The 110743-nt window shown below is 70.2% G+C and carries 112 protein-coding genes (1 of these 112 cut by a window edge); 61 read left to right on the top strand and 51 right to left on the bottom strand.

What is annotated here, in order from left to right; all coding sequences use genetic code 11:
* Positions 1-6: 6 nt before the first annotated feature.
* Positions 7-996 (bottom strand): MlaD family protein, encoded by a 990-nt coding sequence (locus JJ685_RS20645; RefSeq protein WP_201676212.1) that lies wholly within the window; start codon positions 994-996, stop codon positions 7-9.
* Positions 997-1083: 87 nt separating this feature from the next.
* On the opposite strand from JJ685_RS20645, the gene JJ685_RS20640 reads away from it, so the two are divergent.
* The 3 genes from JJ685_RS20640 to JJ685_RS20630 all read left to right on the top strand — a co-directional run bounded on the left by JJ685_RS20640 (position 1084) and on the right by JJ685_RS20630 (position 2321).
* Positions 1084-1824: a haloacid dehalogenase type II gene (locus JJ685_RS20640; RefSeq protein WP_201676211.1), complete on the top strand. Its 741-nt coding sequence runs from the start codon at positions 1084-1086 to the stop codon at positions 1822-1824.
* Positions 1825-1906: 82 nt separating this feature from the next.
* Positions 1907-2095 carry a hypothetical protein gene (locus tag JJ685_RS20635; protein WP_201676210.1) on the top strand — a complete coding sequence of 63 codons (189 nt, stop codon included), beginning with the start codon at positions 1907-1909 and terminating at the stop codon, positions 2093-2095.
* Positions 2096-2105: 10 nt separating this feature from the next.
* Positions 2106-2321, top strand: coding sequence for a hypothetical protein (locus JJ685_RS20630; protein ID WP_201676209.1), 216 nt, complete (start codon positions 2106-2108; stop codon positions 2319-2321).
* Here the strand turns inward: JJ685_RS20630 and gspE are convergent.
* The 10 genes from gspE to gspG are packed head-to-tail and all read right to left on the bottom strand — an operon-like array spanning position 2318 to position 11272.
* Positions 2318-3721, bottom strand: coding sequence for a type II secretion system ATPase GspE (gspE, locus tag JJ685_RS20625; protein ID WP_201676254.1), 1404 nt, complete (start codon positions 3719-3721; stop codon positions 2318-2320). The genes JJ685_RS20630 and gspE overlap by 4 nt on opposite strands.
* A gap of 5 nt (positions 3722-3726) precedes the next feature.
* Positions 3727-5877 (bottom strand): type II secretion system secretin GspD, encoded by a 2151-nt coding sequence (gspD, locus tag JJ685_RS20620; RefSeq protein ID WP_201676208.1) that lies wholly within the window; start codon positions 5875-5877, stop codon positions 3727-3729.
* Positions 5878-5891: 14 nt separating this feature from the next.
* A complete protein-coding gene (gene gspN / locus JJ685_RS20615) occupies positions 5892-6653 on the bottom strand; it encodes a type II secretion system protein N (RefSeq protein ID WP_330901809.1) in 762 nt (253 codons plus the stop codon).
* Positions 6654-6682: 29 nt separating this feature from the next.
* Complete coding sequence (gene gspM, locus JJ685_RS20610; protein WP_201676206.1) at positions 6683-7165, bottom strand: type II secretion system protein GspM; 483 nt, start codon at positions 7163-7165, stop codon at positions 6683-6685.
* A complete protein-coding gene (gene gspL, locus JJ685_RS20605) occupies positions 7162-8370 on the bottom strand; it encodes a type II secretion system protein GspL (protein WP_201676205.1) in 1209 nt (402 codons plus the stop codon). The genes gspM and gspL overlap by 4 nt, the downstream gene beginning before the upstream one ends.
* A 33-nt stretch (positions 8371-8403) precedes the next feature.
* Positions 8404-9366 carry a type II secretion system minor pseudopilin GspK gene (gene gspK / locus JJ685_RS20600; protein ID WP_201676204.1) on the bottom strand — a complete coding sequence of 321 codons (963 nt, stop codon included), beginning with the start codon at positions 9364-9366 and terminating at the stop codon, positions 8404-8406.
* Positions 9363-10028: a PulJ/GspJ family protein gene (locus tag JJ685_RS20595; protein WP_201676203.1), complete on the bottom strand. Its 666-nt coding sequence runs from the start codon at positions 10026-10028 to the stop codon at positions 9363-9365. Before JJ685_RS20595 ends, gspK begins: the two co-directional genes overlap by 4 nt.
* Positions 10029-10030: 2 nt before the next feature.
* On the bottom strand, positions 10031-10384 hold the full coding sequence (gene gspI, locus JJ685_RS20590) for a type II secretion system minor pseudopilin GspI (protein ID WP_201676202.1): 354 nt from the start codon (positions 10382-10384) through the stop codon (positions 10031-10033).
* Positions 10381-10857 carry a prepilin-type N-terminal cleavage/methylation domain-containing protein gene (locus JJ685_RS20585; RefSeq protein WP_201676201.1) on the bottom strand — a complete coding sequence of 159 codons (477 nt, stop codon included), beginning with the start codon at positions 10855-10857 and terminating at the stop codon, positions 10381-10383. Before JJ685_RS20585 ends, gspI begins: the two co-directional genes overlap by 4 nt.
* Positions 10832-11272 (bottom strand): type II secretion system major pseudopilin GspG, encoded by a 441-nt coding sequence (gene gspG / locus JJ685_RS20580; protein WP_201676200.1) that lies wholly within the window; start codon positions 11270-11272, stop codon positions 10832-10834. Before gspG ends, JJ685_RS20585 begins: the two co-directional genes overlap by 26 nt.
* Positions 11273-11294: 22 nt before the next feature.
* Between gspG and JJ685_RS20575 the strand changes: the two genes are divergently transcribed.
* Complete coding sequence (locus JJ685_RS20575; protein ID WP_201676199.1) at positions 11295-11882, top strand: type II secretion system protein N; 588 nt, start codon at positions 11295-11297, stop codon at positions 11880-11882.
* Here the strand turns inward: JJ685_RS20575 and JJ685_RS20570 are convergent.
* Together JJ685_RS20570 and ilvA are read right to left on the bottom strand one after the other, a co-directional pair.
* Complete coding sequence (locus JJ685_RS20570; RefSeq protein ID WP_201676198.1) at positions 11855-12604, bottom strand: adenosylcobinamide-GDP ribazoletransferase; 750 nt, start codon at positions 12602-12604, stop codon at positions 11855-11857. The genes JJ685_RS20575 and JJ685_RS20570 overlap by 28 nt on opposite strands.
* Before the next feature lie 9 nt (positions 12605-12613).
* Positions 12614-14185 carry a threonine ammonia-lyase, biosynthetic gene (gene ilvA / locus JJ685_RS20565; RefSeq protein WP_201676197.1) on the bottom strand — a complete coding sequence of 524 codons (1572 nt, stop codon included), beginning with the start codon at positions 14183-14185 and terminating at the stop codon, positions 12614-12616.
* 276 nt (positions 14186-14461) lie between these two features.
* Between ilvA and JJ685_RS20560 the strand changes: the two genes are divergently transcribed.
* Entirely contained in the window at positions 14462-14929 is a 468-nt protein-coding gene (locus JJ685_RS20560) for an OsmC family protein (RefSeq protein ID WP_201676196.1), read from the top strand.
* On the opposite strand, the gene coq7 is transcribed toward JJ685_RS20560, so the two are convergent.
* Positions 14926-15546, bottom strand: a complete 621-nt coding sequence (coq7, locus tag JJ685_RS20555; protein WP_201676195.1) for a 2-polyprenyl-3-methyl-6-methoxy-1,4-benzoquinone monooxygenase — start codon at positions 15544-15546, stop codon at positions 14926-14928. The two genes, JJ685_RS20560 and coq7, sit on opposite strands and share 4 nt — an antisense overlap.
* Before the next feature lie 307 nt (positions 15547-15853).
* On the opposite strand from coq7, the gene JJ685_RS20550 reads away from it, so the two are divergent.
* The 10 genes from JJ685_RS20550 (at position 15854) to JJ685_RS20505 (ending at position 27729) form a co-directional block, all read left to right on the top strand.
* Entirely contained in the window at positions 15854-17026 is a 1173-nt protein-coding gene (locus JJ685_RS20550) for a porin (RefSeq protein WP_201676194.1), read from the top strand.
* 437 nt (positions 17027-17463) lie between these two features.
* On the top strand, positions 17464-18624 hold the full coding sequence (locus tag JJ685_RS20545; RefSeq protein WP_201676193.1) for a porin: 1161 nt from the start codon (positions 17464-17466) through the stop codon (positions 18622-18624).
* A 220-nt stretch (positions 18625-18844) separates the two neighbouring features.
* On the top strand, positions 18845-20005 hold the full coding sequence (locus JJ685_RS20540; protein ID WP_201676192.1) for a porin: 1161 nt from the start codon (positions 18845-18847) through the stop codon (positions 20003-20005).
* A gap of 79 nt (positions 20006-20084) precedes the next feature.
* Positions 20085-20864 carry a DUF3047 domain-containing protein gene (locus JJ685_RS20535; RefSeq protein ID WP_201676191.1) on the top strand — a complete coding sequence of 260 codons (780 nt, stop codon included), beginning with the start codon at positions 20085-20087 and terminating at the stop codon, positions 20862-20864.
* Between the two features lie 80 nt (positions 20865-20944).
* A complete protein-coding gene (locus JJ685_RS20530) occupies positions 20945-21925 on the top strand; it encodes an ABC transporter permease (RefSeq protein WP_201676253.1) in 981 nt (326 codons plus the stop codon).
* Positions 21926-21930: 5 nt separating this feature from the next.
* Positions 21931-23145 carry a M20 aminoacylase family protein gene (locus tag JJ685_RS20525; protein WP_201676190.1) on the top strand — a complete coding sequence of 405 codons (1215 nt, stop codon included), beginning with the start codon at positions 21931-21933 and terminating at the stop codon, positions 23143-23145.
* 52 nt (positions 23146-23197) lie between these two features.
* On the top strand, positions 23198-24772 hold the full coding sequence (locus JJ685_RS20520; RefSeq protein WP_201676189.1) for an ABC transporter substrate-binding protein: 1575 nt from the start codon (positions 23198-23200) through the stop codon (positions 24770-24772).
* Positions 24773-24776: 4 nt separating this feature from the next.
* Complete coding sequence (locus tag JJ685_RS20515) at positions 24777-25688, top strand: ABC transporter permease (RefSeq protein WP_201676188.1); 912 nt, start codon at positions 24777-24779, stop codon at positions 25686-25688.
* The gene (locus JJ685_RS20510; protein WP_201676187.1) at positions 25685-26665 is read left to right on the top strand and encodes an ABC transporter ATP-binding protein; all 981 of its coding nucleotides are present in this window, start codon (positions 25685-25687) and stop codon (positions 26663-26665) included. Before JJ685_RS20515 ends, JJ685_RS20510 begins: the two co-directional genes overlap by 4 nt.
* A gap of 14 nt (positions 26666-26679) precedes the next feature.
* The gene (locus tag JJ685_RS20505) at positions 26680-27729 is read left to right on the top strand and encodes an ABC transporter ATP-binding protein (protein ID WP_201676252.1); all 1050 of its coding nucleotides are present in this window, start codon (positions 26680-26682) and stop codon (positions 27727-27729) included.
* Here the strand turns inward: JJ685_RS20505 and JJ685_RS20500 are convergent.
* Positions 27726-28574, bottom strand: coding sequence for a MurR/RpiR family transcriptional regulator (locus JJ685_RS20500; protein ID WP_201676186.1), 849 nt, complete (start codon positions 28572-28574; stop codon positions 27726-27728). The genes JJ685_RS20505 and JJ685_RS20500 overlap by 4 nt on opposite strands.
* Before the next feature lie 58 nt (positions 28575-28632).
* The gene (gene zwf, locus JJ685_RS20495) at positions 28633-30087 is read right to left on the bottom strand and encodes a glucose-6-phosphate dehydrogenase (RefSeq protein WP_201676185.1); all 1455 of its coding nucleotides are present in this window, start codon (positions 30085-30087) and stop codon (positions 28633-28635) included.
* An 89-nt stretch (positions 30088-30176) separates the two neighbouring features.
* On the opposite strand from zwf, the gene JJ685_RS20490 reads away from it, so the two are divergent.
* Genes JJ685_RS20490 through pgi form a run of 5 tightly spaced genes read left to right on the top strand, consistent with a single transcriptional unit; the run spans position 30177 to position 36977 of the window.
* Positions 30177-31190: an ABC transporter substrate-binding protein gene (locus JJ685_RS20490; RefSeq protein ID WP_201676184.1), complete on the top strand. Its 1014-nt coding sequence runs from the start codon at positions 30177-30179 to the stop codon at positions 31188-31190.
* Positions 31187-33412 (top strand): ABC transporter permease, encoded by a 2226-nt coding sequence (locus tag JJ685_RS20485; RefSeq protein WP_201676183.1) that lies wholly within the window; start codon positions 31187-31189, stop codon positions 33410-33412. The genes JJ685_RS20490 and JJ685_RS20485 overlap by 4 nt, the downstream gene beginning before the upstream one ends.
* Entirely contained in the window at positions 33409-34476 is a 1068-nt protein-coding gene (locus JJ685_RS20480; protein ID WP_201676182.1) for an ABC transporter ATP-binding protein, read from the top strand. Before JJ685_RS20485 ends, JJ685_RS20480 begins: the two co-directional genes overlap by 4 nt.
* Positions 34477-34483: 7 nt before the next feature.
* On the top strand, positions 34484-35431 hold the full coding sequence (gene tal / locus JJ685_RS20475; RefSeq protein WP_201676181.1) for a transaldolase: 948 nt from the start codon (positions 34484-34486) through the stop codon (positions 35429-35431).
* A gap of 4 nt (positions 35432-35435) precedes the next feature.
* A complete protein-coding gene (gene pgi, locus JJ685_RS20470) occupies positions 35436-36977 on the top strand; it encodes a glucose-6-phosphate isomerase (RefSeq protein WP_201676180.1) in 1542 nt (513 codons plus the stop codon).
* 197 nt (positions 36978-37174) lie between these two features.
* On the opposite strand, the gene JJ685_RS20465 is transcribed toward pgi, so the two are convergent.
* Entirely contained in the window at positions 37175-38290 is a 1116-nt protein-coding gene (locus JJ685_RS20465; protein WP_201676179.1) for an NADH:flavin oxidoreductase/NADH oxidase, read from the bottom strand.
* A gap of 108 nt (positions 38291-38398) precedes the next feature.
* Here JJ685_RS20465 and JJ685_RS20460 point away from each other — a divergent pair, with 108 nt between their 5' ends.
* From JJ685_RS20460 to JJ685_RS20335, 26 genes are all read left to right on the top strand, one after another.
* Positions 38399-38809 (top strand): response regulator, encoded by a 411-nt coding sequence (locus JJ685_RS20460; RefSeq protein ID WP_201676178.1) that lies wholly within the window; start codon positions 38399-38401, stop codon positions 38807-38809.
* A gap of 166 nt (positions 38810-38975) precedes the next feature.
* Positions 38976-39218, top strand: a complete 243-nt coding sequence (locus JJ685_RS20455) for a flagellar biosynthetic protein FliQ (protein WP_236599136.1) — start codon at positions 38976-38978, stop codon at positions 39216-39218.
* An 11-nt stretch (positions 39219-39229) separates the two neighbouring features.
* Positions 39230-40018, top strand: a complete 789-nt coding sequence (locus JJ685_RS20450) for a flagellar biosynthetic protein FliR (protein ID WP_201676176.1) — start codon at positions 39230-39232, stop codon at positions 40016-40018.
* Entirely contained in the window at positions 40018-41097 is a 1080-nt protein-coding gene (locus JJ685_RS20445; protein WP_201676175.1) for an EscU/YscU/HrcU family type III secretion system export apparatus switch protein, read from the top strand. The genes JJ685_RS20450 and JJ685_RS20445 overlap by 1 nt, the downstream gene beginning before the upstream one ends.
* Positions 41094-43157 carry a flagellar biosynthesis protein FlhA gene (locus tag JJ685_RS20440; RefSeq protein ID WP_201676174.1) on the top strand — a complete coding sequence of 688 codons (2064 nt, stop codon included), beginning with the start codon at positions 41094-41096 and terminating at the stop codon, positions 43155-43157. Before JJ685_RS20445 ends, JJ685_RS20440 begins: the two co-directional genes overlap by 4 nt.
* Positions 43154-43909: a flagellar hook-basal body protein gene (locus tag JJ685_RS20435; RefSeq protein ID WP_201676173.1), complete on the top strand. Its 756-nt coding sequence runs from the start codon at positions 43154-43156 to the stop codon at positions 43907-43909. The genes JJ685_RS20440 and JJ685_RS20435 overlap by 4 nt, the downstream gene beginning before the upstream one ends.
* A 33-nt stretch (positions 43910-43942) precedes the next feature.
* Positions 43943-44725, top strand: a complete 783-nt coding sequence (flgG, locus tag JJ685_RS20430) for a flagellar basal-body rod protein FlgG (protein WP_201676172.1) — start codon at positions 43943-43945, stop codon at positions 44723-44725.
* Complete coding sequence (locus JJ685_RS20425) at positions 44722-45567, top strand: flagella basal body P-ring formation protein FlgA (RefSeq protein ID WP_201676171.1); 846 nt, start codon at positions 44722-44724, stop codon at positions 45565-45567. Before flgG ends, JJ685_RS20425 begins: the two co-directional genes overlap by 4 nt.
* Complete coding sequence (locus JJ685_RS20420) at positions 45564-46142, top strand: flagellar basal body L-ring protein FlgH (RefSeq protein WP_201676170.1); 579 nt, start codon at positions 45564-45566, stop codon at positions 46140-46142. The genes JJ685_RS20425 and JJ685_RS20420 overlap by 4 nt, the downstream gene beginning before the upstream one ends.
* An 11-nt stretch (positions 46143-46153) precedes the next feature.
* Positions 46154-47263 carry a flagellar basal body P-ring protein FlgI gene (locus tag JJ685_RS20415; RefSeq protein WP_201676169.1) on the top strand — a complete coding sequence of 370 codons (1110 nt, stop codon included), beginning with the start codon at positions 46154-46156 and terminating at the stop codon, positions 47261-47263.
* Between the two features lie 12 nt (positions 47264-47275).
* Positions 47276-47659 carry a flagellar basal body rod protein FlgB gene (locus JJ685_RS20410; RefSeq protein ID WP_201676168.1) on the top strand — a complete coding sequence of 128 codons (384 nt, stop codon included), beginning with the start codon at positions 47276-47278 and terminating at the stop codon, positions 47657-47659.
* Positions 47660-47661: 2 nt separating this feature from the next.
* Positions 47662-48090, top strand: coding sequence for a flagellar basal body rod protein FlgC (gene flgC / locus JJ685_RS20405; RefSeq protein WP_201676167.1), 429 nt, complete (start codon positions 47662-47664; stop codon positions 48088-48090).
* The gene (gene fliE, locus JJ685_RS20400) at positions 48087-48389 is read left to right on the top strand and encodes a flagellar hook-basal body complex protein FliE (protein ID WP_201676166.1); all 303 of its coding nucleotides are present in this window, start codon (positions 48087-48089) and stop codon (positions 48387-48389) included. Before flgC ends, fliE begins: the two co-directional genes overlap by 4 nt.
* Positions 48390-48413: 24 nt before the next feature.
* On the top strand, positions 48414-49865 hold the full coding sequence (gene fliF, locus JJ685_RS20395) for a flagellar basal-body MS-ring/collar protein FliF (RefSeq protein ID WP_201676165.1): 1452 nt from the start codon (positions 48414-48416) through the stop codon (positions 49863-49865).
* The gene (locus JJ685_RS20390; protein WP_201676164.1) at positions 49862-50404 is read left to right on the top strand and encodes a hypothetical protein; all 543 of its coding nucleotides are present in this window, start codon (positions 49862-49864) and stop codon (positions 50402-50404) included. Before fliF ends, JJ685_RS20390 begins: the two co-directional genes overlap by 4 nt.
* Positions 50401-51111, top strand: coding sequence for a FliH/SctL family protein (locus JJ685_RS20385; protein WP_201676163.1), 711 nt, complete (start codon positions 50401-50403; stop codon positions 51109-51111). Before JJ685_RS20390 ends, JJ685_RS20385 begins: the two co-directional genes overlap by 4 nt.
* The gene (locus tag JJ685_RS20380) at positions 51108-52436 is read left to right on the top strand and encodes a FliI/YscN family ATPase (RefSeq protein WP_201676162.1); all 1329 of its coding nucleotides are present in this window, start codon (positions 51108-51110) and stop codon (positions 52434-52436) included. The genes JJ685_RS20385 and JJ685_RS20380 overlap by 4 nt, the downstream gene beginning before the upstream one ends.
* Positions 52433-52936 carry a hypothetical protein gene (locus JJ685_RS20375; protein WP_201676161.1) on the top strand — a complete coding sequence of 168 codons (504 nt, stop codon included), beginning with the start codon at positions 52433-52435 and terminating at the stop codon, positions 52934-52936. Before JJ685_RS20380 ends, JJ685_RS20375 begins: the two co-directional genes overlap by 4 nt.
* Positions 52933-53475, top strand: a complete 543-nt coding sequence (locus tag JJ685_RS20370) for a hypothetical protein (RefSeq protein WP_201676160.1) — start codon at positions 52933-52935, stop codon at positions 53473-53475. Before JJ685_RS20375 ends, JJ685_RS20370 begins: the two co-directional genes overlap by 4 nt.
* On the top strand, positions 53457-53858 hold the full coding sequence (locus JJ685_RS20365) for a flagellar hook assembly protein FlgD (RefSeq protein ID WP_201676159.1): 402 nt from the start codon (positions 53457-53459) through the stop codon (positions 53856-53858). The genes JJ685_RS20370 and JJ685_RS20365 overlap by 19 nt, the downstream gene beginning before the upstream one ends.
* A gap of 12 nt (positions 53859-53870) precedes the next feature.
* Positions 53871-55040, top strand: coding sequence for a flagellar hook protein FlgE (locus tag JJ685_RS20360; RefSeq protein WP_201676158.1), 1170 nt, complete (start codon positions 53871-53873; stop codon positions 55038-55040).
* On the top strand, positions 55037-55861 hold the full coding sequence (locus JJ685_RS30300; RefSeq protein WP_201676157.1) for a FliM/FliN family flagellar motor switch protein: 825 nt from the start codon (positions 55037-55039) through the stop codon (positions 55859-55861). Before JJ685_RS20360 ends, JJ685_RS30300 begins: the two co-directional genes overlap by 4 nt.
* A complete protein-coding gene (locus JJ685_RS20350) occupies positions 55858-56202 on the top strand; it encodes a FliM/FliN family flagellar motor switch protein (protein ID WP_201676156.1) in 345 nt (114 codons plus the stop codon). The genes JJ685_RS30300 and JJ685_RS20350 overlap by 4 nt, the downstream gene beginning before the upstream one ends.
* Before the next feature lie 2 nt (positions 56203-56204).
* Entirely contained in the window at positions 56205-56615 is a 411-nt protein-coding gene (locus JJ685_RS20345; RefSeq protein WP_201676155.1) for a flagellar biosynthetic protein FliO, read from the top strand.
* Complete coding sequence (gene fliP / locus JJ685_RS20340) at positions 56612-57370, top strand: flagellar type III secretion system pore protein FliP (protein ID WP_201676154.1); 759 nt, start codon at positions 56612-56614, stop codon at positions 57368-57370. The genes JJ685_RS20345 and fliP overlap by 4 nt, the downstream gene beginning before the upstream one ends.
* A 7-nt stretch (positions 57371-57377) precedes the next feature.
* Entirely contained in the window at positions 57378-58142 is a 765-nt protein-coding gene (locus JJ685_RS20335; protein WP_201676153.1) for a sigma-70 family RNA polymerase sigma factor, read from the top strand.
* A gap of 32 nt (positions 58143-58174) precedes the next feature.
* Here JJ685_RS20335 and frdD read toward each other — a convergent pair whose 3' ends face one another.
* The 4 genes from frdD to frdA are packed head-to-tail and all read right to left on the bottom strand — an operon-like array spanning position 58175 to position 61490.
* Positions 58175-58525, bottom strand: coding sequence for a fumarate reductase subunit FrdD (gene frdD / locus JJ685_RS20330; protein WP_201676152.1), 351 nt, complete (start codon positions 58523-58525; stop codon positions 58175-58177).
* Positions 58522-58920 (bottom strand): fumarate reductase subunit C, encoded by a 399-nt coding sequence (locus tag JJ685_RS20325; protein WP_201676151.1) that lies wholly within the window; start codon positions 58918-58920, stop codon positions 58522-58524. The genes frdD and JJ685_RS20325 overlap by 4 nt, the downstream gene beginning before the upstream one ends.
* Position 58921: 1 nt before the next feature.
* Positions 58922-59677, bottom strand: coding sequence for a succinate dehydrogenase/fumarate reductase iron-sulfur subunit (locus tag JJ685_RS20320; RefSeq protein WP_330901808.1), 756 nt, complete (start codon positions 59675-59677; stop codon positions 58922-58924).
* Positions 59661-61490 carry a fumarate reductase (quinol) flavoprotein subunit gene (gene frdA / locus JJ685_RS20315; protein WP_236599135.1) on the bottom strand — a complete coding sequence of 610 codons (1830 nt, stop codon included), beginning with the start codon at positions 61488-61490 and terminating at the stop codon, positions 59661-59663. The genes JJ685_RS20320 and frdA overlap by 17 nt, the downstream gene beginning before the upstream one ends.
* 251 nt (positions 61491-61741) lie before the next feature.
* Between frdA and JJ685_RS20310 the strand changes: the two genes are divergently transcribed.
* From JJ685_RS20310 to htpG, 4 genes are all read left to right on the top strand, one after another.
* Positions 61742-62071: a cupredoxin domain-containing protein gene (locus JJ685_RS20310; RefSeq protein WP_201676150.1), complete on the top strand. Its 330-nt coding sequence runs from the start codon at positions 61742-61744 to the stop codon at positions 62069-62071.
* 8 nt (positions 62072-62079) lie between these two features.
* Positions 62080-62898 carry an FTR1 family iron permease gene (locus JJ685_RS20305; protein WP_201676149.1) on the top strand — a complete coding sequence of 273 codons (819 nt, stop codon included), beginning with the start codon at positions 62080-62082 and terminating at the stop codon, positions 62896-62898.
* A 40-nt stretch (positions 62899-62938) separates the two neighbouring features.
* Positions 62939-63691, top strand: a complete 753-nt coding sequence (locus JJ685_RS20300) for a hypothetical protein (RefSeq protein ID WP_201676148.1) — start codon at positions 62939-62941, stop codon at positions 63689-63691.
* 390 nt (positions 63692-64081) lie between these two features.
* Positions 64082-65995 carry a molecular chaperone HtpG gene (htpG, locus tag JJ685_RS20295; RefSeq protein WP_201676147.1) on the top strand — a complete coding sequence of 638 codons (1914 nt, stop codon included), beginning with the start codon at positions 64082-64084 and terminating at the stop codon, positions 65993-65995.
* 24 nt (positions 65996-66019) lie between these two features.
* Here htpG and JJ685_RS20290 read toward each other — a convergent pair whose 3' ends face one another.
* Genes JJ685_RS20290 through JJ685_RS20280 form a run of 3 tightly spaced genes read right to left on the bottom strand, consistent with a single transcriptional unit; the run spans position 66020 to position 68685 of the window.
* The gene (locus JJ685_RS20290; protein ID WP_201676146.1) at positions 66020-66715 is read right to left on the bottom strand and encodes a molybdate ABC transporter substrate-binding protein; all 696 of its coding nucleotides are present in this window, start codon (positions 66713-66715) and stop codon (positions 66020-66022) included.
* On the bottom strand, positions 66715-67698 hold the full coding sequence (locus tag JJ685_RS20285; protein WP_201676145.1) for a Bug family tripartite tricarboxylate transporter substrate binding protein: 984 nt from the start codon (positions 67696-67698) through the stop codon (positions 66715-66717). Before JJ685_RS20285 ends, JJ685_RS20290 begins: the two co-directional genes overlap by 1 nt.
* Before the next feature lie 21 nt (positions 67699-67719).
* Positions 67720-68685 carry a tripartite tricarboxylate transporter substrate binding protein gene (locus JJ685_RS20280; RefSeq protein WP_201676144.1) on the bottom strand — a complete coding sequence of 322 codons (966 nt, stop codon included), beginning with the start codon at positions 68683-68685 and terminating at the stop codon, positions 67720-67722.
* Positions 68686-68753: 68 nt separating this feature from the next.
* On the opposite strand from JJ685_RS20280, the gene JJ685_RS20275 reads away from it, so the two are divergent.
* Positions 68754-69629 (top strand): fumarylacetoacetate hydrolase family protein, encoded by an 876-nt coding sequence (locus JJ685_RS20275; protein WP_201676143.1) that lies wholly within the window; start codon positions 68754-68756, stop codon positions 69627-69629.
* Positions 69630-69661: 32 nt separating this feature from the next.
* On the opposite strand, the gene JJ685_RS20270 is transcribed toward JJ685_RS20275, so the two are convergent.
* Both JJ685_RS20270 and JJ685_RS20265 read right to left on the bottom strand, forming a co-directional pair.
* Positions 69662-70669, bottom strand: coding sequence for a serine/threonine protein kinase (locus JJ685_RS20270; RefSeq protein WP_201676142.1), 1008 nt, complete (start codon positions 70667-70669; stop codon positions 69662-69664).
* Positions 70670-70743: 74 nt separating this feature from the next.
* Positions 70744-71163 carry an organic hydroperoxide resistance protein gene (locus tag JJ685_RS20265; RefSeq protein ID WP_201676141.1) on the bottom strand — a complete coding sequence of 140 codons (420 nt, stop codon included), beginning with the start codon at positions 71161-71163 and terminating at the stop codon, positions 70744-70746.
* 169 nt (positions 71164-71332) lie between these two features.
* On the opposite strand from JJ685_RS20265, the gene JJ685_RS20260 reads away from it, so the two are divergent.
* Positions 71333-72991, top strand: a complete 1659-nt coding sequence (locus tag JJ685_RS20260) for a GMC family oxidoreductase (RefSeq protein ID WP_236599134.1) — start codon at positions 71333-71335, stop codon at positions 72989-72991.
* On the opposite strand, the gene JJ685_RS20255 is transcribed toward JJ685_RS20260, so the two are convergent.
* Entirely contained in the window at positions 72931-73722 is a 792-nt protein-coding gene (locus JJ685_RS20255; protein ID WP_201676140.1) for an ABC transporter permease, read from the bottom strand. The two genes, JJ685_RS20260 and JJ685_RS20255, sit on opposite strands and share 61 nt — an antisense overlap.
* 163 nt (positions 73723-73885) lie before the next feature.
* Positions 73886-74812 (bottom strand): ATP-binding cassette domain-containing protein, encoded by a 927-nt coding sequence (locus JJ685_RS20250; protein ID WP_201676139.1) that lies wholly within the window; start codon positions 74810-74812, stop codon positions 73886-73888.
* A gap of 78 nt (positions 74813-74890) precedes the next feature.
* Here JJ685_RS20250 and asd point away from each other — a divergent pair, with 78 nt between their 5' ends.
* Entirely contained in the window at positions 74891-75763 is an 873-nt protein-coding gene (gene asd, locus JJ685_RS20245) for an archaetidylserine decarboxylase (RefSeq protein WP_236599133.1), read from the top strand.
* 53 nt (positions 75764-75816) lie between these two features.
* On the opposite strand, the gene JJ685_RS20240 is transcribed toward asd, so the two are convergent.
* Positions 75817-77310, bottom strand: coding sequence for an AMP nucleosidase (locus JJ685_RS20240; protein WP_201676138.1), 1494 nt, complete (start codon positions 77308-77310; stop codon positions 75817-75819).
* Positions 77311-77487: 177 nt separating this feature from the next.
* Between JJ685_RS20240 and JJ685_RS20235 the strand changes: the two genes are divergently transcribed.
* Complete coding sequence (locus JJ685_RS20235; RefSeq protein ID WP_201676137.1) at positions 77488-77748, top strand: hypothetical protein; 261 nt, start codon at positions 77488-77490, stop codon at positions 77746-77748.
* On the opposite strand, the gene JJ685_RS20230 is transcribed toward JJ685_RS20235, so the two are convergent.
* Both JJ685_RS20230 and gorA read right to left on the bottom strand, forming a co-directional pair.
* A complete protein-coding gene (locus JJ685_RS20230) occupies positions 77741-80002 on the bottom strand; it encodes a hypothetical protein (protein WP_201676136.1) in 2262 nt (753 codons plus the stop codon). The genes JJ685_RS20235 and JJ685_RS20230 overlap by 8 nt on opposite strands.
* A 115-nt stretch (positions 80003-80117) precedes the next feature.
* Positions 80118-81485 carry a glutathione-disulfide reductase gene (gorA, locus tag JJ685_RS20225; RefSeq protein WP_201676135.1) on the bottom strand — a complete coding sequence of 456 codons (1368 nt, stop codon included), beginning with the start codon at positions 81483-81485 and terminating at the stop codon, positions 80118-80120.
* A 97-nt stretch (positions 81486-81582) separates the two neighbouring features.
* On the opposite strand from gorA, the gene JJ685_RS20220 reads away from it, so the two are divergent.
* From JJ685_RS20220 to JJ685_RS20205, 4 genes are read left to right on the top strand one after another with little or no spacing between them, the layout of a single operon-like run.
* On the top strand, positions 81583-82386 hold the full coding sequence (locus JJ685_RS20220; RefSeq protein WP_201676134.1) for an MlaE family ABC transporter permease: 804 nt from the start codon (positions 81583-81585) through the stop codon (positions 82384-82386).
* Between the two features lie 2 nt (positions 82387-82388).
* Positions 82389-83441, top strand: coding sequence for an MlaD family protein (locus tag JJ685_RS20215; RefSeq protein WP_201676133.1), 1053 nt, complete (start codon positions 82389-82391; stop codon positions 83439-83441).
* Complete coding sequence (locus JJ685_RS20210) at positions 83438-84145, top strand: hypothetical protein (protein WP_201676132.1); 708 nt, start codon at positions 83438-83440, stop codon at positions 84143-84145. Before JJ685_RS20215 ends, JJ685_RS20210 begins: the two co-directional genes overlap by 4 nt.
* Positions 84146-84190: 45 nt before the next feature.
* Positions 84191-85351 carry an acyltransferase family protein gene (locus JJ685_RS20205; RefSeq protein ID WP_201676131.1) on the top strand — a complete coding sequence of 387 codons (1161 nt, stop codon included), beginning with the start codon at positions 84191-84193 and terminating at the stop codon, positions 85349-85351.
* Here JJ685_RS20205 and JJ685_RS20200 read toward each other — a convergent pair.
* The 9 genes from JJ685_RS20200 to JJ685_RS20160 form a co-directional block, all read right to left on the bottom strand.
* Entirely contained in the window at positions 85348-85962 is a 615-nt protein-coding gene (locus JJ685_RS20200) for an alpha-ketoglutarate-dependent dioxygenase AlkB (protein WP_201676130.1), read from the bottom strand. The two genes, JJ685_RS20205 and JJ685_RS20200, sit on opposite strands and share 4 nt — an antisense overlap.
* Before the next feature lie 156 nt (positions 85963-86118).
* Entirely contained in the window at positions 86119-86616 is a 498-nt protein-coding gene (locus tag JJ685_RS20195; protein WP_201676129.1) for a histone H1-like DNA-binding protein, read from the bottom strand.
* Between the two features lie 186 nt (positions 86617-86802).
* Positions 86803-88020 (bottom strand): ribonucleotide-diphosphate reductase subunit beta, encoded by a 1218-nt coding sequence (locus JJ685_RS20190; RefSeq protein WP_201676128.1) that lies wholly within the window; start codon positions 88018-88020, stop codon positions 86803-86805.
* 178 nt (positions 88021-88198) lie between these two features.
* Positions 88199-91114: a ribonucleoside-diphosphate reductase subunit alpha gene (locus JJ685_RS20185; RefSeq protein WP_201676127.1), complete on the bottom strand. Its 2916-nt coding sequence runs from the start codon at positions 91112-91114 to the stop codon at positions 88199-88201.
* Positions 91115-91510: 396 nt separating this feature from the next.
* Complete coding sequence (gene ampD, locus JJ685_RS20180) at positions 91511-92098, bottom strand: 1,6-anhydro-N-acetylmuramyl-L-alanine amidase AmpD (RefSeq protein WP_201676126.1); 588 nt, start codon at positions 92096-92098, stop codon at positions 91511-91513.
* Positions 92082-93539 carry a sigma-54-dependent transcriptional regulator gene (locus tag JJ685_RS20175; protein WP_201676125.1) on the bottom strand — a complete coding sequence of 486 codons (1458 nt, stop codon included), beginning with the start codon at positions 93537-93539 and terminating at the stop codon, positions 92082-92084. The genes ampD and JJ685_RS20175 overlap by 17 nt, the downstream gene beginning before the upstream one ends.
* Positions 93539-95248 (bottom strand): sensor histidine kinase, encoded by a 1710-nt coding sequence (locus JJ685_RS20170; protein ID WP_201676124.1) that lies wholly within the window; start codon positions 95246-95248, stop codon positions 93539-93541. The genes JJ685_RS20175 and JJ685_RS20170 overlap by 1 nt, the downstream gene beginning before the upstream one ends.
* Positions 95249-95341: 93 nt before the next feature.
* Positions 95342-95575: a PP0621 family protein gene (locus JJ685_RS20165; RefSeq protein ID WP_201676123.1), complete on the bottom strand. Its 234-nt coding sequence runs from the start codon at positions 95573-95575 to the stop codon at positions 95342-95344.
* The gene (locus JJ685_RS20160; RefSeq protein ID WP_201676122.1) at positions 95572-96372 is read right to left on the bottom strand and encodes a cytochrome C assembly family protein; all 801 of its coding nucleotides are present in this window, start codon (positions 96370-96372) and stop codon (positions 95572-95574) included. The genes JJ685_RS20165 and JJ685_RS20160 overlap by 4 nt, the downstream gene beginning before the upstream one ends.
* A gap of 63 nt (positions 96373-96435) precedes the next feature.
* Between JJ685_RS20160 and ffh the strand changes: the two genes are divergently transcribed.
* Positions 96436-97800 carry a signal recognition particle protein gene (gene ffh / locus JJ685_RS20155; RefSeq protein WP_201676121.1) on the top strand — a complete coding sequence of 455 codons (1365 nt, stop codon included), beginning with the start codon at positions 96436-96438 and terminating at the stop codon, positions 97798-97800.
* Between the two features lie 118 nt (positions 97801-97918).
* Here ffh and JJ685_RS20150 read toward each other — a convergent pair whose 3' ends face one another.
* On the bottom strand, positions 97919-98875 hold the full coding sequence (locus JJ685_RS20150; protein WP_201676120.1) for a glycoside hydrolase family 108 protein: 957 nt from the start codon (positions 98873-98875) through the stop codon (positions 97919-97921).
* A gap of 125 nt (positions 98876-99000) precedes the next feature.
* Here JJ685_RS20150 and JJ685_RS20145 point away from each other — a divergent pair, with 125 nt between their 5' ends.
* Positions 99001-100191 carry a M20 aminoacylase family protein gene (locus JJ685_RS20145; protein ID WP_201676119.1) on the top strand — a complete coding sequence of 397 codons (1191 nt, stop codon included), beginning with the start codon at positions 99001-99003 and terminating at the stop codon, positions 100189-100191.
* A 10-nt stretch (positions 100192-100201) separates the two neighbouring features.
* Positions 100202-101161 carry a tripartite tricarboxylate transporter substrate binding protein gene (locus tag JJ685_RS20140; protein WP_201676118.1) on the top strand — a complete coding sequence of 320 codons (960 nt, stop codon included), beginning with the start codon at positions 100202-100204 and terminating at the stop codon, positions 101159-101161.
* A gap of 4 nt (positions 101162-101165) precedes the next feature.
* Here JJ685_RS20140 and miaB read toward each other — a convergent pair whose 3' ends face one another.
* The 10 genes from miaB to JJ685_RS20090 all read right to left on the bottom strand — a co-directional run.
* Entirely contained in the window at positions 101166-102503 is a 1338-nt protein-coding gene (gene miaB, locus JJ685_RS20135; protein WP_201676117.1) for a tRNA (N6-isopentenyl adenosine(37)-C2)-methylthiotransferase MiaB, read from the bottom strand.
* An 8-nt stretch (positions 102504-102511) separates the two neighbouring features.
* Positions 102512-102922, bottom strand: a complete 411-nt coding sequence (locus JJ685_RS20130; protein ID WP_201676116.1) for a hypothetical protein — start codon at positions 102920-102922, stop codon at positions 102512-102514.
* Positions 102923-103073: 151 nt separating this feature from the next.
* A complete protein-coding gene (locus tag JJ685_RS20125; RefSeq protein ID WP_201676115.1) occupies positions 103074-104015 on the bottom strand; it encodes a hypothetical protein in 942 nt (313 codons plus the stop codon).
* A 230-nt stretch (positions 104016-104245) separates the two neighbouring features.
* Positions 104246-105082, bottom strand: a complete 837-nt coding sequence (locus tag JJ685_RS20120; RefSeq protein ID WP_201676114.1) for a helix-turn-helix transcriptional regulator — start codon at positions 105080-105082, stop codon at positions 104246-104248.
* A 37-nt stretch (positions 105083-105119) separates the two neighbouring features.
* Positions 105120-107174, bottom strand: a complete 2055-nt coding sequence (gene paaZ / locus JJ685_RS20115; protein WP_201676113.1) for a phenylacetic acid degradation bifunctional protein PaaZ — start codon at positions 107172-107174, stop codon at positions 105120-105122.
* Between the two features lie 38 nt (positions 107175-107212).
* Positions 107213-107914, bottom strand: coding sequence for an ABC transporter ATP-binding protein (locus tag JJ685_RS20110; protein WP_201676247.1), 702 nt, complete (start codon positions 107912-107914; stop codon positions 107213-107215).
* 89 nt (positions 107915-108003) lie between these two features.
* The gene (locus tag JJ685_RS20105; protein ID WP_201676112.1) at positions 108004-108765 is read right to left on the bottom strand and encodes an ABC transporter ATP-binding protein; all 762 of its coding nucleotides are present in this window, start codon (positions 108763-108765) and stop codon (positions 108004-108006) included.
* A complete protein-coding gene (locus JJ685_RS20100) occupies positions 108762-109697 on the bottom strand; it encodes a branched-chain amino acid ABC transporter permease (RefSeq protein WP_201676111.1) in 936 nt (311 codons plus the stop codon). The genes JJ685_RS20105 and JJ685_RS20100 overlap by 4 nt, the downstream gene beginning before the upstream one ends.
* Positions 109694-110569 (bottom strand): branched-chain amino acid ABC transporter permease, encoded by an 876-nt coding sequence (locus tag JJ685_RS20095; protein ID WP_201676110.1) that lies wholly within the window; start codon positions 110567-110569, stop codon positions 109694-109696. Before JJ685_RS20095 ends, JJ685_RS20100 begins: the two co-directional genes overlap by 4 nt.
* 20 nt (positions 110570-110589) lie before the next feature.
* Positions 110590-110743, bottom strand: partial view of an ABC transporter substrate-binding protein gene (locus JJ685_RS20090; RefSeq protein ID WP_201676109.1) — the final stretch only. Its footprint extends 995 nt past the window's final position; only the last 154 of its 1149 coding nucleotides appear in the window; its start codon lies off the right edge, out of view; it ends in the stop codon at positions 110590-110592.

The following is a 110743-nucleotide window of genomic DNA, read 5'->3' as shown; positions in this document are numbered from 1 at the left end:
GCCCTGTCATCGGGCCTCGCCCGGACCGGCCGGCGCGGGGCCGGCGCCGCGCCACAGCACCGAGGGATCGCGCCGGATGCGGATGGCGGTTTCATCCAGGGTGTTCGACAGGTGTTCCATGCGCGCCAGCGTGCGGTGCGCCTCCGGCAGCAGCTGGGTCTGCAGCGAGCGCACCGTCTCGTTGCTCGATTGCAGCAGCGGTTCCAGCCGGGTGCTGGCGCGCTCGGTGTTGTCCAGGATGCTGCCCATGCGCTGGCGCGCCGAGGTCGAGAGTTCGTCCAGGCGGACGAGCGTCTGCCGCGTCTCGGGCAGGATCTGCGTCTGCAGCGAGCGCAGCACGGCGTCGCTCGATTGCAGCAGCGGCTGCACGCGCACGCTGGCGCGTTCGGCGTTCGCCAGGATGGTCTCGATGCGCTGGTTGTTCGCGGCCAGCGAGTGCGTGATCTGCTCCAGGTTCGCGAGCGACTGCTTCATGGTGGCGACCGTGCCGCGGTCCAGGACGCCTTCGAGCATTCCCGTGACCCGCTGCACGCTCTCGTTCAGGTCGCTGATGCTGGTGTCGAGGCTCACCGACTGCGAAGGCGCGCTGGCGATCACCGGGTGCGCGCCGTCCCTGGCCGGGGCGAGCGGCCCGCCGGGGCCCTCCCGGTCTTCCAGGCTCACGTACACGTAGCCCGTGAAGCCGCGCGTGGCCAGCCCGCGCCCCGTGATCGTGGCCACGGTGGCCGTGCTGACCGGCGCGTCCTTGCGCACCGACAGCAGCACGCGCACGGTGCGCGGGTCGGCCAGCAGCACCTCGCGCACCTGGCCGACGTCGACGCCGTGGAATTCCACCGGCGCCCCGGCGAGCAGGCCGGACACCGGCTCGTGCGACTGGAGCTCGTAGGTCGTGTAGCGGCCGGCCGTGAAGGCATAGCCGGCCGCGGCCGCGGCGGCAAGGACGGCGAGGGACAGGGCGAAAGCCCACCTCGCCCTGGACGTTGCGCTCTGGGTCATCGCGCGCCTCCCTGGCAAGTAGCCGAGCGGGGTCGATCCGCATGGCGGGGCATTGGTTCCCCGCCGCCCGGAGCCTACACTGGGTCCATGCAGACTGCCACTGCTTCCCCACGCACAGGCGCGGAAGGCGTCGAGGTCCTCCTGTTCGACGTCTTCGGCACCGTCGTCGACTGGCATGGCAGCATCGCGCGCGAGATGGCGCACGACCACCCGCAGGTCGATGGCGCCGCCTTCGCTCGCGCCTGGCGCGCCGGCTATCAGCCCGCGATGGCGCGGGTGCGCTCCGGTGAACTGGGCTGGACGCGGATCGACGACCTGCACCGCATGATCCTGGACGGCATCCTGCCGCAGTTCGGGCTCGCCCACCTGGACGAAGCGGCGCGGGCCGGGCTCAATCGCGTATGGCACCGGCTCGATCCCTGGCCGGACGCGGTGGATGGCATCCGGCGGCTCAAGGGCCGGGCCCTCTGCTGCACGCTGTCGAACGGCAACCTCGGCCTGCTGACGCGCATGGCGAAGCGCGCCGGCCTGCCCTGGGACTGCATCCTGTCGGCCGAGGTGTTCCGCGCGTACAAGCCCGATCCCGCCACCTATCTGGGGGCGGCTGGCGTGTTCGACGTGCCGCCCGAACGCGTGATGCTGGTGGCGGCGCACCACGACGACCTGGCCGCGGCGCGGGCCTGCGGCCTGCGCACCGCCTATGTCGAGCGCCCCTTCGAATTCGGGCGCGACGCGCCCAAGGACGTGGCGGCGCGGCCGGAGAACGACCTGCACGCCCGCGACCTGCTGGACCTTGCCGACCAGCTGGGCTGCCCGGCCGCGGTGTAGTCAGGGACTGACAGTCGAGCGGGGACGCGGACTAGCCGCGTCGGCTTCGCTGGCGCGCAAGATGGCATCGAAAGGAAGAGCGATGCCGGAAGACCGTACCCCCATCGACCACGGGCTGGCGCATCCGCAGCCGGAACGCGGCCGCATCCCGCAGCCCAAGCCGCAGGCCGGCGAGGACGAACGCGAGCTGGTGCCCAATCAGCCGACCCACCGCGACGAGAAGCAGCCGGGCGTCGGCGGCCACACCGATTTCGTGCAGACGCCGGATTGAGGATCGCGCCATGGTCATGTTCAAGGCGAAATTCAGGCCGGCTTCGGAGAAGCCGCAGGCGCAGCAACAGCAGCAACCGCAGCCGGTGCCCCCGATGCCCAAGCCGCAGCAGCAGGAGGAGGACAAGGCCCCGCCCATCGAGAAGGAGCGCGGCCCGCAATATCCGGTGAAGGAACCCGGCCCGCGGCACGAGCCGGAGCGGGTGCGTTCCGAGCGCGCGCGCTAGTCGCGCGTCACGCGCAGCACTTCTTCCCGCGAGGTGATGCCCTCGCGGATCAGCCGCTCGCCGTCCTGCCGCATCAGCCGCATGCCGCTGGCGAGCGCCGCCTCGCGGATGGCCGCCTCGCCGGCCTGCGTGTGGACCAGTCCGCGCACGCGCTCGTCGGCGTTCATCAGTTCGAAGATGCCCGTGCGGCCCTGGTAGCCGGTGTAGCCGCAGTGCTGGCAGCCGCGCGCCACCCCTTCCGCTTCCACCTTGCAATGCTCGCACAGCCGGCGCACGAGGCGCTGCGCCAGCACGCCCAGCAGCGAGGAGCTGAGCAGGAACGGCTCCACGCCCATGTCGGTCAGGCGGGTGACGGCGCTCGCGGCATCGTTGGTGTGCAGCGTGGCCAGCACGAGGTGGCCGGTCAGCGAAGCCTGGATCGCGATCTGCGCGGTCTCGTAGTCGCGGATCTCGCCGATCATGATCACGTCCGGGTCCTGCCGCAGGATCGCGCGCAGGGCCTTGGCGAAGTCGAGGTCGATCTTCGGGTTGACCTGCGTCTGCCCGATGCCGGGCAGCTCGTACTCGATCGGGTCCTCCACCGTCATGATGTTGCTGGTGGAGGCATCGAGGCGGCTCAGCGCAGCGTAGAGCGTCGTCGTCTTGCCGGAGCCGGTCGGGCCGGTCACCAGGATGATCCCGTGGGGCTGCCCGATCAGGTGCAGGAAGCGCTTCAGCGTGTCGCCCGTCATGCCCACCGATTCCAGGCTGATGCGGCTCTCGCTCTTGTCCAGCAGGCGGAGCACGGCCCGTTCGCCGTGCGCGCTGGGGATGGTGGAGACGCGCACGTCCACCGCGCGGGTGCCGATGCGCAGCGAGATGCGGCCGTCCTGCGGCAGGCGCTTCTCGGCGATGTCCAGCTCCGCCATGATCTTCAGGCGCGAAATCAGCGCCGCATGCAGCGCGCGATTGGGCTGCACGACTTCGCGCAGCGCGCCGTCGACGCGGAAGCGCACGCTCGAATGCCGCTCGTAGGGCTCGATGTGGATGTCGCTGGCGCCGTCTCGCGCGGCCTGCGTCAGCAGCGCGTTGAGCATGCGGATGATGGGCGCGTCGTCGCTCGCCTCCAGCAGGTCCTCCACCGCGGGCAGCTCCTGCATCATGCGCGAGAGGTCGGCGTCGTTCTGCACCTCGCTGACCACGGTGGCCGCGCTCGACTCGCCCTGGGCATAGGCGGCGCTGATGCGCTGCGCCAGTTCCTGCGCGTCGAGCTGTTGCAGCGTGCGCACCGGGTACTTGCGCAGCACCTCGGTCCAGGCGGGCTGCGGCGCACCCGCGTGCCACAGCACGAACTGGTGGCCGTCGTCTTCCAGCAGCAGCTGCTGGCTGCGCGCGAAGGCGTAGGGCAGGGGATAGCGCATGAACTTCAGCGCGAGCTGGGGGCGGTGGTGGCCGGCGGCGGCATCAGCGGCGACCACGAGTCGCCGGGAGGAACGGGCTTGTTCAGTTCGGGCGCGATGGGCGCTTCGTTCACGTTGTGGAGAACGTCGCTCGGCCGCGGCTGCAGGTTCTGCTGCTTGGTGCGCATCATCTCGTAGCGGTCCAGCGACAGCGCCTCCGAATCCTGCGCGTCGCGCACGACCACCGGCCGCAGGAACACCATCAGGTTGCTCTTGGTGCGCTGGCGGTTGTCGGAGCGGAACAGCGCGCCCAGCCCGGGCACGTCGCCGAGGCCGGGGATCTTCTGCGTGGTGCCGGAATACTGGTCCTGCAGCAGCCCCCCGATCACCACGATCTGGCCGTCGTCCACCAGCACGTTGGTTTCGACCGTCTGCTTGGTGGTGGTCGGGCCGTTCGGCGCTAGCTCGGTGCCGGCCTTCACCGCGGAGTTCTCCTGGTAGATGGTCAGGCGCACGCTGCCGTTCTCGCTGATCTGCGGCTTCACGCGCAGCGTCAGGCCGACGTCCTTGCGGTCGACCGTCGTGAACGGGTTGACGGAGCCGTTGCTGGCGCCGGTGTTGGTGAACTGGCCGGTCACGAAAGGCACGTTCTCGCCGATGACGATCTTGGCTTCCTCGTTGTCCAGCGTCAGCAGGTTGGGCGTGGACAGCACGTTGCCGTCGCCGCTGCTTTCCAGGAAGTTCGCGATCGCGCTCAGGATGAAGCGGCCGTTGATGTTGCGGACGGCGCCGATGTTGAAGCCGTTGGCTGGCGGCGTGAGGTTCCCGGTGCCGAGGCCGGGCTGCGTCGCGAGGCCGATGATGTTCGGCTGCGTGCCCACCGTGAAGTTGCTGCCCAGGAAGCCGATGACGCTGCTCGTCGCCGTGCCGAGCACGGTCTGCCACTGGATGCCGAACTGCGCCACCTTGTCGGCGTTCACCTGCACGACGATGCCTTCCACCAGCACCTGCGCGCGGCGGCCATCGAGCTGCTCGATCACCGCGCGCAGCTGCCGGTACTGCGGTTCGGGGGCGGTGATGATCAGCGAGTTGGTCGCCGGGTCGGCCTGCACCTGCCCGCCCGTGGACGGCTGCGCCGAAGGCGTGATCGGCGAGGTGGCCGCGCTGGTGCCGGTGCCCGCGCCGGCGCCGCTGAGGCCGCTGACCACGTTGGGCGGGACGGCGACGTTGGGCGCGGCGACCGCGCCGCCGGCGCCGCTCGCCGCGGTGCTGGCGATCGCGGCCCGCAGGATGGCGGCGAGCTTGGTCGCGTCGGCATTGCGCAGGTAGACCACGTGGATGTTCCCGGCGGGGCCCATGCCGCCGCCGGCGGCGCCGGGCTGGTCCAGGCGCGCGACCACCGTGCGCACGAGGTTCAGCCGCGCCGGGTTGGCGGCGCGCACGATCAGCGAATTGCTGCGCGGCTCGGCGACGACCGTGGTGCGGAACAGGGTGTCCACCTGGCCCTGCCCGGCGGGGGCGCCGCCGCCCGAGGCCTCCAGCAGCCGCTGCACCACCGGCGCGAGGTCCACCGCCAGCGCGTTCTGCAGGTTGATCACCTCGACGTCGGTCGCGCTGGGCAGGTCGAGCGCCGTGATGATGCGCGCCAGCCGTTGCAGGTTGTCCGCATAGTCCGTGATCACCAGCGAGTTGGTGCCGGGGTTCACGTTGATCGTGTTGTTGGGGCTGATCAGCGGCCGCAGGATCGGCACCATGTTGCCGGCGTTCTCGTGGTTCAGGCGGAAGATCTGCGTGACGATCTGGTTGCCGGAGATGCCGCCTTCCACCGTGACCTGGCCGCCCTGCAGCTTGGCCTCCGCCTCGGGCACCACCTTGAGCAGGCCGCCGGACTCCACCACGGTGAAGCCGGACAGCCGCAGCGTCGCCACGAACTGGTTGAAGGCCGCCTGCGGCGCCACCGGCCGGTCGGTCGAGAGCGTGATCGTGCCCTTCACCCGGGGATCGACCACGATGTTGCGGCCGGTGATGGCGGCCATCGTGCGCGCCACCGCCTCGATCTCCGCGTTGACGAAATTCAGGGTGATCGGCTCGTTGGCGCGTTGCGCGTGCAGGACGCCGGGCGCGCCGGCCAGCACCAGGGCGGCAGCCAACGAGGCGAGGGCGAAACGGAAATTCATGGCGGTGGTCGGATCTAGCCGATCGAGATGAGGGAGCGGGCGCCGCTGCGCCGGCCGATGATGTTCAGGAGGTTGGCGAGGGCGGCCTCGCGTTCGGGCGCCGCGCTCGCTTCGCCGCGGAAGCGCAGCCGCTCGCCGACCCACTGTCCCGTCCCGGACAGCTGCAGGCTGCCTTCCAGGGTTTCCAGCCGCAAGGTGGCGGGCGTGCCCCCTTGCACGGTAATGCGGTAGCTGCCCATGGGCCTCAGGGTAGACAGGCGCGACGCGACGCGCAGCGCCATCAGCTCGGCCCGCCCGGCGATCGCCGGACGGCCTGCGGACCATTCTACTGAAAGGCCCTGCGTGGTCAGCCGCAGCTCGCCGTCGAATTGCAAAGTGTTCCACGGCGTGCCGAGTCCGGCGACCACGCTGGCGGGCCACTGGGAGGCAGAGTCGCCCACCTGCAGGGCCAGCCGGCCCCAGTGCCAGCGGGCCCGCAGGGGGATGGCGCGCGGCGTGCAGCATTCGGCGCGCAGCGCGGCGGCCACGCCGTCCCAGCGCGGGGCGAGCGTCCAGGCGATCCGGCCCGGCAGGGCCGTCGCATCCGTGCTGCCCCGCCCCCCGGTGAGCACCAGCCGGGCGGAGCCGTCCCACACCGTGCCGCGCACGTCGGCCAGCAGCACCTGCTCGCCGGTCAGGCGTTCGATGCCGTCGGCCAGCCAGCGGGCGGGGGCGAAGAGCACGAACGCGAGCAGCAGGCCCAGGGTGGCGCCACCGGCGGCCCAGCCCCAGGGCACTTCGCGGGGGGCTCGCTGCGGGCGCGCCACTACCGCGCCGGCAGGGTCAGCACCAGCGTGCCGTCCCAGCCGCCGTTGCCGTTGCGCGTCAGCCGGGCCTCGCCGGGCAGCGCGCGGGCGTTGCTGCGCACCTGCGTGAGCCAGCGCGCCAGGCGCTCGGGCGGCGTGTTGGCCAGGGTGAGGGTGACGCGCTCGCCGGCGATGGTGTAGCGCGCTGTGGTGCCGAGCTGATCGCGGATCGTCGCTTCCAGCAGGCGCATGGCCTCCTCGGGGCTCTGGCGCGGCTGCGACTGCATGGCCCGGGCCTGGGCCTGCAGGCGGCGCATCTGCTGCAGCTGCGTGTCCAGCTGGCGGTGCTGGGCGTCGGCGGAACGCAGCGTGGCGACCGCGGGTGCGATGAGGAGCCACCAGAGCAGGGCCAGCCCCACCAGCAGGCCGGCGGCGGCGACCAGGGCCTGCTCGCGCGGGGCGAGCGCCACCCAGCGCTGGCGCAACGGTTCGAGCTGCTTCATCGCGCATCCTCCGCCGCCACCACGAGCGTGCTGCCTTCGGCGCTGGTGCCGTAGCCGAGGGCCTTGAGCTGCGCGGAGACCTGCTCGAGTTCGTTGGGCGAGAGCGCCATGCCGCCGGCGCGCAGTTCGCTGCCGCTGTATTGCAGCGACGCCGGCACGCGCCCGGGCGGCAGGACGGCGGCCAGCGCGCCGAGCACCGCGTCGAGGTCGCGGGCGGAGGCGACGCCGGTCTGCTGGCGCAGCGCCGCCACCTCGCGTTCCATCTGCACCGGCGCGTCGACCACCACCTTGACCTGCGGGAAGGTGTCGGTGAGCGTGCGCCGCACGGCTTCGTGCTTGGCCGACAGGCTGGCACGCTCTTTCCAGGCCCAGGCGTTCAGGCCCGCGAGGTGGACCAGGACCAGGGCCACGGCGGCCCAGCGGGCCGGCCGCCAGGACGCCGCTCGCAGCACCTCGCCCGAGCCGGTGGCCAGTTTCCTGAGCGTGCGCGCGCGCGGCGAGCTGGCGAATTCGAACTGCGCCAGGTCCCAGCGGGTGGCCGCGGCATCGACCCAGCGTTGCGGGGCCTGCTGCAGCGCGAACTTCTGCTGCAGCACCTGCTCCGCGAGGCCGGCCACGGCGGGTTCGGCCAGCCGAGGCGCCCCTTCCGCGAGGGCGGGCAGCAGGGCCAGCGCGGTCGGGCCGAGCGGCAGGTTGAGAACGCCCTCTTCGCTGCTGGCGACGACCACGGGCTGTTCCGGGTCGCCGATCGCCGCCAGCGCCGGGGGACCCTCCGGGGCGAACTCCGGCACGATCCGGCTGGCGGGGCGGCCGGCGGCATCCAGCACCTGCAGGGCGTTGCGCAGCCAGGCGCGGTCGCACACCGCGACCCAGGCGCGCTCGCCGGCGCGGGCGCCGGGCTGCAGGGCGAAGTGCACCGCCTCGGTGTCGTCCAGCAACTGTTCTTCCAGCAGGCCCTCCAGCGCGGTGCGCAGGCGCGGCGAACCGGGCACGATGCCCTTGGGCAGGTCCACGCGGTGCCAGGCCAGCGCCTGCACCGGCACCAGCGCCACCACTTCGGCACCCGGCCCGCGGGGCTGCGGCAGCAGGGCGGCCGGCGTGCGGCCATGGTCGGACAGCGCGCGACCGTCGGTCGTCACCGCGTAGGCCCATTCGGTCGCGTTCGACGCGTTCTCGAGGGGCAGGGAAACGACGAGCGTGCTCATGGGCTGCGGGGCATTGTAGGTGGCGGATTCCCGCTAGCGCTTGATCTCGGTCGAGGGAGTCGACCGGGTGGCGCTGCGTTCGCGCTGCACGGCCTGCACCTGGCGTCCCTGGCGCTGCACCATCGAGCGCTCCTCGATCACCACGTCCTCGATGCGCAGCCGCCCGTGGACCTCGAACCAGAGGGTGTTGACCGAGACCAGGCTGGGGTCGAAGTCCGCGCCCGTCGGCAGCAGCACCTTGGCGTCGTTGACGTTGGCGAAGTGCTTGCGCTCGCGTTCGGCCACCAGCCGCTGGGCGTCGGCCAGGCCGATGTTGCCGATCACCGCGTACAGCACTTCGGCCGGGGCGGTGTTCAGGTTGACCGGGCTGGCTTGCGGCAGGATGGTGACATAGGGGCCCAGGGCCGCGACCGTGTCGGCCGGCAGGCCGAGCCAGACGAGTTGCTCGACGCGCTGCGGCAGCAGCGGGGCCTGGGCCGCATTGCGGTTCTCGATGCTGATGTCGGAGGCGAAGCGCAGGTTCGCCGCCATCGTCGTGAGCTGTGCCGCGGGCAGCCCGAGCACGTCGAACAGGCGGCCGAAGGCGGCCAGCGGCTTGGCCTGGGTCGCCCCGGCGACGACCAGGCTGGTCAGGTTCAGCCGGCCCTGCAGGTCGACGATGTCGCCGGAGAGGAACACCTGGTCGGCGTCGCTGGTCTCCGTCATGGCGTTGTTGCTCGGGTCGGCGGCGAGGAAGGTGGCCAGGCGCGCTTCCTGCAACGGTACCGCCCAGGGTTCGGCGAGGTGGTCGGGGCTGCCGGAGTCCTCGCGCAGGATCAGCCGCGCCCAGTCGAGCGCCCCGGTGAGGATCCAGGCCGACTGGATCCGCTGGCGGTCCGCGCTCTCGATCTCCACGCTGCGCCACTGGTGCCACAGCGCCCCGGCGGCGAGGGTGGCCACCAGGGTGACGGTGAGCATGGCCGCGAGCAGGGCGGCGCCGCGTTCGCGCCGCTTCATAGGATCGGACGGACCCAGTCGCGCAGCAGGCGGCCGCCGATGGCGCCGCCGGCGGGCAGCTGCAGCACCAGCCGCACGCCGTCCGGCAGGGTGCTGGCGCTGCCGGTGGCGCCCCGGCCCGTGAACTGCGAGCCGCCCGTGGCCGGCTGCACCGCCCCGGCGCTGGACAGCGGGTTGGACCAGGTGTTGCCGCGGTAGAAGAAGATCTGCCAGTCCTCCAGCGGCGCGATCATGATTTCCTGTTGCCGCATCGCGTCGCTGGGGGTCTGGGACCACAGGTCGGCCTGCAGCCAGGCGGCCTCGAGGTCGCCGCGGGTGAACACCGGCGGCGACTGCCAGCGCAGCCAGCGGCCCTCGCGGCGGGCCCAGCCCACCACGCGCACGCCGTCGCCCGGCGCCAGGCTGCCGTGACGGGTGAGGCGCAGCACGCGCCCGTTCCATTCCAGCCCGCTGGCCGGCGGAAACTCCTCGATCGCCTCCAGGTCCGCCGTCCACTGCGCCAGCCCGGTCTGCAGGGCGAGCACCTCGTCGGCCCGCGCCTCGGTGATCGCGCGCGCGCGGATCATGCCGTCGAGGCCGCGCCAGCTGAGGCCCGCGAGGATGGCCAGCGCGAACAGCGCCACCAGCAGTTCGATCAGGGTGAAGCCTCGATTCCGCCGCATCATTACCGCCCCATGACGGTCGACAGGCGCAGGATGGGCGAGCGCGTGTCGGTGACCTGCGCGTCCACCCGGCGGAAGCTCGGGTTCGGCGTGGGCGAGACCCGCACCCGCACCTGGAACAGCTGCCCGCCCTGCTCGCAATCCTGCTGGCTGTCGCCCACGGGCGGGAACTGGTGCGCCAGGCGCAGGCGGACCAGCTCGTTCTCGGCGCAGATGTGCGCCAGCAGCGCGTCGGACTGGCGCTGCGCGTTGTTGGTGAGCGCCGCGCTCGCCTGCAGGCCGGCGACCAGCGCGATCGCCACGATCGCCAGCGCCACCAGCACCTCTATCAGCGTGAATCCGCGTGCGTGCTTCATGGCGGCGCCGTGCTGACGGAGAAGGGCCGCAGGCCGTCGGTGGTCACGCGCACGCTGTGCCCGGGATGGATGGCGCTGGTGATGACCACCGCCTGCGGATCGATCACCGGCTCCGGGCCCAGCACCACCACGCGGCGGCCGGTCACCACGGTGTCCGGCGACAGCCAGTGGTTGGGAAGGGCGTTGGCCGGCAGGCCCTCGAAGCGGAAGCCGTCGTCCACGGCGACCCAGCGCACCGGCAGCCCGCTCAGGCGCGAACGGGCACGGGCCGAATCGAACAGGGCGGCGAGCCGCTGCGCCTCGCGCTCCAGCGGGTCACCGGCGGAGTCGCGCAGCGCGAAGGCGACACCGGCCGAGGCAAACGCGATGATCGCGAGTACCACCAGCAGTTCCAGCAGGGTGAAGCCGGCCACGGGCCGGCGCGTGCGGCGGGCGCGCTCGCGGGCCTTATTGCCAGGAGCCGACGTCGGCATTCTTGCCCTCGCCGCCGGGCTGGCCATCGGCGCCGAAGGACATCACGTCGATCTCGCCCTTGACGCCCGGATTGAGGTACTGGTAAGGCTTGCCCCAGGGGTCGTTGGGGAGCTTCTCGAGGTAGGGCTTCCAGTTCGGCGGGACCGGGCCGCTGGTGGGCTTGGCGATCAGCGACTGCAGGCCCTGCTCGCCGGTGGGGTAGCGCTGGTTGTCCAGCTTGTAGAGCTTCAGCGCCTGCATCAGGTTGTTCACGTCGGTGCGCGCCGCGGTGACGCGCGCGTCGTCCGCGCGATCCAGCACGTTGGGCACGATCAGGGCGGCCAGCACGCCGATGATGACCAGCACCACCATCAGCTCGATCAGGGTGAAGCCGCGCGCGAGGGCGCCTCTTTGCGGGACGGGATTGGACGTCATCGCATCAATGATAATCGGGACCATGCTGACGTCGGCTTCCACCCCCTGGATCGTGCGTGGCGCGACCTTCGCGTTGTGGGCGCTCGCCGCGGGCAGCGTGGCCTACTGGGGGCTGAAGCTGACGGCCACCAGCCGTCCGGTGAACGCGCCGGTGGCCGCGCCGCGGCAGGTCGGTCCGGTCGACGCCGTCGCCCTGGGCCGCCTGCTGGGCAGCTCCCCCGCGGCGGTGGCCGCGGCGCCGCCGCCTCCCGCACTGGCCAGCCGCTTCCAGCTCCTGGGGGTGGCCGCCGGAGAGTCTTCGGGCGGCGGGGGTGCGGTCATTGCCGTCGACGGCAAGCCGCCCCGCTCCTACCGGGTGGGCAGCCTGCTGGAGGAAGGGCTCGTGCTGCAGTCCGTGCACGGCCGGCAGGCGGTGATCGCCTCCAGCGATGGCCGGCCGGTGCTGACGCTGGAACTGCCGGTGCAGCGCCTCGACACCTCGAGCCGGCCTGCGCCCATGGTCGCGCCACAGCCCGTGATGCCGCCCGTGGCGCCGCCGCAGATGGCCAACCCCGTGCCGCCCCAGCCCATCGCCGACCCGGTTCAGGCCCCCAGCGCCGCGCCCAGGTAGAAGCCCAGTTCGCACGCCTGCTGCAGGCCGGCCGCGCGCTCCTCGTCGAAGCTGGCCGGCCGCTGGCGGAAGAAGCGCAGCAGCGCGATCCAGGCCACGGCGGCCCCGAACAGCGCCACGAGCAGGAAGGCCACGCCGTTCGCCAGCAGCATGAGCGCCAGCGGCACCAGGCACCACAGGGCCGCGACGCGGACGGTGGCGGCGCCCTCGCCGCCCTCGGGCGCGGCCCAGTGCGACGCCAGCAGCGGCGCGAAGCGGGATATCACCGGCGCCGCCAGCAGCGCGGCCAGCACGCCCGGCTCGGACATCTCGCCGATCGCGGCGACGGTGACGATGCGCCCGGCCAGCAGCAGGACCAGAGCGATCGTGCCCAGGCCGGTGCCGCCGCCTTCCGCGGCGCCTTGCGCCATTCGTTCGGCCAGCCGGAACACCTCGCTCTCCTGGGCGGCCCCGGTGAGCACCAGCACGGCCAGGAGGCTCGCCAGCGCGGCGACCGCGGGCCCGGCGGGATTGGCCTGCAGCAGCAGGGCCACCACCGCGAAGACGAAGGCCGACAGCAGGCCCACCACCGCGCCGGCCCCGGGGAGGTGGCGCGCGCTGGTGCGCATGGGGTCGTCCTCCGGGCCGGCGGGGGCCGAGGCGGCCTGCAACCGGGTGGCGCGCTGCAGCGCCAGCGCGAACTGGCGCACGAAGTCGTTCAGGGTGCCACGCAGGCCGCGCATCCACCGATGCTAGCCAGCGGCGGGCCCTCCGTGGGCCGCGCTGCGCAGGAACAGCTGGTAGACCGGATTGGCGGTTTCCTCGACGTAGGGATAGCCGAGGTCGGCCAGGAAGGCCTGGAAGGCGCGTTCGTCCGCCTTGGGCACCTGCAGGCCGACCAGCGTGCGGCCGTAGTCGGCGCCCTGGTTGCGGTAGTGGAACAGCGAGATGTTCCAGGTGGGGTGCATGGTGGAGAGGAACTTCAGCAGCGCGCCCGGACGCTCCGGGAACACGAAGCGCAGCAGGCGCTCGTCCTGCGCCAGCGGCGAGGGCCCGCCCACCATGTGGCGGATGTGCTCCTTCGCCAGTTCGTCGTGCGTGAGGTCCACCGACTGGAAGCCGTGGCGCGTGAAGTTGGCCGCGATCCGGGGCGACTCGCCCTTGTTGTGCGTGGTCAGGCCGACGAACACGTGGGCCTGCTGCGCATCGCTGATGCGGTAGTTGAATTCCGTCACGTTGCGCGGCCCGCCCGGCAGGGTGCCGATCAGCTCGATCAGGCGGCGGAAGGCACCCCGCTCCTCGGGGATGGTGACCGCGAACAGCGCCTCGCGCTCCTCGCCCACCTCGGCGCGTTCGGCCACGAAGCGCAGCCGGTCGAAGTTCATGTTGGCGCCGCACAGGATGGCGGCGTAAGTCTCGCCGCGGGTCTTGCGCGCGGCCACGTACTGCTTGATCGCCGCCACGGCCAGCGCGCCGGCGGGTTCGACGATGCTGCGGGTGTCCACGAACACGTCCTTGATGGCGGCGCACACGGCGTCGGTGTCCACCAGCATGTATTCGTCGACCAGCTCGCGGGTGAGGCGGAAGGTCTCCTCGCCGACCAGCTTGACGGCGGTACCGTCCGAGAACAGGCCGACGTCGCCCAGCGTCACGCGCTTGTTCGCGGCCACCGACTGCGCCATCGCGTCGGAGTCGCTCATCTGCACGCCGATCACCTTCACCTCGGGCCGCACCGCCTTGATGTAGCTGGCCACGCCCGAGATCAGCCCGCCGCCGCCGATGGCGACGAACACCGCGTCCAGCGGCCCCTGGTGCTGGCGCAGTATCTCCATCGCGATGGTCCCCTGGCCGGCGATCACGTCGGGGTCGTCGAAGGGGTGCACGAAGGTGAGCTGCTCGCGTTCGCACAGGGCGCTGGCGTGCGTGTAGGCGTCCGAATAGCTGTCACCGTGCAGCACGACCTCGCCGCCGAGGGCCTTGACCGCCTCGATCTTCACCTGCGGGGTGGTCACCGGCATGACGATCACGGCGCGCGTGCCCATCCGGTGGGCGGCCAGCGCGACGCCCTGGGCGTGGTTGCCGGCCGAGGCGCAGATCACGCCGCGCTGCAACTGCTCCGGCGGCAGGTGCGCCATCTTGTTGTAGGCCCCGCGCAGCTTGAAGCTGAATACGGGCTGCTGGTCCTCGCGCTTGAGCAGCACCTTGTTGTGCAGGCGGCGGCTGAGATTGCGCGCGGGCTCGAGGGGCGACTCCACCGCCACGTCGTACACGCGCGCCGTGAGGATCTTCTTCAGGTAGTCCTGCGGCTGCAGGTGTTTCTTCATGGCGGCGAATGATAGGCGGCCCACGGCCGAGCCACCGCACAAGGAACAGAAAAAAGCCCCTGGACCTTGCGATCCGGGGGCTAAATCCACCAAAGGAGGAGGTGGAGGAGACAACCGTTGCGCCACCGGGCTGGGCCCGTTCGGCGGTGCTTAGCGGAATCGCTATGCTCTGGACGCAGTATAGCGGGTTGATTGCTGCAATGCACAAGAACGCCGCCTTACGCACCACTACGTAGCCTGCGCCCAACAGGGCCGCATCAGAGCAAGGAATCAGCGATGGAATGCACAGTGACGTGGACCGGGGCCGCCGGCGCACGTTCGGGGATGGGTTTTCTGGCCGAGACCGGCACCGGCCACGTGCTGGTGATGGACGGCGCGCCGGACGAGGCGCGGCCGGAGAACGGCGGGCTCAACCTCGCTCCGCGGCCGATGGAGACGGTGCTTGCCGGCACCGGCGGCTGCACCGCCTACGACGTGGTCTTGATCCTCAAGCGCGGACGCCACGACGTGCGCGGCTGCTCGGTGAAGCTGAGCGCGGAGCGCGCCGCCACCGACCCGAAGGTGTTCACGAAGATCCACATGCACTTCACCGTGCGCGGGCGCAAGCTGCCTGCCGCCGCCGTGGAGCGGGCGATCGCGATGAGCCACGAGAAGTACTGCTCCGCGAGCGCGATGCTCGCGAAGACGGCGGAAATGACGACCAGCTTCGACCTCCTCGAAGACGGGGAGGGCGCCGCGGGCTAGATGTAGTGCGCGGTGGTGGTCATGACGCGCGCCGCCGCCCGCATGGCCATCTTCACCGGCGCCGGCAGTTCCACGCCGCCGGCGTGCAGCGCGAGGTTCGCATGGGCGGCCTCGTCGTCCTTCATCTGCGCCACGATGGCGCGCGAGGCGTGGTCGGCCGCGGGCAGTCGATCGAGGTGGCCCTGCAGGTGCGCCTCGACCTGCCTTTCCGTCTCGACCACGAACCCCAGGCTCACCGGGTCGCCCATGCGCGCGGCGACGAGCCCGAACGTGAAGGCGCCCGCGTACCAGAAGGGGTTGAGGACCGACGGGCGCGCGCCGAGTTCGTCGAGGCGCGCTTTCGTCCATGCCAGATGGTCCGTCTCCTCCCGGGCGGCCTGTTCCAGTTGCACGCGCAGCCCCTCGTTGCGCGTGGCCAGCGCCTGCGCGGTGTAGAGCGCCTGGGCGCAGATCTCGCCGACGTGGTTCACGCGCATCAGGGCGGCCGCGTGCTGCTTTTCCTGGGCGCCGAGGTGGGTGGCTTCTGCGGGCACGACGGGGCACGGCCGCGTGCTGCGCGGCGTGGCAAAGAGGGTGCGCAGCGCCTGGTCGGCGGCGCCGAGGATGCGATCGATCATGGCTGGAGTTTAGGCGGCCACCGGCCTCGTGGCGAGGCCTTTGCACCCATGGAAATGCCCCGGCGGACCCGCTCCGAAGTGCGGCGAAACGACAAATTCGTTGCGCCGATCCCACTCGACCGAACCGGTCGCGTTGCCAGTCTGCAACGGAACGTGGCTTGTGCCGCAAATTGCTTTGCGGTGCAAAAAGCGCTCTGGTGGAATGGCAAAAAAAGTCCCAAGAGGAGGGGACCGGTGGAGTGCGCGACGTGCCTGGGAGCGTGCTTCATGCGTAACGCAGCCCTTTCTTAACCTTGGAGAAACTTGCATGAAAAAGTCACTGATTGCGCTGGCCGTGATGGCTGCCGCAGGTGCGGCCTCCGCACAGTCCTCGGTCACCCTGTTCGGCATCGTCGACGCGACGATCGCCTACGGCAAGGGCAGCGACGGCGCTGCCAGCAAGACGCAACTGACCAACTCCGGCTACAACAGTTCGCGCATCGGCTTCCGTGGCACGGAAGACCTCGGTGGCGGACTGGCCGCTTCCTTCTGGCTGGAAGGCTCCCTGGGCAACGACGACGGCACCGCTGGCCAGCGCATCCCGGTGGGCAACCAGAACGGCCTGCAGGCCCCCAACGACGGCGCCGGTCTGGTGTTCAACCGCCGTTCGACGGTCAGCCTGTCCGGCAACTGGGGCGAAATTCGCATGGGTCGCGACTACACCCCGACCTTCTGGAACCTGACCATCTTCGATCCGTTCGGCACGAATGGCACGGGCACGACCCTGACCCTGGTCGCTCCGGCCGGCGGCCTGGGCGTTGCCGCCAACGCGCTGGTGCCGGTGGGCACCCGTGGCGTGATCGTCCGCGCTTCCAACGACATCGGCTACTTCCTGCCGGCCAACCTGGGCGGCATCTACGGCCAGATCAACTACTGGATGGGTGAGAACCTCAGGAACGCCAACGTCAGCGGAGTCTCCAGCAAGAACGACGGCACCGGCGGTGGCGTTCGCGTCGGCTACGGCGCCGGTCCGTTCAACGTGGCTGCTGCCTGGGCGAAGACCAAGTACGACGTGACGGCCGTGAACGGTGTGTTCGGCGGCCCGACGGGTGACTTCACGACCTGGAACATCGGCGGCCAGTGGGACTTCGGCATGGCCAAGGTGATGGGCCACTACACCGCCGACAAGCGCGGCAACAGCGCATTCAACGGCGACACCGACGGCAAGGGCTGGCTGCTCGGTGCCCTGGTGCCGGTGGGCGCCGGCGAGATCCGCGCCGCCTTCTCGGAGTACAAGATCGAGTTGGCCAGCGGTGCCGAGCCGAAGGCCCAGCAGCTCGCCCTGGGTTACGTGCACAACCTGTCCAAGCGCACCGCGCTCTACACGACCGTGGCCCGCGTGAAGAACGAGGGCGGCTCGGCCTTCGCCCTGAACGGCGCCCAAGCTGTCGTCAACAACAACTCGACCGGCTTCGACCTGGGCATCCGCCACAGCTTCTGATTTCGAAGCGGCCCGAAGGCCGCCACGGAAGAAAAGAAACTTGAAAGGGCCGCCGAAGGGCGGCCCTTTTTTCCGTTGCGCCGCATGGTCATCGATCCCCTGGTTGTGGCGCCGAGGATGCGGCGGGCCATCTGCCGGGATGTGCCCCCCACTGGCGTGGGGGCCCCCGAAGATTTCACGGCGCGCCAGCATCTGCGATGCGGAAAAACCACAAAATTGTTGTGTACGGTCCACTCGACCATGGCAATCCTGTTGTCGGACTGCAACGAAACCTCGTCCGCAGGGCGAATTACTTTGCGCGGCAAAAAGCGCTCTGGTGGAATAGCAGCAACTTCCCAAAAGGAGGTTGGCCCGGGGATCCGGTGGGAATGCGCCACGTGCTTGGATGAGCGCCCCATACGTACCGGAGCCCTCGTTTAACCTTGGAGAAACTTGCAATGAAAAAGTCCCTGATTGCGCTGGCCGTGATGGCCGCTGCGGGTGCGGCCTCCGCCCAGTCGTCGGTCACCGTGTTCGGCATCGTTGACGCGACGATCGCCTACGGCAAGGGCACCGACGGCGCCTCCAGCAAGACGCAGCTGACCAACTCCGGCTACAACAGCTCGCGCCTCGGCTTCCGTGGCACGGAAGACCTGGGTGGCGGCCTGGCCGCTTCCTTCTGGCTGGAAGGTTCCCTGGGTAACGACGACGGCACCGCTGGCCAGCGCATCCCGGTGGGCAACCAGAACGGCCTGCAGGCCCCCAACGACGGCGCCGGCCTGGTGTTCAACCGCCGTTCCACGGTCAGCCTGTCCGGCAACTGGGGCGAAGTGCGCCTGGGTCGTGACTACACCCCGACCTTCTGGAACCTGACGATTTTCGATCCGTTCGGCACGAACGGCGTCGGCACCACCCTGACCCTGGTTGCCCCCGCGGGCGGTCTGGGCGTTGCGGCCAACGCGCTGGTGCCGGTGGGCACCCGTGGCGTGATCGTCCGCGCTTCCAACGACATCGGCTACTTCCTGCCGGCCAACCTGGGCGGCATCTACGGCCAGATCAACTACTGGATGGGCGAGAACGTCCAGAACAACGCCGCCAACGAAAAGGACGGCAGTGGCTGGGGTGGTCGCATCGGCTACGGCGCCGGCCCGTTCAACGTGGCTGCCGCTTACGCCCAGACCAAGTACGACGCCACCCCGGTCAACGGCGCGGCCGGTGGCCCGTCGGGTGACTTCACGACCTGGAACATCGGCGGCCAGTGGGACTTCGGCATGGCCAAGCTGATGGGCCACTACTCCGCCGAAAAGCGTGATGCCAGCGTCACCAGTGCCGAGGCCAAGGGCAAGGGCTGGCTGATCGGCGCCCTGGTGCCGGTCGGCGCCGGCGAAATCCGTGCTTCCTACTCGACCTACAAGATCGAGCTGGTCGGCGGCGCCGAGCCGGAAGCCAAGCAGTTTGCCCTGGGCTACGTGCACAACCTGTCCAAGCGCACTGCGCTCTACACGACCATTGCCCGCGCGAAGAACGAAGGTGGCGCGGCCTTCGCCCTGAACGGCTCCACCGCGGTCGTGAACAACACCTCCACCGGCTTCGACCTGGGCATCCGCCACAGCTTCTGATTTTCGAAGCGGCCGCAAGGCCGCTGCAGAAAACAAGAAACTTGAAAAGCCGCCCATGTGGCGGCTTTTTTTGCCCAACTCTGCGCCGCAAGAGCGCTCTGTCGGGATAGAACAACCTCCCAAAGTGGAGGTTGGCCGGGGTTCGGTAGGAGTGCGGCGTGCACCTGCATGCGCGCCTCATGCGTAACCGGGCCCCATGTTTAACCTTGGAGAAACTTGAATGAAAAAGTCCCTGATTGCGCTGGCTGTGATGGCCGCTGCAGGTGCGGCCTCCGCACAGTCGTCGGTCACCCTGTTCGGTATCGTCGACGCGACGATCGCCTACGGCAAGGGCACCGACGGCGCCTCCAGCAAGACGCAGCTGACCAACTCCGGCTACAACAGCTCGCGCATCGGCTTCCGTGGCACGGAAGACCTGGGTGGCGGTCTGGCCGCTTCCTTCTGGCTGGAAGGTTCCCTGGGTAACGACGACGGCACCGCTGGCCAGCGCATCCCGGTGGGCAACCAGAACGGCCTGCAGGCCCCCAACGACGGCGCCGGCCTGGTGTTCAACCGCCGTTCGACGGTCAGCCTGTCCGGCAACTGGGGCGAAGTGCGCCTGGGTCGCGACTACACCCCGACCTTCTGGAACCTGACGATTTTCGATCCGTTCGGCACGAACGGCGTGGGCACGACCCTGACCCTGGTGGCGCCTGCCGGCGGCCTGGGCACGGCCGCCAACGCGCTGGTGCCGGTCGGCACCCGTGGCGTGATCGTCCGCGCTTCCAACGACATCGGCTACTTCCTGCCGGCCAACCTGGGCGGCATCTACGGCCAGGTCAACTACTGGATGGGTGAGAACGTCCAGAACAACGCCGCCAACGAGAAGGACGGCACCGGCTGGGGCGGTCGCATCGGCTACGGCGCCGGCCCGTTCAACGTGGCGATCTCCTATGCCAAGACCCGCTACGACGCCACGCCGGTCAACGGCGCGGCCGGTGGCCCGTCGGGCGACTTCACGACCTGGAACATCGGCGGCCAGTGGGACTTCGGCATGGCCAAGCTGATGGGCCACTACAGCCAGGAAAACCGTGACACCAGCGCCACCAGCGCTGAAGTCGACGGCAAGGGCTGGCTGATCGGCGCCCTGGTGCCGGTCGGCGCCGGCGAAATCCGCATCGCCTACTCGACCTACAAGATCGAGCTGGCCGGCGGCGCCGAGCCGGAAGCCAAGCAACTGGCCCTGGGCTACGTGCACAACCTGTCCAAGCGCACCGCGATCTACACGACCGTGGCCCGCGTGAAGAACGAAGGCGGCTCGGCCTTCGCCCTGAACGGTTCCAGCGCTGTTGCCAACAACAACTCCACTGGCTTCGACCTGGGCATCCGCCACAGCTTCTAATCTTCGAAGCGGCCGCGAGGCCGCTGCAGAAGAAAAGAAACTTGAAAGCCGCCCTCGGGCGGCTTTTTTCCTCCACTCAATGGACACCCCGCTGTTTTCCGGACGTCGCCGCCGCTGCGCCACCCTCCTGTGCGCCGCCGCCCTGCTGGCCGGCTGCGCGTCGCCGCCCGCGCAGCAGGCCGCCGACCCTGCGAGCTCGCCCTGGGCCGGGCAATCCGGGCTGCACGCCGATGCGGCCGACGCTCCCTGGGTGCACAAGACCTTCCCCGGCAAGACCGCCACCCATTTCCAATATGCGCGCCTCGACGGCCGCGATGCGATGTCGGTGCAGGCCGAGAGCTCGGCGAGCATGCTGCGCCAGCAGGTCCGCATCGCGCCGGCCGACCTGGGCCGCGTGCGCTTCTCCTGGAAGGTGCCCGGCCTGATCGAGCAGGCCGACCTGGCGCTGCGCGACCGCGACGACGCCCCGGTGCGCATCGTGCTCGCCTTCGAGGGCGACCGCTCGCGCTTCTCGGCGCGCGACGCCGCCCTTTCCGAACTGGCCCGCGCGCTCACCGGCGAGGAGATGCCGTACGCCACGCTGATGTACGTGTGGTGCAACCATCGCGAACCCGGCAGCGTCATCCGCAGCCCGCGCACCGACCGCATCCGCAAGCTGGTGGTCGAATCGGGCCCGCAGCGGCTGAACCGCTGGCTGGATTACGAGCGCGACATCCGCGCCGATTACCTGCGCGTGTTCGGCGAGGAGCCCGGTGCGCTGGTCGGCATCGCGATCATGACCGACAGCGACAACACGCATTCGCACACGCAGGCCTGGTACGGACCGGTGCGCCTGGTGCCCGCGCAACGGGCGCACTGAGCCGGGGAACGTTCAGAGTTTCCCCGCGTTCCGGCACGGGAATTGCCATGCTAGCCTCGGCAGCCCAACGCTCGGACCCGATGCTCGCCTTCATCCTGCGCCGCATGCTCCAGGCCGTCGTGGTCATGGTCACGGTCGCCTTCATCGCCTTCCTGCTGTTCCAGTACGTCGGGGACCCGGTGGTGTTCCTGCTCGGGCAGGACGCGAGGCCGGAGCAGATCCGCGAGCTGCGCTCCGCGCTGGGGCTCGACCAGCCCTTTTTCGTGCAGTTCTGGCACTTCCTGGGCAACGCGGTGCAGGGCGAGTTCGGCCTCAGCCTGCGCCAGGGCGCCAAGGTCTCGCGCCTGATCGCGGAACGCTTCCCCGCCACGCTGGAACTGGCGCTGATCGCGGCGCTGCTCGCGCTGCTGGTGGGCGTGCCCATGGGCGTGTACGCGGCCCTGCGGCGCGGCAGCTTCGGCAGCCAGTTGTTCATGACGCTGTCGCTGCTGGGCGTGTCGCTGCCGACGTTCCTGATCGGCATCCTGCTGATCCTGGTCTTCTCCGTCACGCTCGGCTGGTTCCCCAGCTTCGGCCGCGGCCAGACGGTGCAGGTCGGCTGGTGGGGCACCGGCCTGGCGACGCGCGACGGCTGGCACCACATCGTGCTGCCGTCGATCACGCTGGCGATCTTCCAGCTGACGCTGATCATGCGCCTGGTGCGCGCGGAGATGCTGGAGGTGCTGCGCACCGACTACATCAAGTTCGCGCGCGCCCGTGGCCTGTCGAACCGCGCGATCCACTTCGGCCACGCGCTGAAGAACACCATGGTGCCCGTGATGACCATCACGGGCCTGCAGCTCGGCCAGCTGATCGCCTTCGCGATCATCACCGAGACCGTGTTCCAGTGGCCCGGCATGGGTCTTCTCTTCATCCAGGCGGTGACCTTCGCCGACATCCCCGTGATGGCGTGCTACCTCTGCCTGATCGCCCTGATCTTCGTCGCGATCAACCTGGTCGTCGACCTGCTTTACTTCGTCGTCGATCCGCGCCTGCGCGTGGCGGCGGCGGGAGGACATTGACCCGTATGCTGGCCCCGGCCGCCCGACTGGCGCACGCGCGCCCCTTCGCGCACATCGCGCAGTTCCATCCCGAACTCACCGCCTTCCGGCGCGACCTGCACGCGCACCCGGAACTGGGCTTCGAGGAGGTCTACACCGCCGCCCGCGTGCAGGAAGCCCTGCGCCTGTGCGGGGTGGACGAGATCCACACCGGCATCGGCAAGACTGGCGTCGTGGGCCTCGTCCGCGGCCGCGCCAACACCTCGAACCGCATGATCGGCCTGCGCGCCGACATGGACGCCCTCACCATGGCCGAGAGCAACGACTTCCCCTGGAAGTCCACCCGCAACGGGATGATGCACGGCTGTGGCCACGACGGCCACGTCACGATGCTGATCGGCGCGGCGCGCTACCTCGCGGAGACGCGCAACTTCGACGGGACCGCGGTGCTGATCTTCCAGCCCGGCGAGGAAGGCTTCGCCGGCGCCAAGGCCATGATCGAGGACGGCCTGTTCCAGCGCTGGCCGGTGGAGTCGGTCTATGCGATGCACAACTGGCCCGGCCTCAAGCCCGGCTGCTTCGGCATCCGCCACCACGCGATGATGGCCTCGGCCGACCGCGTCACCATCGAGATCACCGGCAAGGGCGGCCACGGCGCGCACGCCTACCTTGCGGTCGACCCCGTGCTGGTCGCCGGCCACATCATCACCGCCGTCCAGAGCATCGTCTCGCGCAACGTGAAGCCGGTTGACGGCGCGGTGATCAGCCTGTGCGCGATGCAGGCGGGCGACCTGCACGCGATGAGCGTGATCCCCGGCAAGGCGACGCTGGTGGGCACGGTGCGCACCTTCCGCCCGGAAGTGCAGGACATGGTGGAAAGGCGGCTGAAGGAGCTGTGCAGCGCGGTGGCGCTGGGCTTCGGCGCCTCGGCCACGGTGCAGTACGAGCGCATCTACCCGGCGACCATCAACACCGCCCGCGAGACCGAATTCGCGGGTGACGTGGCGGAGTCCCTGGTGGGCCCCGAGAACGTGGTGCGCGACATGGAACCCAGCATGGGCGCCGAGGACTTCTCCTTCATGCTGCAGGTCCGCCCCGGCGCCTACCTCCGCATCGGCCAGGGCGGCGAAGGCAGCTGCATGCTGCACATGACGCGCTACGACTTCAACGACGAGATCCTTCCGCTCGGCTCCGCGCTGCACGCGAGCCTGGTGGAGCAGGGCCTGCCGCTCGCGACCTGAGCCGCAGGCACGCTTTCATCCGAGGGCATCACTTCCAACAAGGAGTTCCATCATGCGAATCAAGAGCGTTCTCGCCGTGGGTCTGCTGTGCGCCGCACTGGGCGTGCAGGCGCAGGCCGTGCGCATCGCCAACCAGGGCGATGCACTGTCGATGGACCCGCATTCCCTGAACGAGTCGCTGCAGCTGGACGTGCTGGGCAACATCTACGACGCGCTGGTGCTGCGCGACAAGGACCTGAGCCTGATGCCCGGGCTGGCGACCGCCTGGAAGCAGACCTCGCCGACGGTGTGGCGCTTCGACCTGCGCAAGAACGTGCAGTTCCACGACGGCACGCCCTTCACGGCCGACGACGTGCTGTTCTCGATGGCGCGCACGCAGGCCGACGGCTCCGACATGAAGAGCTACACCAACGACTTCAAGGCGGTGCGCAAGGTCGACAGCCACACCGTGGAGATCGAGACCAACAAGCCCTTCCCCATCCTGCCGGACATGATGTCGCGCGTGATGATCATGTCCAAGAAGTGGTGCGAGGACAACCAGGCCACCCGCCCGGTGGACCGCCGCAAGGGCATCGAGAACGCCGCCTCCTTCCGCGCCAACGGCACCGGCCCGTATCGCCTGCGCGAGCGCCAGCCCGGCGTGCGCACGACCTTCGTGCGCAACGGCAACTACTGGGGCAAGGTCGAGGGCAACGTGCAGGAGGTGGTCTTCACGCCCATCGGCAACGACGCCACCCGCGTGGCCGCGCTGCTCTCCGGCGAGATCGACGTGATGGAACCGGTGCCGCTGCAGGACGTGGACCGTGTCAACGCCTCGCCCAACGCGCGGGCGCTCACCGGCCCCGAACTGCGCACCATCTTCCTGGGCATGGACCAGAAGCGCGACGAGCTGCTGTACTCGAACATCAAGGGCAAGAACCCGTTCAAGGACAAGCGCGTGCGCCAGGCCTTCTACCAGGCGATCGACATCGAGGGCATCAGGAAGACGGTGATGCGCGGCGCTTCCTCGCCCACCGGGGAGATGGTCGGCAACGGCATCAACGGCTTCCAGCCCGACCTGAACAAGCGCCTGCCCTACGACCCGGAGGGCGCGAAGAAGCTGCTGACCGAGGCCGGCTACCCGAACGGCTTCGAGGTCACGATGAACTGCCCGAACGACCGCTACGTCAACGACTCGCGGATCTGCCAGGCGGTGGCGGCCAACCTCTCGCGCATCGGCGTCAAGATCAACCTGGCGGCCGAGACCAAGGGCACCTACTTCCCGAAGATCCTGCGCCGCGACACCAGCTTCTACCTGCTCGGGTGGACGCCCAGCACCGTGGACGCCCACGACCCGCTGAACGCGATCATGTCCTGCGTGGACGACAAGGGCGCCGGCCAGTTCAACCTCGGCGCCTACTGCAACCCGAAGGTCGACGAGCTCGCCCGCAAGGTGCAGGCGGAGACCGACAAGACGAAGCGCAACGCGATGATCCACGAGGCCTTCAAGATCCACCAGGACGACATCGGCCACATCCCGCTGCACCAGCAGGCGCTGGCCTGGGGCGTGAGCAAGCGCGTGGAGTTGGTCCAGCGCCCCGACAACAACATCTCCTTCAAGTGGATCAAGGTGAAGTCGGGCGCCTGACGCGATGAGGCAGCTGCTCGCGCGCTGGCTTGACGGCGACGTCGGCTACAGCTTCCGCACGTCCCCGGTGGCGATGCTGGCGGCGGCCATCGCCATCGTGTGCCTGTTCTGTGCGGTCTTCGCCGGCTGGGTGGCGCCGCACAATCCCTTCGACCTCACCACGCTGGAGCTGGGCGACGCGCGCCGTCCGCCGGCGTGGCTGGCGGAGGGCAGCCGCAAGTACCTGCTGGGCACCGACGACCAGGGCCGTGACATCCTGTCGGCCCTGATGTACGGCGCCCGCATCTCGCTGGTCGTGGGCGTGGTCTCCGTGCTGCTGTCGATGGTGATCGGCGTGTCGCTCGGACTGCTGGCCGGCTTCCGCGGCGGCTGGGTCGACGCCTTCCTGATGCGCCTGTGCGACGTGATGCTCAGTTTCCCGGCGATCCTGGTGGCGCTGCTGATCGCCGGCGTGGGGCGCGCGCTGTTCCCCAACGCGCCGAACACCGTCGCCTTCGGCGTGCTGATCCTCGCGATCACGCTGGCCGGCTGGGTGCAGTACGCGCGCACCGTGCGCGGTTCCACGCTGGTGGAGCGCAGCAAGGAATACGTGCAGGCGGCGCGCGTGACGGGCGTGGCGCCGCTGCGCATCATGCTGCGCCACGTGCTGCCCAATGTGCTGGGGCCGGTGCTGGTGCTGGCCACCATCCACATCGCCACGGCCATCATCACCGAGGCGACGCTGTCCTTCCTGGGCGTGGGCGTGCCGCCCACCTCGCCCTCGCTGGGCACGTTGATCCAGGTCGGCAACAACTACCTGTTCTCGGGCGAGTGGTGGATCACGGTGTTCCCGGCGGTCATGTTGATCCTGATCGCGCTGTCGGTGAACCTCCTGGGCGACTGGCTGCGCGATGCGCTGAACCCGCGGCTGCGATGAACCCGCTCCTTCAAGTCCAGGATCTGGTGGTGGAGTTCCCGACGCGGCGCGGGACGCTGCGGGCGCTGGACCGCATCTCCTTCGACATCGCGCCGGGCGAGATCCTGGGCGTGGTCGGCGAGTCGGGTGCCGGCAAGTCGCTCACCGGCGCGGCCATCATCGGCCTGCTGGAGCCGCCGGGGCGCATCGCCTCGGGGCAGGTGCTGCTGGAAGGCGAGCGCATCGACAACCTGCCCTTCGAGCGCATGCGGCACATCCGCGGCCGCAGGATAGGCGCGATCTTCCAGGACCCGCTCACCTCGCTCAATCCCCTCTACACCATCGGCCGCCAGCTCGAGGAGACGATCCGGGCGCACCTTCCGGTGGAACGCGCCGAGGCGCGCCGGCGCGCCATCGCGCTGCTGGAGGAGACCGGGATCGCGGCCGCCGACGAGCGCATCGACCACTATCCGCACCAGTTTTCCGGCGGCATGCGGCAGCGCGTGGTGATCGCGCTCGCGCTGGCGGCGGAGCCGCAACTGGTGGTCGCCGACGAACCGACCACCGCGCTGGACGTGTCGATCCAGGCCCAGATCATCCAGCTGCTCAAGCGCATCTGCCGCGAGCGCGGCGCGGCGGTCATGCTGATCACGCACGACATGGGCGTGATCGCGGAGACCTGCGACCGCGTGGCCGTGATGTACGCGGGGCGCCTGGCGGAGATCGGCCCGGTGCACGAGGTGATCCACCAGCCGGCGCACCCCTACACGATGGGCCTGATGGCCTCGATCCCCGACATGGAGGGCGAGCGCGAGCGCCTGAACCAGATCGACGGCGCCATGCCGCGCCTGAACGCGATCCCGTCCGGCTGCGCCTACAACCCGCGCTGCCCGCGCGCCTTCGAGCGCTGCACGCACGAGCGGCCCGAACTGCTGAATGCCGGCGCCACGCGGGCGGCCTGCTGGCTGCACGACGCCCACGCGGAGGTGCCGGGATGAGCACGGTCTTTCCCATGGACTCGCTCCCGCTCCCCTCCGGAGAGAGGGCAGGGGTGAGGGGCGCTTCCCTCGAAGCCCCCCTCGTCCAGGCCATCGACCTCGCCAGGACCTTCGACGTCTCCGCCCCCTGGCTCAACCGCGTGCTCGAACGCAAGCCGCGCCAGCTGCTCCATGCCGTGGACGGCGTGAGCTTCGCCATCGAGAAGGGCCGGACGCTGGGCCTCGTCGGCGAATCCGGCTGCGGCAAGAGCACCGTCGCCCGCCTGCTCGTGGGACTGTACGCGCCCACGCGGGGCAGCTTCCGCTTCGACGGCCAGGACGCGCATGCGGCCTTCCGCTCGGCCGAGGGCCGCAAGCTGCGCCGCCGCATCCAGATGATCTTCCAGGACCCGTACGCCAGCCTCAACCCGCGCTGGACGGTGGAGGACATCGTGGGCGAGCCGCTGAAGGAGCACGGGCTCGTCGAAGGCCGGGCGGCGCTGCGCGAGCGGGTGGGCGAGCTTCTGTCCTCGGTCGGCCTCGGCCTGCAGGACGCCGCCAAGTACCCGCACCAGTTTTCCGGCGGCCAGCGCCAGCGCATCTCGATCGCGCGCGCCATCGCCACGCACCCGGACTTCCTCGTGTGCGACGAGCCCACGTCGGCGCTGGACGTCAGCGTGCAGGCGCAGGTCCTCAACATCATGAAGGACCTGCAGCGGCGGCTGGGGCTCACCTACCTGTTCATCTCGCACAACCTCGCGGTGGTGCGGCACGTGAGCGACGACGTCGGCGTGATGTACCTCGGGCGCCTGGTGGAGGTCGCCCCCAAGCAGCAGCTGTTCGCGCGGCCGCAGCACCCCTACACGCGCATGCTGCTGGACGCGATCCCGAAGATGCACGACACCGGCCGCGCGCGCACGCCGGTGCAGGGCGAGGTGCCGAACCCGCTGAACCCGCCGGCGGGCTGCGCCTTCCATCCGCGCTGCCCGCATGCCGGTGCGCGCTGCAAGGCGGAGCGGCCGGCCTTGCTGGAACTGCGGGGCGTGCGGGTGGCCTGCCACGCGGTGGAGGAAGCACGGATCTAGGCGTACCGCTTGTTCCGCAGGTTGTTCTTCATCTCCCGCAACAAGGGCTGCAGCCTCCCCCCGCCGATCCTCAGCGCCACCGTCGTCGCCAGCACGTCGATGATCATCAGGTGCAGCAGCCGCGACACCATCGGGCTGTAGCGGTCGTAGCCCTCCGGGTGGTCCGCCGCCAGGTGGATCTGCCCCGCCGCCGCCAGCGGCGAGCCGGTCGCGGTGATGACGATCGCCGTCGCGCCGTTGCGCCGCGCGATGTCGCAGGCGTCCATCAGGTCGCGGGTGCGGCCCGAGTTCGAGATCACCACCACGCAGTCTCCCGCTCCCAGCAGTGTCGCGCTCATGACCTGCATGTGGCCGTCGCTGTACGAGATGGTGTTGACGCCGAGGCGGAAGAACTTGTGCTGCGCGTCGAGCGCCACCACGCCGGAGTTGCCCACCCCGTAGAACTCGATGCGGCCGCGGGTGCGATGGGTGGCCGTCAGCGCCTCCGCCGCCTTCTCGATGGCGAAGGTCGAGGCGTCGTTGCGGTACTTGAGGAAGGCGGCGACGGCGTTGTCGATCACCTTGACCATCACGTCGCCGGTTTTGTCGTCCGGGTCGACGCTGCGGTGGATGAAGGGCACGCCCTCGCTGACGCTGCCGGCCAGCTTCAGCTTGAAGTCCGACAGCCCGTCGTAGCCCATGCTGCGGCAGAAGCGCACGACGGTGGGCTTGCTCACGTGCGCGCGGTCCGCCAGCTCGCTCACCGGCAGGTTGGCGAAGGAGCGCGGGTCGCCCAGCACGAGGCGCGCCACGCGCTGCTCCGCCGGGGCCAGAGAGGGCATGGATGCGCGGATGCGATCTAACACGTGAGCCTCGCCGCGGCCTGCAAGGCCAGCGCAGGACACGAAGTTACAAGCGTGGGGGCTAACATTCCTCGCTCCAGCAGAAGCCGTCGCGGGCGATCATGGCGCTGGCGGCGCTCGGGCCCCAGGTGCCCGCCGCGTAGGGCCGCGGGCCGCGGTCGTCGTTGCGCCAGTGCTCGATGATCGGTTCCACCCAGCGCCACGCCGCCTCCTGTTCGTCGCTGCGCACGAACAGGTTGAGGCGGCCGGCGATCACGTCGAGCAGCAGACGCTCGTAGGCGCCCACCCGCTCGGAGCCGAAGCGCTTGTCGAAGTCGAGGTCCAGGTGCACCGGCGCCAGCACCTGGCCGTTGCGCCGGTTCTCCTGGCCCTGCGCCAGCAGGTGCAGTTCCAGGCCGTCGCGCGGCTGCAGGTTGATCACCAGCCGGTTGGCGCTGCCCGGCGGCGCGGTGAAGATCGCGTGCGGCGCCTCGCGGTAGCTCACCACGATCTCGGCTTCGCGCCCGGCCAGGCGCTTGCCGGTCCGGATGTAGAAGGGCACGCCCGCCCAGCGCCAGCTCGCGATCTCCGCCCGCAGGGCGACGAAGGTCTCCGTCCTGCTGTCGGGAGCGACGCCCGCTTCCTCGCGGTAGCCCTTCACGGGCTGGCCGCCCACCGTGCCGGGGCCGTACTGGCCGCGCACCACGTGCTGGTCCAGGGTCTCGGGCGTCCAGCGCTTGAGCGAACGCAGCACCTTCAGTTTCTCGTCGCGGATCGCATCGGCATGCGCGCTGATCGGCGGCTCCATGGCCAGCGCGCACAGCAGCTGCAGCGCGTGGTTCTGCACCATGTCGCGCAGGGCGCCGGTCTTGTCGTAGAAGGCGCCGCGCTTCTCCACGCCAAGGTCTTCGGCGATGGTGATCTGCACGTGCGACACGTGCTCGCGCCGCCACACCGGCTCGAACAGCGCGTTGCCGAAGCGCATCGCGAAGAGGTTCTGCACGGCGGGCTTGCCGAGGTAGTGGTCGATGCGGAAGATCTGGCGCTCGTCCAGCACGCTGCGCACCGTGTCGTTGATCTCCCGGTTGGAGGCGAGGTCGTGGCCCAGCGGCTTCTCCAGCACCAGCCGCGTGTTGGGCCGGTTGAGGCCGGCCGCCGCGAGCTGCTTCACCACGGTGGCGAACAGGTCGGGCGCCGTGGCCAGGTACATCACGACCACTTCGGCATGCCGCTCGCGTAACATGTCCGCGAGCCGGCGGTAGTCCTGCGGCTGCGACAGGTCGAGCCGCAGGAAGTGCAGCAACCCGGCAAAACGCTGGAACTCCTCCGGGCTGGGCCGCTTGGAGAGGTCGACGTCGACGAAGCGGGATCGGATCAGCTCGCGGTACTGGTCGTCGCTGAGGTCGTCGCGGGCGATGCCGATGATCCGGCCGCCCTCGGGCAGCGTGCCGTGGCGGAAGGCCTGGAACAGGGCCGGCATGATCTTGCGCCATGCGAGGTCGCCGGTGCCGCCGAAAAGTACGAGATCGAAGCTCATTGATTTGTTCTTGGTGGGGGTTGCGGGGACTGTAACTTAGTTTCTCGCATTCGGCAGACTTGGGTGTAATTCCGTTACGAGGAGGGGCGATGCGCAAGTGGTGTTTCGGCCTGGGACTGGCCGTGTCGGCAGCCGCGGCCGCGGCGCAGGGCCAGGTCAACGTGATCTGCTCGGTGCAGGCGGAGTGGTGCAACATGATCTCCACCGTCTATGCGCGCACCACGGGCACGCGGGTGAACGTCACCATGAAGGGCTCGGGCGAGGCGCTCGCGCAGCTGATCGCGGAAAAGGAGAATCCGAAGACGGACGTCTGGTTCGGCGGCACCGGCGACCCGCATCTGCAGGCGGCGGAGCAGGGCCTCACCCTCGAATACAGGTCGCCGACGCTGCCGCAGCTGCACGCGTGGGCGCAGCAGCAGGCGAAGCAGTCGAACTGGCGCACGGTGGGCATCTACTCGGGCCCGCTCGGCTTCGGCTACAACCCCGAACTGCTCGCGAAGAAGAAGCTGCCGGTGCCCAGGACGTGGGCCGACCTGCTCAAGCCCGAATACAAGGGCGAGGTGCAGGTGGCCAACCCCGCCTCCAGCGGCACGGCCTACACCATGATCGCCACGCTGGTGCAGCTGATGGGCGAGGAGAAGGCCTTCGACTACCTCAAGGGCCTGCACCGCAACGTCGGCAGCTATCCGCGTTCCGGCACGGCGCCGATCAAGGCGGTGGCGCGCGGCGAGACGGCGCTTTCGATCAGCTTCGTGCACGACGGCCCGGGCGAGAAGATGCAGGGCTTCCCGGTCGAAACAGTCACGCCCGCCGACGGCACCGGCGCCGAGATCGGCTCCATGAGCCTCGTGAAGGGCGCGCGCAACCTCGAGGCCGCGAAGAAGTTCTACGAGTGGGCGTTGAGCCCCGCCGCGCAGGAGATGGCGGCGGCGGCCAAGTCCTTCCAGCTCCCGAGCAACAAGTCCGCGAAGGTGGATGAGCGGGTGCCGGACTTCCGCAAGATCCGCTTCGTCGACTACGACTACGCGAAGTACGGCGCCAGCGCAGAGCGCCGGCGCCTGATCGCGCGCTGGGAGAAGGAAGTCAATTCGCAGCCGCGGTGACGCCTCCGGCCCTCCTGCGCCAGCCCGGTGCGCCCCTGTGGGCCTGGCTCGCCGCCGGCCTGGCCGGCTACCTGCTCTTTCCCTGGTACGCGCTGCAGGACGCGAACGGCCTGCTGGCCGTCACGCGAAGCTGGGGCGCGCAGGATGCGGCCAACGGCATCCTGCAGGCGACCGTGTTCGGCCGCCCGTGGCTGCTGGCGGGACTGGCGGGGCTGCTCCTCTGCGGCGCGGCCGCGCTGCTGCCGCCGGGCCGGCGGCAGGGCCTGCTGCTCGTTGCCGGCGGATTCGGCGGCGCGCTGGCCCTGCTGGCCGGCGGCTTCGCCGTCGGCGCGAAGGGCTGGAACTTCGCCGTGCTCCAGGCCTGGTTCGGCGAGCTCGCGCTGCAGCAGTTCGGCATGGGCTGGGGCGCCGTGCTGGCGTTGCTGGCGCTGGTCGTGCTCGGCGCCTTCGGACTCGCGCGCCGCGGGCTGTTCCGCGGCGACCTGTTCGTCGCGGCCGCTGTCGTCACCTGCGCAGCCCTGCTGGGGCTGTTCATCGTGTTCCCGGTGCTGAAGGCGCTGGCGGGCGCCTTCGTCGACGAGGACGGGCGGCTCGCGCTGGCCGCGTTCGCCGTCCGCATCGCAAGCGAGCGCAACTGGGGCCTGCAGTGCCTGTGGGGCGGGGTGCGCTGCGGCGTCGCCTGGAACACGCTGTTCCTCGGGCTGCTCACCGCGACCAGCACCACGCTGCTGGGAACCCTGATGGCCCTGCTGGCGGAGCGCGGCGCGCGGCGCTACGCGAAGCCGCTGAACGTACTGGCGCTGCTGCCGATCATCACGCCGCCCTTCGTGGTGGGGCTGGGGCTGATCCTGCTGTTCGGGCGCGCCGGCCTCGTCAACCAGCTGCTGGAGGCCGCCTTCGGCGTGCCGCCCTCGCGCTGGTTCTACGGCGGGCTGGGCGTGTGGGTCGCGCAGACCTTCGCCTTCACGCCGATCGCCTTCCTGACCATGCGCGGCGTGGTGCAAGGCGTCTCGCCCAGCCTGGAGGAGGCGGCGCAGACGCTGCACGCCGACGCGCGCCGCACCTTCGCGACGATCACGCTGCCGCTGCTGCGGCCCGGGCTCGCCAATGCCTTCCTGGTCGGCTTCATCGAGAGCATGGCGGATTTCGGCAATCCCATCGTGGTGGGCGGGCAGTTCTCCGTGCTCTCGACCGAGATCTTCTTCGCGATCGTCGGGGCGCAGTACGACCAGGGCCGCGCCGCTTCGTTGGCGTGGCTGCTGACGCTGTTCGCGCTGGGCGCCTTCGCCTTGCAGCGGCAGGCCCTGGGCCGGCGCCGCTACACCACGGTGGCGGGCAAGGGCGACGCCGGCGTGCCCATGCCCTTGCCGGCCCACGTGCGCCGGCTGGTGAACGCCGTCGCGCTGCCGTGGCTCGCCTTCACCTGCCTGCTGTACGCATTCGCCTTCGCCGGCGGCTTCGTGCAGACCTGGGGCCGCGATTACACGCCGACGCTGGCGCACTTCCGCACCGCCTTCGCGCTGGAGTGGGGCGCGTTCGGGTTCGTGTGGGCCGGCACGGCCTGGAACTCCTTCTTCACCACCCTGAAGCTGGCCGCCCTGTCGGCGCCCGTGACGGCGGCGCTCGGCCTGCTGGTCGCGTGGCTGCTCGCGCGCACGAGCTTCCGCGGCCAGGGGCTGTTCGAGTTTTCCGCCCTGCTCGCCTTCGCGATCCCGGGCACGGTGCTGGGGGTGAGCTATATCCTCGCCTTCAACGTGCCGCCCTTCGAGCTGACCGGCACGGCCCTGATCATCATGCTGTGCTTCGTGTTCCGCAACCTGCCGGTCGGCGTGCGCGCCGGCACGGCGGCCCTGCACCAGATCGACGCCTCGCTGGACGAAGCTTCGCTGATGCTGCGCGCCTCCACGCTGCAGACCCTGCGCCACGTCGTGCTGCCGCTGCTGAAGCCGGCGCTGGTCGCCGCGCTGGTCTACAGCTTCGTGCGCGCGATCACCACCGTGTCGGCCGTGATCTTCCTCGTCACGGCGGAAAACGAACTGGCGACCACCTACATCCTCGGGCGCGTGGGCAACGGCGACTATGGCGTGGCGCTGGCCTACTGCACGGTGCTGATCGTGATGATGTCGCTCGCCACCGCGGCGATCCAGTGGCTGGTCGGGGAGCGGCGTCTCGGGCGACGCGCGGCGGCGCTGCCGCGGCCCGTGGCGGGAGCGGCGGCATGACGGCGGGCATCGAGTTCCGCGCGGTGACCAAGCGCTATGGCGACGACCCGGCGGGCCCGGCGGCCGTCGACGGCATCAGCTTCGAGATCCCGCGCGGCACGCTCACGACCATCCTCGGCCCTTCGGGCTGCGGCAAGACCACGACGCTGCGGCTCATCGCCGGCCTGGAGACGCCCAGCGCGGGCCGCATCCTGATCGGCGGACGCGACGTGACCGGGCTGGGCCCGGCGCAGCGCAACGTCAGCATGGTGTTCCAGAGCTACGCCCTGTTCCCGCACATGGACGTGGTGGAGAACGTCAGCTACGGCCTGCGCATGTCCGGCATGGCCCCGGCGGAGGCGCGGCGGCGCGCCGTCGAGGCGCTGCACGGGGTGGGCCTGGTGGACCTGGAGGCCCGTCTGCCCAGCGAACTCTCCGGCGGCCAGCAGCAGCGCGTGGCCCTGGCCCGGGCGCTGGTGCTGCAGCCGGAGGTGCTGCTGTTCGACGAGCCGTTGTCCAACCTCGATACGCGCCTGCGCCGCGAGATGCGCGAGGAGATCCGATCGCTGCAGCAGCGGCTGCGGCTCACCGTGGCCTACGTCACGCACGACCGCAGCGAAGCGCTGGCGGTGAGCGACCGGATCGTCGTGATGGACCGGGGCGCGATCGCCCAGCGCGGCACGCCGCAGGAACTGTACGAGTCGCCGGCGAGCGAGTTCGTCGCGGCCTTCATGGGCGAAGCCTCGCTGTTCCCGGCGCAGGCCGATGCGGAGGGCCAGGTGCTGCTGGGGCCGCTGCGCATCGCGCCGCGGCGGCCGGCGCCCGCCGGTCCGGTGACGGTCGCGGTGCGGCCCGAGGCCTGGCACGTCGTCCCGCCGGGGCAGGGCCTGGACGCCCGGCTCGCCAAGCTGTCCTATCTCGGCAGCAGCTACGAGTACACCTTCGAGACGGAGCTGGGCCCCGTCTTCGTCGTCTCGCCCGACGTGGGCCACGCGCTCGGCATTGGCAGCGCCGTCGGCCTGCAGTTGGCGAGCCACGGCGTGGCCATCGTGCCGGCTCCCCGAGCCCGGGCGCGCGCCGGATAATCGGGCCATGAACCAGCTCGAAGCCCTGAAGCAGTACACCACGGTCGTGGCGGACACCGGCGACTTCCGCCAGCTTGCGCAATACCACCCGCAGGACGCGACGACCAATCCCTCGCTGATCCTCAAGGCGGTGCAGAAGGCGGAGTACGCGCACCTGCTCCAGGAGACGGTGCACCAGCACCGCCAGGAGCCCCTCGACGAGATCATGGACCGGCTGCTGGTGCGCTTCGGCACCGAGATCCTGCAGCACATCCCGGGCCGCGTGTCGACCGAAGTCGATGCCCGACTGAGCTTCGACGCCGCCGGCAGCGTCGCCCGCGGCCGGCGCATCATCGAGCTGTACCGCGCGGCGGGCATTCCCGCCGAACGCGTCCTGATCAAGGTGGCTTCCACCTGGGAAGGTATCCAGGCGGCGGCGCAGCTGCAGCAGGAGGGCATCAACTGCAACCTGACCCTGCTGTTCTCGTTCTGCCAGGCCGTGGCCTGCGGGCAGGCGAAGGTGAAGCTGATCTCGCCCTTCGTGGGCCGCATCTACGACTGGTACAGGAAGGCGGCCGGCGAGGCCTGGAACGAGGTCGCCAATTCCGGCGCGTCGGACCCGGGCGTGCGCTCCGTGCGCCAGATCTGGACCTACTACAAGCGCTACGGCATCGCCACCGAGGTGATGGGCGCGAGCTTCCGCAACGTGGGCCAGATCCTGGCGCTGGCCGGCTGCGACCTGCTGACCATCAGCCCCGAGCTGCTGGCGCAGCTTGCCGCCTCGGACCTGCCGGTGTTGCGCTCGCTGGACCGCGACGAAGCCCTGGGCGCCGACATCGAACGCGTGCAGTACGACGAGAAGGGCTTCCGCTGGGCGCTCAACGAGGACGTGATGGCCAGCGAGAAGCTGGCCGAAGGCATCCGCACCTTCGCCGTCGACGCGGTGAAGCTGGAAAAGCTGATCCGGGCCGCCTGACGCCATGAGCGCCGCACGCACGCGCTGCGACCGCACGGCCGCCTGGGGGCAGCTGCAGGAGCGCTTCCGCACCGCGGGTTCGTCCTTCGACCTGCGCGACGCGTTCGCGCAGGACCCGGATCGCTTCACCCGCTTCAGCCTGCAGGCGCCGCACGTGTTCGCGGACCTGTCGAAGAACCTGGTCGACGCGGGCACCGAGCAGCTGCTGCTGGCGCTGGGGCGCGATTCCGGCCTGGAGGCGCACCGGGCCGCGATGTTCGCCGGCGAGCGCATCAACAACACCGAGAACCGCGCCGTCAAGCACTGGCTGCTGCGGGCGCCGCGCGACGCGCAGGCCCCGGACTCGGTGGCCGTGCACGAGACGCTGGAGGCGATGCTCGCGTACGCCGAGCACGTGCGGGCCGACGCCGACATCACCGACGTGGTCAACATCGGCATCGGCGGCTCCGACCTGGGGCCGCAGATGGCGGTGGCCGCCCTCGACGCCTTCCGCATCCGCGGCAAGCGCTTCCACTTCGTCTCCAACATCGACGCCCACGAGCTGGACGCGGTGCTGCAGCCGCTGCGGCCGGAGCGCACGCTGTTCCTGATCGCCTCCAAGACCTTCACGACGCTGGAGACGATGACCAACGCGCGCAGCGCCCGCGTCTGGTTCCAGCAGCAGGGCGGGTCGGACGTTGCGCGCCACTTTGCCGCCCTCACCACCAACGTGGAGGCGGCGCGCCAGTTCGGCATCGCCACCACCTTCGGCTTCTGGGACTGGGTGGGCGGGCGCTATTCGCTGTGGTCGGCCATCGGCCTGCCGCTGGCGATCGCCATCGGCGCCGGGCGCTTCCAGGCCTTCCTGGCGGGCGCCCACGCGATGGACCAGCACTTCCGCACCGAGCCGCTGGAGCGCAACCTGCCGGCGCGCCTGGGCCTGCTCGACGTGTGGTACCGCGACTTCCACCGCTTCGGCAGCCGCAGCATCGCGCCCTACCACAGTGCGCTGCGCCGCTTCCCGGCCTACCTGCAGCAGCTGGAGATGGAGAGCAACGGCAAGGGTGTCGACGCGCAGGGCCAGCCGTTGCCCTTCGACACCTCGCCGGTGCTGTGGGGCGAGGCCGGCACCAATGGCCAGCACGCCTACTTCCAGATGCTGCACCAGGGCACCGAGCGCGTGCCGGTCGAGTTCTTCGCGGTGCGCGAGCCGGCGCACCGGATCCCCGGCCACCACGAACTGCTGCTGGCCAACGCGCTCGCGCAGGCGCAGGCGCTGATGCAGGGGCGGGTGGACCCGGGCGGCCACCGCAACTTCACGGGCAACCGGCCCAGCACCTTCTTCGTGCTGGATGCGCTCACGCCCGAGTCGCTGGGGGCGCTGATCGCCCTGTACGAGCACCGCGTGTTCACCAGCGGCAGCGTGTGGGGCATCGACAGCTTCGACCAGTGGGGCGTGGAACTGGGCAAGGTGCTCGCGACCGACCTGGCCGGGCGCCTGCAAGCGGGCGCCACCGAGGGGCTCGACGCCTCCACGGCCGGCCTGCTGCGGCGCCTTCGACCCTGAGGCGCCACTGCCGCGCTCGCGCCGGAGGATGCAGTCAGCTTCGGACAGCAACTGCCTACGGATGCATCACCGCGTCGGAAGCCAATGCCGGCGCGGCCTCGCGGCACCTTCCACACGGTTGTCCACAACGTTCTCCACGAAAGCTGTGAGAAGGCGCCTGCCGGGCCTGTGCTAAGGAGCCTGGGTTCCCAGGCGGGTCAGCGCTGGCCGAAATGGGCGCCGGCGAACAGGTCCTTGTGCTCGCGGGGCTGGCTGCGCCAGTACTGTTTCGGCGCGGCCACCTGCGCGCCGAGCTGCGCCGCTGCGTGCCAGGGCCAGCGCGGGTCGTACAGCATGGCGCGGGCCAGCGCGATGGCGTCGGCCTGGCCGTCGCGGACGATCCGGTCGGCCTGCGCTGCGTCCGTGATCAGGCCCACCGCGATGGTGGGCAGGCCCACGGCCTCCTTGATCCGCTGCGCGAACGGCACCTGGTAGCCGGGGCCCAGGGCGATCTTCTGCGCCGGCGACACGCCGCCGCTGGACACGTGGTCGGCCGCGCAGCCACGCGCCTTCAATGCCTGCGCGAAGGCGATCGTGTCGTCCACGTCCCAGCCGCCCGGCACCCAGTCGGCGGCCGACACGCGGGTCCACACCGGCCTGTCGGCGGGGAAGGCCGCGCGCACCGCATCGAACACCTCGAGCGGGAAGCGCATGCGGTTCACCAGGCTGCCGCCGTATTCGTCCTCGCGCTGGTTCGCCAGCGGCGAGAGGAACTGGTGCAGCAGATAGCCGTGCGCGGCATGCAGCTCGATGCCCTCCAGGCCCAGGCGGCCGGCGCGCGCCGCGGCGTGCGCGAAGGCGTCGCGCACGCGCGCGAGCCCGGTGCGGTCCAGCGCCACCGGCGGCACTTCGTCCGGCGAGTGCGGCACGGCCGAAGGCGCTTCGGCGACCCAGCCGCGCGGCGCGTCGGGGCGGATCTGCGAGCCGCCTTCCCAGGGGGCGCGGCTGGAGGCCTTGCGGCCCGCATGCGCGAGCTGGATGGCCACGGGCATGGGGGAATGCCGCCGCACGGCGGCCAGCACGCGTTGCAGCGCGGCTTCGTTCGCATCGGAATAGAGCCCGAGGTCCTCCGGCGAGATGCGGCCGGTGGCGGAGACGGCGGTGGCTTCGATGACCAGCAGGCCGGCGCCGGAGAGCGCGAGGTGGCCCAGGTGGACCATGTGCCAATCCGTCGCGCTGCCCTCGTCGGCGGAGTACTGGCACATCGGCGCGATGACGATACGGTTGGCCAGGCGCAGCTTGCCGAGCTGCAGCGGGTCGAACAGGTGGGTCATAGGCTCCTTTTTCCCTGCCGGCATTAAAGCAGCGACGGGGCGACCCGTGCCGGCCCACGGAAATCGGCGCGCAGCACACAATGCAGGGAGTTCCTCGCCGCGCCCCCCATGTCTCTCCGCACGAGCGCCATGCAGTCCGACGCGCCAGCCGATCCCGCGCGAGCCCGCACGGTGCTCGTCGTCGACGACGACCGCGGCACCGCGGACACCCTCTGCGAGCTGCTGCAGCTGGCGGGCTACCGCACGCTGGTGGCCTACGACGGCGACGAAGGCGTGGCCGTCGCGCTGCGGGAGCGGCCGCCTTGCGTGATCCTCGACCTGCACATGCCCCGCATGGGCGGGGTGCTCGCCTGCACGCGCGTCCGCCAGCAGGTGGACCGGCGTGACATGAAGCTGGTCGCGCTGACCGGCTCGGACAACGCCCTGGACCGCGAGGCGGCGGAGCTCGCCGGCTTCGATCACTTCCTGGTGAAGCCGGTGATGCTGAGCGCCCTGCTGCTCCTGCTGTCTCCCGCATAGCGCATCCGGGCCCGCGCGGCCCCCGTCCGCCTCCTTCAACTGCGCGGGGCCGATTGTGATCGGCTCCTGTGAATTCGCTCACTCAACGAGCTTGCGCGCGGCGCGCAAAGTGCCCCTTCACGACGATGCCAGGGGGAATGCGATGCACGGTGATCTCGCTATGCGGATGACGGCGGACCTGTTCTGGACCGGGCTGGTGGTGTGCCTTCCGGTGCTGGGCATCACGCTGCTGGTGGGCCTTCTCGTGAGCATCGCGCAGGTCGTCACCCAGATTCAGGAAATGTCCCTGAGTTTCGTGCCGAAGCTGTTCGCCGCGGCCGTCGCCGTGATCGCCTTCGGGCCCTGGATGCTGCGCAAGCTGTGCGGCTTCGCGCTGTTGCTCTGGACGCAGATCCCCGCGCTGACGTGAAGGAGCGGCGCATGAACGCCATCGTGTCGCTCCTGGGCCCCGACTGGATCGTGACCATGCTGCTGCTGTCGGCGCGCATCGCGGCGCTGCTGTTGATGACGCCGCTGCTGTACGCGGCGTCCATGCCGCTGCTGGTGCGGGTGCTGGTGACCCTGGGTTTCTCCTGCGTGATCGCCCTGCCGTTTGCCGGCAGCCCGGCCACCGTGCCGCAGGAGCCCGGCCCCCTGCTGCAGGCCCTGCTGCGCGAGGTGACCGTGGGCGCCACATTGGGCCTCGGGGTGCTCATGGCCTTCGCCGGCTTCGGGCTGGCGGGGCGGCTGGTGGACGTGCAGGTGGGCTTCGGCATCGCCCAGGTCTTCGACCCCCTCACGCGCAGCCGCATGCCGGTGCTGTCGTCGATCTTCGCGCTGTTCGCGGCCGTGTTCTTCTTCCTCGTCAACGGCCATCACGCGCTGCTGCGCGGCATTGCCTACAGCGTGGAGCGCTTCCCGGTGGGGCAGTCCCCGTCGCTCGCGGGAGCGGCCGAGGCGATCGCCCGTGAGGCCGCGGCCCTGTTCACCCTGGGCTTCGCGCTGGCCGCGCCGATCGTGCTCGGGCTGCTGCTGGTGGACTTCGCCCTCGGCGTGATCGCGCGCAACCTGCCGCAGCTGAACATGCTGGTGCTGGGGGTGCCGGTCAAGATCGTGGCGGGCCTGCTGGCCCTCTGGGCCTGGGCCGGCGCGTTCGGCGCCCCGGCGGGGCGCCTGTACGCAGGCATCTACCGCACCTGGACGGCCTGGCTGGCGGCGGGAGCACGCTGATGGCGGAGCAGGACCTCGATCGCAGCGAAGCCGCGACGCCCTTCAAGCTGCAGAAGGCGCGCGAGCAGGGGCGGACGCCGCGCAGCGCCGAGGTGGTGGCCTGCGCCGTCTTTCTCGCGGCCGTGGGCTGGCTGGCGGCACTGGGCCTGGGCGCCTGGCAGGCGCTGCTGCGCATCGCGCGGCTGCCTTTCACTCGCCTCGCTCAGGCGACGGATGCGACGTCGGCCTGGGCGTTGGCGGCGGAGGTCGCGGCCGGCGCAGCCTCCGTGCTGTGGCCCCTGTTCCTGGCCGCGGGACTGGCAGCCGTCGTCGCCTCCATCGCCCAGTCGGGCATGGTGCTCTCGTTCGAGCCGCTGCGCCCCGACTTCACTCGCCTGCATCCCGGGCAGGGCTTGCGCCGCATCTTCTCCTTGCGCACGCTGTTCGAAGCGGCACGGGCCGTGGTCAAGCTGGTGCTGCTCACGGTCGTTGCCTGGCTCGCGCTGCGCAGCCTGTTGCCCGAGTTCGCCGGCCTCGCCGCGCTGCCGCCGGCGGAATTCGTGCGTGTGCTGCTGGTCGATGCTGCGGGACTGGGCTGGAAGCTGGCCCTGGCCCTGGCGCTGGTCGCCGCGGCTGACCTCGCCTTCACGCGCCGGGAATTCGCGGGGCGCATGCGCATGAGCCGCCGCGAGCTGAAGGAGGAATTCCGCAACCGCGAGGGCGATCCCCGCATCCGTGCCCGGCTGCGCGAACTGCGGCGCGAGATGCTGCGGCGTAGCCGCGCGCTGAAGAACACCCGCGATGCCGACGTGGTGCTCACGAACCCGACGCACTACGCCGTGGCGCTGCGCTACGCGCACGGCGAGATGCCCGCGCCGCGCGTGGTTGCGAAAGGGGCCGGGCAACTGGCCGCGGCGATGCGTGAGATTGCCGCCCGCCACCGGGTCGTCGTCGTCCAGAACCCGCCGCTGGCCCGCCGCCTGTTCCGCGAAGCGACGCTGGACGACTACCTCCCGGCCGACTTCCACGCCGAAGTCGCGCGGATCATCGTGTGGGTGCTGGCGATGCGGCGGCAGCAGGCCGGGAGGGAAGCCGGATGAGCGCGATCCGCCGCTTTCTCGCCCGCCACACCGACGTGGCTATGGTGCTCGCGCTGCTGGGTGTGCTGCTGGTGCTGTTCCTGCCGATCCCGCGCGGCCTGCTGGACTTCCTGATCCTTGCCAACTTCAGCTTCGCCTTCCTGCTTCTGCTGCTCACCTTCTCGATGGCGCGGCCGGTGGATTTCTCTACCTTCCCGTCGCTGCTGCTGCTGGCGACGCTGTTCCGCCTGTCCCTGAACGTGGCCGCCACCCGCCTGATCCTGGCGGAAGGCGACGCCGGCCGCGTGATCGCGGCGATCGGTTCGCACGTGGTGGCGGGCAACTTCGTCGTGGGCCTGATCGTTTTCTTCATCCTGGTCGTGGTGCAGTTCGTGGTGGTCTCCAGCGGCGCCCAGCGGGTCTCCGAGGTGGCGGCGCGCTTCACGCTGGACAGCATGCCGGGCCAGCAAATGAGCATCGACGCCGACCTGAACATGGGCTTCATCAATCAGGCCGAGGCCCAGCGGCGCCGCCGCCAGTTGGAAAAGGAAGCGGGTTTTTACGGCGCAATGGACGGGGCGAGCAAATTCGTCAAGGGCGATGCCATCGCCGGGATCCTGGTGCTCCTGATCAACATCGTCGGGGGCCTCGTCATCGGCGTGCTGCAGCACAAGATGCCCTGGGCGCAGGCCCTTCAGGTCTATACGCTGCTGACCATCGGGGACGGCATCGTCACGCAGGTCCCGGCGCTGGTGATCGCGGTGGGCACCGGGATCATCGTGACCCGTTCGGCCTCCGACGGCAACCTGGGCCAGCAGGCGCTGCGCCAGGTGACGGCCTTCCCCAAGACGCTGGTGCTGGTGGCCTGCGCACTCGCGGCGCTGCTGTTCCTGCCGGGAATCCCGCTGCTGCCTGCGTCCGCGCTGTTCGGGGCGGCCGTGCTGGTGGCGTGGTGGGCCCGGCGGGCGCAAGGCGGGGCGCAGGAAGAGCAGCCCGGTGCCGTGCCAACCACGAGCATCGACCCCTACGCGCAGATGGCCGTCGAGGCCGTGGAAGTGCGGGTCGGTAGCCGCTGGGCACTGCAGGTCGGGGAGAGCGGGGCGCTGTTCCAGGAGCGCATCGCGGCCCTGCGCAGCCAGCATGCGCAGGAACTGGGGCTGGTGATCCCGCCGATCCGCTTCCGTGCCGGCGCCCAGCTCCATCCCGATGCCTACGAGGTGTCCGTGGATGGCGTGCTGGCCGGGCGCGGCGAGGTGCGCCCCGGCCAGTTGCTTGCGATCCATCCGGCCGGTGACCAGGGCGCCGTCGTCGGGGAGGCGACCCGCGATCCCACTTACGGCCTGCCCGCCGTCTGGATCGATCCGTCGCGTCGCGACCAGGCCGCGGCCGCCCGCTACACGCTGGTCGACGGGCCCACGGTGTTCATGACCCACCTCACGGAGTTGCTGCGGCGCGAGGCGGCCACGCTGCTCACGCGTGCCGAAACAGACCGCCTGCTGGCCCGCGTGCGGCAGTCGCAGCCCTCGCTGGTGGAGGAGCTTGTGCCGACCGTGCTGTCCGTTGGCGACGTGCAGAAGGTCCTGCAGAACCTGTTGCGCGAGAAGGTCTCCATCCGCAACCTGGAGGCCATCCTGGAGACGCTGGCGGATGCCGGCCGCGGCACCAAGGATGCCGCGCAACTCACCGAATGCGTGCGCCAGCGCCTGGGGCACAGCATCTGCCAGGGCCTGGCGGGCGGCGCCGGCGCCTTGCACGTGCTGACGCTCGACCCCGTCATCGAAGGCCGCCTGCTGCAGGGCGTGCAGGCGGCGCGGCGCGAGGGCGCGGCCTCCGGTGCGCCGCTGATCGAGCCGAAGCTGCTCGAAAAACTCCTGCTGCAGCTGGTGCAGCAGGCCGAACGAATGATGAAGAGCAACCTGCTGCCGGTGCTGCTGTGCGCGCCGGAGTTGCGGCGCTACCTGCGCTCCCTGTCCGAGCGCGGCCTGCCCCACCTTCGCGTGCTCTCGATGGCGGAGATTCCGCACGCCATCGAGCTGAAGTCGTGGGGCACCGTGACCGTGCGCGAGGGAGGCAGTGCATGAACGAAATCCTCTCCCTGGTCCTGGGCAGCATGCATGCCGATCTTGCGCGGCTGGACCACGTGGCCATGAACCTGGCCAACGTGCAGACCCCCGGCTTCAAGCGTGAGGTCGGCCTGACCCTGCCGTTCGCCGCGCGCGTGGACCGCGGCGTGCAGCAAGGGCTCCTGGCTGGGGACGGCGTCGCACCGGAATCCTTGCGTGCGCTGCACGTGGACGCCCGCCCGGGAACGCTGAAGTCCACGGGGCAGGCGCTGGACCTCGCGCTGGCGGGCCCGGGCTGGTTCGAGGTGCGGACGGAATCCGGCGCGGCCTACACCCGCCAGGGCAATTTCCGGCTCGACGCGCGCGGCCGCATCGTGACGCCCCAGGGCCATCCGGTGATGGGTGCCGGCGGCGAGATCCAGCTGGTGCAGGGCAAGCCTGTGATCGATGCTAGCGGACGCGTCTTCGAGGGCGACGCCGGGCCGGGCGCGCAGCCGGTCGGGCAACTGCGCATCGTGCAGTTCGAGCCTTCCGTGCGCGTCGAGAGGCTCGGCGACGGACTGCTCCTGCTGCACGGCGAGGCAGCCGCAGCGCCCGAGGGCAGTACGCGGGTGGAACAGGGCTTCCTGGAGAACTCGAACGTCGCGCCGATGCATGAAATGGTGCAGCTGCTGCAGTCGGTGCGCCACCTCGAAACCATGCAGAAGGTGGCCATGGGCTACGACGAGATGCTGGGCACCAGCATCCGTCGCCTGGGGGAGCCGTCATGAGCCCGGAGTCTTGGGTCCACGCGGAGGTCGTCCATGTTTGATGCGCTCGCCATCGGTGCCACCGGCATGCAGGCGCAACAGGCGCACGTCGAAGCCATCGCCAACAATCTGGCGAACGTCAACACGGCCGGTTTCAAGAAGAACCGCACCAGTTTCTCCGAGCTGGTGGTCTCTGCCGTGCAGCCCGGGCGCGATGTGGCGGGCGCGGGTGTGTTCGCGACGGCCGGCGTGGGCGCGGGCGTCCAGCTCGCAGCCGCGGCCAAGGTGTTCGACCCAGGCGAACTGAGAAGGACCGAGGCGCCGCTAGACCTCGCCATCGTGGGGGATGGCTTCCTCGAACTGGCGATGCCGGACGGCACCCGCGCCTACGCGCGCGGCGGCTCGCTGAAGCTCAGCGCCGAGGGCCAGCTGGTGACCCAGGCGGGCGTGCCGTTGAAGCCGGGAGTGGCCATTCCGGAGAACGCCGAAGCCATCACGATCTCCGCTACCGGTCGCGTGCAGGCTCGCCTGCCGGGGCAGTCCACCCCCGTGGACGTGGGGCAGCTGGAACTTGCACGCTTCGCCTCGCCGCAAGGGCTGCTGGCGCAGGGCGCGAACGTCTACCGCGCCACGGAAGCGTCCGGAGAGCCGATCGGCGGCCGTCCCGGCGAGGACGGCATGGGCACGCTCGTGCAGGGCGCGCTCGAGAGCTCCAACGTGAAGTTGGTCGAGGAGATGGTGAACCTCATGGTCGCCCAGCGCGCCTATGAAGCGAGCGTGAAGGTGGTGCAGGCCTCCGACGAAATGCTCGGCATGATCAACGGGCTGCGGCGATGAAGATCCGGTCCTCCTTCGCCGCCGCCGTCGTCGCGCTGGGCTTCAGTTGCGCGCTCGCTGCGCCACGCGCCAGCATCGAGCTGCTGCCGGAGGCGGAAGTGAGTAGCGACGCCGTCTCGCTGGGCCAGGTGGCGCGCCTGCACTCCCCTGAACTCGCACTCATGCGCCAGCTGGTCGACCTGCCGATCGGGCGCGTGCCCGGCGACGGCCAGCCGGCGTACGTGCGGCGGGAGTTGCTGGCCGGGTGGTTGCGGCGCGCGACGGGACTCCTCGAGGCGGATGTCGTGTGGCTCGGCAGCGAGTCCGCCCGTGTCACGCGCGCCACGCGCCAGCTGAAGGGCGCCGAGCTCGCGGTCGTCGCGACGCAGGCCCTGCGTGACTACATGGCGCTGCGCGGCATCGCCGGCCAGGTGCGCGCGGCGCGCTGGCCACGTGATCTCCCGATCCCGGCTGGCGAAGTCCAGTTGCGGGCGCGGTCCCTGGAAGACGCCGCCCTGCGCCAACGCATGCTGGTGTGGGTGGACATCTGGAGCGAGGGCGCCTTTCTTGGGACGGTCCCGGTGCCTGTGGAGGTGGAGGCGGCGGTTTCTCCCGGCGCGATGGATTCCGGCGTCTCCGCCGTGGCCACCCGTCGCGGACCGACACGCTCTTCGCCACTGTCGGTGGAGCGCGGCGGCTGGGCGACCCTGCGCAGCAGTGACGGCGTCGTCTCGCTGGAGAGCAAGGTCGCCGTGCTGCAGGACGGCCGGGTGGGCGACCAAGTGCGGGTGCGGGCGCCGGGTGGAGGCGCCATCGTCTTCGCGCGCGTGACAGGGCCCGGGCAACTGGAGTTGGCGCCATGAGCCGCTTCTGCCATGCGGCGTTCGTCACCGGCGTTTGCGTCCTCGCTCTCGGCGCGGATGCGCAGAGCCTGTTCCGCGAAGAAGCCTGGCGCGGTTTCACCGCCGACAACAAGGCCTACCGGCCCGGCGACGTGCTCACGGTGCAGGTCTTCGAAAACTCCAGTGCCTCGAGCAGCGCCGAAACCGGGACCCGGCGCAGCAACCGCCTGCAGGCGGAGCTGGCGCATGGGAGCACCAAGGCAGGACAGGCGGCCCTCGCTGCCGCGGGCGAGTTCGACGGCGGCGGCCGCACGCAACGTACCAGCCGGCTGCTCACCACGGTGACGGTCAGCGTGCAGGAAGTGCTGCCCGGGGGCCAGCTGCGCATCGCCGGCACGCAGTCCGTGACCGTGAACGAGGAAGCGCAGCGGGTCACCCTGGAGGGCATGGTGCGCCCGGCCGACATCAGCGAGGGCAACGTCGTGCACTCCACCCGCATCGCGCAGGCCCGCATCACCTACGTCGGGGAGGGCGACCTGACGGAGCGGAGCCGGCGCGCCTGGTGGCGCGTGGTGCTCGACGCCCTGGGGTTGTAGCCATGCGGCGCATGCTTCGTCCGCTCCTGCTGGTCCTCGCCTGGCTGCTCGCGTCCGCCTGCGCCGCGAAGGATGCGCCCTTGCGGGTCAAGGACCTCGGAAAGATGCAGGGCTGGCGCGACAACGTGCTGGTCGGAACCGGCATCGTGACGGGGCTCGCCGGGACGGGCGATTCGCCCGCCAACCGCGCGACGCGGCAGGCGCTGTCCAACGTGCTGTCCCAGTTCAATCTCACGGTGGCGCCGGAGCAGGTGAACAGCCGCAACGTTGCCGTCGTGATGGTGAGCGCCTCCCTGCCGGCCTTCGCGCGCGAAGGCGATGGCCTCGACGTGACGGTGAGTTCCAGTGGCGATGCGCGCAGCCTGCTCGGGGGCAACCTGCTGCTGACCGCGCTGCGCGGACCGGACGGCCGCATCTACGCCCTCGCCCAGGGTCCGCTCTCCGTCGGGGGCCATCGCTATGACGCCAACGGCAACGTGGTGCAGAAGAACCATCCCACCGCGGGCTCCATTCCCAACGGGGCCACCGTCGAAGTGGGCATGGCCGGCCGCACGGCGCCGCTCAGCCAGGTCACCTTCGTCCTCGCGGAGCCGGACTACACCACGGCGAGCCGGGTGGCGGCCGCCATCGACGCGCAGGTCGGGCCCGGCCTCGCGCGCGCCCGGGATGCCTCGGGCGTGGAGATCGAGATCCCGCCGGCCCTGCGCAACGAGCTCGTGGAGTTCCTCGCCCGGATCGAGAACGTGGCCGTGGAGCCGGATCGCCGCGCCCGGGTGGTGATCAACGAGCGGACGGGCACCGTGGTCGCCGGAGGCGACGTGCGGATCTCCCGGATCGCGGTCTCGCACGGCGACCTCAAGATCTTCATCGCCAGCCAGAACAGCGTCTCGCAGCCCGCGTTCATCGGCCGCACCGGTCCCGGCGTGGTCAGCGCGCTGGTCACCAACACGCAGGTCGACGTGGAGGAGCCGGACGGGGTCGGCTTCCTGGCCGGCGCCGGCACCGTGTCAGATCTCGTGCAGTCGCTCGCGCGCCTGAAGACCAGTACGCGCGACATCATTTCCATCCTCCGCGCCGTCAAGGCGGCCGGGGCCCTGCACGGCGAGCTCGTCGTGCAATGAGGAGCGATGCCCATGCCCGCATCCCTCGAGTCGGTCACCACGGTGGCCCTGTCGGCTGCGCTGGACACAGCCAGCCGGAGGCAGGCGGCCGTGGCGGCCAACGTCGCCAACGCCAGCACCCCTGGCTACGTGCCGCTGCGACTCTCCTTCGATGGCCACCTGGCCGAGGCGCGCACCGCGCTGCGGGAAAGGGGGGGGCTGGACCGGGCCGCGGCCGAAAGCCTGCGCGCGGAGATGGAGCCCGCGCCCGACTCCGGGGGCCAGCCGGCGGCGGTGCAACTGGACGTGGAGATGGCGGAACTCGCCCGCAACTCGGTGGAGTACCAGGCGCTGCTGCAGGGGCTGTCCCGGCATCTCGCGCTGCTCGCGCTGGCCGCTTCGGACGGAAGGAGATAGCGATGGATTTCGCCCAGGTCTTTGCCATTGGCGCCGCCGGCATGTCCGTGCAGCGGATGCGCGTCGAGGTGGCCGCCCTGAACCTCGCGAACGCCCACACCGTGCAGGCCCCCGGCACGCCCGGCTACCAGCCGCAGCGCGTCGTGGTGAACCCTTCTCTGCCCTTCGACGCGCTGGTGGCGGCCGGCTTGCATGCGGGGGCGCTCCCGACCGCCAGCGTCGAGCCGGCGGCGAGCTCGCCGCGGATGGTGCACGACCCGGGCCATCCCCTGGCGGACGCGCGCGGCTTCGTGCGCCATCCCGGCGTCGATCCTGCGACCGAAATGGTCACGCTGATGGAAGCCATGCGTTCCTACGAAGCAAACGTCGCGGCCCTCAACACCGCGCGTGCGCTGGCACTGAAGACGCTCGAGATCGGGAGGGGCACTTGAACCTCGAAGCCATCCAGGCCCTGGGCCTGCACGATGAAGTGCCGGGCGCGTTGCGGCCGCTGGCGCCTGCCGCAGGGACGACGGACTTCGGCGCGCAGGTGGCGCAGGGCCTGCAGGAGCTGAACCAGCAACTGCTCGCCAGCCAGGTGGACCTGCAGCGGATGGCCGCCGGCGAGACCGCGAACCTGCACGAGGTGATGGTACGCCTGGAGGAGGGCCGGATCGCGCTGCAGCTCGCGCTGCAGGTGCGCAACCGCGCCCTGGAGGCCTACCAGGACCTCATGCGCATGCAGATCTAGCAAGTCGATGCCGGGGGATTCCGCATGAAGACCTGGTGGGACACGATGGCGCCGCGCGTGCGGCGGGCCCTGCTCGCGGGAGGCGTGCTCGTGCTGCTGCTGTGCGGCAGCGGCGGCTGGTGGCTGCTGCGGGGCGAGCCTGCGGTCCTGTTCTCGGACTTGCGCGAGCAGGACGCCGCCACTCTTGCGGGCGAACTGGACAAGCTGAAGATCCCCTACACCGTCGCGGACCATGGCAGCACGCTGCTGGTGGACCGTTCCCAGGTGCACTCGGCCCGCATGAAGCTGATGGGGCGCGAGCTGCCGCTGCATGGTTCGGTCGGCTTCGAGTTGTTCAACACCAGCGACTTCGGCATGACGGAGTTTGCCCAGAAGGTCAATTACCAGCGCGCGCTCCAGGGCGAGCTGACGCGCACGATCCTCGCGTTCCCCGAGGTGCGCGACGCCCGGGTACACCTCGCGCTGGCGGAGCAGGGTCTATTCCGGCAGAACACCACGCGGCCGAAGGCGGCCATCACGCTGACCCTGAGGGCGGGGGAGTCGCTGCGGCCCGAGCAGGTCAGCGGCATCCAGCGGCTGGTGGCGGCCGCCGTCCCGGGCCTGCAGGCGCAGGAGGTGACGCTCGTGGACCAGCGCGGGGTCGCGCTCACCCGCGTGGCGGAAGCGGACGAAGGCCCAGGGGGCGCGGCCCGCCTGGAGCTGAAGCGCGAGATGGAGAACTATCTCGCCCGCAAAGCCGCGGCCGTGCTGGACCAGGCCTTCGGTGCGGGGCAGGCGCTCGCCAGCGTGGACCTCACGCTCGACATGGACCAGGTGCGGGTCACGACGGAAGACGTGCTGTCCGCGCCCGATCCGCGTGGCGGGCCGGCCATGGGGGTGCTGGTGCGCGAGCGCGAGTCGGTTCGCGACGGCGCCACGTCGCCGGATCCGCGCAACCCCGAGCCGCGCGTGGCGCGTGGCGGCAGCATGCAGCGCGATGTCGATTACCAGGCCGGGCGTCGCGTCGAGCAAGTGGTGAGCCAGCCGGGGGCGGTGCGGCGAATCCAGGTGGTGGCGGTGGTCCGGCAAGCGCTTGCTCCCGAACAGCGAGAACAGGTGCAGAAGCTGGTGGCGGCGGCCGTGGGCGCCGCGCCGGAACGCGGCGACACGGTCGTCGTGCAGGCGCTGCAAGCGGCGCCGCAACCCGTGGCCGCCGAGCCTGTAAGCGAGTCCACGCCGGTCGCGCCACGGGTGAGCGCCGGGGCCGCGGTTCCGCAGGCGTACTGGTGGCCGGTGCTGGGCGCGGCCTGTGCTCTGTTCCTGGGAACGCTGCTGTGGTTGCGCCGGCGGGCGCGCCTGCGGCCTTTGTTGCAAGCGCCGCGCCTGACGCAGGCGCAGCGCGAGGCAGCGTTGCAGCAGGTGCGCGGCTGGATGCTGCAGGCGAGCGAAACCACACCCAGGCCTGCGGCGACGCCGACCCGGGGAGCGACACCATGACACTCCAGCTTCCAAGTCCTTCGCCGGCCCACCGCGCGGCCCTGACGCTCCATGCCTTGTCCGGCGACGACCGCGCATGGGTCCTGGAGGCCTTGAGCAGTCAGCAGCGGTCCGTGCTGAAGCCGCTGTTGGGTGAGCTCGACGAGCTCGGAATTCCCAGGGAGGCGGACCTGCTCCGTGGACTCGCCGGAACAGGCAGCGAGGCAGCGATCCCCGCATCCGATGCATTGCAGGCACTGGACGATCCGGGCGTGCGCAGGCTGGCGAACCTGCTCGCTGCGGAGCCGCCCCGCCTCGCCGCTGCTCTGCTCGCCGCCGGCTCCTGGCCGTGGGGCGGGCAACTTCTCGCCGGATTGCCGCAGGCGATGGCGCAGGAGGTGGAATCGCTGGCACGGTCCGCAAGTCCCGCGGTTGCGCTGCAAGCCGCCGTCGTCGCAGAGACGGCGCTCCGGGTCGCGGGCGAGCGAGCGGAGCCAAAGCCGGTCTCGCGCTGGCAATTGCTGCGGCGCCGGCTGCTCGCGCTGGGGAGAGGGCGATGAGCGCCCTCCCCGCCATCGGCCGCGAGGTGTTGCGCGGCGTCCCAGTCGAGGCGACGCCCCTGCGGCTGGGCCGCGCCCGAGCCGCGGTTGCACCGGCGGCAGCCGAAGACGCAGCCCGCGAGCAGGCGCTGCGCGAGGCGCTCGCGCTCGCCCGGGAGGAAGCGCGCGAGGAGGGCCTGCGCGCAGGTCGCGCGGAGGGGCTGCGGGAAGGCCGTGCGCAGGCAGCGGACGAGGTCCGCCAGGCCGTGCAGCGCGCCGTGGACGAAGCCGTGCTTCCCTTGCAGGCCCAACACGAACGCCTGCAGAAGATGGCACAGGGCGCGCAGGAATCGATGGCTACGCTGCTCGCCGCAGCCGAGGACGACATGGTGGCGCTGTGCTACGAAACGCTCTGCCGCCTGATCGGCGCGAGCGCCGGGGGCCCGGGGGCCGTCCGTGCGCAGCTCGCGCGGCTGGCCGCGCTGCATGGCGGGACGGACCTCGTTCTGCACGTGCACCCGCAGGATGCGGAGCTGCTGGCACGCGGTCCCGCCGGCGCGTTCACGTGGGTCGCAGACATCGAGGTGGGACTCGGCGGATGCATCCTGAAATCCTCCCGGGGCGCGCTCGATGCGCGGCTGGAAACGATGCTCTCCGCCTGCAAGGCCACCCTGCTGGAAGCGCGCGCCCGGCGATCGCAAGGGCCGCTCGCGGGGGAGGGCTCGTGAGCGTGATCGCCGGCTATCGCGAAGCCTTGCGCTCCGCCGAACTCGCCCAGCGCATCGGCTGGGTGCGGCGGCTGCAGGGGCTCGCGATCGAGGCGGACGGGCCGCGCGCGGAGCTCGGTGAGATGTGCAGCGTGCTGCCGCACGAGTCCGGGTCCGCACGACCCGTGCTCGCCGAAGTCGTCGGCCTCGAGCCGGGGCGCGTGGTGTTGCTGCCGTACGGCGTCTTGCGCGGCATCGGAGCCGGGGCACGCGTGGTCGCCCTGGGGCACGCGTCGCGCATCGCGGTGGGGCCGCAGCTGCTGGGCCGGGTCATCGACGGCTTCGGTGAACCGCTGGACGGACGTGCGCCGCCGGTGCTGTCGGAGTGGGCGTGCCTTCACGCAGCGCCGACGAACCCCCTGCAGCGGCCGCGGATCGCACGGGTGCTGGAGACCGGCGTGCGCGCCATCGACGTCTTCCTCACCCTGGGAGAAGGCCAGCGCATGGGCATCTTCGCCGGCAGCGGCGTCGGCAAGAGCAGCCTGCTCGGGATGATCGTCCGCCATGCCCGCGCGGATCTCAATGTGGTGGCGCTGATCGGGGAGCGTGGCCGCGAGGTGCGCGAATTCGTCGAGGAGCAGCTCGGCGAGGAGGGGCTGCGCCGCTCGGTCGTCATCGCCGCCAGTTCCGAGCAGCCGGCCCTGGCACGGATCCGTGCCGCACATGCCGCGGTGGCCGTGGCGCGTCATTTCGCGCAGCAGGACCGCTCCGTGCTGCTGACGATGGACTCGATCACGCGGCTGGCCATGGCCCGCAGGGAGGTCGGGCTGGCGGCCGGCGAACCGGCGACGGCGCGCGGCTACACGCCTTCGGTGTTCGCGGAGCTGCCGCAGATCTGCGAGCGTTGCGGCACCCTGGCCTCGGGCGGCTCGGTCACGGCGCTGCTGACGGTGCTGGTGGAAGGCGACGACCTCAACGAACCGGTCGCCGACAGCATGCGTTCGATCTTGGACGGGCACATCGTGCTTTCGCGTGAACTGGCGCAGCAGGCGCATTTCCCGGCTATCGACCTGCTTCGCAGCGCCAGCCGCCTGCTGCGCGACCTGGTTCCGCAGGAAGACCGGCAGCTGGTGCGCGAGGCCGTGCGCCACCTCTCCGTGCTGGAGCGCAACCGCCAGCTGGTCGAACTCGGTGCCTACACCAAGGGCAGCCATCCCGCACTCGATGCCGCCCTCGCCCTGGAAGCCTCGCTCTTTGCGTGGCTGCGGCAGGAGCATGGCGGCGTCGACCGGGCGGAGGCCCTGGGGCAGCTTGCGCGGGTGCTGGCACGACGGAGCGGTGCATGAACGATCTCAAAGCCGTTCCCCGGGTCGACCTGCGGGCGTTTCGCTGGCACCTCGAACCGCTGCAGCGACACCTGGATGGCGCGGTGGAGAGTGCGCGGCTGGAGCTCGGCGCGCTGCAGCGTCACCTGCACTTACTTGACGAGGCGGCGCAGCGCCGCTCGGCGCACCAGCGCGAGCAGGAGCGACGGGCCGCGCGCAGCGCCCCCGACGACCTCCACGCCAGAGCGCGGGCCGTGCGCTACCTGGCCAGCCTGGAAGAGGCCCGGCTCGCCGCCGAGGCGTCCCGCGTCGGACTGGAGCAGCGCGTCGTCGCCGCCCGGGCGGCTTGCGCGGAGCGGCAGCGGCAGCTCGAATCCGTGGAGGCGCTACGGCACGCCGCGCAGCGGCAGCACGCGCAGCAACAACTGCGCCGCGAATGGAGCGAGGCGGACGCGGCCTGGCTGGCGCTGATGCAAAGGCGCCGCGCCGCGGAGACCCGCGAGAGGACGGACGCATCATGAATCTCGGGCTGGTCGACCTGCGTCTCGCCGCTCCATTCCCGCCGACGGTGCCGACGGTGCCGCATGCGCAGGACTTTCCCGGCTGGATCGCGCAGCTGCAGCGCGCCGGGAGCGACAACGAAGCACCGGAACGCGCCGCACCCGAAAGTGCGGAGACACAACTCGAATCCTGCGGGATCCCGCTGGCTCCGGCCGAAGCCGCGCCGGTGCGCGTCGCGGCGCCGCCAGTCTCGCATGTTGCCGCCGGGGAATCCGCGCCGCCACTGCCCGGCCCCGGGCCGGTGGAGCAGAGGCCGTCCCTGCGGGTGCACGTCCAGGCCGACGCAGCCGAAGGCCTCAAGGTCTGGCTGGGCATCGATGGCGACGCCGCGCTGGTCGCCCAACGCGCCGGCGTTGCCGTGGCGGACCTGTGTCGCAGCCTGCAGCAGCCTGCCGGCGCGCGCGTCGTCTCCGTGATCTGCAACGGCGTGCCGGTGTACCCGCGCGCCTCCCTCGATTCCTCTCTCCTGAAGGAAGCACCATGGCCATCGGATCGGTAGCGGCCCCCGCGGGCGCCGGGGCAGCCTCCAGCGCGCTGGGGCTGCGCGAGTTCATGAACGTCCTGCTGACGCAGCTCACGTTCCAGGACCCGCTCAAGCCCATGGACAACCAGGCCTTCATGGCGCAGATGGCGCAGTTCAGCGCGCTGGAACAGTCCCAGCAGCTCAACGACCGCATGCAGCAACTGATCGAGAACCAGGCCGCGCTGCAGTCGATCGGGCTGCTCGGACGCAGCGTCGACGTGATTGTCGAGGGGGGCCGCAGCACCGGAAAGGTGACTGCCATGGCGCTGCAGGGAGACGCGCCGCTGCTCACCGTGTCGCTCGCCGGCGGTGCCGTCGTGGCGGACATCCCGCTTTCGCAACTGCTCGCCGTCCGCTGAAGGGAGCCGCTCATGCTCGATTCCATCCACGTCGGCCTGACCGGCCTGCAGGCTTTCCAGCAGGGGCTGCGCGTGATCGCGAACAACACCACCAACCTGAACACGCCGGGCTTCAAGGCGTCCACGCTGCAGTTCTCCGAAATGGTCGGAACCGGCTCTCCGTCAGGCGAGGCGACCCTCGGCCAAGGCGTGGACGCGACTTCCGCGCACCTGGACTGGCGTCAGGGCGATTTCCGCGAGACCGGCAACGAGTTCGACCTGGCACTGGAGGGCGAGGGGCTCTTCGTGCTGCGCGACGCGCAGGGCCAGACGCGGTACACCCGGGCCGGGCAATTCCAGTTGGGCACCGACGGCGTGCTGGTCAACCGCGTCGACGCCAGCAAGGTGATGGGGCGCGCGGCCGACGGCGCACTTGGCGAAATCTCCGTCGCGGGCTTGCGCACGAGCGCTGGCGAGGCCACGAGGACCGTCCGCTTCACGGGAAACCTGTCCAGCACGGTGGCGGAGCAGACGGTCGGCTCGGTGAAGGTCTTCGACGCCGCCGGCGCGGAACACGAGCTCGAGGTTCGCCTCACCAGCCTTGCGCCGGACAACGCCGGACGATGGAAGCTCGAACTGCTGGACGGGGCCGCTTTGGTAGGCACTTCGGAGATCGCGTTCGACGACGGACAACCCACGCCCGCAACGAGCCGCCTTTCCTTCACCTACGCGCCCGCGGGAGGAACCGCGCAAGCGCTCGAACTCGACTTCTCGGCGGACGTCACCTCCTTCGCCTCCGGCAACCTGTCGACACTGGCGATGAGCTCGCAGGATGGCTTCGGGCCCGGCGCGCTGACCAAGCTCGCCTTCGATGCGAGCGGCAGGCTCGTCGCCACGTACACCAACGGCCAGACCCGGAAAGGAGCGCAACTGGCGCTGGGGCGCTTCAACGCGTCCGGCGCCCTCCGCGACCTGGGCGGCGGCCTGTTCGCCGAGGCCGGCGCCGGGGCCTGGCAGCTTGGGGTGGCCGGCGAGGCGGGCTTCGCGGGCGTGCGGGCCGGCGCGCTCGAGACCTCCAACGTGGACCTTTCGCGCGAGTTCAGCGATCTGGTGATCCTGCAGCGCGGCTACCAGGCGTCCTCGCAGATCGTCGCCACCGCGAACGACATGTTGCAGGAACTCTTCGGGATGAAGAACAAGTGAGTGCCGCCAGCAGTCCTGCGACCTGGCGTCGCATCGAAGGCGCACGGCCGCTGGTCGCCTGGCGTGCAGCGCAGCTCGCCGCCGCCGCGTATGCGCTGGCCCCCGCGCCACAGGCATGGAGAGAGGCCTGGGGAATGCCGTCCAGAGCGGGAGGCGTGACTTGCACCCATCCGACGCCGCAGGATCTCCTACGCCCATGGCAGTGCGTTGCAGGCGGCACCGCCGGGGCGGCATGGCTCTCCCTGCCGGCTTCCTTCGACACGGAACTGGCGCAACTCCTGTGGGGCTGCGACGGCATCGCGGGACCGATCGCGCTCGGCGTTCTGACCGCGTGCCGTGCCGATTTCGCAGCGCGCCTGCGTGCGGCTCTCTGCCTCGAGGCGGGCGGGGAACGGGTGCCTTCGTCATGCGCTTGGTCCGGGCAGGTCGTGGCGGCAATGGGCACCGGCGTGTTCCTGTTGCTGGATGCGCCGGCCATGGACCACTTGCTGCGCGGCGCCGCGCCGGAACTGGCCGGCGAGATGCGGCCTGCGACCGCGCTCCCGGCACTCACTCCGCTCACGACCGCCGTCGGCGGCACGCGGCTGCCGCTGCGGGCACGGCTGGCCGATTGCGAACTGGATCTCGCCAGCCTGCAGGACCTGCGCATCGGCGACATCGTCCCGGTGCCGCATCGGCTGGACACCCCGCTGCGGGTCTGCGACGCGCAGGGGCAGGCTGTGCTGGCCGGGTACCTCGCGCGTCGGGGGCAGCGCAAGGCCCTGGAACTGGCCACCCCGGGCGTCTGCGCCGCCCCGTCTTCCGGAAAGGTCGCGTCATGAGCCAGATGTTCGAATCCTTCCTGCAGGCCGGCGTGCACGCGCAGGCGATCGCGCTGGAAGAGCCCGGCGCGGAAGCGGGCGCGGCCGCGGCGCTGCTGCGGGAAGGAAATCCCCTGCATGCGGTGAAGGTCAGGCTGCAGGTTTGCGTGGGGGAAGCCGACATGAGCATCGGCGAATTGCTGGGCGCGCGCGAAAGCGAGGTCCTCGTGCTGCAGCGCGGCCTCGACCAGCCGGTGGACCTCCTGCTGGAAGGCAAAGTCGTCGCCCGGGGGCAACTGGTCGCGGTGGACGGATGCTTCGCCGTCCGCATCACCGAGCTGCCGCTGCCGCTGAAGCTCTGAGCATGCGAAGCGCCCTCCTGCATCGCATGGTCGCGGGCCTGCTCGCCTGTGCGTCCATCGTGGGGACGGGGCTCGCGTGGGCCGACGCGCTCCCCGGCAGCCTGCCCCTGCGCCGCGATCCTGAACCTCTTTCCGACGGCGGACTCTGGATCCCCACGGTGCTCCTGCTGGGGCTGGGGCTGGCTGCCGGTGGCTATGCCTGGTGGCGCCGCGGCGCGGGTGCGCAGCCGCACTCCGGTGCCAGGCGGACCGATGCCGCCGTGACCCGGCTGTCCAGCCAGGCGCTGACGCCGCACGCGAGCGTGCATGCGGTGCAGTGGAACGGCGAGGAGTTCCTTCTCGCGTGCACCACGCAGCAGGTGACCCTGCTGGCACGTCGATCGCTCCCGTCGCCCGAGGAAGGATCCCCATGAATCCGCTGATTCGCGGCAGTACTGCGCTCGCCGTGGCCGTCCTGCTGGCGCTGGGACCGGCCAGCGATGCTGGCGCAGCGGCCCAGGCGGCGCCGGTCGTCGAGCGCACCCTGGCCGCGGCGCCGAACGACACGGCGCAGGCCCTGCGCGTCGTCCTCGGCCTGAGCGTGCTCGCAGTGCTGCCCGCGCTGCTGGTCTGCGTCACCTCCTTCCTGAGGATCATCATCGTGCTTTCGATGCTTCGGCAAGCGATCGGCATGCCGGAGACGCCGCCGAACCCGGTGCTGATCGGGCTCGCCCTGTTCTTCACGCTGTTCACGATGGCGCCGGTGCTGCAGTCCCTCGACGAGCAGGCGTTCCAGCCCTTCATGAACGGCACGCTCGGCATGGAAGCCGCCTATGCGAAAGGAACGGCGCCCCTGCGCGAGTTCATGGTGCGGCAGACCCGCGAACAGGACCTGGCCCTCATGATCGAGCTCTCCAGCGCCCGGGTCCCGCAAGGCATCGAGGACGTCGGGAACGTACAGCTGATTCCCGCCTTCATGCTGTCGGAGCTGCGGGCCGCGTTTCAGATCGGCTTTCTGATTTTTCTTCCCTTCCTCCTGATCGATCTCGTCGTGTCGTCGGTCCTGATGACGCTCGGGATGATGATGCTGCCGCCCACCACGATCGCGTTACCGCTCAAGGTGCTCATGTTCGTGCTGGTGGACGGGTGGGCCCTGATCCTCAAGGCCCTCGTCGGGTCCTTCCACTGAGGCGGCCATGCAGGCGGTCGCGGCGGCAGTGGACGAGGAAGCCCTCTTGTGGCGGCAACTCCGGGTGGAGGGCGACGCGCGGGCGCGCGAGCGCCTTCTGGCCTTTCATCAGGGCTACGCGCGCGTGGTAGCGGCTTCGTATTATTCGCGCCGCTACCACGACGAGATCGAGTTTGCCGACTACCTGCAGTACGCCTCCATCGGCCTGCTGGAAGCCTTGGAGCGATTCGATCCGGCGCGCGGCGTGCAATTCCGCACCTTCGCGGCGCGGCGCATGCACGGCGCCATCCTCAACGGCCTGGAGCGCTTCACCGAGAAGCAGCAGCAGATCGCCGCGCGCCGGCGCCTGAGGGCCGAGCGCATGCAGGACCTGAAGGCGCTCGCCGGCGAGCGCAGTGGTTCCGGTGCGCTGCCCCCGCGGGACGCGAAGCAACTGCTGGCCTTCGTTTCCGAGACGGGTATCGGGCTCGCCCTGTGCTGGCTGCTGGAAGGCAGCGGCATGGTCGACGACGGTGCCGAAGCCCCATCGCAACCCTTCTACCGCAGCGCGGAGCTGCGGCAGTTGCGCGCGCGGCTGTTGCAGGCCGTGGAAGGCCTGCCAGTGCAGGAGAGGACCGTGATCCGCAACCACTACCTGCAGGAAATTCCCTTCGAGCAGATCGCCGCCAGCCTGCAGCTCACGCGCGGCCGCATCTCGCAGGTGCACCGGCGGGCGCTGCTGCGCCTGCGCGGGCTGCTGGCCGACCAGGGCGACTGGAGCGCCCTGTTCTGACCAGGCGAGCGTGGCGGACGCCGCAGGAGCGCCTAGATCTTCAGCAGGGAGACCATGGCTACGAGACTACCCAGCGCCGCCACGCCGTAGCAGCACAGCCACCAGAACGCGTTCAGGTGGATGCCGAAGTCATGCAGCGTGTGGTAGATCCGGTGCGCCGCATGCCACAGGAAGAGGGCGATCACGAAGAAGATGAACAGGCCGCCCAGCGGGTTGCGGGCGAACGCGACCAGGTGCTCGTAGGTGATGGGGTTGGCCGCGCCGAGCAGGCCCAGCGGGCCGGCCAGCCCGGTCAGGAACACCAGCGCCGCACCGATCAGGGCCGACACCATGCCGCCCGCGCCGAACAGCAGCCAGAAGGGAGCTTGGTTGGAGTGTTTCATCGTGCGAGCACCCATGCCGTGACGAGGACGAAGGTCGAGGCCGCGATCGCCGCCGCCAGGCCCAGGGCCGTGACGGTGGCCGGCGCCAGCTTCTTGCCGCCGACCACCACCGGGGGCATGGTCTTGGGCATGATCTCGAACCAGCTGTACGTGTGGTAGATGAACACCAGCAGCAGCACCACGTGCAGCGCGATCGACCAGCCGCTGCGCAACTGCTCGAGCCAGCCGTTGAAGGCCGCCTCGCCCTGCGCCAGGCGCACCAGGCCGGCCAGCATCACGAGCCCGTAGACGGCGACGAAGAACGCCGTCACCTCGCGGGCCATGTAGCGCTGGAAGAACGGGACGCGGTTCCACCACCCTTCCATGCTGCGCACATAAGGTCGTCTTGCTGCCATCTCAGCGCCTCCCTCCGGGAATCACGCGCGCGAACCAGCCGAGCGCGCTCGCCGTCTTGTTCTGGTTCACCGCGTTGGCGGGGTCCACGTGCTTGGGACACACCTCCGAGCAGTAGCCCACCGCGGTGCAGTTCCACACGCCTTCGGTGGAGTGGATCAGTTCGTCGCGGGCCGCGTGGTGGCCGTCGCGCGAGTCCGCGTTGTAGCGGTGCGCCAGCGCCGTGAGGCCGGGGCCCAGGAACTTCTGGTCCAGCCCATACTGCGGACAGGCCGCGTAGCACAGCATGCAGTTGATGCAGTGGCTGAAGGACTCGAACTGCTCCAGCTGCGCCGGCGTCTGCAGGTACTCGCCCTGTTCCAGCGGCTTCTCGCGCTGCGGCTCGATCCAGGGCTCGATGCGCGGCAGCTTGTCGATGAAGTCGCTGGCGTCGACCACCAGGTCGCGTTCGATCGGGAAGTGCGCCAGCGCCTCGACGCGGAAGCCCTTCGGGTAGTAATCCCGCATGAAGGTCTTGCAGCCGAGGCTGGGAACGCCGTCGATCATCACGCCGCAGCTGCCGCAGATCGCCATGCGGCAGGACCAGCGGAAGGTCAGTGTGCCGTCGAAGTTGTCCTTGATGTACTGCAGCCCCTGCAGCACGGACATGTCGTCGGTGAACGGGACCTCGAACTTCTCCACGTAGGGCGCCTCCGCCTTGTCAGGCTGGTAGCGCAGCACCTCGACGACGATGGTGCGGGTCTCAGGCAACGACGACACCCTGCTTCTCCTTGGACTGTTGTTGGGCCTTGTCCGCCGTCTCGGCGGCCTCGCCGGCGGCGCCGTAGGCGCGGGTGCCGGGCTGCGACTTCGTGATCACCACGTCGCTGTACGAGATGACCGGCGCCCCGTCGGGGCCGATGGTGGCCAGCGTGTGCTTCAGGAAGCGCTGGTCGTTGCGCTCGGTGCAGTCGGCGTCGAGCCGCTGGTGCGCGCCACGCGATTCCTGGCGGGCGACGGCCGAATGCACCATCGCCTGCGCCACGTCCAGCTGGTATTGCAGCTCCAGGACGCCGAGCCACTCGGTGTTCCAGGCTTCGGCGCGGTCCTGCAACTGCAGGTGCTGCGCGCGCTGTTTCAGCACGGCGATCTCGTTGCGGGCCTGTTCCATCTCGGGGCCGGTACGGTAGATGCCGCAGCCTTGCTCCATGGCCTTGGCCATGGCGTTGCGCAGGTCCCCCAGTTTCTCGGTGCCGTGCTTGCGCCGCAGCGGCGCGGTGGCGCGCTCGCGCGCGTCTTCGGCCTGGCCGCGCAGGTTGGCCGCGTGGCCGAAGGAATGGCCCTTGGCGAAGGCCGCGGCCGATTCGCCAGCCAGCTTGCCGAACACGCACAGTTCCGCGAGCGAATTGGAGCCGAGCCGGTTGGCCCCGTGGATGCCGCTGGAGGCGCACTCGCCGGCGGCGAACAGCCCGGGCAGGGGCGCGGCGGCCGCGACGGTCGTCGGGATGCCGCCCATCGTGTAGTGCACCGCGGGACGCACCGGGATCGGGCTGTCCGCTGGGTCCAGGCCCATGAACTCCTCGGCCAGCTCGCAGATCTGCGGCAGGCGCTCGCGCAGCTTGGCCTTGCCCAGCTGGCGCAGGTCGAGGTTGACGTAGGTGCCGTGCGGGCCTTCCAGCGTGCGGCCCTTGCGCTCCTCGTGCCAGAAGGCCTGCGAGAGGCGGTCGCGCGGGCCGAGTTCCATCGCCTTCTTGCGCGGCCACGGGTCGGCGGGGCCGAGTCCGTAGTCCTGCAGGTAGCGGTAGCCGTCCTTGTTGGTCAGGATGCCGCCTTCGCCGCGGCAGCCTTCCGTGAACAGCAGGCCCGTGCCCGGCATGCAGGTCGGGTGGTACTGCACGAATTCCATGTCGCGCAGCGGCACGCCGTGGCGGTAGGCGAGCGCCATGCCGTCGCCGGTGACGATGCCGCCATTGGTGTTCTGGCGGAACACGCGGCCGGCGCCGCCGGTGGCGACCACCACCGCGCGCGCCTCGATCAGCTGGAAGTCGCCGGTGGCGATCTCCACGGCCAGCACGCCCTGGGCTCGGCCGTCCTCGACCAGCAGGTCGCAGCAGAAATGCTCGTCGAAGCGCCGGATGCCCGGGTACTTCAGCGAAGTCTGGAACAGCGTGTGCAGCATGTGGAAGCCGGTCATGTCGGCGGCGAACCACGTGCGCTCGATCTTCATGCCGCCGAAGGCGCGGGTGTTGATGTGGCCGTCTTCCTTGCGGCTCCAGGGGCAGCCCCAGTGCTCCAGCTGCACCATCTCCTCGGTGCAGTGGGCCACGAAGTACTCCACCGCGTCCTGGTCGCACAACCAGTCGCCGCCGTGCACGGTGTCGTTGAAGTGGTGCTCGAGGCTGTCGTCGGGGCGCACGACGGCGGCAGAGCCCCCCTCCGCCGCCACCGTGTGGCTGCGCATCGGGTACACCTTGGAGACCAGCGCGATTCGCAGCGCCGGATCCTTCTCCGCCACCGCGATGGCAGCGCGCAAGCCGGCGCCCCCTCCCCCCACGATGACCACGTCGCACTGATGGATAGCTATGGAGCTCAAGGGACCCTCGCTCTTTTGTGTGGGTCTACTTTCGCGAGCTTCCGGGTGGCGCGTCTTGATGCCCGTCAACCGGGGGTAAACACGGAGGCGGGCCCTTCGAACGTGTATCCATCGGTAGAGGTCCCACCCACTGCGGCAACTGGACGTTGGAGACCTGGCATCGCGGTCCACTCACCCACCCGGGCGTATCCACATTTACAAATGAGAGTGATTTGCATTAGGATGTGGGCAGCTGAAGAAGAAAGCACTCAATGCGCCTGCTCCCCATCGCCGCCTGCCTCGCCTTCACCCTCGCGCTCACCACGGCCGCGGCCGCGGAGCCCGAGTTCACGCTGCTGATCAAGAACCACCGCTTCGAGCCGACGGAACTGAAAGTGCCCGCCGGCCAGCGCGTGAAGCTGGTCGTCCACAACCAGGACAGCACCCCCGAGGAATTCGAGAGCCACAGCCTCAATCGCGAGAAGGTGATCCCCGGCGGCGCCAAGGCCACGATCTTCATCGGGCCGCTGAAGCCCGGGCGCTACACCTTCTTCGGCGAGTTCAACGAAGCGACCGCCAAGGGTGCGGTCGTCGCCGAATAGGGCGCGCCATGTTCGCCACCGCCCTCATCGTCTTCCGCGAGTCCCTTGAAGCCGCCCTGTTCGTGGGCATCGTGGCCGCCGCGACGCGCCAGCTCGCGGGCCGCGGCCGCTGGCTCGCCGGTGGAATCGGCGCCGGCGTCCTCGGCGCCATCCTGCTGGCACTCGGGGCACAGCAGATCAGCGCCCAGTTCGAAGGCACGGGACAGGACCTCGTGAACATCGCGGTGCTCTCGGTGGCGCTCGCGATGCTGCTCTGGCACTGCATCTGGGTCAGCACGCATTCGCGCGAGATGGCGATGGAAGCGCGCCAGCTCGGGACGTCGGTCCAGCAGGGGCAGCGCACGCCTTGGGCCCTGGGCATCGCGGTGGCGCTGGCAGTGCTGCGCGAAGGCGCGGAAACGGTGCTGTTCGTCGGCGGCGCGCTCACCGGGCAAGGCGCGGTGCGCCCCGTGGAGGTGGTGATGTCCTGCCTGCTCGGCGTGCTGTGCGGCGTCGGCGCGGGTGTGGTGATCTACGGCGGGCTCGCGCGGCTGCCCACGCGGCACGTGTTCGCCACCACCAATGCGCTGATCGCGATCCTCGCCGGCTCGATCGCCAGCCAGCTGGTGAAGGCGCTGGCGCAGGCGGGCTTCCTGGAGCGTGGCACGACGCCGCTGTGGGACACGTCGGCGGCGCTGGCGCCGGACTCCGCCCTGGGCACCCTGCTGCACGCCCTCATGGGCTACGACGCGCAGCCCTCGGCGGCCCAGCTCGCCTCGTACGTCGGCGTGCTCCTGCTGATCTACGCCGGCACCCGCTGGATGCGCCGCTCGCTCCACGCGACCTGACGCCCGCTCCGTTTTCCTCAACCACCGCAGAAAGACACCAATGAAAAATGCTGTGCATGCGGCAGCGCTGTGCGCGCTCGCCTCCCTTTCCCTGGCGCCGGCGGCGCCGGCCCTTGCGGGCCCTGCCGAATACGTCTTCCCCGCCATCGTCGAAGAAGGGGAGAAGGAGATCGAGCTGAAGGCAGGCACCCGCAAGCTGCGCGACGGCAGCCGCGAGAGCGAATACATGATCGGCTTCGGGATCGGCGTCAACCGCTGGTGGTTCACCGAGCTCTCCGCCAAGTGGCACAAGGAGCCAGCCGAACACCACGACTTCGACGCCTGGGAATGGGAGAACCGTTTCCAGTTCACCGAGACCGGCCGCTACCCGGTCGACGTCGGGTTCCTGCTGGAGATCGAACGGCCGCACGACCGCGCCGAAGGCTACGAATACCGCTGGGGGCCGCTGTTCCAGGCCGACATCGGCACGAGCTGGACGACCAACCTCAACCTGCTGATCGAAAAGCACATCCGCACCGAGGAACCCGAGCCGGCGGAGCTGGGTTACCAGGTGCAGGCGCGCTACCGCTGGCGCCCCGAGCTCGAAGTGGGCCTCCAGGGTTTCGGCGAGTTCGGGCCCTGGGACCACTGGAAGCCGACCACGGAGCAGTCGCACCGCTGGGGTCCGGCGCTGTTCGGCGCGGTGAAGGTCAGCCAGCGCACCAGCCTCAAGTGGAACGCGGCAGTCCTGTTCGGCCTCACCAACGGTTCACCGCGCAACCAGTTGCGGATGCAGGCCGAATACGAGTTCTGAGGGAAGGGAAGGGGCGCGCGCCCCTTCAGAAGGTCAGGGTGATCGCCGCGGGCGCCGCGGCTTCGACGTGCGTGCGCAGCGTCGGGGTGGGATCGCTGCCCCATTGCCAGGGCGCCCACTCCATGGTCGTCTGAGCCACGGTGAGCGTTTGCGCGTCGTCGTCGACACGCGGGGCTGTCTCGGCCCAGGACGGGAGGGGGAGCTCGATCCTCATGATTCCCACTGTAACCAGCCGTTGCTCTACCACCATGCCGCGCGTCGCCGATACCCGGCAGGAATCGTCGAAAAGTTCACATTGGCCTTCCGCCACCCCGGGAAGGCTTGAAAACTTCACGACCCGCCCTCAGATCCCCGGCGCCGTTCGTCCCTTCAGAACAACAGCATCCAGACATGAGCCAGAAACAAACCCTGTCCTTCCAGGCCGAGGTCGCGCAGTTGCTGCACCTCGTCACCCATTCGCTGTATTCCAACAAGGAGATCTTCCTGCGGGAGCTGATCTCCAACGCCTCCGACGCCTGCGACAAGCTGCGCTTCGAGGCCCTGCACCGGCCCGAGCTGTACGAGGACATGCCCAATCTCGAGGTGCGCGTGGGCTTCGACAAGGAGGCGCGCACCCTCACGATCGCCGACAACGGCATCGGCATGTCGCAGCAGGAGGCGATCGAGAACCTCGGCACCATCGCCAAGAGCGGCACGCGCGAGTTCGTGAGCCACCTCTCCGGCGACCAGAAGGCCGACTCGCAGCTCATCGGCCAGTTCGGCGTAGGCTTCTATTCCGGTTTCATCGTCGCCGACCGCATCACGGTCGAATCGCGCCGCGCCGGGCTGAAGCCCGAAGAGGGCGTGCGCTGGGCCAGCGGCGGCGCCGGCGACTTCGAGGTCGAGACGGTCACGCGCGCGCAGCGCGGCACCAGCGTCACGCTGCACCTGCGCGAGGACGCGCTCGACTACCTCTCCACCTGGCGGCTGAAGTCGATCATCGGCAAGTACTCCGACCACATCTCGCTGCCCATCCTGATGCGCAAGGAGGAGTGGAAGGAAGGCGGGGAGGAAGGCCAGGGCGGCGAGCACGTCGCGACCGACGAGTGGGAAACCGTCAACCAGGCCACCGCGCTGTGGTCGCGCCCCAAGAAGGACGTCACGCCGGAGCAGTACCGGGAGTTCTACAAGGCGATCAGCCACGACTACGAGGACCCGCTCGCCTGGAGCCACAACCGGGTGGAAGGCAGCACCGAGTACACGCAGCTGCTGTACCTGCCCGCGCGCGCGCCCTTCGACCTGTGGAACCGCGACAAGGCCGCGGGGGTGAAGCTGTACGTCAAGCGCGTGTTCATCATGGACGAGGCCGAGGCGCTGCTGCCCGCGTACCTGCGCTTCGTCAAGGGCGTGGTCGATTCGGCCGACCTGCCGCTGAACGTCAGCCGCGAGCTGCTGCAGGAAAGCCGCGACGTGAAGGCGATCCGCGAGGGCAACACGCGCCGCGTGCTGTCCATGCTGGAAGACATGGCCAAGGCGGAGAAGGACGAAGCCGCCAGCGCCGAGGACAAGGCGAAGTTCGCGAAATTCTGGGCCGAGTTCGGCGCGGTGCTGAAGGAAGGCCTGGGCGAGGACTTCGGCAACCGCGAGCGGCTGGCCAAGCTGCTGCGCTTCGCCTCCACGCAGAGCGATGCGGTGGGCGTCTCGCTGGCCGACTACAAGGCGCGCATGAAGGAGGGCCAGGAGGCGATCTACTACATCACCGCCGACACGCAGGCGGCCGCCGCGAACAGCCCGCAGCTCGAGGTCTTCCGCAAGAAGGGCATCGAGGTGCTGTACATGACCGACCGCGTCGACGAGTGGGCCATGTCGTACCTGAACGAATTCGACGGCACGCCGCTGCAGTCGGTGGCCAAGGGCCAGGTGGAACTGGGCAAGCTGCAGGACGAGGCGGAGAAGAAGGCCGCCGAGGAAGCCGCCGAGTCCTTCAAGCCGGTGCTGGCGAAGCTGAAGGAGGCGCTGAAGGACAAGGCGCAGGACGTGCGCGTCACCACGCGCCTGGTCGATTCGCCGGCCTGCCTGGTGGTGAACGAGGGCGGCATGAGCCTGCAGCTGGCGCGCCTGCTGAAGCAGGCGGGACAGAAGGCGCCGGAGGCGAAGCCCGTGCTGGAGGTCAATGCCGCGCACCCGCTGGTGAAGAAGCTGGAGGGCTCGCCCGACTTCCACGACCTGGCGCACATCCTGTTCGACCAGGCGCTGCTGGCCGAGGGCGGCCTGCCGGAGGATCCGGCGGCGTACGTGAAGCGGGTGAACGCGCTACTGTCGTAAGCGCGCGCGGTTGCGGGTCCGGGCTTACTCGAACCCGCACTCCTTGCGCACCTGAGCCGCATCCGGTGCGGTCAGCGCCGCGACCAGGGCGCGCGCCAGGTCAGGCTCCTTCGCCCCGGCGGCGACCGCCGCGGTGTACGTGGTGGCCAGTTCGTGGGGCGAGGGCAGCAGCCCGGTGAGGTGCACGCCCTGGGTGATCAGGATCTCCGTCACCTGCGTGCAGCCCACCGCCTCGGGCTCGGGGGCCCTCGCCAGTTCGGCCATCGCCGTCGCGCCGTTCGGGAAGGTGCGCAGCCTGCGCGGGTCGTCCGCCAGGCCCAGCGCCTGCAGCACCTTCATGAAGTGGATCCCCGCCGTGGCCTTGGCCGGGTCGGGGAAGTAGATCGCGGGCGCGGATGCGAGAAGCGCCTTCAGGTCGTTCGCCGTGCGGATGGCGACGGGTTCGCGGCCCGCCTTGAGTGCCACCCCGGTCTTCACCAGCCCCAGGGGCCGGGCCGACGAGGCGTCGGCATGGCCCTGGGCACCGAGGTCCTGGACCAGGGCCTGGGTGAGGATCAGCAGGTCGCAGGGGGCGCCCGCGAGCAGCTTGTCCTTCATCGCGCCGACCGCCCCGAAGGTGCCGGCGAGCCTGCAATCGTGCCTTGCCTCGAATTCCGCCTGCAGGCGGGAGACCAGTCCCTGCGCGGCACCGCCGCTCAGGATGTGGAGCGTCTTCGTCATCAATCGGCCTTGATATTGGCGGCGTGGATCACCTTGGCCCACTTCTGGATGTCGTCCTGCACGTACTTGTCGAAGGCCTTCGGGTCCATCACCAGGGGCACCGCGCCCTGCCTGGCCCACGCCTGCTGCAGCTCGGGCTGCCCGACGATCTTGCTCACCGCCGCATTGAGGCGGTTCACCACGTCGGCGGGGGTGCCCTTGGGCGCCATCAGCCCCAGCCAGATCGTCGCCTCGTAGCCGGGCACGCCGGATTCGTCGACCGTCGGCACCTCGGGCAGCACCGAAGAACGCTTCTTGCCCGTGGTGGCGATGGCCTTCACCTTGCCGGCCTTGATCTGCTCCGTCATCGTCGTGACGGCATCGAACATCAGGTTCACCTGGCCGCCCAGGACGTCGGTGCGCGCGCCGGAACTGCCCTTGTACGGGATGTGCAGGATGCGCGTTCCCGTCATGCTCTTGAACAGCTCGCCGGCCATGTGGTACGGCGTACCGGTCCCCGAAGAGGCATAGGTCAGCTTGCCGGGCTGCGCCTTCGCGGCCTTCACCAGCTCGCGCACGTTGTTCATCGGGACGGAGGGGTGCGCCACCAGCACCAGGTCCGAATAGTTGATCGGCGCCACCGGCACGAAGTCGCGCAGCAGGTCGTAGGGCTTGCTCGCCACCAGCGTCTCGTTCACCGTGTGGGTGTTCGACATCAGCAGCAGCGTGTAGCCGTCGGGCGGCGACTTCGCCACCTGGTCGGTGCCGATGACGGCGCCGGCGCCCGGCTTGTTCTCGACCACGAAGGCCTGGCCCCCGAGGAGGTCGGGCAGGCGCTGCGCCAGCGCGCGGGCGAACACGTCCGCCGGACCGCCGACCGCGAACGGCACGATGATCTTCACCGGATGGCTGGGGTACGTCTGCGCCGCCGCGGGCAGCGCCTGCAGGAAGCCGGCGGCGCAGACGGCGGCCAGCAGCGAACGGACGAACAGGTGACGCTTCATCGGGCCTCCGGTGGGTGGGGCTTATTCGACCTTGCCGATCTTCTTCACGACGTCGCCCATGCGGCGCACGTCGTTCTGCACGTACTTCTCGAACTCGGGCGCGTCCTGGTACAGCACGGGGCTGCCGGCATTGAGGATCACGTCCTTGACCTTGGCGTCGTTGGCGGCGGCGCGCGCGGCCTGGCGCAGGCGCTGCACTACCGGCTCGGGCGTGCTGGCCGGCACGAACAGGCCCGACCACTGCGCGTACTCGGCGTTGTAGCCGGCCTCCTTCAGCGAAGGCACGTCGGGCAGGGTCTGCAGGCGGCCGGCGCCCCAGTGGCCCAGCACGCGGATCTTGCCGGCCTTGACGTGCTGCAGCACGGTCGCCGGCCCCGTGGACAGGGCATCGACCTGGCCGCCGAGCAGCGCCACCACCGCCGGGCCGGCGCCGGTGTACGGGATGTGCGTGATGTGCACGTTGGCGACCTGCTTGAGGATCTCCATCGGCACGTGCATGGTGCCGTAGTTGCCGGACGAACCGAAGTTCAGCTGGCCCGGGCGCTTGCGCGCGTCCTCGACGAAGTCCTTCACGGACTTCCACGGCGCATCGGCACGCACGGCGAGCACGGTCGGGTCGGCGGTGAAGCGGGCGATGGGGCGCAGCGAGCCGTACGCGTACATCTGCTGGCGGCCGAGGATCTTGTCGGCTTCGGGCAGCACGCTGTACGACGAAAGTGCCATCAGGATCGTGTAGCCGTCGGCGGGCGCCTTGGCGGCCTGGGCCATGCCGATGCCACCGCCGGCGCCGCCCTTGTTCTCGATGATCACGGGCTGGTGCAGGTCCTTGCTCATCGCTTCCGCGACCGGACGGCCGACGGTATCGGCCAGCCCGCCCGGCGGGAAGGGCACGATCATCGTGATGGGCTTGCTGGGGAACGCGGCCTGCGCTGCCGCCAGCCCGGCCGCGGCGGCGAGGCCCGCGGCACAAAGGAAACGACGCAACATCGGGGGAACTCCTTGTTTTGTTAGCATGCTACAGAGCGCCAATTGTGGCGCGATAGAGAGTTTGCCCCATGAAAATCGCCGCCTACCGTCACCAGGGCCAGCCCGGCGTCGGCCGCATCACCGCCGACGGCAAGCAGGTCGAACCCTTCCAGCTTTCGCCCGAGCAGGCCGCGCGCGGCGCGCTGCCCATCGTCGAGGCCCAGGTCGCGGGCCGTGCGCTGCCGGCCACCGGCGCGCCCATTGCGCTGGATCAGGTCCAGCTGCTCGCGCCCATTCCCCAGCCGCGCCGCAACATCTTCTGCGTGGGCAAGAACTACCACGCGCACGCGAAGGAATTCGCGGGCAGCGGTTTCGATTCGAGCGCCAAGTCGCACGGCGACATCCCCGCCGAGCCGATCTTCTTCACCAAGGTCCCCGAGTCCGTGATCGGCCACGGCGCGGACATCCTCCATCCCGGTGAAGTCTCCGGCGCGATCGACTACGAGTGCGAGCTCGGCGTGATCATCGGCAAGGGCGGCAAGGGCATCAAGCGTGCCGACGCCATGAACCACGTGTGGGGTTACACGATCATCAACGACGTGACCGCGCGCGACTGGCAGAGCCGCCACCAGCAGTGGATGCTGGGCAAGTCATTCGACACCTTCTGCCCCATGGGGCCGTGGATCGTGACGGCCGACGAGCTCGATGGCCGGGACACCAACATCCGCCTGTGGGTCAACGGCGAGAAGCGCCAGGAAGCCAATACCAAGGACTTCATCTTCGATATCCCGAAGATGATCGAGACCCTGTCGGGCGGCATCACCATCTACCCGGGCGACGTGATCGCCACGGGCACGCCGGTGGGCGTGGGCATCGGCTTCAAGCCGCCGAAGTACCTGCAGCCGGGCGACGTGGTGCGGCTGGAGATCGACGGGATCGGCGTGCTGGAGAACAAGCTGCGCTAGCACCGCCCTCCCCGGAAGGGGAGGGAGTTCGTTCACGCCACGAGGGGTGGCTCCTCCATCGCCTCGAGCTGCTCCTCCAGCATCTGCACCTGCCCGCGCCAGTAGTCGCTGGTGCCGAACCACGGGAAGGCGAGCGGGAACGCCGGGTCGTCCCAGCGTCGCGCCAGCCAGGCGCTGTAGTGGACCAGCCGCAGCGTGCGCAGCGGCTCCACCAGCGCGAGTTCCGCGCGGTCGAAGTCGCGCAGCTGCTCGTAGCCATCGAGCAGCGCGCCGAGCTGGCGCTGGCGCTGCGCCCGTTCACCCGACATCAGCATCCACAGGTCCTGCACCGCCGGCCCGGTGCGCGCGTCGTCGAGGTCGACGAAATGCGGCCCCGCATCGGGCGTCCAGAGGATGTTGCCGGGGTGGCAGTCCCCGTGCACCCGCAGCTTTCCCACGCCCGCTTCCCGCGCGCGCTCGAACGCCGCCTGGATCGCGACCAGGGCCCGCGCGCACAGCCGCGCCCACTCGCCCTGCACGTCCAGCGGGATCGCTTCGTGCGTCAGCAGCCAGTCGCGCGGCTCCTCGCCGAAGGTCTGCACGTCGAGGGCGGGCCGCTCGCGGAACACATGCTGCGCGCCCACGGTGTGCAGGCGGGCGAGGTAGCGCCCGATCCACTCCAGCACCTCCTGGTCGTCGAGCTCGGGCGGACGGCCGCCCCGGCGCGGCGAGACGCTGAAGGCAAAGCCCGCGTGCTGGTGCAGCGTCCGCCCGCCGGGCGCGAGCGGCGCCACGGCCGGCACTTCGGCGCGCTGCAACTCGGCGGCGAAGGCGTGCTCTTCCAGGATCGCCGCATCGCTCCAGCGGCCGGGGCGGTAGAACTTGGCGACCACCACGTCGGAGCCGTGGAAGGGCTCCTCCAGGTGCACCTGGTAGACCCGGTTCTCGTAGGAGCTCAGCGCGAGCAGCCGGCCGTCGCCGTACAGGCCGAGCGGCAGCAGCGCGTCGAGCACCACGTCGGGCGTGAGCGCCTCGTAAGGGTGGCGGGTGGGGTCGTTCATGGGGCATTGTCGCCGCGCAGCCGCGGAAGCGAGAAAGGCCGGACGGGCCGGCCTTTCTCGCAGTGGGCGCGCCTTCAGGCGATGTTGAGCTTGACGTCGATGTTGTTGCGCGTGGCGTTGGAGTAGGGGCAGATCTTGTGCGCCTCCTCCACCAGCTTCTGCGCCTGCTCGCCCTGCAGGCCGGGCAGCTTGATGTTCAGGCGCACCGAGATGCCGTAGCCGAGCGAGGTCGGGCCCAGGTCCACTTCGCTGTCGATGGCGGCGTCGTTGGGCACCTGTACGCCGACCTTGGGCGCCACCGCCTTCATCGCGCCCATGAAGCAGGCGGCATAGCCGATGCCGAACAGCTGCTCTGGATTGGTGCCGGTGCCGCCCTGCGCCGGCGGCGAGAGCTTGACTTCGATCTTGCCGTCGTCCGAGCGGCCATTGCCGTCGCGGCCGCCGGTCACGTGGGTCTTCGCGGTGTACACGACCTTGTCCAGGGAAGTCGCCATGGTTCCTCCTTGTGCATGCTTCGGGGCGAAGCGGGGGCTGGATTATGGGCGCGGAACGATGCCCCCGGGGGAACCGCAGCTTCGTCGTGCCCGGCCGTGGCGCGATTAGAGCGGCCTCCCGGTCGCGCCGGCCGCCGATTCCCTAGACTGGCGCAGGAGGACGAAAACGATGGCTCCCAGCGACGCCCTGTCCATGGATTACGTGATCGTCGGCGGCGGCTCCGCCGGCTGCGTGCTCGCCGCCCGCCTCAGCGAGGACCCCGCCGTGCAGGTCGCACTGCTGGAGGCCGGCCCGGCGGACCGCAACGTGCTGCTGCACTGCCCCGCGGGGCTCGCCGTGCTGGCCCTCACCGGCCAGGCGAACTGGAAGTTCGAGACCGTGCCGCAGCGGGGGCTGGACGGCCGGCGCGGCTACGTGCCCCGCGGCAAGGTGCTGGGCGGGTCCAGCTCGATCAACGCGATGATCTACACCCGCGGCCACCCGGCAGACTACGACGCCTGGGCCGCCGAGGGCAACGCCGGCTGGGGCTGGGAGGACGTGCTGCCCTTCTTCAAGCGCGCCGAGCACAACGAGCGCGGCGCCGACGCCTTCCACGGCACGGGCGGGCCGCTCAACGTGATGGACCTGCGCAGCCCGCACCGCTTCGGGCCGGTGTTCGTCGAGGCGGCGAAGCAGGCCGGCTACCCGCAAACGCGCGACTTCAACGGCGCGACGCCGGACGGCGTGGGCCTGTACCAGGTCACGCACAGGAACGGCGAGCGCTGCAGCGCCGCCAAGGCCTACCTCACGCCCAACCTCCAGCGCCCCAACCTGCACATCCTCACGGGGGCGCAGGCCACGCGCGTGCTGCTGGAAGGCCGCCGCGCGGTGGGCGTGCGCTATCGCCAGGACGGGCAGGACCAGGAGGTGCGCGCCCGCCGCGAGGTGGTCCTGAGCGCCGGCGCGCTGCTGTCGCCGCAGCTGCTGATGCTCTCCGGCATCGGCCCCGGCGGGCACCTGCGCGAACACGGCATCCCCGTGCTGCACGACCTGCCGGGCGTCGGGCGCAACCTGCACGACCACGTCGACGTGGTGCAGGTCGTGGACGCGCCGCACCTGACCGACCTGCTGGGAGTGTCGATGGCCGGCGTCGCCAACGCGGTCAAGGGCATCCTGGAGTGGCGGCGGGAGCGCCGCGGCTTGCTCACCACCAACTTCGCCGAGGCCGGCGGCTTCATCCGCAGCTCGCCCGAGGAAGCCCTGCCCGACCTGCAGCTGCACTTCGTGATCGGCAAGCTGGTGAACCACGGCCGCCGCATCGTGCCGGGGCACGGCTACTCCTGCCACGTGTGCCTGCTGCGCCCCAGGAGCCGCGGCGCGCTGACGCTCGCCAGCGCCGACCCCTTCGCGCCGCCGCGCATCGACCCCGACTTCCTCGGCGACCCGGACGACCTGCGCCGGCTGGTGCTCGGCTTCCGGGCGATGCGGCGCATCCTGGAGCAGCCCGCGCTGGCGGGTTACCGCGGCCGCGAGCTCGCTGCGTCCGCCGCCGCGCGCGACGACGCCGCCATCGCCGCCTTCATCCGCGGCCATGCGGACACGATCTACCATCCGGTGGGCACCTGCCGCATGGGCAGCGGCTCGCTGGACGTGGTCGATGCGCAGCTGCGCGTGCACGGGATCGAGGGGCTGCGGGTGGCGGACGCGTCCATCATGCCCCGCATCGTCGGGGGCAACACCAACGCGCCGGCGATCATGATCGGCGAGAAGGCCGCCGACCTGCTGGGTCAGGCCGCGAAGCGCTTGCGCGTCAGCGCCAGCGCCGCCCAGAACGCCGTCGCCGCGTAGGCCGCGAGCACCACGAGGTGGCGCAGGACGTCCTGCGGCCAGCGGTCCATGAACATGGGGCGCACCAGTTCCACCGCGTTGGTGAGCGGCAGCCAGTCCGACACCGTGCGCACCACCTCGGGCAGCTGCTCGCGCGGGAAGAACACGCCGGAGAGGAACATCATGGGCGTGAGGAACAGGGTGAAGTAGTAGGTGAAGAAGTCGTAGTTCTTCGCCAGCGCGTTGAAGATCAGCGCGATGCACGAGAAGGTGACACCCACCGCCGCCAGCACCAGCCAGGCGGCCAGCAGCTTGGGGCTGTGGCTGATGTCCAGGGCGAGCATCACCGCCAGGATCGCGGTGGAGGTGAAGATCGCCTTGAAGGCCGCCCACAGCGTCTCGGCCATCACGATGTCGTCCAGGCTCACCGGGGCGTTCATGATGCCGTCCCAGGTCTTCTGCACGTGCATGCGCGAGAAGGCGGAGTACAGGGCCTCGAAGCTGGCGGCGTTCATCGCGCTCATGCAGATCGAGCCGCTCGCGAGGAACAGGATGTAGGGCACCTCGGTGTCGCCCACGCGGACGCGGCCCACCAGCATGCCCATCCCGTAGCCGAAGGCCACCAGCCAGATCAGCGGCTCGGCGATGTTGCCGATCAGGCTGGGCACCGCGAGCTTGCGCCACACCAGCAGGTTGCGGCGGAACACGGGCCAGAAGCGCATCGACAGCGCGGGGGGACGCCAGTGGCTCATCGCGGACCTTGCGCGAAGGCGGAGGCCGGCGAAAACCAGACAGCCGAACGCAGAGGACGCAGAGATTCCGCAGAGGGCGCAGAAGAATGCACCAAAAGGGTTCTTCCTTCTGCGTCTTCTGCGGATCCTCTGCGCCCTCTGCGTTCGGCTGTCTGGTTTGTTTTCATCCGTCCTCCCGGATCTGGCGGCCCGTGAGCTTGAGGAACAGGTCTTCCAGGTTTGCGGGCCGGTGCAGCGTGCGCAGCTTCGGGTGGTCGCGCCCAAGCGCGGCCAGCAGCGGCCGCGCGTCCTGCGTGTAGAAGAACACCGTCTCGCCGCTCACCTCGGTGCGGCCGGCCAGCGTGCGCAGCGGCGACTCCGCCAGCGAGAGCGCGCCGTTGCCGTAGGCCTCCACCACGTCCGGCTCCAGGTGCTGCGCGATCAGGTCGCGCGGACGGCCCTCGGCGATCTTGCGCCCGTGGTCCAGGACCAGCAGGCGGTGGCACAGGCGCTCGGCTTCGTCCATGAAGTGCGTGGTCAGCAGGATAGCCTTGCCCTGCTGCAGCAGCACCTGCAGTCGCTCCCACATCAGGTGGCGCGCCTGCGGGTCGAGGCCGGTCGTCGGCTCGTCGAGCATCAACAGGCGCGGATCGTTGACCAGCGCCCGTGCCAGCGACAATCGCCGCCGCATGCCGCCCGACAGCTGGACCGGCCGCGCATCCGCCTTGTGCGACAGCGCGGCGAATTCCAGCAGCTGCGGGATACGTCCGCGGATGTGTTGCTCCGGCAGCCCGAAGTAGCGCCCGTACACCAGCAGGTTCTCGGCGCAGCTGAAGTCCGGGTCGAGCGAATCGAACTGGCTCACCACGCCGAGCTGCGCCTTGATTGCCAGCGCGTCGCGCGGCATGCGCAGGCCCAGGGCGGCGATCTCGCCGCTGTCGGGCTCGGTGAGCCCCAGGCACATCCGGATGGTCGTGGTCTTGCCGGCGCCGTTGGGGCCGATCACGCCCAGGCATTCGCCGGGCTCGATCCGGAAGGACAGCGCGTCGACGACCGTGCTGTCGCCGTACCGCTTGGTCAGGGCGCGGGCGTCGAGGAGCGGCTCGGTCATGACGGCGGCTATTGTGCCGCCGCCCGGCGCGCCCATCGCAGCCGTAGAATTTTCGTCTTTGCCTGAGAGGTCCCCCGCTTGTTCCCCCTCCTGCCGCCGCTGCCCATCACCCAGCAGTACCTGCTGCCGAAGAAACTGCTCACGGTGCTGGCGGGCAAGTTCGCCTCGGCACGCCTCGGCGGGCTCACGCACTGGACCATCCGACGCTTCATCGCCAAGTACAAGGTGAACATGGCGGAAGCGGCCGATCCGCGGGTCGAGAGCTACGCGAGCTTCAACGAATTCTTCACGCGGCCGCTGCGGCCCGATGCCCGCCCGATCGCGGCCGCGCCCTTCATCTGCCCGGTCGACGCGGCGATCAGCCAGTTCGGCCCGATCGAGCACGACCAGCTGTTCCAGGCCAAGGGCCACAGCTACTCCACCCGCGCGCTGGTCGGGGGCGACCAGGCGCTGGCGCACGGCTTCGATCATGGCCACTTCGCCACCCTGTACCTCGCGCCCAAGGACTACCACCGCATCCACATGCCCTGCGAAGGCCGGCTGAAGCGGATGATCCATGTGCCGGGCGACCTGTTCTCGGTCAACCCGCTCACCGCGCGCCACGTGCCGAGCCTGTTCGCGCGCAACGAGCGCGTCGTGTGCGAGTTCGACTGCGCGCACGGCCCCATGGTGATGGTGCTGGTGGGCGCCACCATCGTCGGCAGCATGGCGACCGTGTGGCACGGCGTGGTGAACCCGCCGCGCCCGGGGCGGGTGCGCGAATGGCGCTACGACGACCAGCAGGTCGTGCTGCGCAAGGGCGAGGAGATGGGCCGCTTCCTGCTCGGGTCCACCGTCATCATGCTGTTCCCGGCGAACGTCCTCACCTTCACGCCGGACTGGTCAGCGACCAGGCCGGTGCGCCTCGGCGAGGCGATGGCGACGGTGATCGAGACCGAAGCGGCCATGTAGGCCGCGCCAGCGCGAACCCGGCGCCGGGTTCGGCCTGCGGCGCCCACCCCCGCCTACTGGAACCCCACCTCGTCGAACGCCCGCAGCTTGCGGCTGTGCAGCCGCTGCGGGCCGCCCTGGCGCAGGATCTCGATGGCGCGCATGCCGATGCGCAGGTGCTGGTCCACCCGCTCGCGGTAGAAGTGGTTGGCCATGCCGGGCAGCTTGATCTCGCCGTGCAGCGGCTTGTCGCTCACGCACAGCAGGGTCCCGTAGGGCACGCGGAAGCGGAAACCGTTGGCGGCGATGGTGGCGCTTTCCATGTCCAGCGCCACCGCGCGGCTCTGCGAGAAGCGGCGCTGCGGCTCGTTGCCCGGGAGCAGCTCCCAGTTGCGGTTGTCGGTGCTGGCCACCGTGCCCGTGCGCATGATCCGCTTCAGGTCCGCGCCCTGGCACTGCGTGACGTCCGCCACCGCGTGCTCCAGCGCCAGCTGGATTTCGGCCAGCGCGGGGATCGGCACCCACAGGGGCAGTTCCTCGTCCAGCACGTGGTCCTCGCGGACGTAGGCGTGCGCCAGCACGTAGTCCCCGAGCTGCTGGCTGTTGCGCAGGCCCGCGCAGTGCCCCAGCATCAGCCACGCATGCGGCCGCAGCACCGCCACGTGGTCGGTGATGTTCTTCGCGTTGGCCGGGCCGACGCCGATGTTGATCATCGTGATGCCGTCGCTGCCGGGGCGCACGAGGTGGTAGGCGGGCATCTGCGGCAGCCGCGGCGGCGACGAGCCCAGGCTGTCCATGGCCTCGCGCGGCAGGCCGACGCGGCGCGTCACCACGTTGCCCGGTTCGACGAAGGCCACGTACTCGCTGTCCGGCCGGTTCATCTCCTCGTGACCGAGCTTGATGAATTCGTCGATGTAGAACTGGTAGTTGGTGAACAGGATGAAGTTCTGGCACCACTCGGGTGCGCTGCCGGTGTAGTGCCGCAGGCGATGCAGCGAGTAGTCGACGCGCGAGCCGGTGAACAGGGCCAGCGGCAGCGGCTGCTCCAGGCCGAACTGCAGCGTGCCGTTGGCGATGCCGTCGTCCATCCGGCCGAGGTCCGGCAGGTCGAACAGGTCACGCATCATCATGCGGCGCTGCGGCGGCATGTTGCCCTCGATGTGGTCGTGCTCCGCGAACGAGAAGTGGATCGGGATCGGCTCGCCGCTCACGCCCACTTCCAGCGGCATGCCGTGGTTCTGCAGCAGCAGCCGGAACTGGTCGAGGTAGTAGCTCGCGTACAGGTCGGGGCGGGTGAGCGTCGTCTCGTAGCAGCCGGCGCTGGCGACGAAGCCGTACGACAGTCCCGAGTTCTCGAGCGCCGCCTGCGGCATGACGCTCTCCGTCTGGATCCGCACGTAGGGGTAGCAGGCCCGTACGCGCCCCGGCATCGCCTCGCCCGCCACGAACCGCTGCATGGCCTCGCGCAGGTGGTTGATCTGCTGCGAGTAGATGGCGCGCACCTGGTCGAACGCGCTTTCGGGGTCGGTATGGAGGGTCTGGGCGATGAAAGGCGGCATGAATGGCATGCGCCTATTGTGCAACTGCCCTTCCACGGTCCCGCACATCCCCGCCCGGCGGTGGGCTGCGTCCTACAGAGTCAAACGCACTCGGCTGACCTTGCCTCCCGCGGGCAGGGACGACAGTCTGCGTCATCCAAGAACAAGCTCGTCGCACACCATTAAATCGAATCAAGGAGTCCCAGAATGACGCAAGCGTTGGCCGCCAATCCCTTTGCCTTGATGGTCGATCCCGACCAGGTGAAGCAGCATGTCGACAGCTCCGAACAACTGAGCAAACTGAGCCAACGCCAGTGCCACCCGCTGGACCGCGCCGTGATCCGCTGCGCGAGCGCCGAGATCGCCGCCTTCGACGCGAAGATCGACCGGACGACGATCTACCTGCCGCCGGAGGAAGAGAAGTCGGCGGCCACGGTGACGCGCACCTACACGCGCCGCGTCAACTGATCCTGCGGGCGGGCACGCCCATCGGCTGCGGGCGGATCGGCTGGTAGATCTGCTGCTGCTGCCGCAGCCACACTTCCTCGTCGCGGCGCGCCTGGTCGCGCCGCGCCTGCTCCGCCTGCGCCCGCTGGCGCCGCTCCGCTTCCTCGCGGCGGGCCACTTCTTCCTTGCGGGCCTCTTCCTCGCGACGCGCCTGTTCCGAGCGCCGGGCCTGGTCGTCGGCGCGCCGGGCCTGGTCCTCGCGGCGTTCGTCGTCGGCGCGCCGGGCGGCTTCCGCGCGGCGCACCTGCGAGGACTGCTCCTCGCGCCGCGCCTGTTCCTGCAGGCGCGCGAGGTGCTGGCGGCGGGCCGCTTCGGCGGCCAGCTTCTGTTCCTGTTCGGCCTTGCGCAGCGCCGCCAGGCGCTTTTCCTCGGCGGCATGGCGGGCCGCCGCCTGCTTCTTCTGCTTTTCTTCCTCGGCCCGCTTGGCGGCGAGCTGGCGCTTCGACTCGTGATCGCGCTTGAGTTCCTGCTCGCGCTTCGCCTGCAGGGCACGGCGCTCTTCCTCCGCCCGCTTGGCCGCGACGGCGCGGCGGCGGTCTTCGGTCCGCTTCGCCTCGAGGGCTGCGGCGCGCTTCTCCTGCTCGAGACGGGCGGCGGCGGAGCGGCGTTCCTGCTCGGCGCGCGCGGCGGCGGCCTGGCGCTCTTCCTCGGCCCGCTTCGCTTCGGCGGCGGCGGCCGCGGCGCGCTTCTCCTGGTCGATGCGGGCGGCGGCGGAGCGGCGTTCCTGCTCGGCGCGGGCGGCGGTGGCCTGGCGCGTTTCCTCGACGCGCTTCGCTTCGGCGGCAGCCGCGGTGCGCTTTTCGTGTTCGATGCGGGCGGCGGCGGCCTGGCGCGTTTCCTCGGCGCGCTTCGCTTCGGCGGCGGCTGCAGTGCGCTTTTCCTGCTCGAGGCGGGCGGCGGCGGCCTGGCGCGCTTCCTCGGCGCGCTTCGCTTCGGCGGCGGCTGCGGTGCGCTTCTCCTGCTCGAGGCGGGCGACGGCGGCCTGGCGCGCCTCCTCGGCGCGCTTCGCTTCGGCGGCGGCCGCGGTGCGCTTCTCCTGCTCGATGCGGGCGGCGGCGGCGCGGCGTTCCTGCTCGGCGTGGGCGGAGGTGGTGCGGCGCTCCTGCTCGGCGCGCACCGCGGCGGCCTGGCGCTCCTGCTCGGCGCGCGCGGCGGCCGCCTGGCGCTCGTCCTCGGCGCGTTGCTGCGCGAGCCGCTGCTGTTCGCGTTCGCGCGCGGCCTGGGATTCGGCGGCGGCCCTGGGCTGCATCACCGGCGGCGTGGGCAGCGCCGCCTGCATCACCGGCGCAGCAGGCAGGGAGGCCTGCTGCACCGAGGCGGCGGGCGGCAGCACCGGCGCCGTGACCTTGAGGGTGGGCGGCGTCGACGGCACCACCTTGGCGGCGGGTTCCGCGACGGCCATCGGCGGGGCCACCGACGGTGCGAGCGGCGGGCTTGCCTTGGGCGGCTGCTTCAGGCTGGCGGCCGAGCCCGAGATCACGATTTCCTTGCCCCGGGTGACGGTGTTGGGGATCGGCTGCGCCGGCGCGGCGGCGACCGAGGGCATGCTCACCGTGGGCTCGCCGCGCTTGCGCGCCCCGGCCCAGCGATCGAAGTCGTCGGTGGCGGCGAAGGCCGGCTGCAGCATGCGCGTGAGGTTGCGATCGCGGAAGGTCAGGCGCTGGCCCGTGCGGACCTCCAGCGCCTCGCCCTTCTCGCCGTACACCACGCCGGCGCCGGCGAGCACGACGACGCGCGTGACGCCCTGCCTGGTGTCGACGTCGATGCGGTAGTCGCCGGCCTGGCGGGCGCGGAACGCGAGGTTGGGCGTGCCGATCTCGAAGCTGTCGCCGGCATTCGAGCGCGTGACGGTGGCCGCGAGGCTGCCCTGCGTGAGGCTCAGCTGCGTGGCCGTCTCGCTGACGTTCTCCAGGACCAGCTGGGTCTCGCCGTTGAGGCGCACGGCATGGCCGCCGGCCTGGACCTCGGCGCGCGAGCCGCGGTCCGTCCACAGCCGGTCGCCGCGCTTGAGCAGTCGGCGCGGCTGTACGTCATGCCATTCCTTGTCGCCGAGCGGAGCGTAGGCAACCGACCCCTCGGTGTGGTTCAGGTGGGCCGATGGGACCGACACCACCTGGGAGAACGCCGCCGACCCGACAGCGACCGCGAGGGCTGCGATGCCTGGGCTCCACCGGCAGCAGCCCTGCCTGCCGGTCGTTGTGGTCTTTGCGCTCATGCGTTATTGAACGCCTGAGACATGGGGCGGAAGCGCTAAGCGCGTGTAAATCCTGTAGTCCCAGTCCGACGGGTTGCGACATACGTGAAGTTGTCACATGCGCTTTCCCCACGGCTCAGCGCGTAACTGCTTCACGCATCGTCACGAACTCCTCCGCCGCCGTGGGGTGGATCCCGAGGGTGCTGTCGAACAGGTTTTTCGTCGCTCCCGCGCGCATCGCCACGGCGAATCCCTGCACGATCTCGCCCGCGTCCGGGCCGACCATGTGCAGGCCCAGGACGCGGTCGTTCTGTGCGTCCACCACCAGCTTCATCAGCGTGCGTTCGCTGCCGCCGCCGAGGGTGTGCCTGAGGGCGCGGAACTCGGAAAGGAAGATGCGCGGCTCGCCGTGCCGCTCCCGCGCCTGCTGTTCGGTGAGTCCCACCGTGCCTATGTTCGGGTGCGTGAAGACGGCGGTGGGAACCAGCGCGTAGTCCATGCGGCGCCCGCCGTCGCCGAACAGGCGGTCGACGACCACCATCGCCTCCGCCAGCGCCACCGGCGTGAGCTGCAGGTGCGAGGACACGTCGCCGACGGCGAAGACCGACGGCGTGGAACTGCGGAAGCCCTCGTCGACCACGATGTTGCCGTGCGCGCCGACCGCCACCCCGGCGGCATCGAGGCCGAGCCCGGCCACGTTGGGCACGCGCCCCGTCGCATAGAGCACCGCATCCGCCGCGAGCACGTCCCCCTGTTCGAGCGTGACGGCGAGGGACCCGCCGGTGCGCGCGACCGAGGCCACGGTGCTGTGCAGGCGCAAGTCCACGCCGTTCTTCGCCAGCTCCTGCGCGATGAAGCGGCGCACGTCGTCGTCGAAGCCGCGCAGGACCTGGCCACCGCGGTAGAGCAGCGTCACCCCGGCGCCGAGTCCGCGGAAGATCGACGCGAACTCGCAGGCGATGTAGCCGCCGCCCACCACGACCAGCCGGCGGGGGAAGGGCTCGAGGTCGAACATCTGGTCCGAGGTGAGTACCAGCTCGCAGCCGGGGAAGCGCGGCACCGAAGGCGTGGCGCCCGTGGCGAGCAGGATGTGGGCGGCGCGCCAGCGCCGGTCGCCGGCGCCGGTGGCGACCTGCACCGCATGGCCGTCCAGCAGGGTCGCCCAGCCCCGCACGAGCTCGACCCCGGCGTCCCGCAGCAGCGCCTCGTACACGCCATTGAGGCGCGCGATCTCCGCGGCGCGGTTTCTCTTCAGCCGCTGCCAGTCGAATCGCGCGGGCGGCAGGTCCCAGCCGAAGCCGGCGGCGTCGGCGAAGTCGTGGGCGAAGTGCGCCGCATAGCTGTAAAGCTTTTTCGGGATGCAGCCGACGTTCACGCACGTGCCGCCGAGCGCCGCCGCCTCGGCCAGCACCACGCGCGCGCCGTGTTGCGCCGCCCTGCGCGCCGCGCGCACGCCACCGCTGCCGCCACCGATGACGAACAGGTCGCAATCGAATCCGCTCATGAAGTCTCCCGTGCCAGGCCCTCGCCGGTCAGCGAAGGCTCTGCTGTAGGCGCCGCCTTACGAGGCGCGCGTCAAAGCGCCCTTACCATCGCCTGATATGACCCATCTGTCGATGTGGTACCGCAGGGTCGGCCACACCAGCCTGGCGCCGGTCCGCTGGGCGGCCGCGTGGGCGCGCATCACCTTCTTCGGTTCGGTGATGGTGGTGCGCGCATTCTCGCCGCGCAGCTACGGCCCGGAGACGCGCTACAACCTCGCGCGCCACGTATACATCGACACGGCGCCCATTCTGGGCTGGTTCACGGTGCTGATCGCGCTGTTCACGCTGATCATCACCCGCATCGTGATCGTGACGTCGGAGAACTACGGCCTGTCGCAGTACGCGCTGGAGATGGTGGTCCGCGTGCTGCTGGTGGAACTGATCCCCCTGACCGCGGCCCTCTTCGTGGCCCTGCGCTGCACGATCCCGAATGGCGCCGCACTGGTCGAGATGCGGCGCATGGGGCACTTCCGGACGCTGCGGCGACGGCGGCTGGATCCGATCGCGGTGGAGGTGCTGCCGCGGCTGCTGGCCGGCATCTTCGCCTGCATCACGCTGGCCGTCCTGAGCTGCGTGGTCGCGGGCATCCTCGCCTACCTCGCGGTATGGGGCCCCACGAGCGCCGGCATCAGTTCGTACATGCACACCACCGGCCGCGTCTTCAACCCGATGTTCACCTTCATCTTCGTGATGAAGACGCTGTTCTTCGCGATCGCGGTGTCCATCATCCCGATGGCCTCGGGCCTCAACAATATCGAGGACGACGGCTCGCGCGAAAGCGCCGCCCTGCAGGGCCTGGTGCGCATGTTCGGCGTGCTCCTGATCCTCGAGGCGCTGTCGCTGGTGGGGAACTACATCTGACCATGACCGAGAAGCTGAGTCCGCCTCCCCCGCACGAGCCGCCGAAGCCGCCGCCGACGGCGCCCGAAACCCCGGTGCAGAAGTCCGAGCCGACCGCGCGCGTGCCGGTCCGGAACCTGGAGCTGAAGGCGACCATGCTGCTGGCGTTCACGCTGGCGCTGATCCTGGTCGCGGCGATCTTCCTGATGCGCTCGCGCGGCTACTTCGAACCCAAGCAGCAGCTGTACCTGATCGCCGACAACGCCGAAGGCGTGGTGGCGGGCATGGACCTGACCTTCTCCGGTTTTCCGATCGGGACGGTGAAGAAGGTGTCCCTGAGCGAGAAGGGCCAGGTGCGCATCGAGGTGGACGTGCTCGAGTCCGAGGCCAAGTGGCTGCGCACCTCGAGCGTCTTCACGCTGATCAAGACCATCCTGGGGCCGGCGCAGCTGCGCGCCTACAGCGGCGTGCTGACCGACCCGCCGCTGCCCGACGGCGCGGAGCGGCAGGTGCTGCGCGGCGACTTCAACGAGGAATTGGCCCGCGTCGTCGGCGCGGCGAAGGACGTGCTGGACAACCTGAACCAGATCACGGCCTCGGATTCGGAACTGAACCGCTCGATGGCCAACCTGCAGGCCTTCACGCAGAAGCTGCAGGGCCGCCGCGGCGCGCTGCACGCGATCTTCGGCAACGAGGAGGACGCGCGCAAGCTGGTCGCCGCGGTGGAACGGGCCAATTCGGCGATGGCGGAGGTGCAGCGCCTCGCCCAGCGGGGCGAGAACTTCGTGCAGCACGCGGACACTCGCGTCTTCGGCACGAACGGCCTCGCCACCGACGCCCAGGCCACCGTGCGCCAGTTGCACGGCCTGCTGACCGACGCGCGCGGCAGCCTGCAGCGCGTGGATGCCGTGCTGGTGGAGGCGCAGGGCGCGGCCGGCAACGTGCGCGACGCCACCGCCGACCTCGGCACGCTGCGCGGCGAGGTCGAGACCAACCTGCGCAAGGTCGAGGACCTGATCAACGACCTGCAGCGCAAGTGGCCGTTCGCCAAGGAACGGAAGATCGAACTGCCATGAGGCTGCTCGTGCTCGCCGCGCTGCTCGCGCTGCTGGCCGGCTGCGGCAACAAGCCGCGCCAGCCGGACTGGCTGGTGAACGCCGACAGCGCGCAGGACCGCTTCGAGCGCGCCTACCTGTCCGGGCGGGACGCGGCGGCCCTGACCGAGTTCGAGCGCTTCCGGCACGAGGTGGCGAGCACCGGCCAGCCTGCGCTGGTGGCGCGCGCCGAACTCACCCGCTGCGCGGTGCGCGTGGCGAGCCTGGACTTCTCGCCTTGCAGCGGCTTCGAGCCGCTGCGGCCGGACGTGGGCGACGCCGAGCGCGCCTATGCGGACTTCCTGGAGGGTAAGCTGCCGCCGGACCAGGCCAAGGCCCTGCCGGAGGACTACCGCGGCCTCGTCGGGGAGGGGGGGTCCGGGCGCCTGGAGAAGATCAGGAACCCGGTTTCGCGCCTGATCGCCGCGGGCGTCCTGCTGCGCACCGGCAGCGCCGACCCGAAGGTGCTGGAGATCGCCAGCAGCACCGCGTCCGAGCAGGGCTGGCGGCGCGCCGTGATGGCCTGGCTGGGCGCGCAGGCGATGCTGGCGGACAAGAACGGCGACGCCGACGCGGCCGCGCGGCTGCGCCGCCGGATGGAACTGGCGGCCGAAGAACCCGAAGCTCCGGCCCGGCGCCTGCGCGAGCCCCGGCCGTCCGAGGGCGTGCGCAAGGTGATGGAATAGCGCAGCGGCTGCGCCGGTGCGGCCGCTGGCGCAGAATCGACGGCCATGGACCTGGCCAGGCAGCCCCGCCTGCACGCGCTGGACAACCTGCGTGCGATCATGATGTGGCTGGGCATCGTGCTGCACGTGAGCTTCATGCACGTCGTCGGGCCCACCTCGCTCCCCTGGCGCGACGAGCGCCGCACGGCGGTGGCCGACATGCTGGTCACCTTCATCCACGCCTTCCGCATGCCCGTGTTCTTCATCCTCGCGGGCTTCTTCGTCGCGCTGCTGGCGCAGCGTCTCGGCGCCATGGGCATGCTGCGGCACCGGATGTGCCGGCTGGCCTTGCCCTTTGCCGTGTTCTGGCCACTCCTGTTTTTCGCCAGCAGCCTCGCCGGGCTGGCCTTCCTGAACCGGATCGCGCACGGCCGCTGGGGGCTGGACGAAAGCGTCGTGCCGGCCCATCTGTCGGGCGCGCCGAACACGATGCACCTGTGGTTCCTGTGGATGCTGATCTGGTACAGCGTCGCGACGGCCCTGGTGCTGCGGCTGGGCGGCCGGCGGCTGGGGGCGTGGCTGCAGTGCGCCGGCAATTGCCTCGGGCTGCTCGGGGCCCGCTGGTGGGGCTTCGTGCTGCTCGCGCTCCCGCTGGCCTGGATCGGAAGCGCCTATCCGGGCGGTTTCCTGCCGGTGGGAGGCTCGTTCCTGCCGCCGCCGCCCGAGTGGCTGCACCACGGCCTGTTCTTCGCCTTCGGCCTCGCCCTGTTCGCGCACCAGCAGGTGCTGTTCGCGGCGTACCGGCGGCACTGGGGTGTCTTCGCCTTCGCCGGCCTGGCATTCTTCCTCCTCGCGCTCGACCTGCTGAAGCGCTATGCGCCCCCCTTCTTCATCGCCTACGCGTACAACGCCGCGGCCTGGTTGTGGAGCTTCGCCTGGATCGGGCTCGCCCTGCGCGTGCTCGACGCGCGGCGGGCCTGGATGGCGTGGCTGGCCGACAGCGCGTACTGGGTCTACCTGGTGCACATGCCGCTGACCATGGTGTTCGGGGCGCTGCTGTTCGGGCTGCCGTTGCCGGCGGAGGTGAAGATCCTGGCGAACATCGGGGTCACGACCGCGGTGTGCCTGCTCACGTATGCCTGGTGGGTGCGGCGCGGCTGGATCGGCGTGCTGCTCAATGGAAGGCGCCATCCGGCCGGCCTGCAGGCGACGCCCGCCCTCGGCTAGGACCGGTGCGGGCGGCGCCCGGTCGAAGGAGTGCGGAAGGTGACCGAGTACCGCAGCAGCTTCGTCGGCGCGACGCTGTGCTGCCAGCTCCAGCGCGCCACGCCGCGCAGCAGGTAGATCGAGCGCGGCGCCAGCGCGAGTCTCACCACGTCCGATTTTTTCGGGGCCTCGGGTGGGTAGGGCCGCAAGCGCATGAGCGCCTCGTTCAGCAGCGAGATGCCGACGATGTCTTCGAAAGCGGGCACGTCGCGGTGCCAGCCGAGCGGCGTGCCGGGGCGGTACTCGGCGATGAGGGCCTGGGTGAACGACGCGGGATCGATGCCGATCCAGGCCGCGGCCCGCTCGCGCAAGGGATCCAGCCACGCCGGCAGCGGGTCGGCTTCGTTCAGCTGGCGGGCGCTGAAGTCGTACTGGCCGCCGTAGCTCACCACGCGGCGCAGGGCGGTGTACTGCTGGTACTTCATGGGCGCGAGCGGGAGTTGCCCGATTCGGGCGACGAGCGCGGCTTCTTCTTCGCGCGACAGGAATTCCTCCTCGTAGCGCAGGCCTTCGGGCAGGGGCGGGGTGGCGGGTGGAGGTGCGCCGAACAGGTCGGCCTGGGCGTCCTTCATGGGGGCTAGATTAGGGCGGGGAACGCCCGTACCCCGGCCCTTCCCCGGAAGTGGAGGAGAAAAACCGGGGCACCAAGTAAAAGACCCGCACCGAGGTGCGGGTCTAGGCGAGGCCAAGCCTCGGAGAAAACGCAGGGCGCTTTCTCCGGGGACTGCTTACGGCTTGGCTGCAGTTGGAAACGGCCAGGCGGCCTGCGGGTTCAGCGTGGTCTGAGCCGCGGGCGCCGGCGCCGCCGTGGTGGACGCGCCGGCGGCAGCAGGAGCTTTCGCCGCCTTCTTCGCGCCGCCGGACGACTTCTTGGCCGCCTTCTTGGCCGTCGTCTTCTTCGCAGCGGTCTTGCGCGCGCCGCCGGCGGCCTTCTTCGCCGTCGCCTTCTTGGCGGTGGTCTTCTTCGCCGCGGTCTTCTTCGCAGCCGGGCGCTTCGCCGCGGTCTTCTTCGCGGCCGGGCGCTTGGCGGCGGTCTTCTTCGCAGCCGGGCGCTTGGCAGCCGTCGCCTTCTTCGCCGGCGCCTTCTTGGCGGCCGTCGTCTTCTTGGCGGTGGCCTTCTTCGCCGTCGTCTTCTTCGCCGTGGCCTTCTTGGCCGTCGTCTTCTTCGCGGCGGGGGACTTCTTCGCGGTCGCCTTCTTGGCGGCCGACTTCTTCGCAGTTGCCATTTCTATCTCCTGTTCAAGTTGACTCAAACATCAACCAAAGAAGCACTCCGGCGCCTTGTTGGGAGGCGCGAAGCGATCCGTGGGGTTGGGCCGTAGCCCAGCCCCACGAACACCATGCCCGCCCGCCCCGGTCTCTCCGGACCGTGGAGCGTGCGGGCTTTGTCCAAGCTCATTCGCAGTTGCCGTTCAATCCCATGAAAGGGCGCCACCCGTCTGGTATTCGATCACGCGGGTCTCAAAGAAATTGCGCTCTTTCTTCAGGTCAATCATCTCACTCATCCACGGGAAGGGATTTTCTTCGTTCGGGAACAGCGCTTCCAGGCCGATCTGCGTGGCGCGGCGGTTCGCGATGTAGCGAAGGTAGCCCTTGAACATGGATGCATTGAGCCCCAGCACGCCGCGGGGCATGGTGTCCTCGGCGTAGCGGTACTCGAGTTCGACGGCTTTGAGGAACAGCGCCTTGATCTCCGCCTTGAATTCGGCGGTCCAGAGGTGCGGGTTCTCGAGCTTGATCTGGTTGATGAGGTCGATGCCGAAGTTGCAGTGCATCGACTCGTCGCGGAGGATGTACTGGTACTGCTCGGCGGCGCCGGTCATCTTGTTCTGCCGGCCCAGCGCCAGGATCTGGGTGAAGCCGACGTAGAAGAACAGGCCCTCCATCAGGCAGGCGAAGACGATCAGGCTCTTGAGCAGGCGCTGGTCGGCCTCCGGCGTGCCGGTGTGGAAGGCGGGGTCCATGATCCCGTCGATGAACGGGATCAGGAACTCGTCCTTGTCGCGGATCGCCTGGACCTCGTGGTAGGCGTTGAAGATCTCGGCCTCGTCCAGGCCGAGCGACTCCACGATGTACTGGTAGGCGTGGGTGTGGATCGCCTCCTCGAAGGCCTGGCGCAGCAGGAACTGGCGGCACTCCGGCGCCGTGATGTGGCGGTAGGTGCCCAGCACGATGTTGTTGGCGGCCAGGGAGTCGGCGGTGACGAAGAAGCCGAGGTTGCGCTTGATGATCCGGCGCTCGTCCTCGGAAAGGCCGTTCGGGTCCTTCCACAGGGCGATGTCGCGGTTCATGTTGATTTCCTGCGGCATCCAGTGGTTGGCGCAGGTGGCCAGGTACTTCTCCCAGGCCCACTTGTACTTGAAGGGGACGAGCTGGTTGACGTCGGTCTGGCCGTTGATGATGCGCTTGTCGGCGGCGGCCACGCGGCGCGCGCTGTTCGACTGCGCGGAGCCCGCCGGGATGCGCGCGGCCGGCTGCGTCGCGACGGGGGCCGCCGGAGCGACGGCGCCGTCGTCCAGCGTGCGCAAGGCAGGTTGGGGAATGGGAACGGTCGGCTGGCGGTTCGATTGCAAACCGCTGCTCACGGACTTTGACGGTGTGGGCGTGACTTCGTCGTCCCAGGTCAACATAGGTTTTCCAGTGCTCGGATTATGTGAGCCTGTGTGGGGAAATCAAAGTGTCCGTTCACACTCGGCACGCATTTTGTTGCTTGCTTGCATCGACGTTCTGTCGGAGAACGCCGACAACTCTTGGCTCTCGTTCGTGCTTGCGTGCGCATCGCGCGCACGCAAGCACCTCACGCCGTGCTCACTGGCACGCTTCGCAGGTGGGGTCGTCGACGCCGCAGAACCTGATGTCCGTCGCGGGCGTCGCCGCCTCGATCTGCGCGCGCGCCGCCGCCGCCGCCGCGTCGAGGGCGGACATGCCGCCGCCCGCGGCGGTGCCGTTGCTCACCGCATTCAGCCGGCCGGATTGGACCGTCGACTTCTCGGCCTGCGTCGCGCTGGTCGTGCGCAGGTAGTAGGTGGTCTTCAGGCCGCGCAGCCAGGCGAGCTTGTAGGTCTCGTCCAGCTTCTTGCCCGAGGCGCCGGCCATGTAGATGTTGAGCGACTGGGCCTGGTCGATCCACTTCTGCCGGCGCGCCGCGGCTTCCACCAGCCACACCGGCTCGACCTCGAAGGCGGTCGCGTAGAGCGCCTTCACGTCCTCCGGCACCCGGTCGATCGGGCGCAGCGAGCCGTCGAAGTGCTTCAGGTCCATCACCATGACGTCGTCCCAGATGCCCAGGCGCTTGAGGTCGCGCACCAGGTAATGGTTGATCACGGTGAACTCGCCCGACAGGTTGGACTTGACCGACAGGTTGCCGAAGCAGGGCTCGATCGAGGCGTCCACGCCGATGATGTTGGAGATCGTGGCGGTCGGCGCGATGGCGACGCAATTGGAGTTGCGCATGCCGTCGGCGGCGATCTTGCGGCGCAGCGCGTCCCAGTCGAGGGTGGCGGAACGGTCGACCTCCACGTACTGCTCGCCGCGCTGGGCGGCCAGCAGGGCCAGCGTGTCCGGCGGCAGGACGCCCTGGTCCCACAGCGAACCCTTGTAGCTGGAGTAGCGGCCGCGCTCGCGCGCCAGCTCGGTCGAGGCCCAGTAGGCGTGGTAGCAGACCGCTTCCATCGACTCGTCGGCGAACTGGATGGCCTCGGTCGAGGCGTAGGGGATCCGCAGTTCGTAGAGCGCGTCCTGGAAGCCCATCACGCCCAGGCCGACCGGGCGGTGGCGCAGGTTGGAGTCGCGGGCCTTCTTGACCGCGTAGTAGTTGATGTCGATCACGTTGTCGAGCATCCGCATGGCCGTGGCGACGGTGCGCTTCAGCTTCTCCTGGTCGATCCGGCCGTCCTTCAGGTGCTGCAGCAGGTTCACCGAGCCCAGGTTGCAGACCGCCGTCTCGGTGTCCGAGGTGTTCAGGGTGATCTCGGTGCACAGGTTGGACGAGTGCACCACGCCCACGTGCTGCTGCGGCGAGCGGACGTTGCAGGCGTCCTTGAAGGTGATCCAGGGGTGGCCGGTCTCGAACAGCATCGAGAGCATCTTGCGCCACAGGTCGTTGGCCTGGACCGTCCTGGACGGCTTGATCTCGCCGCGCTTCGCCTTTTCCTCGTAAGCGACATAGGCTTTCTCGAACTCGGTGCCGAACTTGTCGTGCAGGTCCGGCACGGAGGAGGGCGAGAACAGCGTCCACTCGCCCTTTTCCATCACGCGGCGCATGAACAGGTCCGGGATCCAGTTGGCCGTGTTCATGTCGTGGGTGCGGCGGCGGTCGTCGCCGGTGTTCTTGCGCAGCTCCAGGAATTCCTCGACGTCCAGGTGCCAGGATTCCAGGTAGGCGCAGACGGCGCCCTTGCGCTTGCCGCCCTGGTTGACGGCCACGGCCGTGTCGTTGACCACCTTCAGGAAGGGCACGACGCCCTGCGACTCGCCGTTGGTGCCCTTGATGTGGGAGCCCAGCGCGCGCACGCGGGTCCAGTCGTTGCCCAGGCCGCCGGCGAACTTGGACAGCAGGGCGTTTTCCTTGATCGATTCGTAGATGCCGTCCAGGTCGTCCGGCACCGTGGTCAGGTAGCAGGAGGACAGCTGGGAGCGCAGCGAGCCGCTGTTGAACAGCGTCGGCGTGGACGACATGAAGTCGAAGCTGCTCAGCACTTCGTAGAACTCGATCGCGCGGGCCTCGCGGTCGATCTCGTTGAGCGCCAGCCCCATGGCCACGCGCATGAAGAAGGCCTGCGGCAGCTCGATGCGGGTCTTGCGCACGTGCAGGAAGTAGCGGTCGTACAGGGTCTGCAGGCCCAGGTAGTCGAACTTCAGGTCGCGCTCGGGCTTCAGCGCGGCGCCCAGGCGCTTCAGGTCGTACTGCAGCAGCTTCTCGTCCAGCAGCTCGTTCTCCACGCCCTTCTTGACGAAGAGCGGGAAGTTGTCGGCGTAGGCGGCGGCGCGCTCGGCCGGGGCGACTTCCTCGCCCAATGCTTCCTTGAAGATCGTGTGCAGCAGCAGGCGGGCGGTGACGAAGGTGTAGTCGGGCTCCTTCTCGATCAGCGTGCGGGCGGCCAGGATCGACGCCTTGTAGACCTCGTCCAGCGGCACGCTGTCGTACAAGTTGCGCATCGTTTCGGCAACGATCGGCTCCGGCTTCACCTCGGCACCGAGGCCCTCGCAGGCCGCGACGATCAGCTGCTGCAGCGACGCGACGTCCAGCGGCACGCGCTGGCCGTGGTCCAGCACGTGGAACTGCGGCGTGGCCGGCGCTTCTTCCCGCCCCTGCTTGGCGCGCTCCTGCGCGCGGCGCTCGCGGTACAGCACGTAGGCGCGCGCGACCTCGTGGTGGCCGCCGCGCATCAGGCCCAGTTCGACCTGGTCCTGCACGTCCTCGATGTGGAAGGTGCCGCCGCCCGGGCGCGAGCGGACGAGGCCGCGCACCACCGCCTGCGTGAGGCCGTCCACCGTCTCGCGCACGCTGGCGGACGCGGCGCCCTGCGTGCCGTGCACGGCCAGGAAGGCCTTCATCATCGCGATGGCGATCTTGTTCGGCTCGAAGGGGACCACCGCGCCGTTGCGGCGCAGGATCTGGTAGTGGGCGAGCGGGCTGTTGGCCGCCGCACCGGCGCCGCCGGATTGCGGCGGGTTCAGCGAGCTGGAGAGCGGCTGGAGGGGAGTGGCCAGGCCAGGGTGCATCTTCGTTTCTTCCTCTCGTGCGTGTGTTCTTTGTGCTGGGGCAAGGACGGCGAGCCCGCAACGTGGCAGGCACTATATCTAGTGTCCGGGCCGCCAGCAAGCACTATAGGTAGTGCCCACGATCCGAGTGGAGCACATGGTCTGCACAGCGTTTTCCACAGGCTTTTCACCGTCCGCGGCGCGCCCGCGCGCTGCCACGGCGCGGGTTCGATGCGAGTGCTGGCGCGGGCTGCGCGCGCTTTTCCCGATGCGGTGCGGGCGTCGGGGGGAGTTATCCACCGCGCGTGGGGCCAGCTCGGAGGAGTCCGGTGCGCGACACCACCGGCGGTGTGCGCGAGCGTTCATCCGGAAGCGAAATGCGGGAACTGTTGCGCGGAGGCTTCGTTTCTCGCCGGCTCACGCGGTGGGGAACCAGTCTTGCGGCCAGCCGAGGTCGCGCTTCAGCAGGGCCCACTCGAAGCCCGGACCCGGATCCTTCTTGCGCCCCGGCGCGATGTGCTCGTGGCCGGCGACGTGGCGCACCGGATAGTGCTGCGCGATCGCGGCGCACAGCGCGGCCAGCGCTTCGTACTGCGCGTCCTCGAAGGTCTCGCCCTCCAGGCCTTCCAGCTCGATGCCGATCGAATCGTCGTTGCAGTTGGCGCGCCCGCGCCAGCTCGAGGCACCGGCATGCCAGGCCCGCGCGTCGCAGCTCACGAACTGCAGCAGCGCGCCGTCGCGGCGGATGAAGAAGTGCGCCGACACCTCGGCGCCGCGGATCTGCTGGAAATAGGGATGCGCATCCCAGTCCAGCCGGTTGGTGAACAGGCGCTCCACCTCGTCGCCGCCGTACACCCCGGGCGGCAGGCTGATCGAGTGCAGCACGATCAGGTCGATCGCGCTGCCTTCGGGCCGCGGCCCGAAGTTGGGCGACGCCACTTGGTGGGCGAAGCGGTACCAGCCCTGCGCCCAGAGCGCGTCGGCCGGCTCAGGTGCCGTTGTCATCGGGCTCTTCGCTGCCCGGCGTCGCGATGGCCAGGCGGGCGATGCGGTAGCGGATCTGGCGCAGGCTCAGGCCCAGGCGCTGCGCTGCGGCGGTGCGGTTGAAGTTGGTTTCGCGCAGCGCCTTCATCAGGATCTCGCGCTCCTGCTGGTCCAGGTAGGCCTGCAGGTCGCTGGGCACGCGTTCCGCGGCCGCGGCAGCGGGCGCTTCGGTGGGCGAGGGCGCCGGTGCCGGCGCCGACGCCGAAGGCGTGAGGTCGACCTGCAGCTCCGAGCCGTCGCTCAGCGCCAGCGCGCGGTGCAGCAGGTTCTCCAGCTCGCGCACGTTGCCGGGCAGCGGATGCGCCTGCAGCTGCGCCAGCACCTGCGGCGACAGCTGCGGCGCGGGCATCCCGGTCTCCTGCGCGATGCGGGACAGCAGCGCGGTGCACAGCGTCGGCAGGTCCTCGCGCCGCTCGCGCAGCGGCGGCACCAGGATCTCGATCACGTTGAGGCGGTAGAACAGGTCCTGCCTGAAGCGGCCGGCCTGCACGTCGGCGGCGAGGTCCTTGTGGGTGGCGCTGACGATGCGCACGTCCACCGCCTCCTCCTGCGTGGAGCCGATGGCGCGCACGCTGCGCTCCTGGATGGCGCGCAGCAGCTTGGACTGCATGGGCAGCGGCAGGTCGCCGATCTCGTCGAGGAACAGCGTGCCGCCGCGCGCCGCCTGGAAGAAGCCCTCGCGGTCGGCGGTGGCGCCGGTGTAGGAGCCCTTCCTGGCGCCGAAGAATTCCGCCTCCAGCAGGGTCTCGGGGATGGCGCTGCAGTTGACCGCGACGAAGGGGCCGTCGGCGCGGTGGCTGCACGCGTGGATGGCGCGCGCCACCAGCTCCTTGCCGGTGCCGGACTCGCCGCGCACCAGCACGGGGGCCATGCTGCGCGCCACCTTGCCCACCCGTTCCTTCACCTGCCGCATCGGCGCCGACTCGCCCACCAGCCGCGCCAGCGCGCCCGCGCCGCTGGCGCGCTGCTCGCCGGCGCCGTGCGCGCGCGGGGCGCCCGAGCTGCGCTGGCGCTCGGGCACGCCGCTTTCCTCGATCGCGGCGGCCACCACCGCGCGGAACTGCTTCAGGTCCACCGGCTTGGTCAGGTAGTCGAAGGCGCCGGCCTTGAGCGCCTCCACGGCGTTCTCGGCGGACCCGTAGGCCGTCATCACGATGCAGCGCTCGGGCCGCTGCTGCGCCGCCATGCGATGCAGCAGCTCCAGCCCGAGGCCGTCGGGCAGCCGCATGTCGGTGATCACGGCGTCGAAGCGCTGCTGCGCCAGCAGCGTCCAGCCCTCCTCCAGGGTTCCCGCGGCGTCCACGCGGTAGCCTTCGCGCAGCAGCGTCAGTTCGTAGAGGGTGCGAAGGTCCGGTTCGTCGTCGACGACGAGCACGCGGGGAACGGCTGCGGGCGGGGGCATCAGGCTCCTATTGTGTCAAACGGCGCGCCTCCGGGCACCATGCTCGCGCGCGTGCGGAATGTCACGGTGAAGGCGTTGCCCTCGCGGCCGCTGCCGTCGGGGGCGCGGCCGCGCGTGTAGGCGACCGTGGCGCCGTGGCGCTGGCACAGTTCGCGGCAGATGAAGAGGCCCAGGCCGCTGGAGCGGCTCTCGGAGGAGAAGAAGGGCTCGAACAGGTGCCGCTGCACGCTCGCGTCGAGCGGCGCGCCGTCGCTCCAGACCTGCAGCCGCGCCTTGGTCGAACCCATGACCGTGGCCACCACGATGGCCGCGGGCGCGGCCGAGGCGTAGCGCAGCGCGTTGTCCAGGAGGTTGACCAGCACGCGCCGCAGGTGCTCGCCGTCGAAGGTGACCCAGGCCGTGCCCGAATTTAGCAGCAGGCGCATCCGCGCCCCGGCCTGCGCCTGCCGTTCCCATTCGCCGACGAAGCCCCCCACCGACTGGTCCAGTTCCAGCCAGTCCGCCACCGGCTGCTGCGGGACGCGGACGAGGTTGAGGATCTCCTCGACGATCTGCGACAGCCGGTGCGCGTTCTTGCCCACCATGTCGCTCAGTTGCCGCTGTCCCGCGTCGGACAGTTCCTCGGCCAGCAGCGCGTTGGCCTGGGCGATGGCGGCGAGCGGGTTGCGGATCTCGTGGGCCACGGCGGCCGACATGCGGCCCATGGCGGCCAGCTTCTCGGTGCGCACCTGCGCCTCGGCCTCGCGCAGGTCCTGCAGGAACATCACGCAGAGGGTTTCGCTGTAGGGGTCCTGCGCGGAGGTGGGCCGGGTGCGCACGCGCAGGTGCAGGCGCTCGCCCGGCGTGAGTTCGAGCGCCAGTTCGGCGCTCTGCGGGTCCATGGTGTCGAAGGTGCGCTGGGCGATCGCGGCCAGCGGCCGCCAGCCGGGGCGCGACACCAGCGCCAGCGAGGCCGGCGCTTCCGGCGCCTGCCAACCGAGCAGCTGGCGGGCGGAGGGGTTTGCGGCGTGGATGCGCCAGTCCATGCCGACCACCAGCAGGCCGTCGCCCAGCGTCTCGATCACCAGTTCGTTGACGTGCGCCTGGGTGCGGGCGGCCGACAGGCTGCGGCGCGCCGCCTCCTCCTCGCGCGCGAGCCGCATCGCGAGTTCGTTGGCCAGCAGCGCCACCACGAAATAGCCGCCGCCGGTGAGCGCCGCCTGCACCAGGCGGGCGGTGTGCTCGGGTTCCAGCGCCTGCAGCGAGGCGTCGACCAGCAGCAGCAGCGTGACGGCGGCGGCCGTGCCCAGCGCCAGCAGCAAGGAGCCGAGCACGGAGGCGGTCAGCACCGGCACCGCGAACAGCGGCGAAAAGCTGAGGTTGGCGACCTGCAGGAAGTGCAGCAGCGAGAACGCAAGCAGGTCGATGCCGATGGTGGAGACCCACTGCGGATCGAAGGTGCGGCCCGGCGGCACCGGCTTCATGAACAGGCGCACCGCCAGCGAGGCCGCGAGGTAGGCGCTGCAGAGGGCGAACTGCCAGGGAAAGACCGGGGCGATGCCGGCGAGCGCGATCCCGGCCAGCACGAACAGCAGCACGATCGCGATGCCGATGCGCGCCGACATGAAGCCGCGCCACAGGCGTTCGAAGGCGGACACGCCGGGCGGCCGGGCGACCACCGGCGCGTCCCAGGTCCAGGTGGAATGGCCGGAAGAGTACGCCGTGACCATCGCTTTCAGCGCCCGCCCGGCCGCCCGAAGGGCGCTGATGGCCCCCGCGGGGGGCAGGGAGTTACACGAAGTGAGCGACCGTGGGGGCTCATGTCAGCCGTCGGCGCGCAGCCGGTGCTCGTTGCTGCAGTAGAGGATGCCGCGCTGGCCCGGCACCGCCTCGGAGCGCGGCAGGTGCAGCCCGCACACCGGGCAGCTCACCATCTCCTGCGGGTCGGCGGGCGGGGGCGGGCGCCGGGAGCGGGTTTCCCGCTCGTCGGTCACGCGGGCGTTGCGCCACAGCATGTAGGCGACGAACAGCACCGCGAACAGCAGCAGGTACTTCATGCGTCGGGCTTCCGGAGCAGGACTTCGAGCACGAAGCGGGAACCGACGTAGGCCAGCAGCAGCAGCAGGGAGCCGACGTAGATCACGCGCACCGCCTTGCGCCCGCGCCAGCCGAAGCGGGCCCGCCCCAGCAACAGCAGCGCGAAGGCGATCCAGGCCAGCATGGAGAAGATCGTCTTGTGGTCCCAGCGCCAGGCGCGGCCGTACAGCACCTCGGAAAAGAACACGCCGGCCAGCAGCGTCGCCGACAGCAGCACGAAACCGGCGGTGGCGAAGCGGAAGGTGAGGCGTTCCAGGGTCAGCAGCGGGAGGCCGGCCTCCGGTTCGGCCGCATGGCGCATGGTGTATTCGGCGCGCTGCATCAGCCAGGCGTGGACCACGGAGGCGGCGAACAGGCCGTAGGCCGCGATGCCCAGGGCCCAATGCAGCGGCAGCCACGGCGAGGTGGTGACGTGCAGGGGCGAGCCGGGGAAGACCAGGGCCAGCAGCACCGCCGCCGAGCCCAGCGCCGCCAGCGCCCAGCGGGCCTGCAGTTGCGGAAACATCTGCTTTTCCACGGCGTAGACCGTCAGCACGAGCCAGGCCGTCATGGACACGGCCGGCGCGAAACCGAAGCGCGGCGACTCTCCCAGCAGGCCCCAGCCGAGGGTCAGGCCGTGCAGCAGCCAGGCGGCCAGCAGCGCCCGCCGTGCGGCGACTTCGCTCAGCCGGGAGTGGCCGGCGGCCGGCAACGCATAGGCCGCGGCCGTGGCGACGCTCAGGGCCAGGCTGGCCGGGGACGCGCTGGATAGAATCATGGGACAAGTTTAGCCCTTCCGTTCCCCGCGGACCGGTCACGCGGCGCGCAACCACCACACCCCATGGCCTCCGCACTCTCCGAAAAACTTTCCCGCCTGGTCAAGCAGATGCGCGGCCAGGCCCGCATCACCGAAGAAAACGTCCAGGAGATGCTGCGCGAAGTGCGCATGGCGCTGCTGGAAGCCGACGTGGCGCTGCCCGTCGTGCGCGACTTCGTCGCGCGCGTCAAGGAGAAGGCGCTGGGCCAGGAGGTCGTGGGTTCCCTGAACCCGGGCCAGGCCCTGGTCGGCATCGTCCACCGCGAACTCGTGGCCACCATGGGCCAGGGCGTGGCGGACATCAATCTCGCCACCCAGCCGCCCGCCGTGATCCTGATGGCGGGCCTGCAGGGCGCGGGCAAGACGACCACCACCGCCAAGCTGGCCAAGCACCTGATCGAGAAGCGCAAGAAGAAGGTGCTCACGGTCTCCGGCGACGTCTACCGGCCGGCCGCCATCGAGCAGCTCAAGACGGTGACGAAGCAGGCTGGCGCCGAGTGGTTCCCGAGCTCGCCGGACCAGAAGCCGGTGGACATCGCCCGGGCCGCGCTCGATCACGCCCGCCGGCAGTATTTCGACGTGCTGCTGGTCGACACCGCCGGCCGCCTCGCGATCGACGAGGCCATGATGCGCGAGATCAAGGAACTGCACGCGGCGGTGAAGCCGGTGGAGACCCTGTTCGTGGTGGACGCCATGCAGGGCCAGGACGCGGTCAACACGGCCAAGGCCTTCAAGGAGGCGCTGCCGCTCACCGGCATCGTCCTGACCAAGCTCGATGGCGACTCGCGCGGCGGCGCGGCGCTGTCGGTGCGCCAGGTCACGGGCGCGCCGATCAAGTTCGCCGGTGTCAGCGAGAAGATCGACGGCCTGGAGGTGTTCGACGCCGAGCGCCACGCGGGCCGCATCCTCGGCATGGGCGACATCGTGGCGCTGGTGGAGCAGGTGCAGGCCGGCGTCGACATCGAGGCCGCGCAGAAGCTCGCCGCCAAGGTCAAGAGCGGCGAGGGCTTCGACCTGAACGACTTCCTGGCCCAGCTGCAGCAGATGAAGCAGATGGGCGGCCTGTCCACGCTGATGGACAAGATGCCGGCGCAGGTGCAGGCCAAGGCCGGCCACGTCGACATGGAGAAGGCCGAGCGCGACATCCGCCGCAAGGAGGGGATCATCTGCTCCATGACCGCGGCGGAGCGCCGCAAGCCCGAGATCATCAAGGCGACCCGCAAGCGCCGCATCGCCGCCGGCGCCGGCGTCCAGGTGCAGGAAGTCAACCGCCTGCTCAACGAGTTCGAGCAGATGCAGACGATGATGAAGAAGATGAAGGGCGGCGGGCTGATGAAGCTGATGAAGCGCATGGGTGGGGGGAAAGGGATGCCCAAGATGCCTTTCTAGCCTCCGGCTAGAAAGGCATCCTGGGCTTCCGGGCGTCACAGGAACCCCCTCTCCCCAACCCTCTCCCCCGAGGGGGAGAGGGGGCGGAGCGCGTCGCTGAAGTGTTCTTGCCGTCCTTTCAGGCCCGGAATTCGTTGGCTCGCTTGGTCCAGCCGGCCAGGAAGACGCGCTGGCTGCGGTCGCCCTGGGCGATGCGGTGGTACAGCGCCAGGCGGCTCTCCACCAGGCGGTTCACGAGCTCCGGGCCCAGGGCCTGGTCCGCCTGCCGTGCGGCGCCTATCGTCTGGTCGCCGATGCCGCCGTCCACCACGCAGGGGAAGCCCGCCTCGGTCAGGGTGCGCTGCAGCAGCTTGACCGCGGTGGCGGGGCCGTGGTTGATGCTCATGTCGAACATCACGGGCTGGAGCCGCTCCGGCAGCCGGTTGATCCGGGGGCCGGTGAAGTAGTTGGCGAGGTAGATCTTCTCGGCTTCCTGTACGCCCAGGTTGCGCACGTCCTCCGCGTCGACGCCGCGCTGGCGCCAGTTGGCCAGCGTGCGCAGCGTGATGCCGAACTTGGTCGGGCCGCCGCGGTCGTTCGGGTGGTTCACGTAGCCGCCTTCGCGCCGCAGGATGTCGGCGACCATGCGCTGCACGCTGGCCGGGCCCGCCTGCGCGCCGTCGTGTCCGTTGATGGGGCGGGACAACTCGCGCATTGGCGGCACGATCGGCTCGGCGGGGGAGGGAAAGCTGGCCCGGTTGGTGTCGTCCATGCCCGGCAAGGCGCTCGCCGGCTCCCCGGAGAGCAGGTGATCGACGCCGTCGTGCAGGGCATTGATCTGGTTCAGCGCGAAGCGCGAGCGTTCCAGCAACTGCCAGGCCGGGTGGGACTGCAGTCCGGCGACGATGGTCTCCAGCTTGGCGGCCGCGTCCTCCAGCCGCAGCGAGGCGGTGCCGAAGGCGGCCCGGGACTCCGCATCGGCCGCGGCGTCCAGGGCGGCGATCGCGGCCTTCAGCTTGATCCACTCCGGGCTGTTCTCCTCGGCCACGGAGAGCGCGGCACCGAGCGTGTCGCGGGCCTGCTGGTAGTCGGGCATGGCGCAGCTCCTTCGAAAAGGCGCGCGGAGTATGCGCCGGCCCTACGCGCGACCGGGCAACCAAACGTAGGCACTGCCGAGCGCACGGACGGCCCCTATACTCGCTTCCCCACGCGGAGGACCCCTTGAACCTCGTCGACAGCTTCGCCGACATCGCCCGCTTCGTGGCCCTGCGCCGCGACATCCACATGCACCCGGAGCTCGGCTTCGAGGAGCATCGCACGTCGAACCTCGTGGCCGAGCGGCTGCGCGAGTGGGGCGTCGAGGTGCACACCGGCATCGCCGGCACCGGCGTGGTCGGCGTGCTGCGCAACGGCAGCGGCCGGCGCACCGTCGGCCTGCGCGCCGACCTCGACGCGCTGCCGCTGCAGGAAGAGAACCGCTTCGCGCACCGCTCCCGCCACGACGGCCGCATGCACGCGTGCGGGCACGACGGCCACACGACCATGCTGCTGGCCGCGGCCTGGCACCTCGCGCAGGCGCGCGACTTCGACGGCACGGTCCACTTCATCTTCCAGCCGGCCGAGGAGATGGGCAAGGCGGGCGCGCTGAAGATGGTGCAGGAGGGCCTGTTCGAACGCTTCCCGTGCGAGGCCGTGTTCGCGCTGCACAACTTCGCGGTACCCACCGGCAGCTTCGCGCTGAATCCGGGTCCGCTCATGGCCTCGAGCAATACCTGGCGGGTGACCTTGCACGGCCGCGGCACGCATGCCTCGCAGCCGCACACGGGCATCGATCCCGTGGCGGCCGTGCTCGACCTCGGGCAGCAGCTGCAGGCCCTGGTGGCCAGGACGATCCCTTCGACCGAGCGGGCGCTGCTGGCGGTGACGCAGGTCCAGGGCTCGGGCGCGCCCAACGTGATCCCGGACGAGGCCTGGGTGGGCGGCACCGTGCGCACCTTCTCCACCGAGGCCACCGACCGCATCGAGGCCGGCATCCGGCGCCTGGCCGAAGGCATTGCCGCCGCGCACGGCTGCCGGGCCGAGGTGAGCTTCCGCCGGGCCTCGCCGCCGGTGGTCAATCACGAACGCGAGGCGCGCTTCGCCGCCGAGGTGATGCGCGAGATCGTCGGCGCGCAGCGCGTGGACGACCGGTTCCCGGCCGTGATGGCGGCCGAGGATTTCGCCCACATGCTGAACGTGCGACCGGGCTGCTATGCCTTCATCGGCAACGGCGACGGCGGCCACCGCCTGCCCGAGCACGGCCCCGGGCCTTGCATCATCCACAACACCTCGTTCGACTTCAACGACGAGATCATCCCGATCGGCGCCAGCTATTTCGTGCGGCTGGCGCAGAAGTGGCTCGCCCAACCCTGAGGAGTCCCCGATGCAGTTCCGCCCCTTCCGCAGCGCCGCGCTGGCGCTCGTTCTCGCCGCCGCCGCGGCCACGCCCGCCTTCGCGCAGCGCGTGGTCCGGATCGTGGTGCCCTTCGGCCCCGGCGCGGTGCAGGACACGATCGCCCGCACCTTCAACGCCGAACTCGGGCAGCAGCTCGGTGCGTCGGTGATCGTCGAGAACCGGCCGGGCGCCGGCGGAACGGTCGGGACCGCGCAGGCCGCCAAGGCCAGCGACAACAACACGCTCGTGCTGGCCGCCGCAAGCCACACGCTGGCGGGCCATCTCTACAGCAAGCTGCCCTACGACCCGGTGAAGGACTTCGTGGGCGTGGCCTACGTCGGCAACACCGGCTACGTGATCGCGGCGCCGGGCAACCTGGGCGTGAACTCGCTGGCCGACTACGTGAAGCTGGTCAAGGCGCAGCCCGGCAGGCTGAACTACGCCTCGGCCGGCAACGGCAGCGCGACCCATCTCGGCATGGCCTATTTCCTGTCGCGCGCCGGGCTCGACATGCAGCACGTGCCCATGAAGTCCACCGGCGATGCGGTCAACGAGGTGCTCGCCGGACGGGTGCAGGGCGTGGCCTCCTCCCTGATCGGCGTGATGGGCTTCAAGCAGGACCCCCGCATCAAGATCCTGGCGTACACCGGCGCGCAGCGCTCGAAGTTCATGCCGGAGCTGCCCACCGTCGCCGAGGCCGGCGTCGCGGGCTACAGGTTCGATTCCTGGATCGGCCTGCTCGCGCCGGCGTCGCTGCCGAAGGCGGAGGTGGAGAAGATCAACGCCGCCATGCAGAAGGTGCTGGCACTGCCCGCGGTGCAGGAGCGGCTGGCGAACCTGGGCGTGGAGCCCGGCACGATGTCGTCCGACGAATTCCAGGCGCTGCTGCGCTCGGACTACGAGCAGGCCGGGGTGCTGGTGAAGGCGTCCGGGGCGCGGATCGAGTGACCGTTCAGGCGGTCACCGACGCGTCGACCACCACCTCGCCGCGCAACGAATGCGGCAGCGCCTGCGTGATCGCCACGTCCACCATCCGCCCCGTCAGCCGCTGCGGGCCCGCGAAGTTGACGATGCGGTTGCACTCCGTGCGCCCCATCAGCTCGTTCGGGTCCTTGCGCGAAGGGCCCTCGACCAGGATGCGCTGGACCGTGCCCACCCGGCTGGCGCTGATGCGGCGCACGTTCTCCTCCAGCACCGCCTGCAGGTGCTGCAGGCGCTTGAGCTTCACCTCGTGCGGCGTATCGTCGTGCAGGTTCGAGGCCGGCGTGCCGGGCCGCGGGCTGAAGATGAAGGAGAAGCTCGCGTCGTAGCCGACGTCCTCCACCAGCTTCATCAGCCGGGCGAAGTCCTGCTCGGTCTCGCCCGGGAAGCCCACGATGAAGTCGGAGGACAGCGAGATCTGCGGCCGCACGGCGCGCAGCTTGCGGATCGTGCTCTTGTACTCCATGGCGGTGTAGCCGCGCTTCATCGCCATCAGGATCCGGTCGCTGCCATGCTGCACCGGCAGGTGCAGGTGGCTCACGAGCTGCGGCACCTTGCCGTAGACGTCGACCAGGCGCTGGGTGAACTCGTTCGGATGGCTGGTCGTGTAGCGGATGCGCTCGATGCCGGGGATCTCCGCCACGTACTCGATCAGCAGGGCGAAGTCGGCGATCTCGCTCGTGTCGCCCATCTTCCCGCGGTAGGCGTTGACGTTCTGCCCGAGCAGCGTCACTTCCCGGACGCCCTGGTCGGCGAGGCCGGCGATCTCGGTCAGCACGTCCTCGAAGGGCCGCGACACCTCTTCGCCGCGCGTGTAGGGCACCACGCAGTAGCTGCAGTACTTGGAGCAGCCCTCCATGATGGAGACGAAGGCCGACGCGCCTTCCACCCGCGCGGGCGGCAGGTTGTCGAACTTCTCGATCTCCGGGAAGCTGATGTCCACCTGCGGGCGCTGCTGGCGCTCGCGCTCGGTCAGCAGCTGCGGCAGGCGGTGCAGGGTCTGCGGCCCGAACACCACGTCGACATAGGGCGCGCGCTCGATGATGGCGGCGCCTTCCTGCGAGGCCACGCAGCCGCCGACGCCGATCAGCACGCCCTTCTTCTTCAGGTGCTTCACGCGCCCGAGGTCGGAGAACACCTTCTCCTGCGCCTTCTCGCGCACCGAGCAGGTGTTGAACAGGATCAGGTCGGCCTGCTCCGGGTCCTGCGTGGGCTCGTAGCCCTGCGCCGCGTTCATCACGTCCGCCATCTTGTCCGAGTCGTACTCGTTCATCTGGCAGCCGAAGGTCTTGATGTACACCTTCTTCATGGCGGACCTCAGCGCAGCAGCGTCACGGCCCGGGCGGCCCAGACCAGGTCCAGCAGCTCGGCGAAGCGCCGGATGCCGTCGGGCGTGCCGGCGTACTTGCCGCCCACCTTCGCGTACTCCTTCTCGTCGAGGAGCCACACCTCGTGCACGAGGCCGGCGCCGTCGCGGCGGTAGACCGTGTAGAGGGTCTGGCCCGCGAGCGCGCCGGACAGGACCAGCATGTTGTTGCGGTCGCGCAAGCGCGCGCCGGGCGAAAGGCGGTCTTCCTTGCCGTCGACGGTGATCACGGGCGGCGTCGCGCTCACGGCGATGATGGCGGGCTTGACGTCCTTGGGGGCTTCGCGCACGACGGTCTGCGCGCACACCGCGGCGGCGGCCAGCGACAGGCCGAGGAGGGCGGTTCGGGTCCAGCGGGGCATGGTTTAGATCCAGGGGCTGTGGGGGCTGAGGGCGACTTTGCGGGGGCAAGGCCCGGCGTGTCAACGCGCGCTGTTGCGCGGAAGCGAGTGCGCGCGGTGGAGGGAGGAATTATCCCATGGGGCTCCGGCCGCCGCGGCCGGCCGCGGCGGCTCAGTGGGAGGCGAGCAGGTCGGCCACCGCCTGCACGGCGCCCTGGCCGGTGTGCGGCGCGGCGAGCGGCACCACCGGCAGGCCCACGCCGCCGCGCAGGGCCTGCATGCCCCAGGCGCGCGTCGCGGCGCAGGGCGACACCAGGTGCACCAGCGGCCGCAGCGGCAGCCGCCCGATCAGGCGGGCGATTTCGTCCAGCAGCCCGGGCTGGCCCAGCGTCTGGGGATTGAGCAGGACGACCAGCCGATCGAGCTGGCGCAGCCCGAGCAACTCGATCCCCGAGGCCAGCGCGCGGCGCGAGAGCGCCTGCACGCGCGTGGTCGCGGAGTCCGCATGCTCCAGGTCCATGTAGGCGGCGCCCAGGTCGCGGCGCTGCACGTCGCTGCCGGCATAGCGCTGGTAGACGACGCGGGCGCCGGAGCGGGCGGCCAGGCTGCGCAGCAGGTCCTCGGCGTCGTTGTCCTCGGAGGCGACGGCGACCACTTCGCGCCGGCCCACCAGCGCGGGCTTCCAGTTCCCGAGCTGGCACGGCGCGCAGAGCGCCTGCCAGACCTCGGCCGGCCCGGCGTCCCAGCCCTGTTCGTGCTGGCGCTCGAGGAACTGCAGCCGGCGGGCCACGTCGGCGGCCTGCTCCACGACCTGCAGCGAGGCGATCTGCACCGGCTCCGACAAGGTGCCCGGGCCGACGCTGCCGTGCAGCAGCCGCGGGGCGTCGAGCCCGAGTTCGGCCTGCACCATGTCGCGCTGCGCCGTCACCGCCCCGGCTGCGCCTTCGTGCCACTGGACCAGCCAGTCCTGGGAGGACAGCAGCGCGGTGCGTGCGCCATTGGTCAGGCCCTGCTGCAGCAGGGCCGGCTGCAGCCGCAGCAGTGCTTCGACGGCGGAGCCCTCGCGGCGCCAATGGCTGGCGCACACCATGCGAACTACGGGCGGAGCGGACATCGGGCAGGTGGGAGAGGAAGGGAGGGCCGGGTGATTCTTCAGGCTTGAAGAACCGAGGGCGCAGCATAGCAAACGCGTTTGTCGCGTGGGGCGCGCAGTCAGCGCCGTCCAAGAAAGTCGATGCCGATGGGCGACGCCGCGCGGTATTTCTGCACGGACGCAGCCCGTGTCGAGCCGATGGCAGGAATGTAATTGTTTGTTGTGGCCACGCGGGAGGGGCGTGGCGGCGCTCAGGCCGCCTGGAGCCTGGCCGCGTGCAGGTTCAACTCGCGCACCAGCTTGGCCGTGGAATTCACGCCCAGCTTCGCCCGGATGCTGCGCAACTGGTGGTCGATCGTGGAGCACGAGCGATCGAGCTTGCGCGCGATCTCCTTGTAGCTGCAGCCGGCCAGCACCAGTTGCGCGACCCGCGTTTCGGCCACGGTGAGACCCGGCAGGCGGGCCGGCGCGGCTGGCGCAGCCGGGACCTCGGTCCTGCCTTGCTCGAGCTCCAGTGCGGCCGAGAGGACGGGCGCCATCACTTCGCGCGCCACCCGGTCCATGCCCTCGCAGGCCCGGGCGTCCCAGGCGAACGCCCTGCCGCTGTCCATGCACAGCAGGCCGAGATCCCGTCCGCGATCCCGGATGGCGACCGCGATCTTGCTGCGCGTTTGCGCCGCGAGCAGGAGGCTGCGCACCTCGCCCTGGATGCGCGGCTCGTTGGCGGCGTCCTGGTAGACGACGGCGCGCGGCGCCGCCCAGACGGCGCGGATCGCTTCCTGCCTGGCGTCGAAGCGGGCGCCCAGCACGGACGGCAATTCCCCGTCGCGCTGCCTGCGCTCCAGGCGCGGCACGTACACCGGATCGGCCGCGGTCGCGAAGCCGGCGTCGACCCGGTCCGCCGCGGTCCGGGCGAGCAACCAGTCCGCACAGACCGCCCAGCACCCGGGCAGGTCGTCGAGGTACAGCAGCATTTCCGCCGCGAGCCCCCGCTCCTCGGACGAAAGCCGTCCGCGGCGCAGCAGGCGGTCCCGCAGGTCCGCCTGCAGCAGGAACAAGCCCTGGGCATCCACGGGTTGCCTCTGCATCTCGTGCTTCCTCGAGAGGATGGCGCCGTCGCGCCGCTCAGGGCTTCGCAGGCAGCTTGGACACCAGCGTGAGGATGTCGTAGCTGGCCACCAGCTCGCCGTCCTGGTTCGTCACCTGCACGTCCCAGGCGACCACGCCCTGCGGCTCCTGTCCCTTCTTCGCCGGCCGGTCGATCTTGCGCTTGCAGGTCAGGCGCGCCTGGATGGTGTCGCCGATTCCCACCGGCTTCACGAAGCGCAGGGTGTCCAGGCCATAGTTCGCCAGCACGGGGCCCTTGCCGGGCGACACGAACAGGCCGGCCGCCGCGGAGAGGACGAAGTAGCCGTGCGCGATGCGCTTGCCGAAGGGGCTCTCCTTCGCGGCGATCTCGTCGAAGTGCATGTAGAAGTAGTCGCCCGACAGGCCGCCGAAGGCCACGATGTCCGCCTCTGTCACCGTGCGGCGGTGGGTCAGCAGCGAATCGCCGATCGCCAGATCCTCGAAGTGCTTGCGGAACGGATGCACGGTCTCTTCGCGCACCTGCGCACCGCGCACGTACTCCTGGGTCACTGCGGTGAGCATGGTGGGGGATCCCTGCACCGCGGCGCGCTGCAGGTAGTGCTTGACGGCGCGAATTCCGCCCAGTTCCTCGCCGCCGCCCGCGCGGCCGGGTCCGCCGTGCTTCAACGCGGGCAGCGGAGAGCCATGGCCGGTGGACTCCGTCGCGGCCTCCCGGTCCAGGATGTGGACCCGGCCATGCCAGCGCGCCAGGGCCGGGACGACCCGGGCGGCGACGGCCGGATCGCGCGTCGCCAGCGTGGTGACCAGGCTGCCCTTGCCGCGCGCGGCCAGGTCCACGGCGTGGTCCAGGTCCTCGTAGGGCAGCAGCGTGCTGACCGGCCCGAAGGCTTCCACGTCGTGCACGGCCGCGTCCCCTGCATCGCGGCGCAGCAGCAGGGTGGGGGCGAAGAAGGCACCGCCCTTCACGCCTTCCCCGACCGGCTGGAAGGAGCCGCGGTCCCCGAAGACGATCTCGCTGCCGCGCGCGAGCTGCGCGACGCGCTCGGCGACGTCGGCCTGCTGCGCCCGCGACGCCAGCGCGCCCATCTTCACGCCCTCCACCGCCGGGTCGCCGACCACCACCCTGGCGAGCCGCTGCGCCAGGCGTTCCGCCACGGCATCGAGGTGCCGGCGCGGCACCAGCGCGCGCCGGATGGCCGTGCACTTCTGGCCGGCCTTGACGGTCATCTCGCGCACGACCTCGCGCACGAACAGGTCGAACTCCTCGTCGTCGGGAGAGACGTCGTCCGCCAGGATCGCGCAATTCAGGCTGTCCGCTTCGGCGTTGAAAGGCACCGAGCGCGCCACCAGGTTGGGATGGACGCGCAGCTTCGCCGCGGTATCCGCCGAGCCGGTGAAGGTGACCACATCCTGCGTGTCGAGGCGCTCCAGCAGGTCGCCGGTGCCGCCGATCACCAGTTGCAGGCTGCCCTCCGGCAGCAGGCCGCTTTCGTGCAGCAGGCGGACCGCGGCTTCCGTGAGGTAGCTGGTGGAAGTCGCCGGCTTCGCGATGCAGGGCATGCCCGCGAGGAAACTGGGCGCGAACTTCTCCAGCAGGCCCCAGACGGGAAAGTTGAAGGCGTTGATGTGAACGGCCACGCCGCCGCGCGGCACCAGCACGTGCGTGCCGGCAAAGCGCCCCTGCTTGCCGAGCGAAATGGCGGGGCCCTCGTGGATCAGGTTGCCCGAGGGCAGCTCGCCGGCGCCCATGCTGGCGTACGCGTACAGGGTGCCGGCGCCGCCCTCGATGTCGATCCAGCTGTCGCCGCGCGTCGCGCCCGTGTGGCGCGAGATCTCGTACAGCTTCTCCTTGTTCTCCAGGAGGAAGGCGGCGATCGCCTTGAGGCGCGCGGCACGCGCCTGGAAATCCAGTTTCAGCAGTTCCGTGAGGCCTCTGGCCCGGGCATGGTGCACCGCTTCGGCGAAATCGATCCGCTCGGCGTGGGTGTGGCAGACGGTGCGCCCGTCGATGGCGCTGGAGAGGGGGGCAGCGGGTTCCGCGCCGAGCCAGCGGCCGGCGATCAGGCTTTGCAGAGTGGGAGCTTCGGTCATGGTGGGGTTCGGGGAAAAGGGTTGAAAGGGACGCTGGCTCACATGCCCAGGTAGGCGCGCCGGACGTTTTCGTCGTCGAGCAACTCCGCGCCGGTCCCGGACAGGCTCACCCGCCCGGTCTCGAGCACGTAGCCGGCGTCCGCGATGGACAGCGCGGCGTGGGCGTTCTGCTCCACGAGGAGGATGGTCATCCCCTGGTCGACCAGGGCGCGGATGATGCGGAAGATCTCGACGATCAGCAGCGGCGCCAGTCCCATGCTCGGTTCGTCGAGCAGCAGCAACCTGGGTTGCGCCATCAGGGCGCGCGCCATGGCCAGCATCTGCTGCTGGCCGCCCGAGAGCGTGCCCGCGGGCAGCGCGCGCTTTTCGTGCAGCACGGGAAAGAGTTCCCAGGCGCGCTGCAGCCCGGAGGCGATCTCCTGCCGCGTGCGCGTGTAGCCGCCCAGCCGCAGGTTGTCCTCCACGGAAAGCGGAGCGAAGACCTGCCGACCCTCCGGCACCTGCGACATGCCGGCGCGCACCCGCGCCTCGGGCGAACTCGCGACGATGCTGCGGCCGCCGTAGAGGACGTCGCCGCCGCTCGCGGGCTGCACGCCCGAGAGGGTGCGCAGCAGCGTCGTCTTGCCCGCCCCGTTCGCGCCGACGATGGCGACCAGCTGGCCGGGGCGCACCAGCAGGTCCACGCCCTTGAGCGCCTGGATGCGGCCGTAGTGGCTTGTGAGGCCGCGGACTTCGAGCAGGGGCAGGCCCGCCGGGCCCGCCACGCTCGAAACGGGTGGCGCCATTCCGGAAGAAGGAAGGTGCTGCAGGGGGGCTCGGATCGCCAGGCTCATGCGGGTTCTCCGAGGTAGGCCGCGATCACCTCCGGATTCGCGCGCACCTGCGCCGGCGTGCCTTCGGCCAGCTTGCGGCCGTGATCCAGCACCAGGACGTGGTCGGACAGGTTCATCACCAGCTTCATGTCATGCTCCACCAGCACCACCGTCACGCCGCTGTCGGAGATCTGCCGGACCAGGGCCTCCATCTCGCGGGTTTCCGTGTCGTTGAGGCCGGCGGCCGGCTCGTCCAGCAGGACCATCCCGGGGCGGCTCGCGAGCGCCCGCGCGATCTCCAGCCGCTTCAGCGCGCCGTACGGCATCTCGCTGGCATGCGCGCCCAGCCAGTTCCCCAGGCCCACGAGTTCCATGAGCTCCAGGCACCGGCGGCGGCAGTCGGCGTCGGCCCTGCGCAGGCGCGGCAGGTGCAGGATGCTCGCGAGCAGGCCCTGCGCCAGGTGCAGGTGGGCGCCGACCATCACGTTCTCGACGGCGGACATGTTCATGCAGACCTGCAGGTTCTGGAACGTGCGGCTCATGCCCAGCCTCGCCAGCTCGAAGGGCGCGCGGCCGGACACCTCCACGCCGTCGAAGGTGATGCTGCCCGCGGAGGGCGTGCAGATCCCGGTGACCAGGTTGAACAGCGTCGTCTTGCCCGCCCCGTTCGGCCCGATGACCGCATGGACGCTGCCCTTGGCCACGGTGAAGTCGACGTCGTCGACCGCCTTGAGGCCGCCGAAGGACCGGGAGAGTCCTTTCACACGCAGTTGCGTCATCGCGCCGCTCCCTTGCGCAGCCGCGCCGCGAGGGTGGGGACGATGCCGCGCGGCAGGAAGATCATCGTGCCCATCAGGATGGCCCCGAAGACCACGGTTTCCCAGCCTTCGAACGTGGACAGCAGCTGCGGCAGCACGGTGAGGATCGCCGCGCCGACGATGGAGCCGAACACGGAAGCCATGCCGCCGACCACGACCATCGTGACGAGCTCGATGGAGTGGAAGAAGCCGGCGAGTCCCGGTGTCACGAACGCCACGTAGTGCGCCGTCAGGCTGCCGACGATGCTGGCCACCACCGCCGACACGACGAAGATGCGCACCTTCACGCGGGTGGTCATGACGCCCGCGACCTGGGCGGCGATCTCCGACCCGTGGATCGCCTGCAGCGCGCGGCCGGCGGGCGAGTCGATCAGGTTGCACGCGAGCCAGGTGACCAGCAGCAGGAGGCCGGCCACCAGCGCGTACCAGGCCTTCTCGCCCGCGAGCTCCAGGCCCGCCACCCCGAGCGCCGGCACCGCGAAGCCGTCCGGGCCGCCGGTGTAGCGCGCCTCGTTCGTGAGGACGATGGCGATGATGATGCCGAGGCCCAGCGTCGCCATGGCCAGGTAGTGGCCCTTGAGTTTTAGGATCGGGCGGGCCAGCGCGAACGCCAGCAGGCCGGCGGCGAGTGCCCCGGCGGGCAGGGCCAGCAGCGGAGGCCAGCCGAATTGCGCCGTCAGGACGCCGCTGGCGTAGGCGCCGATGCCCAGGAAGCCGGCGTGGCCGAGGCTGATCTGCCCCGTGTACCCGATCAGCAGGTTGAGGGCGATCACGGCGATCGCGTTGAGCGCGATCCGGATCGCGACGTCGTACTGGTAGCTGTTGGTGAGGACCAGCGGCAGCAGCAGCAGCAGCGCCGCGAGTGCGGCGAGTCCCTTGTTCCCGCGGCTCATACTCGCTCCGTCACCCGGGCGCCGAACAGGCCGCGCGGCAGGAAGAACAGCACCAGCAGGATCAGCACGAAGGGAACGGCGTCCTTGTAGGCGGACGACACGTAGCCTGCCGTGAGCGCTTCCACCAGCCCGAGGAGCAGCCCGCCCAGCACGGCACCGAGGCCGCTGCCCAGGCCGCCCAGCGTGGCGGCCACGAAGCCCTTCAGGCCCAGCATGATGCCGACGTCGGCCGAGGTGTTGGTGATGGGCGCGACCAGGATGCCGCCCAGGGCGCCCAGCGCGGCGGACAGCCCGAAGCTCGCCAGCAGGACGCGGCGCACCGGCACCCCCACGAGTTGCGCGGCCAGCTTGTTGCAGGAGCTGGCCAGCATGGCCTTGCCCTGCAGGGTGCGGGTGAAGAACCAGGCCAGCGCCAGCACGATGGCCAGGCTCACGCCCAGCACCCACACGCTCTGCGGCAGCAGCGTGGCGCCCAGCACCGCGATCGGCGCGTCGCCGCTGAAGGAAGGCAGCGCGTAGGACCCCTTGCCGACGGTCACCTGCACGAGGCCCCGGATGAACAGCGAAGCGCCGATCGTGATGATGATCAGCGACACGACTTCCGCATTGCCGGCGGGCTGGATCGCGAAGCGCTGGACGAGCAGGCCGGCCAGCGCGGCGGCCGCTACCGCGATGGCCACCGCCAGCGGCAGGGGCACGCCCTGCGCCGACAGCAGCACGGCCCCCATGCCGCCCAGCATGATGAACTCGCCCTGGGCGAAGTTGATGACGCCGCTGGCGTTGTAGATCAGCGCGAACCCGAGCGCGGCCAGCGCGTAGGTGGCGCCGACCGTGAGCCCGGAAAACACGAATTGCAGCAGTTGGGCGAGCATGGAACCCCCGGCGTCGTGGCTCAGTTCACCAGTTGCCAGTCGCCGTTGCGGATCTCCAGCATCCGGAAGGCGGAAAGGTCCAGGCCCATGTGGTCGGCGGCGCTCATGTTGACCACGCCGCCGGTGCCCACGAAGCCGCGGGTGGCCTCGAGCGCATCGCGCACCTTGGCCTTG

The sequence above is a fragment of the Ramlibacter monticola genome (genome assembly GCF_016722785.1).
In the GTDB taxonomy this organism is placed as follows: domain Bacteria; phylum Pseudomonadota; class Gammaproteobacteria; order Burkholderiales; family Burkholderiaceae_C; genus Ramlibacter; species Ramlibacter monticola.
The sequence above is the reverse complement of the archived record's forward strand: the minus strand, read 5'-3'. Positions and strand labels throughout refer to the sequence as shown.

Bases quoted from the DNA above. Each gene is read 5' to 3' on its own strand.
- JJ685_RS20645 (WP_201676212.1), bottom strand. From the start codon at position 996: ATGACCCAGAGCGCAACGTCCAGGGCGAGGTGGGCTTTCGCCCTGTCC.
- JJ685_RS20640 (WP_201676211.1), top strand. From the start codon at position 1,084: ATGCAGACTGCCACTGCTTCCCCACGCACAGGCGCGGAAGGCGTCGAG.
- JJ685_RS20635 (WP_201676210.1), top strand. From the start codon at position 1,907: ATGCCGGAAGACCGTACCCCCATCGACCACGGGCTGGCGCATCCGCAG.
- JJ685_RS20630 (WP_201676209.1), top strand. From the start codon at position 2,106: ATGGTCATGTTCAAGGCGAAATTCAGGCCGGCTTCGGAGAAGCCGCAG.
- gspE (WP_201676254.1), bottom strand. From the start codon at position 3,721: ATGCGCTATCCCCTGCCCTACGCCTTCGCGCGCAGCCAGCAGCTGCTG.
- gspD (WP_201676208.1), bottom strand. From the start codon at position 5,877: ATGAATTTCCGTTTCGCCCTCGCCTCGTTGGCTGCCGCCCTGGTGCTG.
- gspM (WP_201676206.1), bottom strand. From the start codon at position 7,165: ATGAAGCAGCTCGAACCGTTGCGCCAGCGCTGGGTGGCGCTCGCCCCG.
- gspL (WP_201676205.1), bottom strand. From the start codon at position 8,370: ATGAGCACGCTCGTCGTTTCCCTGCCCCTCGAGAACGCGTCGAACGCG.
- gspK (WP_201676204.1), bottom strand. From the start codon at position 9,366: ATGAAGCGGCGCGAACGCGGCGCCGCCCTGCTCGCGGCCATGCTCACC.
- JJ685_RS20595 (WP_201676203.1), bottom strand. From the start codon at position 10,028: ATGCGGCGGAATCGAGGCTTCACCCTGATCGAACTGCTGGTGGCGCTG.
- gspI (WP_201676202.1), bottom strand. From the start codon at position 10,384: ATGAAGCACGCACGCGGATTCACGCTGATAGAGGTGCTGGTGGCGCTG.
- JJ685_RS20585 (WP_201676201.1), bottom strand. From the start codon at position 10,857: ATGCCGACGTCGGCTCCTGGCAATAAGGCCCGCGAGCGCGCCCGCCGC.
- gspG (WP_201676200.1), bottom strand. From the start codon at position 11,272: ATGACGTCCAATCCCGTCCCGCAAAGAGGCGCCCTCGCGCGCGGCTTC.
- JJ685_RS20575 (WP_201676199.1), top strand. From the start codon at position 11,295: ATGCTGACGTCGGCTTCCACCCCCTGGATCGTGCGTGGCGCGACCTTC.
- JJ685_RS20570 (WP_201676198.1), bottom strand. From the start codon at position 12,604: ATGCGCGGCCTGCGTGGCACCCTGAACGACTTCGTGCGCCAGTTCGCG.
- ilvA (WP_201676197.1), bottom strand. From the start codon at position 14,185: ATGAAGAAACACCTGCAGCCGCAGGACTACCTGAAGAAGATCCTCACG.
- JJ685_RS20560 (WP_201676196.1), top strand. From the start codon at position 14,462: ATGGAATGCACAGTGACGTGGACCGGGGCCGCCGGCGCACGTTCGGGG.
- coq7 (WP_201676195.1), bottom strand. From the start codon at position 15,546: ATGATCGATCGCATCCTCGGCGCCGCCGACCAGGCGCTGCGCACCCTC.
- JJ685_RS20550 (WP_201676194.1), top strand. From the start codon at position 15,854: ATGAAAAAGTCACTGATTGCGCTGGCCGTGATGGCTGCCGCAGGTGCG.
- JJ685_RS20545 (WP_201676193.1), top strand. From the start codon at position 17,464: ATGAAAAAGTCCCTGATTGCGCTGGCCGTGATGGCCGCTGCGGGTGCG.
- JJ685_RS20540 (WP_201676192.1), top strand. From the start codon at position 18,845: ATGAAAAAGTCCCTGATTGCGCTGGCTGTGATGGCCGCTGCAGGTGCG.
- JJ685_RS20535 (WP_201676191.1), top strand. From the start codon at position 20,085: ATGGACACCCCGCTGTTTTCCGGACGTCGCCGCCGCTGCGCCACCCTC.
- JJ685_RS20530 (WP_201676253.1), top strand. From the start codon at position 20,945: ATGCTCGCCTTCATCCTGCGCCGCATGCTCCAGGCCGTCGTGGTCATG.
- JJ685_RS20525 (WP_201676190.1), top strand. From the start codon at position 21,931: ATGCTGGCCCCGGCCGCCCGACTGGCGCACGCGCGCCCCTTCGCGCAC.
- JJ685_RS20520 (WP_201676189.1), top strand. From the start codon at position 23,198: ATGCGAATCAAGAGCGTTCTCGCCGTGGGTCTGCTGTGCGCCGCACTG.
- JJ685_RS20515 (WP_201676188.1), top strand. From the start codon at position 24,777: ATGAGGCAGCTGCTCGCGCGCTGGCTTGACGGCGACGTCGGCTACAGC.
- JJ685_RS20510 (WP_201676187.1), top strand. From the start codon at position 25,685: ATGAACCCGCTCCTTCAAGTCCAGGATCTGGTGGTGGAGTTCCCGACG.
- JJ685_RS20505 (WP_201676252.1), top strand. From the start codon at position 26,680: ATGGACTCGCTCCCGCTCCCCTCCGGAGAGAGGGCAGGGGTGAGGGGC.
- zwf (WP_201676185.1), bottom strand. From the start codon at position 30,087: ATGAGCTTCGATCTCGTACTTTTCGGCGGCACCGGCGACCTCGCATGG.
- JJ685_RS20490 (WP_201676184.1), top strand. From the start codon at position 30,177: ATGCGCAAGTGGTGTTTCGGCCTGGGACTGGCCGTGTCGGCAGCCGCG.
- JJ685_RS20480 (WP_201676182.1), top strand. From the start codon at position 33,409: ATGACGGCGGGCATCGAGTTCCGCGCGGTGACCAAGCGCTATGGCGAC.
- tal (WP_201676181.1), top strand. From the start codon at position 34,484: ATGAACCAGCTCGAAGCCCTGAAGCAGTACACCACGGTCGTGGCGGAC.
- pgi (WP_201676180.1), top strand. From the start codon at position 35,436: ATGAGCGCCGCACGCACGCGCTGCGACCGCACGGCCGCCTGGGGGCAG.
- JJ685_RS20465 (WP_201676179.1), bottom strand. From the start codon at position 38,290: ATGACCCACCTGTTCGACCCGCTGCAGCTCGGCAAGCTGCGCCTGGCC.
- JJ685_RS20460 (WP_201676178.1), top strand. From the start codon at position 38,399: ATGTCTCTCCGCACGAGCGCCATGCAGTCCGACGCGCCAGCCGATCCC.
- JJ685_RS20455 (WP_236599136.1), top strand. From the start codon at position 38,976: ATGACGGCGGACCTGTTCTGGACCGGGCTGGTGGTGTGCCTTCCGGTG.
- JJ685_RS20450 (WP_201676176.1), top strand. From the start codon at position 39,230: ATGAACGCCATCGTGTCGCTCCTGGGCCCCGACTGGATCGTGACCATG.
- JJ685_RS20445 (WP_201676175.1), top strand. From the start codon at position 40,018: ATGGCGGAGCAGGACCTCGATCGCAGCGAAGCCGCGACGCCCTTCAAG.
- JJ685_RS20440 (WP_201676174.1), top strand. From the start codon at position 41,094: ATGAGCGCGATCCGCCGCTTTCTCGCCCGCCACACCGACGTGGCTATG.
- JJ685_RS20435 (WP_201676173.1), top strand. From the start codon at position 43,154: ATGAACGAAATCCTCTCCCTGGTCCTGGGCAGCATGCATGCCGATCTT.
- flgG (WP_201676172.1), top strand. From the start codon at position 43,943: ATGTTTGATGCGCTCGCCATCGGTGCCACCGGCATGCAGGCGCAACAG.
- JJ685_RS20425 (WP_201676171.1), top strand. From the start codon at position 44,722: ATGAAGATCCGGTCCTCCTTCGCCGCCGCCGTCGTCGCGCTGGGCTTC.
- JJ685_RS20420 (WP_201676170.1), top strand. From the start codon at position 45,564: ATGAGCCGCTTCTGCCATGCGGCGTTCGTCACCGGCGTTTGCGTCCTC.
- JJ685_RS20415 (WP_201676169.1), top strand. From the start codon at position 46,154: ATGCTTCGTCCGCTCCTGCTGGTCCTCGCCTGGCTGCTCGCGTCCGCC.
- JJ685_RS20410 (WP_201676168.1), top strand. From the start codon at position 47,276: ATGCCCGCATCCCTCGAGTCGGTCACCACGGTGGCCCTGTCGGCTGCG.
- flgC (WP_201676167.1), top strand. From the start codon at position 47,662: ATGGATTTCGCCCAGGTCTTTGCCATTGGCGCCGCCGGCATGTCCGTG.
- fliF (WP_201676165.1), top strand. From the start codon at position 48,414: ATGAAGACCTGGTGGGACACGATGGCGCCGCGCGTGCGGCGGGCCCTG.
- JJ685_RS20390 (WP_201676164.1), top strand. From the start codon at position 49,862: ATGACACTCCAGCTTCCAAGTCCTTCGCCGGCCCACCGCGCGGCCCTG.
- JJ685_RS20385 (WP_201676163.1), top strand. From the start codon at position 50,401: ATGAGCGCCCTCCCCGCCATCGGCCGCGAGGTGTTGCGCGGCGTCCCA.
- JJ685_RS20375 (WP_201676161.1), top strand. From the start codon at position 52,433: ATGAACGATCTCAAAGCCGTTCCCCGGGTCGACCTGCGGGCGTTTCGC.
- JJ685_RS20370 (WP_201676160.1), top strand. From the start codon at position 52,933: ATGAATCTCGGGCTGGTCGACCTGCGTCTCGCCGCTCCATTCCCGCCG.
- JJ685_RS20365 (WP_201676159.1), top strand. From the start codon at position 53,457: ATGGCCATCGGATCGGTAGCGGCCCCCGCGGGCGCCGGGGCAGCCTCC.
- JJ685_RS20360 (WP_201676158.1), top strand. From the start codon at position 53,871: ATGCTCGATTCCATCCACGTCGGCCTGACCGGCCTGCAGGCTTTCCAG.
- JJ685_RS20350 (WP_201676156.1), top strand. From the start codon at position 55,858: ATGAGCCAGATGTTCGAATCCTTCCTGCAGGCCGGCGTGCACGCGCAG.
- JJ685_RS20345 (WP_201676155.1), top strand. From the start codon at position 56,205: ATGCGAAGCGCCCTCCTGCATCGCATGGTCGCGGGCCTGCTCGCCTGT.
- fliP (WP_201676154.1), top strand. From the start codon at position 56,612: ATGAATCCGCTGATTCGCGGCAGTACTGCGCTCGCCGTGGCCGTCCTG.
- JJ685_RS20335 (WP_201676153.1), top strand. From the start codon at position 57,378: ATGCAGGCGGTCGCGGCGGCAGTGGACGAGGAAGCCCTCTTGTGGCGG.
- frdD (WP_201676152.1), bottom strand. From the start codon at position 58,525: ATGAAACACTCCAACCAAGCTCCCTTCTGGCTGCTGTTCGGCGCGGGC.
- JJ685_RS20325 (WP_201676151.1), bottom strand. From the start codon at position 58,920: ATGGCAGCAAGACGACCTTATGTGCGCAGCATGGAAGGGTGGTGGAAC.
- JJ685_RS20310 (WP_201676150.1), top strand. From the start codon at position 61,742: ATGCGCCTGCTCCCCATCGCCGCCTGCCTCGCCTTCACCCTCGCGCTC.
- JJ685_RS20305 (WP_201676149.1), top strand. From the start codon at position 62,080: ATGTTCGCCACCGCCCTCATCGTCTTCCGCGAGTCCCTTGAAGCCGCC.
- JJ685_RS20300 (WP_201676148.1), top strand. From the start codon at position 62,939: ATGAAAAATGCTGTGCATGCGGCAGCGCTGTGCGCGCTCGCCTCCCTT.
- htpG (WP_201676147.1), top strand. From the start codon at position 64,082: ATGAGCCAGAAACAAACCCTGTCCTTCCAGGCCGAGGTCGCGCAGTTG.
- JJ685_RS20290 (WP_201676146.1), bottom strand. From the start codon at position 66,715: ATGACGAAGACGCTCCACATCCTGAGCGGCGGTGCCGCGCAGGGACTG.
- JJ685_RS20285 (WP_201676145.1), bottom strand. From the start codon at position 67,698: ATGAAGCGTCACCTGTTCGTCCGTTCGCTGCTGGCCGCCGTCTGCGCC.
- JJ685_RS20280 (WP_201676144.1), bottom strand. From the start codon at position 68,685: ATGTTGCGTCGTTTCCTTTGTGCCGCGGGCCTCGCCGCCGCGGCCGGG.
- JJ685_RS20275 (WP_201676143.1), top strand. From the start codon at position 68,754: ATGAAAATCGCCGCCTACCGTCACCAGGGCCAGCCCGGCGTCGGCCGC.
- JJ685_RS20270 (WP_201676142.1), bottom strand. From the start codon at position 70,669: ATGAACGACCCCACCCGCCACCCTTACGAGGCGCTCACGCCCGACGTG.
- JJ685_RS20265 (WP_201676141.1), bottom strand. From the start codon at position 71,163: ATGGCGACTTCCCTGGACAAGGTCGTGTACACCGCGAAGACCCACGTG.
- JJ685_RS20260 (WP_236599134.1), top strand. From the start codon at position 71,333: ATGGCTCCCAGCGACGCCCTGTCCATGGATTACGTGATCGTCGGCGGC.
- JJ685_RS20255 (WP_201676140.1), bottom strand. From the start codon at position 73,722: ATGAGCCACTGGCGTCCCCCCGCGCTGTCGATGCGCTTCTGGCCCGTG.
- JJ685_RS20250 (WP_201676139.1), bottom strand. From the start codon at position 74,812: ATGACCGAGCCGCTCCTCGACGCCCGCGCCCTGACCAAGCGGTACGGC.
- JJ685_RS20240 (WP_201676138.1), bottom strand. From the start codon at position 77,310: ATGCCATTCATGCCGCCTTTCATCGCCCAGACCCTCCATACCGACCCC.
- JJ685_RS20235 (WP_201676137.1), top strand. From the start codon at position 77,488: ATGACGCAAGCGTTGGCCGCCAATCCCTTTGCCTTGATGGTCGATCCC.
- JJ685_RS20230 (WP_201676136.1), bottom strand. From the start codon at position 80,002: ATGAGCGCAAAGACCACAACGACCGGCAGGCAGGGCTGCTGCCGGTGG.
- gorA (WP_201676135.1), bottom strand. From the start codon at position 81,485: ATGAGCGGATTCGATTGCGACCTGTTCGTCATCGGTGGCGGCAGCGGT.
- JJ685_RS20220 (WP_201676134.1), top strand. From the start codon at position 81,583: ATGACCCATCTGTCGATGTGGTACCGCAGGGTCGGCCACACCAGCCTG.
- JJ685_RS20215 (WP_201676133.1), top strand. From the start codon at position 82,389: ATGACCGAGAAGCTGAGTCCGCCTCCCCCGCACGAGCCGCCGAAGCCG.
- JJ685_RS20210 (WP_201676132.1), top strand. From the start codon at position 83,438: ATGAGGCTGCTCGTGCTCGCCGCGCTGCTCGCGCTGCTGGCCGGCTGC.
- JJ685_RS20205 (WP_201676131.1), top strand. From the start codon at position 84,191: ATGGACCTGGCCAGGCAGCCCCGCCTGCACGCGCTGGACAACCTGCGT.
- JJ685_RS20200 (WP_201676130.1), bottom strand. From the start codon at position 85,962: ATGAAGGACGCCCAGGCCGACCTGTTCGGCGCACCTCCACCCGCCACC.
- JJ685_RS20195 (WP_201676129.1), bottom strand. From the start codon at position 86,616: ATGGCAACTGCGAAGAAGTCGGCCGCCAAGAAGGCGACCGCGAAGAAG.
- JJ685_RS20190 (WP_201676128.1), bottom strand. From the start codon at position 88,020: ATGTTGACCTGGGACGACGAAGTCACGCCCACACCGTCAAAGTCCGTG.
- JJ685_RS20185 (WP_201676127.1), bottom strand. From the start codon at position 91,114: ATGCACCCTGGCCTGGCCACTCCCCTCCAGCCGCTCTCCAGCTCGCTG.
- ampD (WP_201676126.1), bottom strand. From the start codon at position 92,098: ATGACAACGGCACCTGAGCCGGCCGACGCGCTCTGGGCGCAGGGCTGG.
- JJ685_RS20175 (WP_201676125.1), bottom strand. From the start codon at position 93,539: ATGCCCCCGCCCGCAGCCGTTCCCCGCGTGCTCGTCGTCGACGACGAA.
- JJ685_RS20170 (WP_201676124.1), bottom strand. From the start codon at position 95,248: ATGGTCACGGCGTACTCTTCCGGCCATTCCACCTGGACCTGGGACGCG.
- JJ685_RS20165 (WP_201676123.1), bottom strand. From the start codon at position 95,575: ATGAAGTACCTGCTGCTGTTCGCGGTGCTGTTCGTCGCCTACATGCTG.
- JJ685_RS20160 (WP_201676122.1), bottom strand. From the start codon at position 96,372: ATGATTCTATCCAGCGCGTCCCCGGCCAGCCTGGCCCTGAGCGTCGCC.
- ffh (WP_201676121.1), top strand. From the start codon at position 96,436: ATGGCCTCCGCACTCTCCGAAAAACTTTCCCGCCTGGTCAAGCAGATG.
- JJ685_RS20150 (WP_201676120.1), bottom strand. From the start codon at position 98,875: ATGCCCGACTACCAGCAGGCCCGCGACACGCTCGGTGCCGCGCTCTCC.
- JJ685_RS20140 (WP_201676118.1), top strand. From the start codon at position 100,202: ATGCAGTTCCGCCCCTTCCGCAGCGCCGCGCTGGCGCTCGTTCTCGCC.
- miaB (WP_201676117.1), bottom strand. From the start codon at position 102,503: ATGAAGAAGGTGTACATCAAGACCTTCGGCTGCCAGATGAACGAGTAC.
- JJ685_RS20130 (WP_201676116.1), bottom strand. From the start codon at position 102,922: ATGCCCCGCTGGACCCGAACCGCCCTCCTCGGCCTGTCGCTGGCCGCC.
- JJ685_RS20125 (WP_201676115.1), bottom strand. From the start codon at position 104,015: ATGTCCGCTCCGCCCGTAGTTCGCATGGTGTGCGCCAGCCATTGGCGC.
- JJ685_RS20120 (WP_201676114.1), bottom strand. From the start codon at position 105,082: ATGCAGAGGCAACCCGTGGATGCCCAGGGCTTGTTCCTGCTGCAGGCG.
- paaZ (WP_201676113.1), bottom strand. From the start codon at position 107,174: ATGACCGAAGCTCCCACTCTGCAAAGCCTGATCGCCGGCCGCTGGCTC.
- JJ685_RS20105 (WP_201676112.1), bottom strand. From the start codon at position 108,765: ATGACGCAACTGCGTGTGAAAGGACTCTCCCGGTCCTTCGGCGGCCTC.
- JJ685_RS20100 (WP_201676111.1), bottom strand. From the start codon at position 109,697: ATGAGCCGCGGGAACAAGGGACTCGCCGCACTCGCGGCGCTGCTGCTG.
- JJ685_RS20095 (WP_201676110.1), bottom strand. From the start codon at position 110,569: ATGCTCGCCCAACTGCTGCAATTCGTGTTTTCCGGGCTCACGGTCGGC.